Origin of the sequence: Ensifer sp. PDNC004, assembly GCF_016919405.1 — a bacterium.
Taxonomy (GTDB): domain Bacteria; phylum Pseudomonadota; class Alphaproteobacteria; order Rhizobiales; family Rhizobiaceae; genus Ensifer.
In genome coordinates this window covers 114,122-227,607 of sequence record NZ_CP070354.1, presented here as the reverse complement: position 1 = coordinate 227,607, position 113,486 = coordinate 114,122, and the positions used below count along the sequence as shown (strand labels likewise).

General features: G+C 62.7%; 108 protein-coding genes and 1 pseudogene (2 of these 109 running past the window's edge). 39 read left to right on the top strand and 70 right to left on the bottom strand.

Annotated features, from left to right (window positions below):
• The 8 genes from JVX98_RS29405 to JVX98_RS29370 form a co-directional block, all read right to left on the bottom strand.
• On the bottom strand, positions 1 to 216 hold the 5' portion of the coding sequence (locus tag JVX98_RS29405; RefSeq protein WP_205239951.1) for an FAD:protein FMN transferase. Its footprint begins 696 nt before the window's first position; 216 of the gene's 912 nt are visible here — the first part of the coding sequence; the start codon lies at positions 214 to 216; its stop codon lies off the left edge, out of view.
• A 4-nt stretch (positions 217 to 220) separates the two neighbouring features.
• A complete protein-coding gene (locus tag JVX98_RS29400; protein ID WP_205239950.1) occupies positions 221 to 802 on the bottom strand; it encodes a nitrous oxide reductase accessory protein NosL in 582 nt (193 codons plus the stop codon).
• Entirely contained in the window at positions 799 to 1,620 is an 822-nt protein-coding gene (locus tag JVX98_RS29395) for an ABC transporter permease (protein ID WP_205239949.1), read from the bottom strand. Before JVX98_RS29395 ends, JVX98_RS29400 begins: the two co-directional genes overlap by 4 nt.
• Complete coding sequence (locus JVX98_RS29390) at positions 1,617 to 2,516, bottom strand: ABC transporter ATP-binding protein (RefSeq protein WP_205239948.1); 900 nt, start codon at positions 2,514 to 2,516, stop codon at positions 1,617 to 1,619. The genes JVX98_RS29395 and JVX98_RS29390 overlap by 4 nt, the downstream gene beginning before the upstream one ends.
• A complete protein-coding gene (locus JVX98_RS29385) occupies positions 2,482 to 3,810 on the bottom strand; it encodes a nitrous oxide reductase family maturation protein NosD (protein WP_205239947.1) in 1,329 nt (442 codons plus the stop codon). The genes JVX98_RS29390 and JVX98_RS29385 overlap by 35 nt, the downstream gene beginning before the upstream one ends.
• A gap of 3 nt (positions 3,811 to 3,813) precedes the next feature.
• On the bottom strand, positions 3,814 to 5,742 hold the full coding sequence (nosZ, locus tag JVX98_RS29380; protein ID WP_205239946.1) for a TAT-dependent nitrous-oxide reductase: 1,929 nt from the start codon (positions 5,740 to 5,742) through the stop codon (positions 3,814 to 3,816).
• A 35-nt stretch (positions 5,743 to 5,777) separates the two neighbouring features.
• Positions 5,778 to 7,934, bottom strand: a complete 2,157-nt coding sequence (locus tag JVX98_RS29375) for a NosR/NirI family protein (RefSeq protein ID WP_205239945.1) — start codon at positions 7,932 to 7,934, stop codon at positions 5,778 to 5,780.
• Between the two features lie 479 nt (positions 7,935 to 8,413).
• The gene (locus tag JVX98_RS29370) at positions 8,414 to 9,121 is read right to left on the bottom strand and encodes a DUF542 domain-containing protein (RefSeq protein ID WP_205240069.1); all 708 of its coding nucleotides are present in this window, start codon (positions 9,119 to 9,121) and stop codon (positions 8,414 to 8,416) included.
• Between the two features lie 450 nt (positions 9,122 to 9,571).
• Between JVX98_RS29370 and JVX98_RS29365 the strand changes: the two genes are divergently transcribed.
• From JVX98_RS29365 to JVX98_RS29340, 6 genes are read left to right on the top strand one after another with little or no spacing between them, the layout of a single operon-like run.
• Positions 9,572 to 10,615 (top strand): transporter substrate-binding domain-containing protein, encoded by a 1,044-nt coding sequence (locus JVX98_RS29365; protein ID WP_205239944.1) that lies wholly within the window; start codon positions 9,572 to 9,574, stop codon positions 10,613 to 10,615.
• A gap of 29 nt (positions 10,616 to 10,644) precedes the next feature.
• A complete protein-coding gene (locus JVX98_RS29360) occupies positions 10,645 to 11,226 on the top strand; it encodes a hypothetical protein (RefSeq protein ID WP_205239943.1) in 582 nt (193 codons plus the stop codon).
• A complete protein-coding gene (locus JVX98_RS29355) occupies positions 11,223 to 11,843 on the top strand; it encodes a GntR family transcriptional regulator (RefSeq protein ID WP_205239942.1) in 621 nt (206 codons plus the stop codon). The genes JVX98_RS29360 and JVX98_RS29355 overlap by 4 nt, the downstream gene beginning before the upstream one ends.
• Entirely contained in the window at positions 11,840 to 12,349 is a 510-nt protein-coding gene (locus tag JVX98_RS29350; protein ID WP_192449104.1) for a protein-tyrosine phosphatase family protein, read from the top strand. Before JVX98_RS29355 ends, JVX98_RS29350 begins: the two co-directional genes overlap by 4 nt.
• Positions 12,350 to 12,357: 8 nt before the next feature.
• Positions 12,358 to 13,551 carry an ABC transporter permease subunit gene (locus JVX98_RS29345; protein ID WP_205239941.1) on the top strand — a complete coding sequence of 398 codons (1,194 nt, stop codon included), beginning with the start codon at positions 12,358 to 12,360 and terminating at the stop codon, positions 13,549 to 13,551.
• Positions 13,548 to 14,645 carry an amino acid ABC transporter permease gene (locus tag JVX98_RS29340; RefSeq protein ID WP_205239940.1) on the top strand — a complete coding sequence of 366 codons (1,098 nt, stop codon included), beginning with the start codon at positions 13,548 to 13,550 and terminating at the stop codon, positions 14,643 to 14,645. The genes JVX98_RS29345 and JVX98_RS29340 overlap by 4 nt, the downstream gene beginning before the upstream one ends.
• 167 nt (positions 14,646 to 14,812) lie before the next feature.
• On the opposite strand, the gene JVX98_RS29335 is transcribed toward JVX98_RS29340, so the two are convergent.
• From JVX98_RS29335 to JVX98_RS29325, 3 genes are read right to left on the bottom strand one after another with little or no spacing between them, the layout of a single operon-like run.
• On the bottom strand, positions 14,813 to 15,619 hold the full coding sequence (locus JVX98_RS29335; protein ID WP_205239939.1) for an aspartate dehydrogenase: 807 nt from the start codon (positions 15,617 to 15,619) through the stop codon (positions 14,813 to 14,815).
• Positions 15,620 to 15,647: 28 nt separating this feature from the next.
• Positions 15,648 to 16,190 carry a 3-hydroxyanthranilate 3,4-dioxygenase gene (locus tag JVX98_RS29330; RefSeq protein WP_060530138.1) on the bottom strand — a complete coding sequence of 181 codons (543 nt, stop codon included), beginning with the start codon at positions 16,188 to 16,190 and terminating at the stop codon, positions 15,648 to 15,650.
• A gap of 21 nt (positions 16,191 to 16,211) precedes the next feature.
• Positions 16,212 to 17,168, bottom strand: a complete 957-nt coding sequence (locus JVX98_RS29325; RefSeq protein WP_205239938.1) for a dihydrodipicolinate synthase family protein — start codon at positions 17,166 to 17,168, stop codon at positions 16,212 to 16,214.
• Between the two features lie 140 nt (positions 17,169 to 17,308).
• On the opposite strand from JVX98_RS29325, the gene JVX98_RS29320 reads away from it, so the two are divergent.
• Positions 17,309 to 18,214, top strand: a complete 906-nt coding sequence (locus JVX98_RS29320) for a LysR family transcriptional regulator (RefSeq protein WP_205239937.1) — start codon at positions 17,309 to 17,311, stop codon at positions 18,212 to 18,214.
• 76 nt (positions 18,215 to 18,290) lie between these two features.
• Here JVX98_RS29320 and JVX98_RS29315 read toward each other — a convergent pair whose 3' ends face one another.
• The 5 genes from JVX98_RS29315 to JVX98_RS29295 form a co-directional block, all read right to left on the bottom strand.
• Complete coding sequence (locus JVX98_RS29315) at positions 18,291 to 19,721, bottom strand: NAD-dependent succinate-semialdehyde dehydrogenase (protein ID WP_205239936.1); 1,431 nt, start codon at positions 19,719 to 19,721, stop codon at positions 18,291 to 18,293.
• Positions 19,722 to 19,917: 196 nt separating this feature from the next.
• Positions 19,918 to 21,159, bottom strand: a complete 1,242-nt coding sequence (gene kynU, locus JVX98_RS29310) for a kynureninase (RefSeq protein ID WP_205239935.1) — start codon at positions 21,157 to 21,159, stop codon at positions 19,918 to 19,920.
• 12 nt (positions 21,160 to 21,171) lie between these two features.
• Positions 21,172 to 22,095, bottom strand: coding sequence for an ABC transporter permease (locus JVX98_RS29305; RefSeq protein ID WP_205239934.1), 924 nt, complete (start codon positions 22,093 to 22,095; stop codon positions 21,172 to 21,174).
• A gap of 7 nt (positions 22,096 to 22,102) precedes the next feature.
• Complete coding sequence (locus JVX98_RS29300; protein ID WP_192449097.1) at positions 22,103 to 22,882, bottom strand: ABC transporter ATP-binding protein; 780 nt, start codon at positions 22,880 to 22,882, stop codon at positions 22,103 to 22,105.
• 139 nt (positions 22,883 to 23,021) lie between these two features.
• Complete coding sequence (locus JVX98_RS29295) at positions 23,022 to 24,008, bottom strand: ABC transporter substrate-binding protein (protein ID WP_205239933.1); 987 nt, start codon at positions 24,006 to 24,008, stop codon at positions 23,022 to 23,024.
• Between the two features lie 167 nt (positions 24,009 to 24,175).
• Between JVX98_RS29295 and JVX98_RS29290 the strand changes: the two genes are divergently transcribed.
• The 5 genes from JVX98_RS29290 (at position 24,176) to JVX98_RS29270 (ending at position 30,380) form a co-directional block, all read left to right on the top strand.
• Positions 24,176 to 24,961: a GntR family transcriptional regulator gene (locus JVX98_RS29290; RefSeq protein WP_205239932.1), complete on the top strand. Its 786-nt coding sequence runs from the start codon at positions 24,176 to 24,178 to the stop codon at positions 24,959 to 24,961.
• 230 nt (positions 24,962 to 25,191) lie between these two features.
• Positions 25,192 to 26,928 carry a hypothetical protein gene (locus JVX98_RS29285; protein ID WP_205239931.1) on the top strand — a complete coding sequence of 579 codons (1,737 nt, stop codon included), beginning with the start codon at positions 25,192 to 25,194 and terminating at the stop codon, positions 26,926 to 26,928.
• 147 nt (positions 26,929 to 27,075) lie between these two features.
• Complete coding sequence (locus tag JVX98_RS29280) at positions 27,076 to 28,149, top strand: porin (protein WP_205239930.1); 1,074 nt, start codon at positions 27,076 to 27,078, stop codon at positions 28,147 to 28,149.
• Between the two features lie 180 nt (positions 28,150 to 28,329).
• Complete coding sequence (locus JVX98_RS29275; RefSeq protein WP_246765118.1) at positions 28,330 to 28,854, top strand: DUF2127 domain-containing protein; 525 nt, start codon at positions 28,330 to 28,332, stop codon at positions 28,852 to 28,854.
• 443 nt (positions 28,855 to 29,297) lie between these two features.
• Positions 29,298 to 30,380: a fatty acid desaturase gene (locus JVX98_RS29270; RefSeq protein ID WP_205239929.1), complete on the top strand. Its 1,083-nt coding sequence runs from the start codon at positions 29,298 to 29,300 to the stop codon at positions 30,378 to 30,380.
• A gap of 303 nt (positions 30,381 to 30,683) precedes the next feature.
• Here JVX98_RS29270 and JVX98_RS29265 read toward each other — a convergent pair whose 3' ends face one another.
• From JVX98_RS29265 to JVX98_RS29250, 4 genes are all read right to left on the bottom strand, one after another.
• Entirely contained in the window at positions 30,684 to 31,571 is an 888-nt protein-coding gene (locus JVX98_RS29265; RefSeq protein WP_192449092.1) for a branched-chain amino acid ABC transporter permease, read from the bottom strand.
• Positions 31,572 to 31,595: 24 nt separating this feature from the next.
• On the bottom strand, positions 31,596 to 32,333 hold the full coding sequence (locus JVX98_RS29260) for an ABC transporter ATP-binding protein (protein ID WP_246765117.1): 738 nt from the start codon (positions 32,331 to 32,333) through the stop codon (positions 31,596 to 31,598).
• 90 nt (positions 32,334 to 32,423) lie between these two features.
• Positions 32,424 to 33,587 carry an ABC transporter substrate-binding protein gene (locus tag JVX98_RS29255; protein ID WP_205239928.1) on the bottom strand — a complete coding sequence of 388 codons (1,164 nt, stop codon included), beginning with the start codon at positions 33,585 to 33,587 and terminating at the stop codon, positions 32,424 to 32,426.
• Between the two features lie 22 nt (positions 33,588 to 33,609).
• Positions 33,610 to 35,490, bottom strand: a complete 1,881-nt coding sequence (locus tag JVX98_RS29250; protein WP_205239927.1) for an ATP-binding cassette domain-containing protein — start codon at positions 35,488 to 35,490, stop codon at positions 33,610 to 33,612.
• A 179-nt stretch (positions 35,491 to 35,669) separates the two neighbouring features.
• Here JVX98_RS29250 and JVX98_RS29245 point away from each other — a divergent pair, with 179 nt between their 5' ends.
• Genes JVX98_RS29245 through JVX98_RS29225 form a run of 5 tightly spaced genes read left to right on the top strand, consistent with a single transcriptional unit; the run spans position 35,670 to position 40,774 of the window.
• Entirely contained in the window at positions 35,670 to 36,551 is an 882-nt protein-coding gene (locus JVX98_RS29245; protein ID WP_192449089.1) for a MurR/RpiR family transcriptional regulator, read from the top strand.
• Positions 36,552 to 36,598: 47 nt separating this feature from the next.
• Positions 36,599 to 37,261, top strand: a complete 663-nt coding sequence (locus JVX98_RS29240) for an isochorismatase family cysteine hydrolase (RefSeq protein ID WP_192449088.1) — start codon at positions 36,599 to 36,601, stop codon at positions 37,259 to 37,261.
• Positions 37,262 to 37,295: 34 nt separating this feature from the next.
• On the top strand, positions 37,296 to 38,636 hold the full coding sequence (locus JVX98_RS29235; protein WP_205239926.1) for a glutamine synthetase family protein: 1,341 nt from the start codon (positions 37,296 to 37,298) through the stop codon (positions 38,634 to 38,636).
• Positions 38,637 to 38,654: 18 nt separating this feature from the next.
• A complete protein-coding gene (locus tag JVX98_RS29230) occupies positions 38,655 to 39,473 on the top strand; it encodes an N-formylglutamate amidohydrolase (RefSeq protein WP_205239925.1) in 819 nt (272 codons plus the stop codon).
• On the top strand, positions 39,470 to 40,774 hold the full coding sequence (locus JVX98_RS29225) for an aspartate aminotransferase family protein (RefSeq protein WP_205239924.1): 1,305 nt from the start codon (positions 39,470 to 39,472) through the stop codon (positions 40,772 to 40,774). Before JVX98_RS29230 ends, JVX98_RS29225 begins: the two co-directional genes overlap by 4 nt.
• Positions 40,775 to 40,885: 111 nt before the next feature.
• Here JVX98_RS29225 and JVX98_RS29220 read toward each other — a convergent pair whose 3' ends face one another.
• Positions 40,886 to 41,290, bottom strand: a complete 405-nt coding sequence (locus JVX98_RS29220) for a MerR family transcriptional regulator (RefSeq protein ID WP_197067187.1) — start codon at positions 41,288 to 41,290, stop codon at positions 40,886 to 40,888.
• A 55-nt stretch (positions 41,291 to 41,345) separates the two neighbouring features.
• Between JVX98_RS29220 and JVX98_RS29215 the strand changes: the two genes are divergently transcribed.
• A complete protein-coding gene (locus tag JVX98_RS29215) occupies positions 41,346 to 42,134 on the top strand; it encodes a glutaredoxin family protein (protein WP_205239923.1) in 789 nt (262 codons plus the stop codon).
• 154 nt (positions 42,135 to 42,288) lie between these two features.
• Here JVX98_RS29215 and JVX98_RS29210 read toward each other — a convergent pair whose 3' ends face one another.
• From JVX98_RS29210 to JVX98_RS29170, 9 genes are all read right to left on the bottom strand, one after another.
• Entirely contained in the window at positions 42,289 to 42,822 is a 534-nt protein-coding gene (locus JVX98_RS29210) for a 2,4'-dihydroxyacetophenone dioxygenase family protein (RefSeq protein ID WP_205239922.1), read from the bottom strand.
• Positions 42,823 to 42,848: 26 nt separating this feature from the next.
• Positions 42,849 to 44,531, bottom strand: a complete 1,683-nt coding sequence (locus tag JVX98_RS29205; RefSeq protein ID WP_192449296.1) for a thiamine pyrophosphate-requiring protein — start codon at positions 44,529 to 44,531, stop codon at positions 42,849 to 42,851.
• A 55-nt stretch (positions 44,532 to 44,586) separates the two neighbouring features.
• Complete coding sequence (locus JVX98_RS29200; protein ID WP_192449082.1) at positions 44,587 to 45,345, bottom strand: SDR family NAD(P)-dependent oxidoreductase; 759 nt, start codon at positions 45,343 to 45,345, stop codon at positions 44,587 to 44,589.
• 92 nt (positions 45,346 to 45,437) lie between these two features.
• Positions 45,438 to 46,889, bottom strand: coding sequence for an aldehyde dehydrogenase (locus tag JVX98_RS29195; RefSeq protein WP_205239921.1), 1,452 nt, complete (start codon positions 46,887 to 46,889; stop codon positions 45,438 to 45,440).
• 21 nt (positions 46,890 to 46,910) lie between these two features.
• On the bottom strand, positions 46,911 to 47,624 hold the full coding sequence (locus JVX98_RS29190; protein ID WP_192449080.1) for an ABC transporter ATP-binding protein: 714 nt from the start codon (positions 47,622 to 47,624) through the stop codon (positions 46,911 to 46,913).
• Positions 47,617 to 48,345 carry an ABC transporter ATP-binding protein gene (locus tag JVX98_RS29185; protein WP_192449079.1) on the bottom strand — a complete coding sequence of 243 codons (729 nt, stop codon included), beginning with the start codon at positions 48,343 to 48,345 and terminating at the stop codon, positions 47,617 to 47,619. Before JVX98_RS29185 ends, JVX98_RS29190 begins: the two co-directional genes overlap by 8 nt.
• Positions 48,342 to 49,295: a branched-chain amino acid ABC transporter permease gene (locus JVX98_RS29180; protein WP_205239920.1), complete on the bottom strand. Its 954-nt coding sequence runs from the start codon at positions 49,293 to 49,295 to the stop codon at positions 48,342 to 48,344. Before JVX98_RS29180 ends, JVX98_RS29185 begins: the two co-directional genes overlap by 4 nt.
• The gene (locus tag JVX98_RS29175) at positions 49,292 to 50,164 is read right to left on the bottom strand and encodes a branched-chain amino acid ABC transporter permease (protein WP_205239919.1); all 873 of its coding nucleotides are present in this window, start codon (positions 50,162 to 50,164) and stop codon (positions 49,292 to 49,294) included. The genes JVX98_RS29180 and JVX98_RS29175 overlap by 4 nt, the downstream gene beginning before the upstream one ends.
• A 187-nt stretch (positions 50,165 to 50,351) precedes the next feature.
• The gene (locus JVX98_RS29170; protein ID WP_205239918.1) at positions 50,352 to 51,575 is read right to left on the bottom strand and encodes an amino acid ABC transporter substrate-binding protein; all 1,224 of its coding nucleotides are present in this window, start codon (positions 51,573 to 51,575) and stop codon (positions 50,352 to 50,354) included.
• A gap of 256 nt (positions 51,576 to 51,831) precedes the next feature.
• Between JVX98_RS29170 and JVX98_RS29165 the strand changes: the two genes are divergently transcribed.
• The 3 genes and pseudogenes from JVX98_RS29165 (at position 51,832) to JVX98_RS29160 (ending at position 53,889) form a co-directional block, all read left to right on the top strand.
• Positions 51,832 to 52,656, top strand: a complete 825-nt coding sequence (locus JVX98_RS29165; protein ID WP_205239917.1) for a helix-turn-helix domain-containing protein — start codon at positions 51,832 to 51,834, stop codon at positions 52,654 to 52,656.
• 57 nt (positions 52,657 to 52,713) lie between these two features.
• A pseudogene (locus JVX98_RS32750) lies at positions 52,714 to 52,875 on the top strand (hypothetical protein); the annotation flags it as partial.
• A gap of 36 nt (positions 52,876 to 52,911) precedes the next feature.
• Positions 52,912 to 53,889, top strand: coding sequence for an ROK family protein (locus tag JVX98_RS29160; protein ID WP_246765116.1), 978 nt, complete (start codon positions 52,912 to 52,914; stop codon positions 53,887 to 53,889).
• A 44-nt stretch (positions 53,890 to 53,933) separates the two neighbouring features.
• Here the strand turns inward: JVX98_RS29160 and JVX98_RS29155 are convergent, their stop codons facing one another.
• The 3 genes from JVX98_RS29155 to JVX98_RS29145 are packed head-to-tail and all read right to left on the bottom strand — an operon-like array spanning position 53,934 to position 56,137.
• On the bottom strand, positions 53,934 to 55,160 hold the full coding sequence (locus tag JVX98_RS29155) for an NAD(P)/FAD-dependent oxidoreductase (protein WP_246765115.1): 1,227 nt from the start codon (positions 55,158 to 55,160) through the stop codon (positions 53,934 to 53,936).
• A 46-nt stretch (positions 55,161 to 55,206) separates the two neighbouring features.
• On the bottom strand, positions 55,207 to 55,527 hold the full coding sequence (locus JVX98_RS29150) for a 2Fe-2S iron-sulfur cluster-binding protein (protein ID WP_205239915.1): 321 nt from the start codon (positions 55,525 to 55,527) through the stop codon (positions 55,207 to 55,209).
• 7 nt (positions 55,528 to 55,534) lie between these two features.
• Positions 55,535 to 56,137: an MSMEG_1061 family FMN-dependent PPOX-type flavoprotein gene (locus JVX98_RS29145; protein ID WP_205239914.1), complete on the bottom strand. Its 603-nt coding sequence runs from the start codon at positions 56,135 to 56,137 to the stop codon at positions 55,535 to 55,537.
• 130 nt (positions 56,138 to 56,267) lie between these two features.
• Here JVX98_RS29145 and JVX98_RS29140 point away from each other — a divergent pair, with 130 nt between their 5' ends.
• Entirely contained in the window at positions 56,268 to 57,380 is a 1,113-nt protein-coding gene (locus tag JVX98_RS29140) for a hypothetical protein (RefSeq protein ID WP_205239913.1), read from the top strand.
• 3 nt (positions 57,381 to 57,383) lie between these two features.
• Here the strand turns inward: JVX98_RS29140 and JVX98_RS29135 are convergent, their stop codons facing one another.
• Both JVX98_RS29135 and JVX98_RS29130 read right to left on the bottom strand, forming a co-directional pair.
• Entirely contained in the window at positions 57,384 to 58,118 is a 735-nt protein-coding gene (locus JVX98_RS29135) for a hypothetical protein (protein ID WP_246765114.1), read from the bottom strand.
• 280 nt (positions 58,119 to 58,398) lie between these two features.
• Complete coding sequence (locus JVX98_RS29130) at positions 58,399 to 58,674, bottom strand: hypothetical protein (RefSeq protein WP_246765113.1); 276 nt, start codon at positions 58,672 to 58,674, stop codon at positions 58,399 to 58,401.
• Positions 58,675 to 58,963: 289 nt separating this feature from the next.
• Between JVX98_RS29130 and JVX98_RS29125 the strand changes: the two genes are divergently transcribed.
• From JVX98_RS29125 to JVX98_RS29080, 10 genes are all read left to right on the top strand, one after another.
• Positions 58,964 to 59,749: a L,D-transpeptidase gene (locus JVX98_RS29125; protein ID WP_205239912.1), complete on the top strand. Its 786-nt coding sequence runs from the start codon at positions 58,964 to 58,966 to the stop codon at positions 59,747 to 59,749.
• 301 nt (positions 59,750 to 60,050) lie between these two features.
• Positions 60,051 to 60,497 (top strand): GNAT family N-acetyltransferase, encoded by a 447-nt coding sequence (locus JVX98_RS29120; protein ID WP_246765112.1) that lies wholly within the window; start codon positions 60,051 to 60,053, stop codon positions 60,495 to 60,497.
• 295 nt (positions 60,498 to 60,792) lie between these two features.
• The gene (locus JVX98_RS29115; RefSeq protein ID WP_205239910.1) at positions 60,793 to 61,839 is read left to right on the top strand and encodes a glutathione synthetase; all 1,047 of its coding nucleotides are present in this window, start codon (positions 60,793 to 60,795) and stop codon (positions 61,837 to 61,839) included.
• A 195-nt stretch (positions 61,840 to 62,034) separates the two neighbouring features.
• Positions 62,035 to 62,283, top strand: coding sequence for a hypothetical protein (locus JVX98_RS29110; protein ID WP_192449068.1), 249 nt, complete (start codon positions 62,035 to 62,037; stop codon positions 62,281 to 62,283).
• A gap of 160 nt (positions 62,284 to 62,443) precedes the next feature.
• Entirely contained in the window at positions 62,444 to 62,941 is a 498-nt protein-coding gene (locus tag JVX98_RS29105; protein ID WP_205239909.1) for a hypothetical protein, read from the top strand.
• Positions 62,942 to 63,184: 243 nt separating this feature from the next.
• Positions 63,185 to 64,528 carry an extracellular solute-binding protein gene (locus JVX98_RS29100; RefSeq protein ID WP_205239908.1) on the top strand — a complete coding sequence of 448 codons (1,344 nt, stop codon included), beginning with the start codon at positions 63,185 to 63,187 and terminating at the stop codon, positions 64,526 to 64,528.
• A gap of 75 nt (positions 64,529 to 64,603) precedes the next feature.
• Entirely contained in the window at positions 64,604 to 65,494 is an 891-nt protein-coding gene (locus JVX98_RS29095; RefSeq protein WP_060521199.1) for a carbohydrate ABC transporter permease, read from the top strand.
• 7 nt (positions 65,495 to 65,501) lie between these two features.
• Positions 65,502 to 66,389 carry an ABC transporter permease subunit gene (locus JVX98_RS29090; RefSeq protein ID WP_205239907.1) on the top strand — a complete coding sequence of 296 codons (888 nt, stop codon included), beginning with the start codon at positions 65,502 to 65,504 and terminating at the stop codon, positions 66,387 to 66,389.
• 42 nt (positions 66,390 to 66,431) lie between these two features.
• Positions 66,432 to 67,553: a sn-glycerol-3-phosphate import ATP-binding protein UgpC gene (locus JVX98_RS29085; protein WP_205239906.1), complete on the top strand. Its 1,122-nt coding sequence runs from the start codon at positions 66,432 to 66,434 to the stop codon at positions 67,551 to 67,553.
• 27 nt (positions 67,554 to 67,580) lie between these two features.
• A complete protein-coding gene (locus JVX98_RS29080; RefSeq protein ID WP_205239905.1) occupies positions 67,581 to 68,495 on the top strand; it encodes a TIM barrel protein in 915 nt (304 codons plus the stop codon).
• A 336-nt stretch (positions 68,496 to 68,831) separates the two neighbouring features.
• On the opposite strand, the gene JVX98_RS29075 is transcribed toward JVX98_RS29080, so the two are convergent.
• Together JVX98_RS29075 and JVX98_RS29070 are read right to left on the bottom strand one after the other, a co-directional pair.
• The gene (locus JVX98_RS29075; RefSeq protein ID WP_205239904.1) at positions 68,832 to 69,053 is read right to left on the bottom strand and encodes a hypothetical protein; all 222 of its coding nucleotides are present in this window, start codon (positions 69,051 to 69,053) and stop codon (positions 68,832 to 68,834) included.
• A 196-nt stretch (positions 69,054 to 69,249) separates the two neighbouring features.
• On the bottom strand, positions 69,250 to 69,780 hold the full coding sequence (locus tag JVX98_RS29070) for an NUDIX hydrolase (protein ID WP_205239903.1): 531 nt from the start codon (positions 69,778 to 69,780) through the stop codon (positions 69,250 to 69,252).
• 292 nt (positions 69,781 to 70,072) lie between these two features.
• Here JVX98_RS29070 and JVX98_RS29065 point away from each other — a divergent pair, with 292 nt between their 5' ends.
• Positions 70,073 to 70,285, top strand: coding sequence for a hypothetical protein (locus tag JVX98_RS29065; RefSeq protein ID WP_205239902.1), 213 nt, complete (start codon positions 70,073 to 70,075; stop codon positions 70,283 to 70,285).
• A 63-nt stretch (positions 70,286 to 70,348) separates the two neighbouring features.
• Here the strand turns inward: JVX98_RS29065 and JVX98_RS29060 are convergent, their stop codons facing one another.
• The 17 genes from JVX98_RS29060 to JVX98_RS28980 all read right to left on the bottom strand — a co-directional run bounded on the left by JVX98_RS29060 (position 70,349) and on the right by JVX98_RS28980 (position 89,597).
• Positions 70,349 to 71,695: an aspartate aminotransferase family protein gene (locus tag JVX98_RS29060; protein ID WP_205239901.1), complete on the bottom strand. Its 1,347-nt coding sequence runs from the start codon at positions 71,693 to 71,695 to the stop codon at positions 70,349 to 70,351.
• A 21-nt stretch (positions 71,696 to 71,716) separates the two neighbouring features.
• Positions 71,717 to 72,160, bottom strand: a complete 444-nt coding sequence (locus JVX98_RS29055) for a GNAT family N-acetyltransferase (RefSeq protein ID WP_192449058.1) — start codon at positions 72,158 to 72,160, stop codon at positions 71,717 to 71,719.
• A gap of 54 nt (positions 72,161 to 72,214) precedes the next feature.
• Positions 72,215 to 74,170 (bottom strand): hydantoinase B/oxoprolinase family protein, encoded by a 1,956-nt coding sequence (locus tag JVX98_RS29050; protein WP_205239900.1) that lies wholly within the window; start codon positions 74,168 to 74,170, stop codon positions 72,215 to 72,217.
• Positions 74,163 to 76,202 carry a hydantoinase/oxoprolinase family protein gene (locus JVX98_RS29045; RefSeq protein ID WP_192449056.1) on the bottom strand — a complete coding sequence of 680 codons (2,040 nt, stop codon included), beginning with the start codon at positions 76,200 to 76,202 and terminating at the stop codon, positions 74,163 to 74,165. Before JVX98_RS29045 ends, JVX98_RS29050 begins: the two co-directional genes overlap by 8 nt.
• 97 nt (positions 76,203 to 76,299) lie before the next feature.
• Positions 76,300 to 77,271, bottom strand: a complete 972-nt coding sequence (locus JVX98_RS29040; protein ID WP_205239899.1) for a helix-turn-helix domain-containing protein — start codon at positions 77,269 to 77,271, stop codon at positions 76,300 to 76,302.
• Positions 77,272 to 77,566: 295 nt separating this feature from the next.
• On the bottom strand, positions 77,567 to 78,934 hold the full coding sequence (locus JVX98_RS29035; protein ID WP_205239898.1) for an amidase: 1,368 nt from the start codon (positions 78,932 to 78,934) through the stop codon (positions 77,567 to 77,569).
• Positions 78,935 to 78,943: 9 nt separating this feature from the next.
• Complete coding sequence (locus JVX98_RS29030) at positions 78,944 to 80,164, bottom strand: PotD/PotF family extracellular solute-binding protein (protein ID WP_205239897.1); 1,221 nt, start codon at positions 80,162 to 80,164, stop codon at positions 78,944 to 78,946.
• Entirely contained in the window at positions 80,161 to 81,240 is a 1,080-nt protein-coding gene (locus tag JVX98_RS29025; RefSeq protein ID WP_205239896.1) for a GTP-binding protein, read from the bottom strand. The genes JVX98_RS29030 and JVX98_RS29025 overlap by 4 nt, the downstream gene beginning before the upstream one ends.
• Positions 81,240 to 81,563: a hypothetical protein gene (locus JVX98_RS29020; RefSeq protein ID WP_205239895.1), complete on the bottom strand. Its 324-nt coding sequence runs from the start codon at positions 81,561 to 81,563 to the stop codon at positions 81,240 to 81,242. The genes JVX98_RS29025 and JVX98_RS29020 overlap by 1 nt, the downstream gene beginning before the upstream one ends.
• 52 nt (positions 81,564 to 81,615) lie before the next feature.
• Positions 81,616 to 82,497, bottom strand: coding sequence for a polysaccharide deacetylase (locus JVX98_RS29015; RefSeq protein WP_205239894.1), 882 nt, complete (start codon positions 82,495 to 82,497; stop codon positions 81,616 to 81,618).
• Positions 82,498 to 82,531: 34 nt separating this feature from the next.
• On the bottom strand, positions 82,532 to 83,638 hold the full coding sequence (locus JVX98_RS29010; protein WP_192449049.1) for an ABC transporter ATP-binding protein: 1,107 nt from the start codon (positions 83,636 to 83,638) through the stop codon (positions 82,532 to 82,534).
• Positions 83,639 to 83,789: 151 nt separating this feature from the next.
• Positions 83,790 to 85,022: a PotD/PotF family extracellular solute-binding protein gene (locus JVX98_RS29005; RefSeq protein WP_192449048.1), complete on the bottom strand. Its 1,233-nt coding sequence runs from the start codon at positions 85,020 to 85,022 to the stop codon at positions 83,790 to 83,792.
• A gap of 141 nt (positions 85,023 to 85,163) precedes the next feature.
• Positions 85,164 to 85,937: an SDR family NAD(P)-dependent oxidoreductase gene (locus tag JVX98_RS29000; RefSeq protein ID WP_205239893.1), complete on the bottom strand. Its 774-nt coding sequence runs from the start codon at positions 85,935 to 85,937 to the stop codon at positions 85,164 to 85,166.
• 14 nt (positions 85,938 to 85,951) lie between these two features.
• A complete protein-coding gene (locus tag JVX98_RS28995; RefSeq protein WP_192449046.1) occupies positions 85,952 to 86,698 on the bottom strand; it encodes an SDR family NAD(P)-dependent oxidoreductase in 747 nt (248 codons plus the stop codon).
• Positions 86,698 to 87,543: an ABC transporter permease gene (locus JVX98_RS28990; RefSeq protein ID WP_043621711.1), complete on the bottom strand. Its 846-nt coding sequence runs from the start codon at positions 87,541 to 87,543 to the stop codon at positions 86,698 to 86,700. Before JVX98_RS28990 ends, JVX98_RS28995 begins: the two co-directional genes overlap by 1 nt.
• Positions 87,544 to 87,545: 2 nt before the next feature.
• Positions 87,546 to 88,436: an ABC transporter permease gene (locus JVX98_RS28985; RefSeq protein ID WP_371826603.1), complete on the bottom strand. Its 891-nt coding sequence runs from the start codon at positions 88,434 to 88,436 to the stop codon at positions 87,546 to 87,548.
• 84 nt (positions 88,437 to 88,520) lie between these two features.
• Positions 88,521 to 89,597 (bottom strand): ABC transporter ATP-binding protein, encoded by a 1,077-nt coding sequence (locus tag JVX98_RS28980; RefSeq protein ID WP_205239891.1) that lies wholly within the window; start codon positions 89,595 to 89,597, stop codon positions 88,521 to 88,523.
• Between the two features lie 584 nt (positions 89,598 to 90,181).
• Here JVX98_RS28980 and JVX98_RS28975 point away from each other — a divergent pair.
• On the top strand, positions 90,182 to 91,192 hold the full coding sequence (locus JVX98_RS28975) for a GntR family transcriptional regulator (protein ID WP_205239890.1): 1,011 nt from the start codon (positions 90,182 to 90,184) through the stop codon (positions 91,190 to 91,192).
• A 176-nt stretch (positions 91,193 to 91,368) separates the two neighbouring features.
• Here JVX98_RS28975 and JVX98_RS28970 read toward each other — a convergent pair whose 3' ends face one another.
• The 5 genes from JVX98_RS28970 to JVX98_RS28950 all read right to left on the bottom strand — a co-directional run bounded on the left by JVX98_RS28970 (position 91,369) and on the right by JVX98_RS28950 (position 95,742).
• Positions 91,369 to 92,349 (bottom strand): biotin-dependent carboxyltransferase family protein, encoded by a 981-nt coding sequence (locus tag JVX98_RS28970; protein ID WP_205239889.1) that lies wholly within the window; start codon positions 92,347 to 92,349, stop codon positions 91,369 to 91,371.
• On the bottom strand, positions 92,339 to 93,214 hold the full coding sequence (locus tag JVX98_RS28965; RefSeq protein WP_205239888.1) for an allophanate hydrolase subunit 1: 876 nt from the start codon (positions 93,212 to 93,214) through the stop codon (positions 92,339 to 92,341). Before JVX98_RS28965 ends, JVX98_RS28970 begins: the two co-directional genes overlap by 11 nt.
• Entirely contained in the window at positions 93,214 to 94,599 is a 1,386-nt protein-coding gene (locus JVX98_RS28960; protein WP_205239887.1) for an acetyl-CoA carboxylase biotin carboxylase subunit, read from the bottom strand. Before JVX98_RS28960 ends, JVX98_RS28965 begins: the two co-directional genes overlap by 1 nt.
• Positions 94,596 to 94,838 carry an acetyl-CoA carboxylase gene (locus JVX98_RS28955; RefSeq protein ID WP_043621692.1) on the bottom strand — a complete coding sequence of 81 codons (243 nt, stop codon included), beginning with the start codon at positions 94,836 to 94,838 and terminating at the stop codon, positions 94,596 to 94,598. The genes JVX98_RS28960 and JVX98_RS28955 overlap by 4 nt, the downstream gene beginning before the upstream one ends.
• 127 nt (positions 94,839 to 94,965) lie before the next feature.
• Entirely contained in the window at positions 94,966 to 95,742 is a 777-nt protein-coding gene (locus tag JVX98_RS28950) for a 5-oxoprolinase subunit PxpA (RefSeq protein WP_205239886.1), read from the bottom strand.
• Between the two features lie 271 nt (positions 95,743 to 96,013).
• On the opposite strand from JVX98_RS28950, the gene JVX98_RS28945 reads away from it, so the two are divergent.
• Positions 96,014 to 96,940, top strand: coding sequence for a LysR family transcriptional regulator (locus JVX98_RS28945; RefSeq protein ID WP_205239885.1), 927 nt, complete (start codon positions 96,014 to 96,016; stop codon positions 96,938 to 96,940).
• A 141-nt stretch (positions 96,941 to 97,081) separates the two neighbouring features.
• On the opposite strand, the gene JVX98_RS28940 is transcribed toward JVX98_RS28945, so the two are convergent.
• Positions 97,082 to 98,476, bottom strand: coding sequence for a sulfite oxidase (locus JVX98_RS28940; protein ID WP_205239884.1), 1,395 nt, complete (start codon positions 98,474 to 98,476; stop codon positions 97,082 to 97,084).
• Between the two features lie 147 nt (positions 98,477 to 98,623).
• Here JVX98_RS28940 and JVX98_RS32580 point away from each other — a divergent pair, with 147 nt between their 5' ends.
• Positions 98,624 to 98,758, top strand: coding sequence for a hypothetical protein (locus tag JVX98_RS32580; RefSeq protein WP_256442739.1), 135 nt, complete (start codon positions 98,624 to 98,626; stop codon positions 98,756 to 98,758).
• A 384-nt stretch (positions 98,759 to 99,142) separates the two neighbouring features.
• Here the strand turns inward: JVX98_RS32580 and JVX98_RS28935 are convergent, their stop codons facing one another.
• From JVX98_RS28935 to JVX98_RS28890, 10 genes are all read right to left on the bottom strand, one after another.
• Complete coding sequence (locus JVX98_RS28935) at positions 99,143 to 100,075, bottom strand: XdhC family protein (RefSeq protein ID WP_246765111.1); 933 nt, start codon at positions 100,073 to 100,075, stop codon at positions 99,143 to 99,145.
• A gap of 1 nt (position 100,076) precedes the next feature.
• Complete coding sequence (locus JVX98_RS28930; RefSeq protein WP_192449035.1) at positions 100,077 to 100,658, bottom strand: UbiX family flavin prenyltransferase; 582 nt, start codon at positions 100,656 to 100,658, stop codon at positions 100,077 to 100,079.
• 3 nt (positions 100,659 to 100,661) lie between these two features.
• The gene (locus JVX98_RS28925) at positions 100,662 to 102,035 is read right to left on the bottom strand and encodes a UbiD family decarboxylase (RefSeq protein ID WP_192449034.1); all 1,374 of its coding nucleotides are present in this window, start codon (positions 102,033 to 102,035) and stop codon (positions 100,662 to 100,664) included.
• A 59-nt stretch (positions 102,036 to 102,094) separates the two neighbouring features.
• Positions 102,095 to 103,039, bottom strand: coding sequence for an amidohydrolase family protein (locus JVX98_RS28920; protein ID WP_034791749.1), 945 nt, complete (start codon positions 103,037 to 103,039; stop codon positions 102,095 to 102,097).
• Between the two features lie 18 nt (positions 103,040 to 103,057).
• Positions 103,058 to 103,981 carry an amidohydrolase family protein gene (locus JVX98_RS28915; protein WP_034791747.1) on the bottom strand — a complete coding sequence of 308 codons (924 nt, stop codon included), beginning with the start codon at positions 103,979 to 103,981 and terminating at the stop codon, positions 103,058 to 103,060.
• 399 nt (positions 103,982 to 104,380) lie between these two features.
• Positions 104,381 to 105,508 (bottom strand): GTP-binding protein, encoded by a 1,128-nt coding sequence (locus tag JVX98_RS28910; protein WP_371826602.1) that lies wholly within the window; start codon positions 105,506 to 105,508, stop codon positions 104,381 to 104,383.
• Positions 105,509 to 105,510: 2 nt separating this feature from the next.
• Positions 105,511 to 107,817: a xanthine dehydrogenase family protein molybdopterin-binding subunit gene (locus JVX98_RS28905; protein ID WP_192449031.1), complete on the bottom strand. Its 2,307-nt coding sequence runs from the start codon at positions 107,815 to 107,817 to the stop codon at positions 105,511 to 105,513.
• Entirely contained in the window at positions 107,814 to 108,296 is a 483-nt protein-coding gene (locus tag JVX98_RS28900) for a (2Fe-2S)-binding protein (protein WP_205239881.1), read from the bottom strand. The genes JVX98_RS28905 and JVX98_RS28900 overlap by 4 nt, the downstream gene beginning before the upstream one ends.
• Positions 108,293 to 109,156 (bottom strand): xanthine dehydrogenase family protein subunit M, encoded by an 864-nt coding sequence (locus tag JVX98_RS28895; protein WP_205239880.1) that lies wholly within the window; start codon positions 109,154 to 109,156, stop codon positions 108,293 to 108,295. The genes JVX98_RS28900 and JVX98_RS28895 overlap by 4 nt, the downstream gene beginning before the upstream one ends.
• 65 nt (positions 109,157 to 109,221) lie before the next feature.
• Positions 109,222 to 110,613 (bottom strand): nucleobase:cation symporter-2 family protein, encoded by a 1,392-nt coding sequence (locus tag JVX98_RS28890; protein ID WP_205239879.1) that lies wholly within the window; start codon positions 110,611 to 110,613, stop codon positions 109,222 to 109,224.
• A gap of 164 nt (positions 110,614 to 110,777) precedes the next feature.
• On the opposite strand from JVX98_RS28890, the gene JVX98_RS28885 reads away from it, so the two are divergent.
• The 3 genes from JVX98_RS28885 to JVX98_RS28875 all read left to right on the top strand — a co-directional run.
• On the top strand, positions 110,778 to 111,674 hold the full coding sequence (locus JVX98_RS28885; protein ID WP_192449027.1) for a LysR substrate-binding domain-containing protein: 897 nt from the start codon (positions 110,778 to 110,780) through the stop codon (positions 111,672 to 111,674).
• 191 nt (positions 111,675 to 111,865) lie between these two features.
• The gene (locus tag JVX98_RS28880; RefSeq protein ID WP_205239878.1) at positions 111,866 to 112,654 is read left to right on the top strand and encodes an aldolase; all 789 of its coding nucleotides are present in this window, start codon (positions 111,866 to 111,868) and stop codon (positions 112,652 to 112,654) included.
• A gap of 221 nt (positions 112,655 to 112,875) precedes the next feature.
• On the top strand, positions 112,876 to 113,486 hold the start of the coding sequence (locus tag JVX98_RS28875; protein ID WP_192449025.1) for an amidohydrolase family protein. 685 nt of this gene lie beyond the right edge of the window; 611 of the gene's 1,296 nt are visible here — the first part of the coding sequence; its start codon is at positions 112,876 to 112,878; the stop codon falls past the right edge of the window.

The following is a 113,486-nucleotide window of genomic DNA, read 5'->3' as shown; positions in this document are numbered from 1 at the left end:
CGCACGGTAGAGGCTGAAGACGTTTTCCAGGCGGTCGATCTCGGCCATGACCCTGGCGACAATGGCCTCTGCCTCTGGATGCTCGATGCGGATCGAGGCACGCGCGCCAAGCGCCTGACCTGTCCAGAAGCGGGTTGCCGCGTTGGCACGGGCGATGGCGGGCGCTGCTGCGAGAACTGCAGAAATTGCAATCAGGCGGCGTCGGGTCACAAGCATGGGGTTAACCTCCGGCAGGATGGGACAATGCGCGCAGACGGCCGAGATAGTCTCCGTCGTCCGCGCCCGGTTCCGGGCCGGTCTCCACCGGCGTCAAAACCATGGCATCGGTGATATCGGCGAGCGCGAGCACCTGGCCGCCCTCGGCAAGGACGAAGGCCGCAGCCTCGTCGCGGCTTGAGAACGGCACGGCTTCTGGCGCCCCCATGCCGCCTCGCCGGGCAGAACCGACCACGTAGAACGCCTTGTCGGCGGCGATCCAGTTGCCGTCACCGGGCTGGTCCCAGCTTGCCCCTGCAGCCCCCATGTCGTTGACGTAGATAACGAGGATCGGCGCAATCTGCTCCGGGCCGCGCGCATAGGCGATCGCATCGCGCACCTGACTGAAGAAGAGCGGCGCCGGGTTTCCTTCCAGAAAGATCTGCGCCTTCGGGCCGGGGTGCTCCAGAAGGTTCATCTGGCAGTAATGGCCGAGGGTCTCGGGCGTCATGTCCTGCGGCACGATGCTTTGGGCCACGTCCTCCTTGCAGGCGGAAAGCAGCACCAGGGCGGCAGCGACGAGGACGAAGCGAAGTCGGTTCCTCATGGGGTCACCTTTCGGAAGGCTGCGGCGGCCAGTGCGATGGCGGCCAGTGGCCAGGCGAGAAGAGAGGCCGCCGATTGCCAAAGCGGAATCGCGCCGGCGGCGCCACCCAGTCCGCCGGCGGCAGAAACCGCTTGTGCGGCCGAGAGGTTAAAGACGCGGAAGGCATCGGCAGGGTTGGCAAGCAGAGCGACGGGCAATGCGTGTGTGGTGAAAGCACCGCCGCCATCCGTCACGATGAGCGCCAATAGGGCAAGATCGTAGAGCACCACCGCCACCAGCCAGAGCGCGATGGCCAGGCCCGCCGCCCCCGACGGCCTTCGCGCCAAAGCCGAAAGCGCGTAGCCGGTGCCAAGAAAGGTCGCGCCCAGCAGCACCGAGGACCAGATCAGCCGCCAGAGTGCACCAAGCCCTGCGGTCGCTCCAGGATCGAACCAGACGGCTGCGAGCGCCGCGGCGCCATAGCCAAGCGTCACGGCAAGAGCGAGGTTTGCGAGATGCGCCAGAAGTTTGCCGAGCAGGATCTGCAGGCGCGAGACGGGATAGGTGAGAAGCAGTGGCAGCGTGCCGCGTTCCACCTCGCCAGCCACCGCATCGAAACTCATCAGCAATGCCAAAAGCGGGACCAGATAGACCGCAAGCGAGGTGAGCGAGGCGACCGTTACGGAGAGCCGGTCGACGCCGACATCGCCCGTCGGGGCAGAGCCGGCGGCGGCCAGCACCAGGGCGAACAGCACCATCATGCCGGTGGCGATGGAGACCCAGCGATTGCGGAAAGCGATGCGGAATTCGCTGACGGCGGTGGCAAGGATGCGCGTCATTGCCCGTCCCTCCGGCTAAAGTGGCTGTAGATGTCCTCGAGGCTGGGCGGGATGACATCGAGATCGGCAACGGCGCTCCCAAGCGCCGCAATACGGGCAAGAAGCGGCAGTTTTTCCGACTGCGAACCACGAAGGCGCAGGAGGCCGTCCTCCCCTTGCACACCTTCGGGAAAGGTCGCGGCCACTGCCGGCGCATGGCCCGGTGCGGGGCGAACGGAAAAGGCGACCGGAAGGGCCGCACGGGTCCGAAGATCGGCAAGCGTACCCTCGGCCACCAGTTCCCCACCGGAAAGGATGAGGATTCGGTCCGTGCGCGCCTCCACCTCGGTCAACACATGGGAGGAGAGCAGGATGGCGGATCCTTCTGCGGCCAACCCGTCGAGCAGGTCGTAGAAGTCCCGTCGCGACACCGGATCCAGGCCCGAGGTCGGTTCGTCCAGCACCAGCAGACGGGGTCGGCCGATCAGCGTCTGGGCCAGACCCACGCGCTGGCGCATGCCTTTGGAATAGGTCCCGATTCGACGCCGCGCCGCGTGACCAAGCCCGACGCGCGCAAGAAGCTCCATGGCCAGCGCCGGGCTTTCACCGCGCAGCGCGAGATAGTGGCGAAGCTGTTCCTCTCCCGTCAAAGCCGGGTGAAAAGCGACATTTTCCGGCAGATATGCCACCTGGGTCCGCGCGGCGGGCGAACCGGGCGCCGAGCCGCAAACCAAAACCTCGCCGCTGTCGAAGGGGATGAGACCGAGCACGATCTTCATCATCGTTGACTTGCCGGCACCGTTATGGCCGAGCAGTGCCGCGCGCCGTCCCGGCTCCAGCGCAAGGGAAACGGACTTCAGCGCTTCCACCGATTGGAAGCGCTTAGTGAGCCTGGAGATTGTCAGCGTCGGTGTCATCGTAATTTCCTTCAGTCCAGCGCCCTGCGGCCTCCGCCTCGTAGGCAAGGATGTCGGGCGGGACAGGGATGGTCAGGGGGCGCATCAACGGCGCGCTGTCGCGAACGCCTCCAGGCAAGGTGGCGGGAAAATCCCGTTGGCTCCAGCGAACGATCTGCACGGCCGGCGAACCGGTGAGCAGGCCTGCCGCGGGCTGCGACCAGAGGATCTGGTCCATCAGGTCGTTGGGGCGGTAAAAACTGTCGGCAATGCCGTCGCCGTTGAGGTCGAAGGCCGGATGGTCGGACCAGAAGTTGCCCCGCCCTTCATGGCTCCATTCCATGTTGCGGGTGCCGACATATTTGACCTGCTCGCGGTTGGCGATGAAGGCGTTGCCTGTCAGCACATTCTTTTCCGAACCGGCGGTGAAATGAATGCCGATGCCGCAGCTCTCGAAGCGGTTTCCCCAGATCAGGTTCTTGTGGGCGTTGTAGATGAACAGGCATTTCTTCGTGCCGCCGCGCACCAGATTGCCCGACACGTCGGCATTGTTGGCATAGTTCAGCATCAGCCCGTGCTCGCGGTCGCCGAGGCTGAGATTGTTCAGGATCTTCGCGCGATTGGAGAACATGATCGCAAAACCGAGATGGTTTCCGATCGAGATGTTGTCGGAAACCTCGGTGTTGCGGGTGTACATGAAGTGTACCGCAAAACGCAGGTCGCGCATAATGTTGCGGCGATAGATGCTGTCGGCGCTGGCGTTGGAAAAGATGCCGTCGCGACCGTAGCGAATGACATTGTCTTGAAGCAGCGTGCCCGGGCTGTTCCAGACATAGATGCCATTGCCGCGCTCGTTCATGCGGGGGCTGCGCGTGCCGACGATCTCGTTTTCAGAGACAATCGCGCCGCGGCCGCCATGGACGTCGATGCCGTGCATGTTGTCGGTAACGAGCAGTTTCTCGACACGGGCGCGATCGGCGCCCTGAACGATTTTGACCCCGGCGTCGAGATCCTGGTTGATGCGACCCGAACCGGTGACGGTGAAACCTCTCAAGGTGACGTCCGGCGCGGCAATCGTCACCACGCTACCCTGCTTGAGCCCATCAACGACCGCCCCGCGCGGACCAGTGATCGTCAGTGGGCGGTCGATGGTAACGGGGCCGCGATAGGCCCCGTCGGTCAGTGTCAGCACATCGCCGGGCTCCGCCCCGGCGATGGCTTCCGCAAGACTGCCCGCACCCGGCACGACTGCGCGCTCCGCCGCGAAGAGCGGAGAGGCGAGAAGCAGACCGATCAGGAGAACGGACAGCCGCATCGATCAGGCGTCCTTCGGTTCCACGAACATGCGGCCGCGCATTTCCATGTGCAGGGCATGGCAGAACCATTGGCAATAGTACCAATAAACGCCAGGGTTGGCCGCAACGAAGGTGACGGAGCTCGTCTGTTGCGGGCCGACCTCCATCGCCACGCCGTGATTGCCCATGGTGAAGCCGTGGGTGAGATCGTCGATCTCGTCGAGATTGGTGACGATGACCGTGACCTCGTCACCCTCCTTCACCGTAAAGCTCGGCTGGCTGAAGCTGGGCGCGACCGAGGTCATGTAGACGCGAACCTTGTTGCCGTCGCGGATCACGGCCTCGGTCCACTCGTCGATGTCGACCTCATCGGCCTCGGCCTGCTTGCGCGTTTCGGCCCACAGCGGATCCTTGCGATCCCAGACCGAGCGGATGTTCGGCAGGATCGAGGGGGAGACTGCGATGGCATCATGCGGCTCGGCGAAGGTCGGGCCGTCATGAACCAGCACCATCTTGTCACCGGAAATGTCGATCAGCTGATCGTTTTCCGGCTTCAGCGGGCCGACATTCAGGAATCGGTCCTTCGAGAACTTGCAAAGGCAAACGAGCCAGTCGTTCGCGGCATCCAGCGTTTCGCCCATCACCGTCTTCAGGTGGCCAGGCTGGTACTGAACGTCGAGCTTGTCCTTGATCGGATTGATCTTTTCACCGGCGTAGGCGCGGATGGCCTCATCGATGTTCCACTTCACCACCTGGCTGTCGAGGAACAGCGAGGTATAGGCGTTGCCACGGCCGTCGAAGGCGGTGTGCAACGGGCCGAGGCCCAGCTCCGGCTCCGCCACCACGGCGCTGCGCGGCTCGGCATTGTCGTAGAACAGGGCATCGAACTTCGTCACGTCCAGCACGGTGACGGTGGGCGAGAGCTTGCCGGCGACGCACAGATGCTTCCTGTCCGGCGCCATGTTGCAGCCGTGCGGGTTGTTGGCGATCGGGATGTAGCGCGTGAAAAGCGACTTGGCTTCCTTGCGCCCGTCCACCACCTTGACGCCGTTGATCTCCTCGTATTTTCCGGCCGCAATCGCCTTCTCGATTTCGGCGATGTTGAAGACGACGATGTGGTCCATCTCGGACTTGGTCATCTCTTCCAGCGTCATGCCCATTTCGGAGTTGTAGCTGGTGGAGAACGCCCACTTGCCCTCGTAGTCGGCATCGCAATTGTCGAGGTTGCCCGAGACCTTCACCTGCCAGGCCACTTCCCACTTGTCGGCATCGACAGCGGTGAAGATGTTCACGTAGGTCGCCACGTCGGTCATCGTCGAGCCGTCGTTGACGAGCGGGGCCTCGTCCTCGCCGTTGCAGAACACGTAGTTCGAACGCGGCCATTTCTGCGGACGCATGCCGTGGATGCCCTTGGCGTTGGGGATCTCCAGGATGGCGTCGGTCTTCATCACGTCGCAGCGCACGCGCGCCACGCGCGTATTGGCCTTGTCGTTCATGAACAGAAAGCGGCCGTCATATTTGCCGTCGGTGAAGGACATGTGGACGTGGTGCAAGTCGCCGTTGTCGTGGATTTTCTTGCCGTTGGCGGCAAGCTGCTTCTTCGTCTTCTCGGACATCGTGCGCTGATGGATCCGGATCGATTCATTGGTCTGCCCCCAGCCGGTGGCCGAGCAACGGTTAAACACCGGCACCCGCATCAGCTCGCGCATCGATGGAATGCCGAGAATGCGCATCTCGCCGGTCTGGCCGGAGGACCAGAAGCCGTAATAGTCGTCGAGCTTGCCCGGGGCGACCGAACCGTCCGCGCCTGCCGCCGCACGGGCCGGCGTCGCCAGTCCTGCAGCGCCGAGGCTGAGGGCGGCCGGCCCGACCGTGCCCGCCAGGATGGCGCTGCCTGCGGTCGCGCTGAAGAGCGCTCGGCGGCTTAGTCCCTTGTGTTCCTTTGTTTCCATGATCTGGTTCCTTTTTGCTTGAACCTTGGCTTCGATTAAACTTTGGCTGCGGGTTGATGGGTCGGCACGCCGCCCGGGCTTGCAACAAGCTTCGCCCGCGACTTCATCTTCTTGATCACGACGGGGCAGACGGTTTCCGACTGGTAGAGCACCTGGCAGTGCAGGCAGTTGATGCACTCGTTCGGATTGATCTCGCCGGTTCGGTGGATCGCCTGCACCGGACATTGGTGGGCGCAGGTCTGGCAGGGGTTTCCGCATTCATGGTAGCGCTTGAGCCAGTCGAACATGCGCATGCGCGCAGGGATCGCGAGCGCCGCACCGAGCGGGCAGAGATAGCGGCAATAGAACCGCTCGACGAAGAGCCCGGCGACAAGAAGTGCGACTGCATAGGCCACGAACGGCCAGGCGCGGATGAACTTCAGGATGATCGCAGTCTTGAACGGCTCGATCTCGGCCAGATGTTCCGCCTGCTCGACGCTCATCAGCGAGACCCCGAAAAGACCGAGGAAGATCATGTATTTGACCGGCCAGAGCCGCTCGTGCAGGCCCCATGGCAAAGTCCATTGCGGGATGCGCAGCTTGCGCGCGATCTGGTTGGTCAGCTCCTGCAGGGCGCCGAAGGGGCAGAGCCAGCCGCAATAGGCTCCCCGTCCCCAAAACAGGAGCGCTGCGGCAACGGCAAACCAAAGGATGAAGGTCAGCGGGTCGAGCAGGAAAGCCTGCCAGCTGAAGCCGTTGACGAGGCTCCCGAAGAGCGCCATCAGATTGACGACGGAAAGCTGCGCGTTGGCGTACCAGCCGAGGAAGACCAGCGTCACCGTCAGGAAGATGATGCGGAAGATGTAGAACGCCCGTGCGTTTCTGACCGCATAGGTCTGGAAGAAGAACACACCCGTCAGCACGACCAACATGGCGCCGAGTACGACGATCTTCAGCTTCGAGTCATCCCAGATGCGTTTCCACAGGTCGGCCTGTGCCGTGCCCTCGTCACGATCGACTACGGCGGCAACCTCCTTCACCGGTGGCGCGACAGCATGCAGATACTTCTGCGGCAGCTGGTACCCCAGATCGAAGGTATGAAAGACCTTTTCGACCGGTCCAACCTCGCGGTGCGCCAGAAGCTGTATGCGGAATGGTTTTGTCGGATCGAAGCCAAGGCCTGCCTTGATGCGAAACAGGTCCATCTCGTTGTATTCCGGCGCGCCGGCAAGGGCGATTGCCCCCAGGCGGCGGTGGTCGCGATCGCGGAAACGAACGGAAACATCGTCCTGGATCAGCACGATGCGATCAAAGATGCCGCCGCGCACATAGCCAGACCCCTTGAAGGAATAGAGCCCGCGTCCGACCACGGCGATCGCGTGCTCGCCTTCGCCGAGCCAGGACTGAAGGTTTTTCTCTTCGGCCGGCCCGAGAAGGGCCTTGCCGATCGCGGGGACCGAGACCAGTGCCGCCTGCATCTCGATGAACGTCGTTTCCGGCGCTTGCGCAATCGCGCGCTCGCGGGCGCGTTCATCGGGATGGCCGGCGAAAGCAGCATTGACCTGGGCAACGTCGAGCGACAGGCGGCGCAGCGTGCCGTCGCCTTCTGCCTCGACCCAATCGGCCGGCGCGACGGCCGCGGGATCGATCTCAAAGCGCGGGCCGGCGTTGCCTGCTTCCGGCGTCAGTCCGCCAAGTCCGAGCGCGCGCGCGACCTTAAGCCCGGACCGGACGATCGAATCGTCGATCACCATGACCGTCACCGTCGCGCCCGAGATGATATCCACCTCATGGGTCGTGCCGCCGGATTTCGCCTCGGCGACGAGATCGAGGCCAGCATAGCCGGCAACCAGCGCCTTTACCTTGGCGTCCGGAATGCCGATGAGGACGATGGGCTCGGAGTGTTTCACCAGCCGGACGCCGACAATCTTCGCATCCTTGTCCACCGCGACAAGCGTATGGATAGGCTTGCCGGAATAGCCCGTCGTTCCGACGAAATCCGAGGTTACAAAGACCCACGCCACTGTCTCGCCGCCCTTGAGCACCGGGGCCACCGCCACATCATCACGCACGGCGCCGAAACCGTCTGCGCCCGGCACGAGATCCGAAGCGGAGGTGGTCGGCAAAAACTCCTGCAGCACCGATGCCGCACTGGCGGATACGGCGCCGCAAAGGCTGAGGCAGAGCAGAAGGACAAGACGGAAGAGTTTCATTCCAGGGCATTTTCCCGCAAATCGTTGCCGGAGCATTGGAACGTTGGCGCGGGACAATCGTTGATCTAGCGCAAACAACCACAGCTTCGTCGATCGCGATCTTCGCTTGGCACGACGCTTGCAGGCTGGCGGCCTTGAGCTTGAGTTGGGTTCGGCACCGTGCCGTGGATCGGCCGGCGCCAGTGCAAAATTTTCAAAGTCGAGATGGATGAAATCGGATGGGTCGGTCCATGGCCTGCCCACCACGGTATCTTCCGGAAGACGGCGGGCGGCTCGTCGACCACGGCCACTGCAGGAAGGCGATCGAATTCCGACTCACACGCCGCAAGGCCGCAGCCGCCCCACCTTTCAACAGTGTCTTTCAGCGGCGAACGAGCCTCCGGAACCGAACGCCGGAGGCCCTTTTGCGTGCACAAACATTTCTCAAAGTTCCGCTGCTTCAAGTTGGGCGAAGCGATGCCAAAGAAACCTGCCGGGGCTCACCCTGCCGAGCGCGCTGTTGGTGAGAGAACCGCCCCCTCGGCTGCATCGATGCCGGCGAACCGTGGAAACAGAACGCTGTTTTCGAGATGCATATGCGTGACGAGATCGTCGCAGAATTTTTGAACCCCGACATAGAGCGCCGTCCAGGACCTGCAGGCCCCGTCGGGAAGCGCAAATCCATGCGTCAAATGCTCGATCACCGCGAGGCTCCGGCTTTCGCATGCATGATCGTCCCGCATGCCGGCAATCAAATGCCCGATGTCCGGATCGGGCTCATGGCGCATCATGGGAAAGAGCGCGAGCTCTTCGCGCGCCATATGGGGAAGAAGGTGATCCTTGAGCTCGACCAGCGCGTCAGCCAGGCCGAGGGGCGCGGAGCGATGCGCGCCGTGGACGTGCTCCACCTTTTGCGCAAGCGGGATCAGCCATTCCAGATCGGTGCGGTGCGTCTGGTGATAACGCTCCAGAATATGCGCGATAAGCTCGCCGGTCGCATCCGGAGCTTCGCGTCTTGCAGCAAGCTCCAGCGCCTGAAGCCGGGCGAGCAGATCAGCGACCTCTATGCCCGCATCCGCAGCCGCTTGCGCAAGCGGTACGTCGCCGCCACAGCAAAATCCGATACCGGCCTGCCTGAAGAGTTCCGCGGCGCCGGGAAGCTCGCACGCAATCGTTCCAACGGCGGTGTCCAAAGTATACTCGGTCAATGTGCTCTCCCTGATGCCCGAAGGGTCATGATCCGCAATCGATGCGTTGCTGAAGGGAGAAGCTGGCGCAGTTTTTTCAATCGTTCTTTGTCGAAACGCAACTTCGTTCCGGAGCGATCCAATACTTCCGACCAATGCCGCATGCGCCAAGTTGCAGCAAGTCGTGTTTGGTTCATCCCGCCTCTGCCCCAATTTCCACCCGCAACCTCACCAGCGCGCTAACCTTTGCGACATTGCCTGCGCGGAAGCGCCCAGCACGAGAACCGAACAGCATGTTCCAAGGCGGCCGTAGAGCCTTGGCTCTCGACGAGCGATAGAGCTTGTCGACCTTCTTGTTGCGCGATGCGACCGTCTCGCCCGCCACCCCCGTTGACAGCAGGAAAAACCACTCTTACGTTACACCTGTATACAGGTATAGCTGTCTTTACCTGTTCAAGGAGGGGAAGAAATATGCTTCGGTCTTATCTCGCGGCAGCGCTCGCCTGCGCCGCCGGTCTTGCAATCACGTCACATGCTCAGGCCGGTCCGGTTTTTGATGAAGTGGTCTCTGGCGGCAAGCTCGTCTGCCTGGTCAGCCCAAGTGCGCCGGGCTTCTCCGTGCCCGACAGCGCCGGCGTCTTCCAGGGTTTCAACGCTGATTTCTGCCGCATGGCGGCCGCCGCCATCCTCGGCGATGCGAGCAAGGCGGATATCCGCGGCATCGGCTTTTCCGACTCGCTTAAAAGCCTGGTCTCGCGGCAGGCGCACATGGCCTCCCGCTCGGTCACGGAAACCGGCACGCGTTCTGCCGACCCTGGCCTCGCCTTCGTCGCGACCACATTTTATGACGGCCAGGGCTTCATGGTGCCGAAGGCGCTGGGCGTGAAATCAGCAATGGAGTTGAAGGGCGCAACGATCTGCGCCGAGGACGGCTCGACGACACTGCTCAACATCGCCGACTGGTTCGCCGCCCAAGGGCTCACCTACAAGGTCGAGAACATCGCCGACAAGACCGCACGCTTGCAGGCGTTCTTCGCCGGCAAGTGCGACGCCTACGCCTCCGACATGACGGCGCTTGCCGCCGACCGTCGCCTGGCCAAGGATCCCGACGACTATGAACTCCTGCCGGAGATCATCTCGGCCGAGCCGCTGACGCTGGTGACCCAGCCGGATGAAACGCTGGAAAAGGCAGTGCGCTGGGCCTTCCAGGTCATGCTGAACGCCGACGAACTCGGCATCAATTCCAGCAATGTCGATGCGGCAATCGCCGATCTCGACAAGCAGCCGAAGGCCGTGCAGCGTCTTTTCGCCAAGGACGGCGCAACCGCCGACATGGCCGCCAAGATGAAGCTCCCCGCCGGCTGGGCCTACCAGGTCATCAAGCAGGTCGGCTCCTATGGCGAAGTGTACGACCGCCATCTCGGTCCTGCGACGCCTTTCAAGCTCAAGCGCGATGGCACCCAGAACGCCTCGACCACCAATGGTGGCCTGATGTACGCCTATCCGATACGGTGAGGAGAGCGGCCAGAAGGAGGAGCGGCGGCGTGACGGATATCGACGGACCCATATCCATCCGCGCCACCGTCGATTGCCCAGCCGGAGGACGCCTCGTAACCCTCGGCGCACCCGGCCTGATGATCAGTCCGCGCGGCGAGGTCTGGGTGGATCCCGAGGGCATCGACGAGACGCTCGCCGCGCTTGCTGCCCGCGGAACCGATCTCTTTTTGTTTCTGGCGCGCGACAGCGACTGCCCGCCCGACTACCGCATCCTGCTGCGCAAGCATGTCAGGCAGACAGGCATGGCGTTTGCGGCCTTGCCGATCGACGATTTTTCCGCGCCCGGCCAAACGTGGATAAAGGCGTGGCGGCGGTTGGAGGGGCGTGTTTGCACTCTGCTTGCCGCGAACCGGGCCATTGCGCTGTGCTGCAGCTATGGTGCTGGACGCAGCGGTATGATCGCCGCGCATATTCTCAATGCGCGGGGCCTTTCGGTCGACGAGGCCCTGTCGACAGTGCGCCTCGCTTTTCCCGAATCGGTCGAAAGCCCGCTTCAGGAAGACTGGCTATACAACCAGAACAACGGCCGCGCCGACGCGCGCCAAAGCATAGGAAGGGGGAAAGCGTGAGCTTGCCGCAAACATCGAGATCCGGTCCGCCCCGCTCGGAGGACATGCTGCAGGAGTTGCGCTTTCGCATCTGCACGACCCACCCCGATACGCCCATGATGCTGCACGAAGGCAAGCTGGCGCAGGAGTTCGGCGTCAGCCGCACCCCGATCCGCCAGGTCCTGCAGCGGCTTTCCTTCGAGCATCTCCTCGAAACGCGCTCGGGCGTCGGCACGGTGGTCAGCACACTCGATCCCGCCCAGCGCAACCTGCATTTCACCATGCTGTCGGACATGCTGAACCTGTGCACGCGATGCTGTGCGGCGAATTTCGCCATGCCCGCCCGCGTCCAGCTCGCCACCATCGGCGAGCTCGCCGCCAACCCCGGCGAGGCGCCCGTCGAAAGCTACTTCACCATCCGCGCCTGCCTCCTCGAACTCGTCTCCGGCCTGGTGCTCGATCCGATTGCCGCCGAAGCCCATGCGGCCCTGCACTGGCGCGTGATCCGCTGGCGCATGCAAGCCGCACACGACGATCTCGAGACCGCGTTCAGAGCGCTGCGCACGACAGTCACTGCGGCCTTAACGGCGCAGACGCCGACCCACCTTCTCTCGGAGCTCGCAGCGGAAACCGCATGACCAATACACATTTCCCGCGCCCCCTCCGGCTGCCGTCTGGCATTGCCGGCACGCTCTGGCTCGGGCCTATGCCCGGCCGCCTGCGGCCGTTTTCCGACGACATGGACGATCTGCGCGCGCAGAAGATCAGCCGCATCGTCAGCCTTACCCCGCTTGCGGAGATCGAGGAAAAGGCAACGGACTATGCTGCAAGCCTTGCCGCAGGGACGGACATTCCCGTCGTGCGGTTCCCGATCGCGGATTTCGGCGTGCCCGCGGACGAGGCCGGGCTCTTCGCCCTCGCCGGCGAGACGGCGCAGGCGCTTGCCTCCGGCGAGCGGGTTTTCGTTCATTGCGCGGCCGGCATAGGCCGCACCGGCACCTTCGCCATCTGCATTCTGCGCGCTTTCGGCCTTGATCTGACGCAGGCCACCGCCCTTGTCGCCAGCGCTGGCTCGGGGCCGGAGACCGAGGCGCAGAAGGCGCTGGTCGCCCGCTTTACCCTGCCTGCCGAAACCAATCCCTGAGCACGCCCATGGACCGGAAACTGCAAATTCCCCACGCCCCGCAGGACGGTCCGCCCAAGGCAAGGCCGGCCGTTTCCCTCGCCGATATCGGTGTCGGCGTTGCGATCCTCGCGGCCTTCACCGTCGTCGCCTTCAACGTCCACTCCAACATGCTCGCGGCCGGCATCCAGCCCGGCTTCGCCTTCCTCACCCAGCAGGCCGGTTTCGACCTTAGCGAAACACTCATCCCCTATGGGGCGAATGACACCTACCTGCGCGCCATCTTAGCCGGACTTGCCAACACCATCGTCGTCGCCGTCGCGAGCCTCGTCATCGCATCGCTTGCCGGCCTGCTGCTCGGCCTTCTCAGTGTCAGCGCGTCGCCGCTCGCGCGCCTCTTCGCGCTCGCTTACGTCGAACTCTTCCGCAACCTGCCGAAGATCCTGGTCCTGCTGGTCATTTTCGTTGCCGCTGTGAACGGTCTGCCCGCCATCCGGCAGGCGTTGATCCTTGGACCTTTCACGATCTCGAACCGGGCGATCTACCTGCCCTGGCTTTCGCAAGATCCGCGCAATACGCTCTGGCTTTTCGCAAGCATCTTTCTCGTCCCAGCGCTCATCTGGCTGTGGGCACGCCATGCCGCCCGCCGCCAGGCCCTCACCGGCCGACGCCTGCCCGTTCTGACGGTCGCACTGGCCCTATGCTTCGCCGTCCCGGCGGTGCTTGCCATCGTGCTCGACGCGCCGCTTGGGCTTACCTTGCCGATACTTCAAGGGTTTTCGGTGGAAGGCGGCGTCGCCCTTTCCATCCAGTTCTGCACGGTGGCCGTCGCACTCGGTCTTTATCACGGCGCGCAGATCGCCGAGGTGCTGCGCGGCGGCATCGAGGCCATTCCCAAAGGCCAGATCGAAGCCGCAGGGGCGCTCGGCCTCAAGAGCGGCCAGACCACCCGTCTCGTCGTCGTGCCCCAGGTGCTGCGCACCGTCGTTCCACCGCTCAACAACCAGTTCGCCAATCTCCTGAAGAACACCTCGATCTCGATTGCCGTCGGCTATTCAGATCTCATGTCGGTCGCCGGCACCGCAATCAACCAGACCTTCCGGCCGCTCGAAACGATGCTGATCACCATGTCGATATACCTGCTGCTTTGCCTTGCGCTCACCGGCGTGCTGAACTATTGGAGCGCCCGTATTCGCGCCCGGGAAGGAAGGGGCGCGCGATGAGCGGAGCGACACAACCGATCGGCCCGAGCCGGATTTCTGCCTGGCTGCTGAGGCAGGGTTCCCGACCGGGCGCAAGCCTCCTCTCCCTTGCAAGCGGCGGCCTCGTGCTCGCCATTCTTTGGGTTGTAGCCGACTGGCTCGTGCTGGCGGCCGTACCGCCCTTTGCCGATCCGGCAGTCTGTGCCGAGGCTTCCGGCGCCTGCTGGCCCTTCTGGGTGGAGAAATCCCGCTTCATCCTGTTCGGCACCTATCCGTTCGACGAACAGTGGCGGCCGATGCTCGCATCGCTGCTGCTCCTTGGCCTTTCCATCGCCACCGGCCAGATGGCTGTCAGCCGGCGCTGGCCGGACATGAGGCTATTCGCGGGACTCTGGCTGGCGGGCATGGCCGCGTCCTTCACGCTGATGGGCGGCGGCGTCCTCGGTCTCGCTCCGGTCGATGCCTCCCGTTGGAACGGCCTGCCGATCCTCCTCATCCTTTCCACCATCGCGCTCGCCCTTGCCTTGCCGGTCGGCGTGCTGCTCGCGCTTGCCCGATACCAGACGCGCCATAGGCTGCTGCACCGCGCCGCGGGCGCCTATGTCGAGATCATGCGCGGCGTGCCGATGGTGACGCTGCTGTTCGTCGGGGTTTTCGTGCTGCCGCTGACGCTCCCCAAGGGCACGAGCATCGACCCGATCGTGGCGGTGCTGATCGCCCTCGTCTTCTTCCATGCCGCCTATTTCGCCGAGGATGTGCGAAGCGGCCTCATGGCTCTGCCGGCCGGCCAGCATGAGGCCGCCTCTTCGCTTGGTCTCGGCTTTTGGCCAACCGCCCGTCTCGTGCTCCTGCCACAGGCCACCGAACGAGCCATGCCCGCGCTCGTCAACAGCACCATCGGCGCCTACAAGGACACGTCCCTCGTCGTGATCCTCGGCCTGCACGATCTCAGCGCCACCGCGCGCATGGCCTTCAGCGACGTTGCCTGGGGCAACCAGGCACTCGAGGCCTATGTCTTCGTTGGCGTCTGGTTCCTCGTCTCCTGCTCCTACCTCTCCTGGATCGGCCGACGACTTGCCAACAAGAGCGTAAATGCCCGGCGTCGGAGCGACTGACGGCCCGCAACGTCTGGGCGTTCAAGCACCGCGCACGCGCGACGCCTTTCAACGACGATGTCGAAGGTGGTTTGGTTAGGGCCAACAGAACAAGCCGCGCGCCGTTGCCGGCGGCGCGAAGATCCATCCGGAACGGCAAGGGCAGGCAGTCGAGCGGCAGCTACCGACTAAAGGACAAGCGGACTTGTCCTGTTCTCGATCAGGCGAACGAGGTTCAGTGCCGTCATCTCCGAGGATTTCGGATTGGTTGCAAGCGGACGGTTCTGGAGGCGGATTTCGAGCGTGCCGAAGGCGCCGCGGGCGACAATGCTGTGCGTATTTTCCACGGCCTTGGGATCGGCGACGAGCTGCACGCGCGTCTGTTCCATGCCGATGCCGGCAAGGGATGTGGTCGCCGCCACATTGGCATTTTGCGGAAAGGCGGTCGCGGCTTCCGCGGCCGATCCTGCGAAGAAGGCTTCCGCCTCCTGAAGTTCGCCAAGGCGACAGAGCGCCTCGGCCGGCGTCCCGAACCAAGCCCGCGCGGGCTTGGTGATGGTGTGCTCCACGCTGTCCAGACCCAGCCGCGAGGCCGCCGAGAGAGCATCGATGCCGCCGAGCGCGCCCGGCGGAATGATGAGCTGGCAACCGTTTTTCCGGGCGAGTTCCACGAGTTCGTCGAGCACGGCAGCATCCACCAGGGCCGAGGTCGAGGACACAGCGAAATCGATGCCCGCCGCCAACGCCGCCCGGGCGAAGGGCTTGACGCTTTCGCGGCTCGCCGCCTCGACGACCAAGGTCGCGCCGGTCGCCGCCAACGCTTCGGGACCGGCAACATGGACCGCCCCTTCCGGCATGGTCGCTGCGACTTCACGGGGATCGCGCACGGCGATCCCGACGATCCGGGCATTCGCGCCGCGCGCCTTGAGAAGTTCTGCCACCCGTTGACCGATGGCGCCCCAGCCTATGAGGCAGATGGCTTCGACTTTCGACATGACAGTCCTTTGCTGGTTTGCTGCCGGTTCAGAGCGTCACCCAGCCCTCGGGCGGGGTCTTGCCGGGGTGCACGGTCCCGCATTTCGGGCATGTGCGCAGCTTTTCGTCGGCATAGAAGGCCTGGTAGATCGGCGGCAGGTCGTCGACGATGGATTCGAGGTCCACCTCCGCGCGGTGCACCAGCTCCGTGCATTCGAAGCAGTACCATTCGACGGCGTCGAGCAGGCCTTCAGGCCGCGTCGGCTCGATCACGAGGCCGATCGATCCCTCCATCGGCCGCTGCGGCGAATGGCGCACATGCGGCGGCAGCAGGAAGATGTCGCCCTCCCGGATCGGCACATCGTAGAATTCCTTGCCGTCATAGAGCTTCAGCACCATGTCGCCCTTGAGCTGATAGAAGAACTCCTCGACAGGATCGTCGTGATAGTCGGTGCGCTTGTTGGGGCCGCCGACAATCGTCACCATCAGATCGGCATCTTTCCAGATCTGCTGGTTGCCGACCGGCGGCTTCAAAAGGTGCTTGTGCTCGTCGATCCACTTTTGCAGATTGAACGCCTTGAGCTTCGTCATCGATATTCCTCCCTGTCCCGTTCAGCGCAGTTTCAGGCCGCATTCCTCGAAGGCGGCTCTGGTCAGTCTCTTTTCCGCATCCGTCAGCTCCAGCAGCGGCCGGCGGACGGCGCCACCCACCTGGCCAAGCAGTTCCTGCCAGTACTTCTGGTGCGCATGCGGCTTTTCCGCGGGCTTGGACTTGCGGAACGCGTCACGCACCCCTTGCAAGCTCGCGCTGACGGCGCGGGCCTCCTCGACCTTTCCGGCGAAGGCGAGTGCCGTGTACTCGGCCATGCGCCGGTCGGCCTTGGTCTGGAGCGTGTAGGGCGGCGACGAGCAGAGATAAAGCTGCCAGCCGAGCTCCAGCACGTTATCCAGCCATTCCTCTTCCGAAGCGGTCGAGATGAGAATGCGGTCACCGGCAAGCGCCGTCAGCGCCTTGTACATCGCGCGCGGCACGGAATACTTGATCGCCACCACCGTCTCGATGTCGGCAAGCCGGTTGCACAGCTCCGGGCTCATCAGATAGCCGCTGTCGGGATGCGACCAGAGCGCCATGCCGATATCCACCTTGGAGGCGATGGTCTCGTAGTAGCGCAGCAGCGTTTCATCCTGCTGCTTGAAGAAATGCAGGATCGGCGCATGCACGACGATGTAGTCGGCGCCGCAGGCCTGCGCATGACGGGCAAGATCAATCACCACATCCATGTTCTGGTCGGAGCAGGACATGATCGTCTGCGCTCTACCGCCCGTCGCCTCCACGGAGAGATCGAACATGCGCTTACGCTCGTCGACCGACATGGAGAAGAATTCGCCCTGCTTGCCGGCAATGAAGAGGCCGTCGATAGCGAGATCGGAAATCCAATGCTCGACGTTGCGGCGGTAGCCCTCTTCGTCGATGGCGCCATCGGCCGTGAACGGCGTGTTCGCCGCCGCCCAGATGCCGCGCATCGTGGCGCGGGAATGGGCCTTTGCATCTTTACGCTGGTATTTCATGGCGCTCCCTGTCGCATGTCGGTCCGGCGGCGCGTGATGGCCGCTCCGGTCTTGGTTGTCGCCATTTAGCGCAGGAAATTTTTATTCATTAAGACGCATAGTCCGTATATATTCATGCTGAAATCAGTATGGATGACTCGATGCTCAATCTGCGCCAGATCAAGTGTTTTCAGGCCGTGGTCGAACTCGGCAATTTCTCCCGTGCCGCCGAGCGGCTGCACACCAGCCAGGCCGGCATCTCGCATGCCATCCGCGACCTCGAAGCGCTGCTCGGCGCCCGACTGTTCGACCGCACGACCCGGCGCGTCGAACTGACCGAAGCCGGACGTGTCTTTGCCGCCGGCGCCTTGCCCGGGCTTTCGGAAATCGAGCGTGCCGTCGATGCGGTGCGCGATCTCGGGCAGCTCAGGACCGGTCTCGTGCGCATCGCCGCCCCGCCCTTTCTTGGCGCAACCGTGCTGCCGCGGCTGTTGCAGGAGGTGGCTTCGACCCACCCGAACCTGAAGCTCAGGATCGAGGATGTGGTGACCGATCTGATCGCCCCCAGAGTGCGCAGCGGCCTTTGCGATCTCGGTGTCGGCACCTTTGCCAGCGACGAAGACGGGCTCGAGATCCAGCGCGTGCTGCGTGACCAGCTGATGGTTTTCGCGCCCGAAGGGCACGCTGTCTGCGCCAAGGCCGAAGTGGCCTGGTCCGCGCTCGCCGACCAGCCGATCATCACGCTGACGCGCGAAAGCAACATCCGCCTTTTGACCGAGGTCGGCTTCGAGAGCGCCGGCGTGCCGCTGCGCCCTTCCCTGGAAGTCCACCAGATCAACACGGCCCTGTCGCTGGTCGAGCGCGAGGCTGGCCTTGCTATCCTCCCGACCTATGCCTTTACCGGTCTCAACGGCCGGAAGATTTCCGCGCGGCCATTGGTCGAGCCGTCGATCGCCCGTGACGTTGCCATCATCACCGCGCGTGAGCGCACACCGTCCCCCGCGACGCTCGCGGTCCGCACCATGCTGCGCAAAGTGCTGCGTGACATGATCCCGGTCGTCGGCTGACGAAACGTCTGAGGCTGAAACCGTGCAACGACGGTTTCAGCCTCAGCTTGTCACAGGTGCAACTGTACGAAGGTCGTCAGGCGACGCGCAGGGAAACGTTCTTCACAACGGTGTAGTGATGCAGGCCTTCCGCACCGCCCTCGCGGCCAAGGCCGCTTTCCTTGACCCCGCCGAACGGCGTTTCGGCGACCGAGGCCTCCAAGGTGTTGATCGACAGGTTGCCGGCCTCGATGCCCTGCACGAGGCGATCCACATTGGCCGTCGAGTTCGTGAAACCGTAGGCCGCAAGACCAAAGGGAAGCGCGTTCGCCTTGGCCAGCGCCTCGTCCACCGAGGACACCGGATTGATCAGCGCCAGCGGGCCGAAAGGCTCTTCGGAAAGCGCGCGGGCATCGTCGGGCAACTCGGCGATCGCGGTCGGTGCGAAGAAGTAGCCCTTGCCTTCCAAGCGCCCGCCACCGCAAAGGATGCGCGCACCCTTAGCGCGCGCATCGTCCACGAGTTCCTGCAGGGCGGCGATGCGCCGGTCATTGGCAACCGGCCCCATCTGGGTCGATGCATCGAGGCCGTCGCCGACCTTGATCGACCGCGCCTTCTCCACGAAGGCTGCCGTGAAGCGCTCGTAGAGCGCCTCATGCACGAAGAAGCGTGTCGGCGAGGTGCAGACCTGGCCGGAATTGCGGTACTTTCGCGTTGCGCAGGCGACACCGGCCGCAACGGGATCGGCATCCTCGCAGACGATGACCGGCGCATGACCGCCAAGCTCCATCAACGCCGGCTTCATGACCTGTGACGCGAGCGTCGTCAGGTGCTTGCCGACGGCGGTCGATCCGGTGAAGGCGACCATACGGATCCTGTCCTGCGGGATGAGATATTCCGAGATCTCGGCGGGATGTCCGAAGACGAGGTTGAGCACACCCGCCGGCAGACCGGCATCGTGGAACGCCCGGGCGATGTGCACCACGCCCGTCGGTGTCTCTTCGGACGCCTTCATGATGATCGAACAGCCAGCGGCAAGCGCCCCGCCGATCTTGCGGGCGGGCTGGCTCATCGGGAAGTTCCAGGGCGAAAAGGCCGCGACCGGGCCGATCGGCTCGTGCAGCACGATGTAGCGAATGCCCGGCGCGCTCGGGATGACCCGGCCGTAGAGGCGCACGCATTCGCCGGCGTCCCATTCGAAGAACTCGCAACCGCGAATGACCTCGGACCGTGCCTCGGAAAGCGGCTTGCCGTTTTCGAGCGTGATCGAGCGGGCGATCTCTTCGGAACGTTCGCGAAGCAGCTGGGCGGCCTTCAGGATGATTGCCGCCCGGGCAGCGGGTGATGTCCGGCTCCAGAGCTGAAAGCCTTGCCAGGCGGCGTCCGTCGCATCGGCGAGATCCGTCTCGCGGGCGACCGCCACCTTGCCGATGACATCCTCATTGGCGGGGTTGATGACGGCGAGCGTCTCGGAGGTCGCCCTCCACTTGCCGCCGATATAGAGCTGAGCATGCGTATCCTGAGCCATGAGATTGCCTTTTCGCCATTCCTTCAGAGGCTGCGCCTTCCTGTCCGGTAATGGATGCAATCAGCGGTCTAATATAACAATCCACATAGGTTGAATGAATTGATATCGAGATGTGATAAGTCTCGAGACAACTCCAAACGCAAAAAGCGCCTTCCCGGCAGGGAAAGCGCTTTTCCATCCTTCTCGGCGATGGCGATCAGGTCACGGCACTACGGACAGCGAAGCGGGCATCGCGCCAGGCACCCCTCGCCATCACGTCATGCAGCACGTCCACGGCGTTCCACACATCTCTAAAACTCGTATAGAGCGGCGTGAAACCGAAACGGATGGTGGCCGGGGCGCGGAAATCGCCGATGACCCCCCGCTCGATCAGAGCCTGCATGATTTCATGGGCCCCCTCGTGCTCGAAGGAGACCTGGCTGCCGCGCACCGTGACGTCCGTTGGACCCACCAGTTTCAGGCCAAACGCGCCGCAACGCGCTTCGACGAGCTTGATGAAGAGGCCGGTGAGCGCGACGCTCTTCCTGCGGACGGCGGCCATGTCTACCTCGTCCCAGAGATCGAGTGCTGCCGACAGCGTGCGCAGCGACAGGATCGGCTGGGTACCGGAGAGGAAGCGCAGGATACCCGCGCCGCCATCATAGTTGCGCTCAAAGGCGAACGGGCGGGCATGTCCCCACCAACCGCTCAGCGGCTGGCTGGCCTTTTCCTGATGACGCCTGGCCACGTAGATGAAGGCCGGCGCGCCAGGGCCGCCATTGAGGTACTTGTAGGTGCAGCCGACCGCGAAATCCACGTTACAACGGTCGAGCTCCACCGGCAGCGCGCCGGCCGAATGGCAGAGATCCCAGACCACCAGCGCACCCACATCGTGCGCGCGCTTGGTCAGCGCCGCCATGTCGCGCAGAGCGCCGGTCTTGTAGTTGACGTGATTGACGAGCACCACGGCGACGCTCTCGTCGATCAGGTCTTCGATCCGCGGGCCATCGACGCCCTCGAGCCTGAGGACGGTGCCGGGCCGCGTCGCAATCACGCCTTCGGCCATGTAAAGATCGGTCGGGAAGCTTTCGCTTTCCGCGACGATGACCTTGCGGTCTGCGTTGAGGCCAAGCGCTGCGTGCAGCGCCTTATAGACATTGGCAGACGTATGGTCGGTCACAACGGTCTGGCCGGGGGCTGCGCCGATGAGGCGGCCGACACGGTCGCCGAGCGTTAGCGGCAGGGCGAACCAGCCAGCCGTGTTCCAGCTTCGGATGAGGTCGCGGCCCCATTCGAGTTTCGCGGCTTTCTCGATCTCGGCATAGGAGGCAAAGAGCGCCGCGCCGAGCGAATTGCCGTCGAGATAGGTGACGCCTTCAGGCAGGTCGAAGCGCTTCTTGAAGCCCGCGAGCGGATCGTCGCGGTCCAGCGCCTCGACGGCATGGATATCGATGTTCATGGAGCAATCCTTCTATTCACGGACGGTTTCGCGGGCCGGCATGGGGCCGCGGGCGCGCTTGAGGGTCGGCAGCGCCAGCATGGCGAGCACGAAGAGGCCGGTGGCGAGTTTCAGGTCGGTCGGCGGCATCCCGGCGGCAAGGCAGAGCGAAACAAGCTGGTAATAGACGATGGCGCCGACAAAGGGTGCCGCAAGCTGGCGCCGGATCGTCTGCTTGCCGACGATGGCTTCGCCGATCATCAGCGCCGCAAGGCCGTTGATCAGGGTGCCGATGCCCATGTTGACGTCCGCAAATCCCTGCGACTGCACCATCAGGGCGCCGCTGGTGGCCGAGAAGGCGCCAGCCAGACCGACCCCACCGATGGTGAAGGCCCAGATGCTGATCCCTTGCGCTTCCGCCATATCCGGGTTGGAGCCGACGGCGCGCATGGCCGTGCCACGCTCGGTGCGGAAATAAAGGTTCAAGAGACAATAGACGGCGATGCCAAGCAGGCCCGCGACGACGATCTTTGCAACCGGGAAACCCGGTTCGAGAAAGGATACGCCATCGAAAATGGTCGGCGTGCCGTAGACCGAGAGGTTGGACTTGCCCATCAGCCGCAGATTGATCGAGTAAAGCATCGTCATCATCAGGATGCCGGCAAGCAGCGTATGAATTCGGAAACGCAGATGCACGAAGGCCGTGCAGCTACCCGCCAGGAAGCCGGCGGCCATCGCCACCAGGATGGCCAGCCAGCCCGGCGCGCCACCCGCCAGCGACAACGCACAGACACAACCACCGAGGGGGAACGCGCCTTCGCTCGTCAGGTCCGGGAAGTTCAGCGTTCGGAACGGCAACATGATGCCGAGGACGATGAAGGAAAGGATGAGGCTCTGCGCCAGCGTGACCGGAACGAGCGTGATGAAGTTCGAGAATATGGTTGAAACTGTTTCCATGTCCGTCTCAGCTTGCCAGCAGCATGCGATCGGTCTTCATGCCGAAGTGACCGATGAGTTTCGGGATCGTGACGTCGGTCTTTTCTGCGCCGGTGATTTCGAGCCGGATCTGGCCGGCATCGAGCATCACCACGCTGTGGCCGAAATCGACGGCGTGCTGCATGTTGTGCGTCACCATCAGCGTGGTGAGATTGAAGGCTTCGACTGCGCGCACCGTCGCCTGCATGACGATGTCTGCAGTGCGGGGATCAAGGGCGGCCGTATGTTCGTCGAGCAGCAACAGGTCCGGCTGGTCGCAGGTCGCCATGATCAGCGAAAGCGATTGGCGCTGTCCGCCCGAAAGCAGTTCGACGCGCGTATCCAGCCGGTTTTCCAGCCCGAGGTTCAGCGCCGCCAGGCGTTCGCGGTAGCTCGCAAGCCGCCTGGCGTTGAGGCCGCGGCTGAGGCCGAGCTTTTTGCCACGCAATTCGGCGAGCAGCATGTTCTCCGCGACCGTCATCGAAGCGGCGGTGCCCTTCATCGGGTCCTGGAAGACCCGGGCGACCCGTGTTGCGCGCTTGTGCACCGGCAGCGCCGTGACATCGTCGCCGTTGATGAGGATCTTGCCGCTGTCGAGCATGAGTGCGCCGGATATGGCGTTCAGCATGCTGCTCTTGCCGGCGCCGTTCGATCCGATGACGATGGCGAAGTTGCCGGTCGGAAGCGTCAGGCTGAGATCGTTGAGGGCGATCTTCTCATCGGGCTGTCCCTTGTAGAAGACCTTTCGTGCAGATCGGATTTCGAGCATCCGTTCCTCCTCTGAGCAATTCCTTAGAGGCCGCCTCCGCAGCCTTCTTCCGGAATTCATGTAAATACGAATGGACAGGGCGCGCTCGGCGCTCTCATGGACGGCGGCGTCGTGGCCGCCGCCCGTTGCAGGCGTCGGATTACTCGACGATGCAGTTGCAATCGGCGAGCGAAGCCGGGATCTCGACGCCGAAGGCGGCCATGGCCTTCTTCGAGATCAGCGCCTGGTGATCCTCGTAGGCGGGAAACACCGGGGCGATGGACTTCGGGTCCTTGCCCTTCAGGACTTCGGCGGCGATCTTGCCGGCGTTCTTGCCGACCTGTTCGTAGTTGACGGCGAAGCTTGCCGGCACGAATCCTTCCCGAACGGCCGTATCGACGGCATTGACAACGGGAATGCCGGACTGGCGCGCAGCCGATGCAACCGCCGCGATCGCCGGCTGGATCATGTTGGACGTCGGGCCGTAGATGACGTCCACCTTGCCGGAGAGCGAGGTAATGCGCTGCTGGATGTCGTTGAGGTTGTCGACGCCGACTTCAACGACTTCAAAACCCTGTTCCGGAGCGATCTTACGCACGCTCTCGAGCAGCGCGACATCATTGGCTTCGCCCGGATTATAGGGAAGGCCGAGGCGCTTGGCGTTCGGCAGCAGCTTTTTGGTGAAAGCGAACACCGCTGCCATATCCTGGCTGTCGGTCGCCCCGGTGATGCCGTCATCACCGCTTTCGCGGGAGGGCACGAGCTTGGCGGCGACCGGATCGGTCACGGCGGTAAAGATCACCGGGATGCCCGAACCTGCCAGCGCCTTCTTGGCAATCTGCGAGACCGGCGTGGTGACGGTGTAGACGAGCTTCGGCTGTTCGGCCTGCAGCTTCGCGATCATCTGCGGCACGAGCGACGCGTCGAAATTGGTGTGGCTCTCGGTGTAGACGACGTCCTTGCCCTCGACGAAGCCGTTTTCCGCAAGCGCCGCCTTGAAACCGGCGATAGCGGCATTGAGCGGGGGGTGTTCGCCGAAATTGGCGATGCCGATGCGGATCGGATCGGCGGCGGCCGAGCCGATGCCGGCAAGGACGATGCCGGCTGCCATCAGACCTGTCATGAGTTTCGATTTTGTCGTGGCCATCATGTTCCTCCTCTGGCTGTCGCAGTTGACAGCATGAGCGATGAGGAAGCGCAGCCCCACGGCAAAGTCAACGATATAGTATACAATTATAGCAATTGGCGATTATCATATATTATTCTGGCATATATGATGACCGTACATTCGGGCGGCGATTTTTGGAGGTGCCTTTGGTCGACGAGCAGGAAAACAGCACGAAAACGGAGATCGCCTACAGGATCTTGCGGACGGAGATCCTCATGGCCCGCCTGCAACCGGAGGCGCCGTTGCGGCCCGATCTTCTGAGCAAGGCGTACGATATCGGTCGGACGCCGCTGCGCGAGGCCCTGTCGCGGCTGGAGGCGGAGCGGCTGGTGGTGGCGATCTCCAATCGCGGCTTCACCGTCGCACCCGTCTCGCGCAAGGGACTGGAGGATCTGACGAAGGCGCGCGCGGTCGTCGAAATCCCCCTGTTGCTGGAAGCCATGGAGCGCGGCGGCGCGGAGTGGGAATCGGCAATCGTCACGGCGCACTACCGACTGTCGCGCTGCAAGACGGTCGTCGAGGATTCTTCCGACCTTGCCGTCGACACCTGGATGGAACGGCACGAGTCGTTTCACGCCGCGCTGCTCAGCGCGGCGCAATCGAGTTGGCTGATGCACTTTCGCTCGACCATCTCCGACCAGCTCCAGCGCCACTACCGATTCCTTGCCTTTGCCCCCGTCCTGCGCGCGGAACACGGAGAGACGGCCGGCTACGCGGAGGCCATGGCCGCGTTGCACAAGGCGCAGTCGATCGGCCCGCACACCGAGTTGATGGAGGCCGTGCTCGACCGCAACACCGAACGCGCCCGCCTCCTGATGGACGAGCATTTCGGTTATCCGCTCGAGGTCTATGCCGTCGAAGAAGGGGAAGCGGTGTCACCAGCATCCCGCAAAGCATCAACACGCCCGGGAACTCATAAGAAATCCGCATGAATTAATGCTGATTAAGGCGATTGTTATAGGGAAAGCGACCCTGTTTCATGGCACCGAGCAAACGGGAGCGGCGTGATTTGCGCGGGCATGAGGAGGCCTGCGCGATCAACTGACAGGACGAGAGAATTCGGAACGCGACACAAGGGGGCGTCGCCGCCGCGCCGTCGTTTGCTTGCGCCGCTGCCAGGCTTGGACGCGGCCATTCACCGATATTCCAGGAGGAGACCGACATGCCGAAACGGCTGATCATCACATGCTCGATTTTATGTCTGGCAGCGGGCGCGACCTTTGCGGCCGGCTGGGAAAAGGAAGTACCGACCGAGATCAACATCCAGGATCCGCACCTCAAGCGCTGGTCGGAACTGACCTATGACAAGCAGCCGCCGGCGCTGGTTCCGGGCAAGGACTACGGCATGGATCCGGCCACGGGCACCTTCAAAGCTCCGCGTGCCACCGCACTTGGCGCATCGCCCAATTTCCCTGGTCAGCTCACCCATTGGGACGACAAGACCTACAAGAGCAATGTCGAGGAAATCGCCTTCTACCCCCACATCACCTCGCCATGGCACGCCTGGCCCGATGTCGCGGATTTCGACGGCAAGCGCTACATGTACCTGCACGACCGCGACTACATGCGCGTGCTCGATATCACCGACCCGACCAAGGCCAAGGTCGTCTATTCGAAGGGCGGCGTCTGGGGACCGGAAGGTTCGAGCGAAGACTGGGACGCCAAGACGGTACAGGACTATTTCGGCGGCATGACGATTGCCTGGAGCGAGAAGCTCCAGAAGAACGTCGTCGTCGCCTCCTACGAGATCGGGCGCTTCGGCATCCTCGACAACAAGCGCACCCAGCCCGACATCGTCGAAACGCTGCGCCACTACAATTCGCTCAAGGGCTTCAAGGTCTATGAGATGAACGGCCCGCTGCCAAGCGACTGGAAGCTGATTGCGACCCGCACGACGGACATCAACAACCCCGACGCACCCATCGGCGAGCAGCAGGGCTCCGGCTCGCTCGATGCGCCGGCCTGGTTCGGCGGCAAGTACATGTATCTCTCGTCGGCTCCCGACGACAGCTACGCATTGACCGAATATCCCGATTACCTGCATTCGCCCGGCTACCAGGCCTGGGACATGACGGACCCAGCCAAACCGGTCTTCGTCAGCCAGGTCACGGTTCCCGGCCAAATCGCCGGCGACAAGGCAAGCGAGGACGCGTACCTCATGAACCCGCGGGCCGGCAACCGCACCTCCTGGATGGGTTCGCGCATGCCGCTGTTCCTGCCGAAGCCGGTGGAAAAGGGCGGCAAGATCGGCTTCGGCGCCATGGGCGGCCTCGGCTTCTACACCTTCGACCTCACCAAGCCCGGCACCCCGGAAATGATGGGCCACTTAAGCATTCCGCCGAGCTTTGCCGGCACCGAGTTCGACAATGCCGATACCAGCCAATACGAGCGCACCGGCTATGTCTTTGCCAACGGCTATCCGATGAACTCCAACTGCTACGAGCCCTACAAGGACGTGCTGGTCATCGACGCCAAGGATCCGAAGGACCCGAAGGTTGTCGCCACCTTCCCGCGTCCGACCCCGCCGGCAGAGGCCGAGTTCACCGACTATTGCCAGCGGCGCGGCAGCTTCGGCCCAAAGCGCTCCGGCACGCCCCACCAGCCGGGATACAGCCGGCAGGGCATCCTGCCCTATGCCTTCTATAATGCCGGCCTGCAGATCTTCGACGTCAACGACCCGAAGGATCCGAAGATCGCCGGCTACTACGTGCCGCGCTTCCCCAAGCCGGAGGAAATGCCCGAATACACCTACGAAAACGCCAGCTTCGCGGTCTTTACCGAATATGACCGCAACATCATCTGGCTGATCAGCATCGACGGAATCCGCGCCCTGAAGACACCGCTTCTCGGCGAACCGAAGACCGGCCTTTCCGGCGAGATCTGGCCGCCGCGCGGGTAACGCGCACCGGGCCGGCATCGCAACCGATACCGGCCTTTTCTCTCCTTTTCACACAATCCCAGTCAGCACCCGCTTGTCCCGCATGCCGTGGACGGGGCCGGCGAAGCTTTTTCGATTTTACAAGAACAACGAGGGGACCAACTCGACATGAACAAGCAAACAATCGCGACGTCACCACTCTTCTTGAAAGGTGCCGTAGCGGCGCTCTGCACGATGGCCGTCCTGCAGCCGGCAAAGGCTGCCGATGCGGAACCCGTCGAATATGTCCGCGTCTGCGATGCCTATGGCAACGGCTTCTTCTATGTGCCGGGTACCGAGACCTGCCTGAAGGTCAGCGGCTACCTGCGCCACGAGGTGGCGGCGGGCGACGATGTCTACTGGGGCGGCTCGCTCGACGGTCTGCCGGGCAAGGCGCGCGCCACGATGCGCTTCGACGCCCGCAACGAAACCGAGTTCGGAACGCTGCGCTCCTATCTGGAGACGCGTTTCGAACACAAGGCGTCGGGCGAGCGCATCTATATTTCAGAGGCCGTCATCGAGCTTGCCGGCTTCTCGGTCGGTATCGCCGATTCCCTCTTTGCCAACTGGACCTGGGGTGCGGGCAACGTCATCTATGACGACGTCATCTACTACTCGGGCGACCGCACGATGCAGGCAAGCTACACCCACGACTTCGGGAACGGCTTTTCCGCCATGGTCGGCGCCGAGGAAGGCAACGGCTCGTGGGAACTGGAGACGGTCGATGGATCGGGCGTGGCACGCCGTGAGTGGTTCGATCTTCGGGCCGACAGCGTGCCGCATTTGCTTGGCGGCGTGAAATATGAGCAGGACCGGATGACGCTGTTCGGCATGGCGGCCTATGACACCCGCTACGACGCCTGGGCCTTCAAGGCGCGCGTCAATCTCGACGTCACCGACGCGCTCTCATTGTTCGTCATGGGCGCCTACCAATCCGACCCGAGCCGGCCGAATTATTATGGAAGCTGGTATGGCGACTGGGCAATGTGGGGCGGTGCTTCCGTGAAGGTCAGCGAGAAGGCAACCATCAACAGCCAGATCGACTTCGAGGAGGACGGCACCTGGAACGCGGCCCTCAATGTCGCCTACGAGGTCGTGCCGGGCTTCAAGATCACGCCGGAACTCGACTACACGGCCTTCCGCGGGTTTCGCGGACACGAAGACGCTTTCGGCGGCGTCGTGCGCTTCCAGAGAAACTTTTAAGCTTGGGGTTGAGGAGCCGGGTGCGACATTGCCGCCGGCTCCATCCGGCTGCAATAGCTCCGCGGGCTGCTACGCCCATCGCCGGCTTGGTAAGCCGCGAAAAGGAGGTTGAATGGCCAGCGCCACCTGAATGTAGCGAAAACCTTCAATCACGGGTTCGGCGAACGCCATATCCATTGAATGACCGCCTATACCATCTCTATTGTACTTCCAGGCGGTGAGGTGATTTTGAACGAGCAGCGACTACACCAGATCTTCCAACTCAGCATCCTCGCCAAAGGCGTCCACGCGCTGGCAGAATGTGTCGGCGGTGTCGCGCTGTGGCTGGTCCCGAACGACGCCATCACCAGGCTTGCAAGGTCGATCACGCATCTGGAACTGATCGAGGACCCGAGGGATTTTCTCGCCACGCATCTCCTGACCTTTGCGCAGAACTTCTCGGTCGAAACGCGACATTTCTACGCCTTCTACCTGGTCAGTCATGGCGTCGTGAAGCTGTTCCTTGTCGCAGCCCTCCTGCGAAACAAACTATGGGCCTACCCAGCGTCACTGGTGGTAATGGCACTGTTCAGTGTCTACCAGCTTTACCGCTTTAGCTACACGCACAGCTGGGGCCTGATCGCGCTGACAGTGTTTGATGTCATCGTCATTTGGCTCATCTGGCATGAGTACAAACTGGTCATGCGCCGACGTCCGGCGACTTGAGGCGTCGAGAACGGCGGAAAAGGCCGTCTTTTCCCAACGAGCGAACAACCGATTGACGCCGAACTGAAGATATCGATAGAACGCCCTATCGAATTTGCTCGCGAGCTTTGGTTATTGCGCAGTTGGCTTCGCGCTCTGAACGAACCTTCCTTTCAAAATCGCTATCGGGCCCCAAGCTTCGCGCGGAGCCTCCCAGTTTACTACGGAAGGGCTCGTCATGCCGGCACAGTCAAATGCTCCCGATAAGGGCCTGGCTTCATCCAACCTGACAACGGCGGCGCGCCTGCCCTTGTTTCCGCCGGCGAACGCCCTGCTTTGAGCGATCTCGTCGAAGGCCGAAAGATGAACTCGAGCGAGATCTCGGCCCAAATTCCCGGTTTGCCTGATGTGTCCACAGCAATGACTCAAGGCGATCATGTCACACAACCAACTAGGAAGACGCCTTGAAGAATACCAGAGTCAGCCCGCTTTCCGACCACGGCGCCGCAGCAACCGTCGATCGTGAAAAAGCCTGGCTGAAGATCCTGTCCACCTATCGACAGCCGCATATCGGCCGCAGCACGTTCGAGCTGGCGGTGACCTTTGTGCCATTCGTTCTGCTGTGGGTAGCGGCTTGGGCCTGCATGCACTTCGGGTACTGGCTCGGCGTGGTGCTAATCGTCCCTGTTGCGGCGGGTTTCCTCCTGCGCCTGTTCATGCTTCAACATGACTGCGGCCATGGTTCGTTCTTCGGGCGCCGCCGCCTGGATGACTGGACGGGCCGAGTGATCAGCGTGCTGACACTGACACCCTATGACTACTGGCGCCGCGCCCACGCCGTCCACCACGCTTCGGCAGGCAACCTCGACGAACGGGGTGTCGGTGACATTGCCACACTCACCGTTGCCGAATACGAGTCGCTCCCGCGCAGAGGGCGGCTTGCTTACCGCCTCTACCGACATCCGCTCGTTATGTTCGGCATCGGTCCCGCATGGCTCTTTCTGTTCAAGCAGCGCTTACCGTTCGGAATGATGCGCGCAGGTCCCCGGCCGTGGATTTCCACCATGGCAACGAACGTGGCCATCGCCGCACTCGCGGGCATACTTATCTGGGCAGTGGGTGTCGCACCGTTTCTGCTGATCCATCTGCCGATTGTGCTTCTTGCTGGCGCAGCAGGCGTTTGGCTGTTTTACGTCCAGCACCAGTTTGAAGACACGCACTGGTCGAGGCCCCCCGAATGGACGTTCCAATACGCGGCCATGCATGGCGCCTCGCACTATGATCTGCCGCAGCCCTTGCGCTGGATCACCGGCAATATCGGCATGCACCATCTCCACCACCTGTCGAGCCGCGTTCCCTTCTATAGACTTCCTGAGGTCATCCGCGATCATCCCGAGCTGGGAGATATGGGCCGCATCACCATCCGGCAGAGCCTGCGCCTGGTGAAGCTCGTCCTTTGGGACGAAGCCTCGCACCGGCTGGTATCATTTCGAGAAGCAAACGCACGCCAAGCTGCAGCAGGATCCGCTGTGCCGACGCCTGCCTGATAGCGCGGTCGACCAATCTGCACCGCCAAGGATTGAAATGCAGCCCTTCGACCACCGCGACGAAACAGGAGCGGTGGCGTCGCCCCGCGGCGCACCCCATTCCGTCGTCGCGCAAACGCCGGGATCGCGGCGCGCCGGCTTGAGCGACCGTCGATTTGGCAGCCATGACAGCCGCGGGCGCGACCCGTCATCGGCCGGGTCGCTGTTATCGAGGCTCCCGGTTCTAAGCCAAGGCCACCGGCATCGCCGGTCGCACCATGGACTGGGCCGGATCGTGCGCAGTCTCCTGTGCTGCCGCCACTCTCAAAGCTTGACGATGGTCTTTTTCGCAAGCAGCCCCTGCGGGGCGAATAGCAGCACCCCGATGACGAGCAGGATGGTGAAGGCATCACGGTAGCTGAGCAGGCTTTCCGGCAGATAGGCTTGCAAGAAGACTTCGATAAAGCCGAGCAGAAAGCCGCCGGCGACAGCGCCGGAGAGGCTGCCGAGCCCGCCGATAATTGCGGCGATGAAGGCTTTCAGCACCGGCAGGAAGCCCATCAGAGGATCGACACTGCCGCGCTGGGCCACCCAGAGGATGCCGGCGACACCGGCAAGCAGGCCTGAGATCGCAAAGGCGGTGGCGACCACCGCATTGGCGCGAATGCCCATCAGCCGAACGATGGCGAAATCTTCGGAAGCCGCGCGCATGGCACGGCCGAGCACGGTCGTGCGAAGGAAGAGGTTGAGACCGACCAGCATGATGATCGTGACGAGGATCGAAGTCCCCTGGATAAGGCCGAGATGCAGGCCGCCGATCTCGATCGTGCCGGAAAAGCTCTCGGGCATCGGTACCGGCTTCGGCCGGGCGGAAATGAAGTTCTGGAAGATCACCCGCAGGATGGCGCTGACGGCGAAACTCGTCAGCAGAAGCGTCGTGCCGCTGGCGCCGCGCACGGGCCTAAACGCGATGCGCTCCATCAGCATGGCGAGCACGATCGCGATCAAAAGGGCAGCGCAGACGGCGAGCGGGAACGGCAGGCCCAGCAACAGCGCAAAGCAGAGGCCGTAGCCGGCCGCCGTCATCAGTTCGCCATGGGCGAAATTGATGAGCCCCATGATCGAGAAGACGACCGCAAGACCAAGCGCCAGAAGCGCATAGGTGCCGCCGAGGCTGAGCGCATTGACGAGCTGCTGCAGGAACATGTCCATGATTTGACCCTCCACGCACTCGGCTCAGGCGCCGAGATAGGCGCCCTGGATTTCGGTTGAATTGCGCAGTTCCGCGGCCGTGCCCGAAAGCACGATCCGGCCATTGGCCATGACGTAGCCCGCGTCGGCGATCTCGAGCGACAGCGAGACGTTCTGCTCGACTAGGAGGATCGTCAGACCCTTTTGTCTCAGCCCGGCGATCAGGTCGAAGATCAGGTCCACCACCTGCGGCGCAAGGCCGAGCGACGGTTCGTCGAGCAACAACAAGTCCGGCGACGACATCATCGAGCGGGCGATCGCCAGCATCTGCTGTTCGCCTCCGGAGAGCGAGCCGGCCTTCTGTGTCAGCCGTTCCTTCAGGATCGGGAAGCGCGACAGCATGTCCTCGCGTACGTCGGAGATCACGCCCCGCGCCTTGTGCATGGCGCCGCCGAGAAGCAGGTGTTCGTCGACGGTCAGGCTCGGAAAGATCCGCCGCCCCTCCGGCGTCAGCGTCATGCCGAGGCGGACGATCTGTTCCGGAGGCAGGCCCGATATATCCTGGCCATTGAACGTGACGCGTCCCGCCTTCTTCCCCGCCAGCCCGACAAGCGAATTCAAGGTCGAGCTCTTGCCGGCGCCATTGGCGCCGAGCAACGTCACGATCTGCCCCTTGCCAACCACGAGGTCGACGCCCTTCAGCGCCTCGACCGCGCCATAGGCGACCTTGAGACCGCTCACTTCCAAAAGCGGCTTCGGAACGGGAATTTCACTCATCATCATCGGGCAAAGTCCTTGCCGTGGATTGCGAAGCGCCGACGGCGCAGCCAAGAGCGATCCCCGGGAAACCCAGGGATCGCCACAGGTGATTGATCAGGGGGCCGGAACGTCGGCGGCCGCCGGAACACCCTGGCTGATCAGATGGCGATTGCCGCCTTCGATCTGTACCAGTGATACCGAGCGCATCGGCATGCCTTGCGTGCCGGCATAGCTGATCGGTCCGGTGACGCCCTGGACGTTTTCGAGCGAGGCAATCGCATTGCGGATGGCGACCGGATCGATGCTGTTTGCTTCCGTCACCGCCGCGTCGATCACCTTGCCGAGGTCGTAGCCGTTGGCGATATAGACCGTGTCCGGCACCTGGCCATATTTTTCCTTGTACTTCACGTTGAAGTCAGCGAGCGGGCTGCCTTCGCTGGCAAAGCCGGCGGTGGTGAAGACGACGCCGTCGACGGTCGCACCAAGGCCGAAGGTGGTGGGCGAATCGATGCCGTCACTGCCGAGGATCGGCGTGGTCACGCCGGCGCCGCGCAGCTGACGGATGAAGGCCGGGAAATCCGGCTCGTAGGCCGCCGTCATGATAACGTCGGGCGCCGGGTTCATCGCCTTGATCTTGGTGACCTCGGCGCCGAAGTCCTGCTGGCCCATGCTGTAGGTGCCTTCGCCCAGGAGCTCGCCGCCCTTGGCCTTGAAGGCGACCCCGAAATATTCCGGCAGCTTCAGCGTATAGGCGCTGTCGGGCGACTTCAGGATATAGGCCTTCTTGTAGCCCTTCTCGGCCGCATAGGTCGCAAGCACCGAAGCCTGGACGTTGTCGGCGGGATAGTTGCCGAACATGTAGTCGCCAACCGCAAGCGGCATCGTCGGCGTCGTGGCGCAGAAGGAGAAGGCCGGGATCTGGGCGGCCTGGGTCACCTGGCCGGCGGCGATCGACGGATCGGCGTCGCACGGCGTGATCACGATCTTGACGCCTTCGTCGACCAGCTCCTGCGCCACCAGCGCGGTTTGCGCCGCATCCGAGCGCGTATCCTTGGCGACGAGCTTGATCGGGAATTTGCCGGCGGCACCACCGGCCGCGTTGATTTCCTCGACGGCCATTTCCAGGCCCTTCAGCGACGGCTGGTCATAGGGCGCAAGACCGCCGGTCTGGGCGGTCGCAAGGCCGATGACCAGATCTTCTGCGAATGCCGGCAATGCCGACAGGGCAAAACCGCCGAGCATGGTGGTGAGGCACAGGGCCGTGACGTTCTTCTTCATCCGAAAAGCTCCCTCTTTTGATTTATGCGGGTTTATGCAGGCCCGGCGCGCCGGACGGCAGAGCGGGGGTACCGACGGGCTCGCTGCGCGCCTGCGCCGCTGAGCGGCGGCGGCCGATATAGGCCTCGATGACATCGGGGTTCGCCTGGATTTCCGCCGGCGTGCCGATGGCGATCTGCTGGCCCTTGTTGAGGACGACGACGACGTCGCAGAGCCGCATGATCAGCTTCAGGTCGTGCTCGACGACGAGCAGGCCGAGGCGGTATTTCGTGCGGATGCGGTCGAGCACATGCATCAATTCCTCGGTCTCGGCCGGGTTCATGCCGGCGGCCGGCTCGTCGAGCAGCAGGTAACGCGGTTTGAGCGCCAGCGCGCGGGCGATTTCAAGCCGCCGCTGCGCGCCGTAGGAAAGCGTGCCGGCCAGCCGGTCGGCAAATTCCGCAAGGCCCACTTCCGAAAGCACCGTCAAGGCACGGGCCGCCGGATCCTCGCCGCCCGCCTTGAGGGCGCTCGCCGCGACCGTGACGTTTTCGATGACCGTCAGGTTCTTGAAGAGACGGATGTTCTGGAAGGTGCGGGCAAGGCCTGCGGTCGGAACAGCGTGAACGGCAAGCGACGCCACGTCCTGACCGTCGATGAGCACGCGTCCCGTCGACGGCGGCACGACACCGGACACGCTGTTGATCAGCGTCGACTTGCCGGCGCCGTTGGGGCCGATGAGGCCGGTGACGAGACCGGGCTTGATCTCGAAGTTGGCGTTTTCGAGCGCAACGAGCCCTGCAAATTTCTTTCCGAGATTTTCGACCCGAAGCGTGCCTTGGCCGGCCGAAGAGCTAGCGGCGGCAACCGTGCCCTTCAGCGGTAGAGCCTCCTTCGTCGTGGAGCGCTTGAACCAGCCGAAGCGCTCGTCGAGCTCGCGCACACCGAACAGCCCATCCTGCAGGCGGTACATTACGACGAGGATAGCCACGCCGATGCCGATATCGGTGAGGCCGAAGACGGTCGGCAGCTTGAGGAAACCGAGATCGACGCCACCCTCGAGCTTTCGCAGGAGCTCGACGATCAGCATGATCACGGCAGCGCCGCCAACGGCACCGGAAACCGTGGTGATGCCGCCGAGGATCAGCATGGCCAAAAGCATGAAGGTCAGGTTGAAGTAGAAGTCCTTGGGCGAAAAGGCGCCGAGGAAATGGGCCAGCAAGGCACCGGCAGCACCGGCAAGCACCGCACCGAGAACCCAGGCGAAGAAGCGGTGCAGCTTGACATTGACGCCGACGGCGGTCGAGGCGATCTCGTCCTCGCGGGACGCCCGAAGCTTCAGGCCCGAACTCGAATCCCGATAGAGACGCGCGACCACAACGGCGGCGATAGCGAAGGGCACCGCCACCCATAGATTGACCGCGCGCGGAATGCCAAAAAAGGTCTGGCTTCCGCGGGTGAAATCGGTCGAGGCGACGAGCACGACATGCACGATTACAAGGAAACCAAGGGTCGCGATCGAAGCGGATGAGCCGCCCAGGCGCGCAACGGGAATGCCGATCAGCACCGCGACGAGCGCAACCACGACAAGGGCAATCGCAAGTGCAGGAACGAAGGGCATGCCGATCCCCGCCAGCCATTCCGGCAGATGTGGCAGCGCCGTTTTCTGAATGATCGGATTGAGCGTCAACAGGCCCGACGCATAGGCGCCGATCGCCATGAAGCCGACATGGCCGAAGGAAACGATACCGGAATTGCCGGCATATATGCCGATGCCGAGCACGGCGATCACGTTGATCATGTAGAGCGTCACCAAGCGCTCGCCGCTGCCTGGAAAGAACAACGAGGCGATGGCGGCAGCGGCCAGAAGCGGCAGCGACGTTACAAGGATACCAACGACGGTTTCTCGCCTGACGCGCACCATCCGCATTCCCCCAAATTTCGGCCCGCCTCATATTTTTTGGCTCGGGCCCGTTCCCGACATGAACGTTATCGCAGATCGACCAAATGTCAATCTTGTTTCAAAAAACATTCTCTGCTAGCAATTATGTAACAAAACGTAGAAAACGGGATTCACGCCATCGTTTTTGGGAGGCAGAAATCGTGGCAATCCGGGACCGACTGACAGACGGCGCCATTACCTTCACGCGCTCTGAACTGAAGATCGTCAGGCAGCTTCTGTCGAATTATCCGGCAGCGGGGCTGAACACGGTTGCGCATCTTGCGGCGGCGGCCGGCGTCAGCAATCCGACCGTCGTGCGCTTTGCCAACACACTGGGCTTCGAGGGTTATCCCGAGTTCCAGAAGGCGCTGCTCAGCGAAGTCCAGGAGCGGATGAGCTCGCCGCTCTCCATGCTCGACGCGCGGCGCCCGTCACTGGAGCAGGAGAACTTCTACCAGTACTTCCTGCGCGCCAGCATCCATGCGCTGGAATCCTCGATGCAGATGCTGCCTTCGGAAGACTTCGAGGCAGCCGCGGACGCGGCCGCCGACATGAGCGCCCGCATCCACTGCCTCGGCGGCCGGTTCAGCGGTTTTCTCGCCGGCCTGCTCTGGTCGCACATGAAGCAGCTGAGGGGTGACACCCGCTGGATCAACGGCAGCCAGGCCGACCAGGTCGACCAGCTTGTCGATCTCGGCAAGCGCGACGTGCTCTTCGTCTATGACTATCGCCGCTACCAGAACGACACGATCCGCTTTGCCCGGCAGGCCGCCGCGCAAGGTGCCCGCATCGTGCTCTTTACCGACCGGTGGCTTTCGCCGATCGCCGAATTCGCGACCGTGACGCTGACCGCCCCCGTCGACACGGTCTCGCCCTACGACACGATGGTGCCGGCATTGGCGCAGACGGAAGCGGTGATCGCAGCGCTCACCGCCCGCCTTGCCACCCAGTCGCGCGGCCGCATCGAGCGCATGGAAGAGCTGCGCCGCGGCTATGCCATCACCGAGGACGCCTTCAATCCGGCCGTCGACGACGACCGCTGAGCCTTTCCGCCGCCCACGGCGAACCAGACAAACCGAGGAGATTTCGAATGAGTGCAGTCACTGTAAGGGTTGGCGACGATCTCTTGAGGCGCGACAGCGCCTATGAGGCGGACCGCACGTCCGTTCTGTTCGTCGACATGCAGCGCATCTGGTGCGAGCCCAACCTCGACCCGACCCACCCGCAGGACGCCGACAGCTATTATCACCAGCGCCTGCGCCAGACCGTGATCCCCAATCAGGTGCGCATTCTGGAGGCGGCGCGCAAGGCCGGCTGCGAAGTGCTGCACACGATCATCGAGAGCCTGACGCTCGACGGCCGCGACCGTTCGCTCGATCACAAGCTCTCCGACATGCACGTGCCGAAGGGATCACCCGAGGGGCAGGTCATTCCGGAACTCGCGCCGATCGACAACGAGATCGTGCTGCCGAAGACCTCGTCGGGCGTCTTCAACTCGACCAACATCGACTACATCCTGCGCAATCTCAACACCCGCTATCTGATCATCGCGGGCGTCATCACCGACCAATGCGTCGACATGGCCGTGCGCGATGCCGCCGACCGCGGCTATCTCGTCACCGTCGTCAGCGACGCCTGCGCCACCTACAGCGAGCAGCGCCATGACGCGGCCCTTCGCGCCTATTCGGGCTACTGCTGGACAACCGACACCGACACCGTCGTCAGCCGCCTGAACGGCCTGCGCCAGGCCTGAGCGTGCGCAGAAAAACAAGACTGGAGGGGAATCCATGACTGAAACCAACAACGGCAAGGCGGCAGAACTGACCGAACTCGCCACCTTCGTCACGACAGACATCGCCGGCATCACCCGCGGCCGCAGCTTTGCCGCGAGCGAGATCGACAGCTACCTGCGCAAGGGGGTCGGCTGGGTGCCGGCCAATCTGGCGCTGACGCCCTTCGACATGATCGCCGAAAACAACCCCTGGGGCTCGGCCGGCGACCTGCGGCTGATGGCGGATCCCGCCAGCAAGGCGCGCGTCACCTGCCTGCCAGACGAGACGCCGCTGCATTTCTATCACGCCGACATCACCGACCTCCAGGGCAATGCCTGGGACTGCTGCGTGCGCAGCTTCCTGAAACAGACGCTGAAGGAATACGAACAAGTCGGCCTCAAAGTCATTTCAGCCGTCGAGCAGGAGTTCCAGTTACTCGGCGTCGACTGGCCGGATGCGCCGTCCTTCGGCCTGCGCGCCCAGCGCCGTGCCGAACCCTTCGGGTCTCTGCTGATGACCGCTTTGCAGGAAGCCGGCGCCGAGCCGGAAATGTTCCTGCCGGAATACGGCAAGGACCAGTTCGAAATCACCTGCCGTCCCGCCGACGCGCTGACCGCCGCTGATCGCGGCGCTACCATCCGTGCAATCACCAAGGAAGTCGCCGCCCTCTTCGGCTGGAATGCGAGTTTTGCCCCGAAGACGGTCTCGAATGGCGTCGGCAACGGCGTGCACCTGCATGTGAGCTTCACCGATCTCGACGGCAATCCGGTGACCTTCGACGCGGCGCGTCCTGGCAGGCTCTCCAAGATCGCCGGTGCCTTTGCCGCCGGCGTCATCAAGCATCTGCCGGCGCTGACCGCCTTTACCGCTCCATCGGTGCTTTCCTACATGCGGCTCGTGCCCCACCATTGGAGTGCGGCCTATACCTGCCTCGGTGAAAAGAACCGCGAAGCGACGCTGCGGATCTGCCCGACGCTGGACCTGCCCGGCAGCAATCCGGCCAAGCAGTTCAACATGGAGTATCGGGCGGCCGACGCCTGCGCCAGCCCCCACCTTTCGCTGGCTGTCCTCTTGAAGGCCGGGCTCGAAGGCATCAGGGCCGGGCTCGAGCAGCCGCCCCTGATCAATTCGGACCCGTCCGATTTCTCGGCGGCAGAGCAGGAGAAGCTCGGCATCCGTCGCCTGCCCGCAAGCCTGCCGGAAGCGCTGGACACACTCGCCGTCGATACTGTCGTCACCGGCTGGTTCTCGCAAGACTTCCTTGCCTGCTACATGGCGATGAAGCGCAAGGAGATCGACATCGTCGACGGGCTCTCGCCGGACGAACTCTGCGCCCGCTATGCGGCGGTCTACTGATTGATGGATGGGCAGCCCATGACCTCGACAACGGCCATCAAGAGCCCCGAACAGGGCGCGCGACACGACCCAAGCGCGCCGCTGCTTTCGATCGACGAACTGCCGCCCTACGCGGTCTTCAATCCGGACGGCACCTCGCCGATCCTGCTTTTGTGCGAACACGCCTCCAACCGGATGCCGCGCGCGCTCAGCGATATGGGGCTGCCGTTGCACGAGCGCCAGCGCCACATCGCCTGGGATATCGGCGCCATGGCGCTGGCCCAGCATTTGAGCCTCAGCCTCGATGCGCCTTTGTTCTTCACCAACTATTCGCGGCTGGTGATCGACTGCAACCGGCCGCTTTCCGCACCCTCGATGATCCCCGAGGTCAGCGAGACGACGGAAATTCCCGCCAACCGAAGCTTAAGCGACGAAGAGCGGCAGCAGCGGATAGACACGCTGTTCACGCCTTTTGCCAACGCCGTCAGCCGCCGTCTTGACCGGCTTGAAGGCGAAGGCAAGCGGCCCTTCGTCGTCGGCATCCACAGCTTCACGCCCGTCTATTTCGGCAAGCCACGCCCCTGGCAGGCGGGCATTCTCTATCGCGACGCGGTCGATTTCGCCGGCGCGCTGATCCGTGAACTGGCGAGCGAACGCGAACTGACGATCGGCGACAACGAGCCCTACAACATCCACCCGGACGAGGATTACACCGTGCCGGTCCATGCCGATGCGCGCGGGCTTCCGGGCGTTCTGGTCGAGGTGCGCCACGATCTGATCGACACGCATGCGGGCGTCGCCGCCTGGGGCGAACGCCTGACCCGCTGTCTGAAAGCCAGCATCGGGGAAGTCCGGTGACCGCACTCTACGAGAGAGACCGAGCGGCAATCGCCAACCTGCAGAAGCTGCGCTTCTTCCCGCTTGCCGTGACCGGTGGCCGCGGCGCGCGGGTGATCGAGGAAAGTGGCCGTGAACTGATCGACCTCTCCGGTGCCTGGGGCGCAGCAAGCCTTGGCTATGGCCACCCGGCGCTGGTCGAGGCAGTCTGCGGTGCTGCGGCAAATCCCGCCGGCGCCAGCGTTCTGTCTGCGGCCAACAGACCGGCAACGGCGCTTGCCGAAAAACTGCTCGCGGCCTTTCCCGGGGCGGGCGACAACAAAGTCTGGTTCGGCCATTCCGGATCCGACGCCAACGAGGCGGTCTTCCGCGCCGTCACCAAGGCGACGGGACGATCGGGCGTCATCGCCTTCGTCGGCGCCTATCATGGTTGTACCGTGGGTTCGATGGCCTTTTCCGGGCATAGCGTGCAGTCGGGCGCGGCCAAGGCAGAGGGCCTGCTGTTGCTGCCCTACCCCGATCGCTACCGCCCCTATCGCGACGACCCCACGGGTGGCGCGATCCTCGCTGAATTGCGGGAGCGGCTTGAGGCGGCGCCCGAACATTTCGCCGCCGCCTTCATCGAGCCGATCCAGTCAGACGGCGGCCTGATCGTCCCGCCGCCCGGCTTTTTCAAAACCTTTGCCGCGATCTGCCGTGAATACGGCGTGCTTGTCGTCTGCGACGAAGTGAAGGTCGGGCTTGGCCGCAGCGGTCGGCTGCACTGCTTCGAGCACGAGGAGTTCGTCCCCGACATCCTGACCATCGGCAAGGGCCTCGGCGGCGGGCTGCCGCTTTCCGCCGCGATCGGTCCGGCGCGCATCCTTGATTGCGCCAGCGCCTTTGCCATGCAGACGCTCCACGGCAACCCGATCTCCTGCGCCGCCGGACTTGCCGTTCTCGAAACCATTGAACGCGAAGAACTTGCGCAGGAAGCCGAGCGCAAGGGCAAATTGCTGCGCGACGGCCTGGCAAGGCTTGCCCAACGACATCAACTGATCGGCGATATCCGCGGTCGAGGTCTTGCCTGCGGCGTCGATCTCGTCCTCGATCGGCAAACACGGGCGCCAGCGCGAACGGAAGCGGCGAAACTCATCTATCGGGCCTATGAACTCGGCCTCGTCGTCTACTGTGTCGGGATGAACGCAAACGTTCTGGAGATGACCCCGCCACTAACCATCGCGGACACCGATATCCGTCAGGCACTGGGCGTTCTGGAACAGGCCTTTGCCGAAGCAGGTGCCGTTCCCGATGACGTCGTCGCGCAGTTTGCGGGCTGGTGACCACAACAGCCTGCGCCCGCGAGGGCCAGGACCTTGAGGTGAAACCCGTCCCGACTGCCAGCATGAGCGCAACGGCGGCAAGCAGGGCGGCCACCGTCGCCCGGCTCGACGCTACAGATCGAAGGACGCAAGGATCGGGCAAGGACCCGACTTGTCAGTGGCACATTCCCCGACCAGTCGCTGCAAGGCTTTCCGCGCCTGTTGAAGCTCGGCGATCTTGGCATCCAGCGCACCAATGCGGTTTTTCGCAAGGTTTCGCGCTCTCTCCCTGTCTTCTCCAGAATCGAGATCGAGAAGCTCCTTGATCTCCTCGAGCGTGAAGCCGGCCGTTTGGGCCTGCCGGATGAACTGAAGGCGGCGGACGTCTCCGTCACCGTAATGGCGGATGCCCTCAAGCCTTCGTGGCGTGTCCAGCAACCCTCGCCGCTGATAGTAGCGGATCGTCTCCACGCCGACGCCGCCGGCTGCTGCAAATTTTCCGATCGTCAGTTCCATGGGCTCTTGACTCCGTACCATGGTACGGAACGTATGGTCGTGCCAACAGTTTCACAAGAGTAAAAGGAGACGTGAGATGTTGGACAGGACGAACCAAGGACAGGCGCGCAAGAAGGCCGTTCTCTATCGAATGGTCATGGGTGAGCATACCTGCCCCTATGGCTTGAAGGCGAAAGACCTGCTCAAGCGGTCGGGCTACGATGTCGACGACCGCCATTTGACAAGCCGCGAAGAGACCGACGCCTTCAAGGCACAGCACGGCGTGGCGACGACACCCCAGGTGTTCATCGATGAAAACAGGGTCGGAGGATACGACGACCTGAGAAGGTTTCTCGGAAAGCCGGTCGCTGACCCCAAGGCGACGAGCTACCGCCCTGTCGTCGTTCTGTTCGCCTTGACCGCCTTGATGGCGATGGCCGCCAGCTACGCGGTCGACGGCAGCCCGTTCACGCTGCGCGCGGGCGAATGGTTCATCGCCTTCTCGATGGTCGTGCTTGCGCTCCTGAAGCTCCAGAACGTCGAAGGTTTTGCGACGATGTTCCTGAACTACGACTTGCTGGCGAAGCGCTGGGTTCCCTACAGCTACATCTATCCCTATGCCGAAGGCCTCGCCGGGGTCCTGATGATAGCGGGAGCGTTGAACTGGCTGTCGGTTCCGGTCGCGCTGTTCATCGGCACGGTGGGAGCCGCATCGGTTTTCAAGGCGCTCTACATCGACAAGCGGGAACTGAAGTGCGCCTGCGTCGGCGGATCCAGCAACGTTCCTCTCGGCTTCATCTCGCTCACGGAAAACCTGATGATGATTGCCATGGCCGTCTGGATGGCCGCTGCCTCGTTCGGCATAGCGGTCGGACACGCCATGTAGCGGGCCTGTTCCGATCGGCGGCAACGCGCCCAATGGGCGGTTGCACCGATCGGACATCACATTCAGCAGAAGCCTCACAGAAAGCAGCTGGATCACAGCCAGGTTTCGGATCGCAATTACGATGCGCGCCTGCCGCCGCGGGTGAAGCGATCGTCTATCGGAACAGGCGGTCGACGTAGTCGCGACCGAGGCCGACTTTCTCGTAGTGGTCGCGACAAAGCGCGATGTAATTATGCACGTCGAAGAAGCCGTCTGGCTCGCCCTTCTCGTCGAGCCAGATCAGCGGCCCCTTGACCTGGAAGAACACCTTCATCGGCTGTTCGTGTTCATAGGCAACCAGGGTATGGCCCTCTCCCGGCGTCTCATAGACGAAATCGCCGGCTGTTGCCGTCCAGTCGTGTTCCAGGTAGCCCCACTTGCCCGAGATCGTATAGGCGAAGACTTCGTGGGGATGGTAGTGGCGGTTTACCAGCCCCGCCTTCTTCGCCATCAGGATATCGCACCACTTGTTCTGCGTCGGCGAGATCCAGAGCGGCCGTGACGATACGGTTTCGGTAAAGGGCACATAGAAGCGCTCGTCCTCCGTCGCCGCATTTTCCAGGTAGACCTCGGGCAAGGCATCCGGCTGGAACACCTTGGTGATCGGCTTCAGGTCCTTCCAGAATTCCGTTGTCGCAAGCTCAGGCATGATGTCCTCCGGGTTTGGTCCAGTGCTCAGGCGCGCACGTGCACGTTCAGCAACGCAGCGCCCCGTTTGGTATCGATGTGGCCGATGGCGCGCTTCAGCGCTGCTGCCAGTTCCTCCCCGCGGCTGACGGTTTCGGCATGGGCATTGCTGGCCTCGGCGACCTTGGCGAAGTCGGGAACCGGCGACAGCGAGGTGAGCGGCATCCGGTTTGCTTTGGCGGCATAGCCTTCGGGATAGACGCCGAGCACCGACTGGCGCACGGCACCCCACTCCGCATTGTTGAGGATGACGATGAGGATCGGCAGAGCCAGCGCCTCGGCGATCTGGTGGCAGGCGGCCGGATTGGAAAAGATGTAGGAGCCGTCGCCCATCGTCGCGACGATCAGCCTGTCGCGGTCGGCCAGCTGCATACCGAGCGCGGCCGGAAACGCCCAGCCGAGACCGCCGGAATGCGGCTCCTGATACCAGGCGCGCGGGTGATCGAGCCTGATCGGCGCAAGCGGGCAGCCAAGCTCGGAAAGCACGCTCGCCTCGCGGCCGGCAATAGCCTCCGACAGTTTCAGGCTCACCCATTCCTTGGTCATGGGATCGGCCATGCCGGCGACCGCCCTCGCCTCTGTCGCGTCGCGGGCGGCGCGATTGGTTGCGGCCACGAGCCCGCGGCGCGCCTCGACATCGGGCGACACTGGAAATTGCCGCAAGGCATCCTGCAGGGCCAAGAGCCCCGCATCGATGTCGCACGCAATCGTCACGTCGGAACGGAAATAGCGAACGGGGAACCGTTGAAACAGCGGATCCTGCCCGAGCTGGATCACCTTGCAGCCGGGTTTGAGCCGATGGATATCCGGCGACCATGGCGCCAGCGCATCGATGACGAGGATGACGTCGGCGTCCTCCACCAGCACTTTCGGATCGGCGGCGGCCGCCATCGGATGATCGGTGGCAATCGCAAGCTGCACCGCCCAGTACTGGCAGACAGGAATGCCGCGATCGAACGCAAGAGACGACAGGGCCTGAAAACCGGCTTCGGAGCCCGCCCCGCGTTGGGCGACAATGAGCGGGTTTTGAGCCCCGGCGAGCAGTTGGGCCGCGGCGGCGATCGCCTCTGCCGACGGCGCATGCACGGCCGGCTTCATCGACAGCGGCTCGGCAAGCCCGTCGCTCGGACAGGGGCGGCAGAGCACCTCGCGCGGCAGGCTCATATAGACGGGCCCGCGCGGCGTCGAGGTGGCAATGGCATAGGCCCGGTCGACCATTTGAGGCACGTGTTCGGCAAAGCGCAGCTCGTCGTCCCACTTGACCGCCTCGCGCACCAGCGCCGCCTGGTCGCGCATCTCCTGGCCCCAGCCGATCGGCACCGTGCGCGAACCGAGCTGACCGCGCTCGGTGACCGGCGTCTTGCCCGAAAACAACAGGACCGGGATGTGCTCGGTGGCTGCGTTGATCGCGCCGATCGCGCAATTGGCGAGCCCGACATTGGTGTGGGCCATGACCGCCTGCGCTCGTCCGGTCGCCAGATAGTAGCCATGCGCCATGCCCATTGCCGCGCTTTCGTGCGGCATGACGATCGCCTCGGGCAAGGCCACACCCTTGGCTTCAGCCTCAGCCAACCCCTCGATGATCGGCGGGAAGTCCGTTCCGGAATTGGCGAAGATGTAGTCGACGCCGACCGCTTTCAGGCGTGCGAGCAAGGCGCCGCCTGCCGTCATCGTTCTTGTATCGTGTTCGCCGTTCTCACTGGCCAAAGTGCGCTCCCTTGCGTTGTCAGCAGCTCATGCCGCCATCGACCATCAGCATCGTTCCGGTGACGAAGCTCGACTGATCCGAGGTGAGGTAAAGCACCGAACGGGCAATCTCATTTGGCGTTCCATGCCGCCCGAGCGGGATCATCCGGTTGAAGAATTCGGTTCCGTCTTCGTCGATCGCAGCTCCCAGGCCCTGTTCGACCGCAAGCTGGAAACCGTTGTCGATCGGGCCGGGGTGAATGGTGTTGACCCGGATGCGCCGCGGCGCCAGTTCCTTCGCCAGGCAGCGCATCAGGCCGACCTGCGCATGTTTGGCGGTGATGTATGCGTAGACGCCGGCATCGCCCCGGGTGGCTGCCACCGACGAGGTAATGACGATGCTGCCGCCATCGCGCATTGCCGGAACCGCATGTTTTGCGGCGAGGAACGCGCCCTTCACATGTACGGCCTGGACCGCGTCGAACACATCGTCGGGATAATCGGCGATCGGCGCCACAGTGCCGAAATTTCCGGCATTGGAGACCAGTACGTCGATCGGCCCGAAGCGCGCGACGGTTTCGCCGACATAACGCTGCGTCTCGGCCCTGTCGGAAACGTCAGCCGCGATGAGCAGGATACGATCGCGCGGCAAGCCTTCCGCCGCAGTCTCCAGTGATGCCATGGAGAGATCGACGAGGGTGACGTTGGCGCCTTCGGCCAGAAACAGCCTGGCACAGGCAAGGCCAAGGCTGCCGGCCCCGCCGGTCACGATGCAGGTCTTGCGTTCAAGTGCTGGCACGTGGCGGATCTCCTTTCGAACGCATCTGTTGCCGTCCTTCCGGGAAGCCGCGTCCACCCTCAAGCGACGCGGAGCCGGCGGTCGACGTGCACTTAGATCGGGTAGTGGATCGGACCGTCCTGGATCGTGACCCATCGCAGCTCGGTGAACTCGGCGATGCCGGCCTTGCCGCCGAAGCGGCCGTAGCCGCTTTCCTTGACGCCGCCGAACGGCATCTGCGCCTCGTCGTGCACGGTCGGCCCGTTGATGTGGCAGATGCCGGACTCGATGCGACGCGCGACGGCCATCGCCCGGTTGACGTCGCGACCGAATACGGCCGAGGACAGGCCGTATTCGGTGTCGTTGGCGACCCGGACGGCTTCGTCGACCGACCCGACACGCACCACAGAAACCACCGGCCCGAAGCTTTCCTCGCCATAGATGCGCATGGACGGAACGACACGGTCGAGCAGGATGGCATCGACGATCGTGCCGTTGATGCCGCCGCCGGCAGCAAGGACGGCGCCCTTGGACACGGCGTCGCGAACGAGCGCATCGATGCGCTGCGCGGCGTGGGCGTCGACGACAGAGCCGAGCGGCGTTTCGCCCTTGCGCGGATCGCCTGCCTTGAGCGTCTTGACCTTGGCGGCCAGCGCCTCGACGAAGCGATCGGCAATCGCATCGTCGACGACGATGCGTTCGGTCGACATGCAGATCTGCCCCTGGTTCATGTAGGCGCCGAAGGCCGCCGCAGCGACCGCCTGGTTGAGGTCGGCATCATCGAGCACGACAAAGGGCGCCTTGCCACCGAGTTCGAGCAGCGCCGGCTTCAGGTGGCGCCCCGCCGTTTCGGCGATGATGCGCCCGACGCGCGTCGACCCGGTGAAGTTGACGCGCCGCACGGCCGGATGGGCGATCAGCGCCTCGACGATCGCGCCGGCGTCTTCCGGTGCGTTCGACACGGCATTGAGCACGCCATCGGGCAGGCCCGCCTCGTGCAGCGCGTCAACAATCAAACGGTGGGTTCTGGGGCAGATTTCCGATGTCTTCATCACGACGGTGTTGCCACAGGCAAGCGGCATGGCGATGGAGCGCACGCCGAGAATGACCGGCGCATTCCACGGCGCGATCGAGAGCACCACGCCGGCCGGCTGGCGGACCGCCATGGCAAGGCTGCCCGGCCGGTTGGAGGGGATGATCTCGCCGGAAATCTGGGTCGTCATCGAAGCGGCTTCGCGCAGCATGTCTGCGGCAAGGCCGACATTGAACATCGCCCAACCCGCCGTTGCGCCGGTTTCGGCGGCCATCGCAGCGACGAATTCCTCTGCCTTTGCCTGCAGGCGGTCTGCGGCGGCAAGCAGCAGCTTGCGACGCTCACGGGGACCGGTTGCCGCCCAGGCCGGGAAAGCCTTCGCCGCGGCGTTCACCGCGAGCCGCGCATCGTCGATGCTGGCGGCCGCCACCTTCGAGGCCACCTCGCCCGAGATGGGGTTCAGTCGCTCGAAGAAGCGCCCGTCCGCAGCCTCGATCTCGGCGTTGTTGATCTTCAATCCCAGCATGTTCATGGGTTTCTCCTTGTCGAAATTTCAGACGGCGGCGCCGAGGAATGCGCGCTGGACAGCGGCATCGTTCATCAGCGCCTGTGCGGTGCCTTCGCCGGTGATGCGCCCGGCTTCGGCGAGGTAGCCGCGATCGGCGATCGATAGGCTCATCTTGACGTTCTGCTCGACGATCAGCAGCGCAAGCCCCGCCTCGCGGATCCGTCCGAGACTGGCGAAGAGTTCGCCGACGACGACCGGTGCGAGCCCCAGGCTCGGTTCGTCCAGCATCAGAAGGTCCGGCTTGGACATCAGCGCGCGGCCGATCGCCACCATCTGTTGCTCGCCGCCAGACATGGTGTTGACGTATTGGCGCCTTCGGTCGCGCAGTTTCGGGAACAGCTCATAGACAAAGGCCTGACGGTCGCGCGCGCCGTCTCTTGCCCGCCTTGCATAGGCGCCAAGGGCGAGGTTCTCCTCAACCGTCAGATCGCCAAAAACGCCGCGACCCTCCGGTACCAGTGCGATACCGGCTTCGACCACATCATGCGCTGAGGTACCGGTAATATTGCGGCCCTCAAAGGTGATGCGCGCACCGGCGTCCGGCCGAACCAGGCCGGCAATTGCCTTGAGCAACGACGATTTGCCGGCGCCATTGGCGCCGAGGATGACGACCGTTTCGCGTCGGCAGACCTCGAGCGACAGGTCGCGAAGCGCAACATGGCGTCCGTAGTGCAGGCAGAGATTGCTGACTTCAAGCATGGCCATCTCCAAGATAGGCTTTGACGACCTCGGGATCGGTCAGCGTCTCGGCCGTCGGCCCATCGGCGATCTTTCGCCCGGCATTCATGACGACGCAACGGCCGCAAAGGGCCCGGATGGCATCCATCACGTGCTCGACGAGCAGGATGGTGATGCCGCGATCGGCAAGTCCCTGGATCAGGTCGATGCCGGTGCGAAGCTCCGTCGGGTTGAGGCCTGCGAGCCATTCGTCGAGCAGCAACAGTTCGGGCTCGGCCGCCAGCGCGCGGGCAAGCTCCATGCGCTTCTGGTCGATGTAGGTCAATTCCTGCGCGCTCTGGTCGGCCCTTTGCGCAAGGCCGACCTCCGCAAGCCGGGCAAGCGCCTCGCTGCGGGCCTCATCCCCCCAAAGCTTCCGCCGGCCGAAGGCGAGTGCGGCGATAACGTTCTCGGCGACGGTCAGCGATGGCAGTCCACGAACCAGCTGGAAAGTCCGGGCAACCCCCTTCAAGGCGATCCGGTTGGGCGCCAGACCGGAAATGGTCTTACCGTTGAGCGCAATTGTTCCGCCTGACGGCGCGAGGTGCCCCGAAATCATGTTGAGCACGGTGGTCTTGCCGGAGCCATTCGGCCCGAGCAGCCCGACGATTTCGCCTTTGGTCAGTGAGAACGACGCGGCGTTGACCGCGGTCAGCCCGCCAAAACGCTTCGTCAGGCCGGAAATGGTCAGGATCTCGCTCATTGTGCCCCTCCTGCAGCCGGCTTGATGGCCGGTCGGCGCCAGCGGCTCCAATGTTCTTCGGCAAAGGCGAGCACACCGCGCGGCAGAACGAAGACGATGTCGATAAAGAGCAGGCCGAGGATGATCGAATAGTGGTTCGGGAAATTGGCCGAGAGCCACTCGAACAACAGGAAGAGCGGCACCGCCCCGAAGATCGGGCCATAGAGCCGGTTGGCGCCACCGAGCAGGGCCATGATCAGCGTCAGGAACGACACCGTCGGGTTGAACGCGATGGAGGGTTCGACATAGGTCCATCGCGGCGCCTGGATCGCTCCGACCAGCGTGATGATCACCGAGCTCAAGGCAAAGAGCGCAAGCTTCAGCCGGGCAATATCGATGCCGCAATGGCGCGCCACGACTTCGTCGTCGCCGATGACCTTCAGCGCCAGCCCGAAGCGGCTGCGGACGATCGCAAAGGACAAGAGGAAGGTGACGGTGGCAAGCGCCAGCAGCTGCCAGTAGATGCCCTCGGGCGTCACCGGCAGGAAGATGTAGCGGCCGAGCGTTCCCGTCATGTTGACCTCGTACCAGGTGACCAGCTGGCGCACCAGTTCGGCAAGACCGAAGGTGAAGATGACGAAATAGACCCCGGCAAGTCGCAACGTCGACAGACCGACGACGACCGCAACGACAAGGCCGATCGCGGCGGCAACGAGAAGCAGCAGCGGATAGCTGAGGCTCTCGCTGAAGACGGCGACCGTGTAGGCGCCTATGCCGAAGAAAGCGACGGTTGCAAGCGACACATAGCGCGTCGGGCCGGAGAACATCGCCCAGGCGGACGCAAGCGTCACGTAGCCGAGCATGCCGATCATCAGCGTTACGCCGTAAGGACCGACGAGGTAGGGAACGAAGGCCAGACTGCCGATCACCAAGGCGAAAAACAGGGCTGACAAACGTGGAATACGGCTCATCGCGCAGCCCTCCCGAACAGGCCGGCGGGACGCCACAGCAGCACCACGAGGAAGATGGCATAGGTCGCGGCCAGCGTCAGGCCAGGATCGAGATAGGTGGCGACGAAGGTCTCGACGACGCCGAGGATGAGGCCGGCCGACAGTGCACCGGGAACGTTGCCGACACCGCCCATGATGACGACGATCAGCGCCTTCATGGTGAAGACGACGCCGGAGGTGGCGGTAAACGTCTGGTACATGGAAATGACCACGCCACCGGCCGCGGCAAGTGCGCCGCCGAGCGCAAAGGCCAGGCGGGCCGCACGGTCGACATCGATGCCGACGAGCGGCGCCGAGCCGGGTGCGACCGAGACGGCGCGCAGCGCCGTTCCCCAGAGCGTGCGCGTGAGGACCAGATAGAGAGCACCTGCAAAGACGGTGGCCAGCACGAAGGCGAGCAGCCGGTTGGCAGCGATCGTGGTTCCGAACACATCGACAGCGATATTGAGATAGCTGTAGCTGGTGAAGTTGGCGCCGAAGGCGACGAGCAGCACGCCCTGGATGACGAAGAGCAGGCCGAAGGTCGCCAGGATGGAATCGATCTCGAGGCTCGCCTTGTCTTTCGCCCTCGCCACCAGCGGCCGCATCATCACGGCATAGATCAGATAGCCGAGGGCAAAGCCGGCAGGTGCAGCGACCAACAGGCCGAGCACCGGATTAAGCCCCCAGAAATTGAACAGGCTATAGGCCAGGAAGGCCGCAGCGATGATGATTTCGCCATAGGCGAGATTCATGATCCGCGCGATGCCGTATTGGAGCGTCAGCCCCATCGCGACAAGCGCATAGGTTCCGCCGAGCACGAGCCCGGACAAAAGGGCCGTGGCGAACATCGGCCTCCTCCTCTATTTCACTCTTTGGGACCGTCGCGATCGCGCGCCTGCCCCTTAGGATCGCCCCTCCCCGCGATGGGGATGGGGCTTGTCTCGCTTGACTGACCAGGACGCCGGCACGGCGCGCCGCGGCGGCCTTCCTGCTCGGCTCTACCCTTCGCAGTTTTCCGGCCGATGCGGTCTCAGGCTACTTCCAGGCCTGGCGCGGCAGGACGGGTTTGCTCGCGCCCTCCCGGTCGCCTGGCGCCACGCCGACGAACTGGCCGTTCTGCCATTGTCCCGTCCACCAGAGCTTGCGCAACTGGTTGTCCTCGAACCGGGTTTCGCCGATGACGGTTTCGAACGTGCCGCTCGAAAGTTCGGCAGACACCGCCTCCCGGTCGAGACCCTTGCGCTTGATCGCCTCCTGCAGCATCTGCAGGCTGGCATAGGTGATGACGCTGCCCCAGTAATCTGGCGCGACGCCGGTGACGGCTTCGTGGCGCTTGCGATAGTCGGCATTGGCCGCGTTGTTCGGGTCGATGCCACCCAGGCTCATGATGCCTGTGGCATTGTCGCCGTTGTTCTTGCCGTAGACCGGAAAGCCGGTGCCAACCCCGAGATAGAGCACCTTGGGATTGAAGCTTGCCACCTGTGCCTGCTGCGTCAGCGCGAAAGTATCCGGCGGATAGGAGAAGGCAACGAAAGCATCGGCGCCGCTTGCCTTCGCCTCGTTGATCATCGGCGAGAAGTCGGAGGTGCCGACAGGATAGGTCTTGTCATAGACGACCTCGATGCCGGCTTCCGCGAAGGCCGGACGGGCGGCCGTGACCAGATCGATGCCGAAGCCGTCGGCAACCGAGACCATCGCCACCTTGGTGTTGATCGTGCCGGCCTTGCTGGTTTCGGCAAGGATCGCGGCGAGCGCCCGCGCATAGTCGTGGCCGCCGCCCAGCATCCAGAAGCTCTTCTTCCAGCGCTGCACGAATTGCGGCGCCTTGTCGGTGACGGCAGAGACGGCGAGCTGCGGATAGCCGTAGCGGTCAAACAGCGGTGCGACGGCCAGGTTGAAGCCCGTGCCCCAGGGCACGAGCATGAAATCGACCTCGTCCTGGGTCGCCAGGCGCTCGACCGCTCGCACGACCTCTTCGGACGAGGAGCGGTCGTCATACTCGATGACTTCGATCGGCAGTTTCGAACCGTCAGGCAGTTCGAGGCCGCCGGCGTCGTTCACGTCCTTTACCCAAAGCTGGTAGTTCGGCAGCGTGGTAATGCCGGCACCGCCCGCGTTCGGCCCGGTCTTCGAGATCGCATAACCGATCTTCACGGACTTGCGGTCCTCAGCCACCGCCGTGCTGGCGATGCCGCTGGCGAGCATGATCACGGCGAGCGCCGTCGTTCGCAGGACTTGCCTGCGTCGAAAGGTTTTCATGATTCTCCTCCCATTTGCCCGCGTGGTGCGAGCCCCGTCGTCATGCTCGCCTGGTGCCCGTTCTCCTCCGGCATCCAGAAGCTGTATTCGACCATCTCAGGCTAATACCGGCCCTGTCGCTACGGAATAGACTTTTACAAGAGATACTTGTACTTTTCACGGAAACCGGGATCACGATGTGACGCCAGCTTCCAGCACCTCTGCAACGAACCAGCCAACCACAAGCGCACGCCCCGCCGGCCCCACCGAGGCACGAGTGTTCAAGGCGGCCCTGTCGCAATCGGAATGGACGTTCCGCGGGACCCGTAACCGGATCTTCGTCGTGCTTTCGGGCGGCGGCCATATCCGCGTCGGTCGGCATGACGTTCCGCTATCCGGCCCGGCGATCGTGTGGGCGCCGGCAGGCGAGACAGGATCCGTCCTGTTCGACGCGGGCGCCGAGGGGGCGTCGCTGGCTATTCCCGATCTCGTGCTCGGTTCGGCGATGCCGACGGGCGCCGTCTTTGCCCAGGTGCGCGAAGCGATCGCTCGCCCGATCCTTGGCGCCCGTATCCCGGTCGCGGCTGCCCGCCAGTTGTCCCAGGCGTTGCAAGCCATAGAACAGGAACTCAGCGCCAACGAGCCCGGCGCACAGGAAGTCATCCGCCATCAACTGGCGCTGGTGCTGATCTCCATCTGGCGGCTGGCAAACCCCGGTCACGACCGGCCGCAACCGTCGCCGCGGGCGATCGTGCGCAGCTTCGTCCATCTCGTGGAACTGCACATTCGCGACCACTGGTCGATCGGCGCCTATGCCGAGGCGCTCGGCGTGACCGCCGACCGGCTGAACACCGCGACCCGGCGAGCGACCGGCCGAACCCCGATGGAACTCATTCACGAGCGGCTGATGACGGAAGCCTCGATCCTGCTCGACAATTCCGGCCTGCAGGTTTCAGAAGTGGCAGAAGCGCTCGGCTTCAAGGACGCCGCTTATTTCAGCCGGTTCTTCAAGCGCATCGCGGGCGTGTCGCCGCGCGCCCATCGCGCCGGCGCCGCCTTGAAGAGGAGCGACGTCAACACGAACTACGCGGCCTGGCCGTGAGCCTCAGGCAGTGTCGGGTGCGCGGTCGTCCGGATCCGGCGCGGTTGCCGATTTGCGGTGGTTTTGCTAGGTGTGCAACCAACGAATATTGAGGCGGATGTGGTAAAGTTTGGAAATTCCGCAGCCCTTACAAGGACCTACAATCGGGCTGTAATCCTCGACGCGCTTCGGCGGACGGAAAGTCTATCGCGGGTCGAGCTTGCAAGGTTGAGCGGCCTGACACCACAGGCCGTAAGGAACATTGTCGAAGACCTGTTGGCCGAAGGCTTCGTCAAACAGATCGGCAGGCGCAAGGGGCTTCGGGGTCAGCCGCAGATCGAGGTCGCCATCAATCCGGACCGCGGCTATTCGCTCGGCTTTCACGTGACCGGGTCCGAATGCCGGTACCTGGGCACCAATCTGGTCGGAGACGTCGTGTTCGAGGGCGGCGCCTTCAAGCTCACGTCGGACGCGGCGGAAATACGCCGTTCCCTGGAACAAATAGAAGCGGCCTGTTCGCAAAGCATGCAAGACAGGGCGCGGCTTGGCGTCGGGATCGCGGTCTCGGCCCCGCTTGCCATGCCACGGCACCGCGAGCCGCATTCGGATTATCTCGAGCAAGTCCGCACGATCCAGCATTTCTTCGGTCCGGACACGTGGATCGAGAATGACGCGAATGCAGCCGCGATGGCGGAAAATCTCTCAGGTACGGCCAAGGAACGAAGCGACTTCCTTTACATCTTCATTGGCGCCGGCGTCGGTGGCGCGATCGTGCGCGACAGCAAGCTGCAACGCGGCTATCGCGGGAACGCCGGCGAATTCGGTCACATCCTCGTGGACCCGAACGGCCCTCAATGCCACTGCGGCAACAGGGGCTGCCTGCACACCTATTTGTCGCTGGCCGAATTCGGCGATCGGATCGATCGCCTGGGTTCCGACGACGGCGAGATCAAAGCCTGGCTTGCAAGGGCGGTCCCTCCCCTCACGCGCGCCATCGTGACGTTGGAGAACGCATTCGACCCCGATCGGATCATTCTGGGCGGAACGGCGCCCGGCTGGTTGCTGGAGTTGCTTCTCGCGGGCGTGCAGGAAATCCTGCCGTCGACTTGCACGGACGAGGCTCATCAAAGGGTCGAGATTAGCAGGTTGGGCACCACGAGCGCGCTTTTGGGCGCATCCGCTCTTCCTCTCTTGAACCTGATGACGCCGCACCCGGATCTGCTGACGAAGCAATCGCTCGAGGGGATGCGGTAGGCAGGCGGCGCCGTTACCAGCCGACGCGATCACAGCGCTGAAGGTCAGCGCAACAGGGATTGGACATAACCAACCACGTCGATGTCTGGATCTGCAAGGATGTCCCTGGAAGGAGAAATGCCGCGTGCGAGAAGCTTCTTCCCCATCACAAACGATTTGCCATCGTTGATGGCGTCGACGGCGAGAAACCGTTCCTTGTCGAAATACCAGAGCGAGCGCGCGTCGGCAGTCTTTCCAGCGCGCGAAAGGACGTCGGTGTAACCCGTGTTCAGTCCGGCGATCTGCAGCTTCGCATCATATTGATCTGACCAGAACCAGGGCACTGGTACATAGGGTTTCGGGGAGCCCGCAATCGATGCTGCGGCAGCTTCGGCGAGGTCAATCGCGTTCTGTACGCACTCCAATCGGACCGTGCCTTGACCGTACGGGAAAGCGGCGCAATCTCCGACTGCGTAGACGTTTGGATCCGAGGTTCTGCCGAAGGCGTCGACCAGGATACCGTTCATCACGGCGAGCCCGCATCCTTCCGCCAGGCCGATGTTCGGGGTGATCCCAATTCCAACGATTGCGAAATCGATGGGCAGGATGGAGCCGTCGCTCGTCTCGGCTTCGGCGACACGGCCGTTGTTGCCGACGAAACGAACAAGGCCAGTGCTCTCCTTGATGGAGACCCCATGGCGCACGTGAAGTTTTCTTAAAAAGTCTGATGTCGCCGATGATGCAACACGATTGAGAATCCGGGCGTCCGCCTCGATCACCGTCACGTTCAGGCCGAGTTCAGCGCCGACGGCGGCAGCTTCCAGGCCGACATAGCCGCCACCGACGACGAGCATGGTCTTTCCAGGTATCATTTCAGGCATGAGCCGATCGGCATCCGCCTTGTTCCGCGCCACATAGACACCGCCCAGGTTTCCCCCGAGGGTCGCCGGCCACGCCCGTGGAGATCCGCCCGTTGCCAGAACGAGCGTTCCGTAGGCGCGCTCTTCGCCGGTATCGCACGTAACACGTTGCCGATTGCGATCGATGTGGTCGACCCGTGTCCCGGTCAAGATTTCGATGCCGAGGTCGGCGTACCAGCTCGCGGGCCTGAGCAAGATATCGGTGAGAGAAGCACCGCCCAGCAGGTAGCTCTTCGAAAGCGGCGGTCTTTGGTAAGGCAGCACTGCTTCATCGGCAATGATCGTGATCGGCCGCTCGACCTTGAGCGCCCTCAACCGGGCAGCCGCGGCAACGGCAGCCTGGCCGCCACCCACTATCACTATCGCACTCACGGTTCTGCCATCCCTTCTGAGCCAAAAGCTCGACGATCGTTCCTGGTTATCCCTGCACTTCGGGGACACGCACGGTCAGCCCGTCCAGGTCGGGCTTCAACTTGATCTGGCAGGCAAGTCGGCTTTGCGGCGTGAGGTTTTCCGACAATGACAGCATGTCGGCTTCATCGTCAGCGATCGATGGGAGCCTTGCCATCCAGTGCTCGTCGACATGAACCTGGCACGTCCCGCAACCGCATGTTCCACCACAGTCTCCAAGGATGCTCCCGACATTGTTGGCCAGCGCCAATTGCATGAGGCTGCCCACGGGCTCGGTGAGCACGACGCATTGCTCACCGTTCGATTGGATGAATTTCACTTCGATCATTGGCGCCTCAGTAAAGTGTTCGTTGATCGCCGACGCGGATCTTTTCCACCATCTCTTCCTTGTCGAGACCGGCAATCTGATCCGCTAGGATCTCACCGAGTGGCGGAAAATCTTCGCGCGTTGCAAAGGTTGCCGGATTCCAGAGTTTCGAGCGGATGACCGCCTTGGAGCAGTGAAAGAACACTTCCCTGACATGCACCCGGATCGCCACGCGCGGCGCCCTGCCCTGAATGGAAAGGGCTTCGAGCGCGCCGCCGGCCACGATGTCGGCAACGCCGTTGACGCGAAGGATCTCGCCCAGGCCAGGCACAAGAAACAGGCATCCGACCACGGGATCAGCCAGGATGTTTTCCATGGTGTCGAGCCGGTTGTTGCCAGGGCGGTCGGGGATAAGGAACGTGTTTTCATCCAACACGTGGACGAACCCCCTTGGATCCCCGCGTGGCGATACGTCTCCACCCGCCTGGCTGCGCGTGCCGATCAAGGCGAACGGAGACAGCGAGAGAAATTGAAGACAGTGTTTGTCGAGCCGGGTGAGTTGTTTGCTGACAACCAACGCCTCGGGCGCGGGAAAAATCTGTCGCAGTTCAGTTTGGTCAATTGAGCGCATGCCTTGCCCTCCCCTTGAGCGCAAGGAGTGTCAAAAAACCGACGCCTCGTCAATAAAGAAAAACAATTGTTTTATTATTATGCGCTCGATATGGTCGCCGAAGACCAACTCCCGGCCAATGGAGCGGATAATGCATGTCATCGAAACCAACAGCGCGAAGGTAACGTTCAACCCGCAGGGCGGGCATCTGGAGGAAGTCGCCTTTGGGAGGGGGGCCGACCGGATACGACCGATGCACCGTGCGCCCTGGCGCACAGGCGAGGACAATGGGGGCCGGCCGGAACGTGTACCCGCAGCCATGGGCCAAAGCCTCGCCAGTCTTTCCGGTGATTTCTTCTGCGCGCCGTTCGGGCACGATGACGTCAGCGGTACCGTCGAACACGGCTTGACCGCCAACGGGGTCTGGCTGGAAGAGAGCTGCCGGACAGATGCCGACGGCACGGTTACAGCGATCTTCCGGCTCGACGGCCAGGTTGCTGGCGCCGCTGTATTCAAGGAGCTGACGCTCAAGCCCGACCAGCCGATTGTCTATCAGCGTCATCGTTTCGTCGGGGGCTTCGGCATGCTTCCCGTCGCACACCATCCAATGGTCCGGATAACGGGAGAAGCATCTCTGAGCTTCTCGCCGAAAGCTTTCGGGGCAACGCCCGAACATGCCGTGGAAACCGACCCGCAATGCGGAAACTCGGCACTTATGTACCCTCAAGAGTTTGTCGATCTGACAAGCGTGCGACTGGAGGGAGGCGGCGCGGTGGACCTGAGCGTTCAGCCGGGTCCGCCCGATTCCGAGGATTTCCTGATCCTCGCGGAGGAGCCGAACTCGACCGTGGGATGGACCGCAGTGTCGGCGCGTGATGACGGATTCTTGTTTTTCTCCGTCAGGAACCCGCGGGCCTTGCCATTCTCGATGCTCTGGATGAGCAACGGGGGACGTCACTACGAGCCCTTCTCGGGCCGGCATCGGGGCGTGCTGGGACTGGAGGAAGGATGCACTTTCTTCGGCTACGGTCGCGAGGCAAGCAGCCGACCGAACTGGCTGAACAAGCGGGGTTACCCGACGGCAATCGAGCTTGTGCCGGACGGGGAAGTCGCCATCGGCTTTGCATTCGGTGCCATCCGCCTGCCCGATGGCTGGCGTGCCGTTTCCGACATCGGCGTTTCGCGCGAGAACCTGAGCATTTGGTCGGACACGGAGGCAACGGTCGAGTTGCCTTTCTGGATGGACGGCGTCTTCTCCCGGTAGGCGTTAGAACAGCAACTCGCCTATGGAGAGCCTGCGAAGCGCCAGGCAGACATTGGCGACCAGCGCCTCCTTTTTGGGGCCACGATCCGGGTAGCGGGTCATGTTGTCGCCATTGTGCATGAAGACATAACCTCCACGCCCCGTCGTCGTCGTCGGATACTGCCACGGCCAGTCCGCAGGCTTCGGGTCGCCCTCCGGTCCGACATCGGTCAGCCAGATCGCTCCGGGGGGCGGATCGCTCCAACCTCTCGCATATTGCCCGAATATGCCTTCCCAGCCATCGAAGTCGCCACCGAGATCGGCAAAGATGCCGAACCGGTCGTTGCGCACCCGTACCTTGATGTTGGTGAACGGGCGTGGCGAGACCGCATGGAAGGGGGCCATGAACGGCAGCCATGGCTGGCACGGCTCGGCGCAGATGACGAGGTTTCCGCCACGGGCGAGGAACGCAAGGAGATCGTCGGACCGGCTTTTCAGGAAGAACTCGTCGTGGCTGCTCGGAACATAGAGCGTGTCCGTCTTTTCCAGGAGTTCGGGCCCGAGTTCGTAAAGCGGCGAAAACGAGGTCTCAAAACCGGCACGTTCGAGACTTTTCTCGATCCAGGCGGGATGCCACTCCGAGGGCACATGCGAGCACTGCAGGTAGGTGAAGCGATTGTTCGACGGGCGCTTAATGCCGAGTTCACGGTTGAGCCAGGGATAGAAGGACTGAAGGAGCGGCAGTTTCCCGGCGTCCATTCAAGGCCAGGAATCTCTAGCCAGTCGGCATGCCCCTGCAGACTGACGACGAGAACGCCGCCACCCTTCAGATAGGCATTCAGGTGCTGTCGGTGCGGGACCGGCGCGGCTGCATCCATCGCATCCGGCATGATGACCGCGGCGTAGGTCGAAAGGTCAAACCGAGGCAGGTCGTGGATATAGATGAGGTCGTCGATATAGTGGTTGAAGTCCTGGAAGCTTCGCAGCTGTCAACTGTTGCCCCAGTGGATGTAGGCGATCCGCTTTGCGGCGTTGGGCGTCACGTTGCCGGAAGCATCTCGGCATAGATGCCGCTAGTGAAGTATCGCACCAGCGAATCCTTGTTCATGCCGACGATGCGATCGGCCTTTCCGTCCACGGCACGATAGATGATCGGCGCCGAACGGACGATCGTCACGACACGTTCCGGCGGTTTTGCGAACGTGATCGTCTTGCCGCGATGATCGAGGAAGGCCGTTTCGGCCGACGCCGCTCCCGGCAGGAGCGCCGATAGGAGCAGTGCGAGTGCAGTGAATGTCTTGAGGCGGCTTGACATGAAACGCTCCATCGAAAGGCCGGAAAGTCCGGGCCAACTTCGTTTTCATGAGCGCGCCAGTCAAGTTATAGCAACATGTCCAGCGCTCTGTAGATTTTTAGGGGTGGCGTCGCCTCGGAAGCGCTCCTCCTGAAATCAGTCAGAGCACTCTCTGCATGCCCCGGAGAGCTTCGTCGATTGTCCCAAGATGGCGCGCGACCGGCAGCTCCTTCACGTCTTTTTAACCATGACTCGTGAAACTGAGCCCATCCGGAGGCATGATGCCGACGTTCGTCTGGGGTAAAAGTGCATGCGTAAGCCGCAAGATCAGAAGCTGTCCTCCGGTGCGACCATTTCGGAGCCCGGCTACGTCGTCTCCCGCCGCGCCCTGCTTTCGAACCTCGGTATCATGACGCTGCTGGGTGCGTCCGGGTGCTCGCAGGCCCTCGAACTCCCATCGCTCGAGCCGTCCGGTCGTATGTCGCCTATGGGTGTTGACACCATGTCGACAGGGGCAATTCCACCGATCAGCGTCGACAGCAACATCACCGACAACAGCACGATGTATGCGTCGCTGGCCGACAACGGCTTCGTCATCCCGGCCATTTCGTTCCAGAAGGTCAAACCGGAATTCCGTCGTCAGATCGTTCGCGATCCCACCGGTGAGGCGCCGGGCACAATCGTGGTGCGGCTCAATGAGCGGCATCTCTATTGGGTGCAGGACGGTGGCGAAGCGGTCCGCTACGGTGTCGGCATCGGCAAGGCCGGCTTCGAGTGGAGCGGCCGTGCGGAGATCCAGTACACGAAGGTGTGGCCGACCTGGACGCCGCCCAGGGAGATGATCGCGCGCAAGCCTGAGCTGGTGAAATGGACGAACGGCCAGCCGGGTGGCCTCGACAACCCACTCGGAGCCCGGGCACATTACATCTTCAAGGACGGCCAGGACACCGGCTATCGCGTGCACGGCTCACCGGAGTGGTGGACCATCGGCACGCAGGCGTCTTCCGGTTGCGTGCGCATGATGAACCAGGACGTCGTCGATTTGTACAACCGGGTCAAGGCGTCGCCGATCAAAGTCCCGATTGTGGTGGCATAAGGCGATACGCCGCGTGAAACAGGGGCTGAGAGCGACGACGGCCCTGGCAAAATCAAACGCTCGACCTGACGCGCCGGACCACGCCTCCTCGACGGGCTGATCGCGTGCGAAATGGAACAAAGAAGACTCGGCGGGAAAGATACGGCTCCTTCATCGCACCTGCACAGTTGAGCCACGGCGCCCATCATTTAAGATACAAGGTCGGCGGGCCGGACTGATCGACGTCACGGCGCGACCGACAGCTGGATCATGCCGCGACATGCCGTCACCAATTACGATTAGAGCCGCCCGACAGGATGACATGCCCGCGCTTGGCGCGTTTGGCACGCAACTGACGGCACTCCATCATCAATGGGACCCCACGCGCTTCATCGCGGCGGGAGCCGGCACGAAGGCTTCCTATGGCCGATGGCTGCACAGTCAGCTTGAAGAGCCGGATGTCGTGGTCCTCACAGCCGAGCAGGAAAATGCAATCGTCGGATATGCCTATGCCTCTCGCGAGGGATACGACTACATGGCGCTCCGAGGGCCGGCCGGCGTCGTTCACGACCTTTTCGTGGATCCCGAACGTCGGAACCAAGGCATCGGCCGCATGTTGCTCGACGCGGCCGTTGCAGAGTTGCGAAAGCGAGGGGCTGGCCTGGTCGTGCTTTCCACCGCGCACAGGAACGAGGCAGCGCAACGGCTGTTCGCAACCGCAGGCTTTCGTCCGACGATGGTCGAGATGGCGCTGGACGATAAGGCTTGATCAGGTGGCATCTGCTCGCGGTTTGGGCAAGCCGACCTCCTCAACTCGACCTCCGAACGACCGAACGTAAAAGGAATGCGAAAGCCCGTTCGCTTGCGGCTGACCGGAAAAAGGGGCGCGCGTCCTGGGCACCAGAACATCGACAGTGAGGAGCGTCGGTCGCTTCGGAACCGATCGCACTGTGCTTCCGTTTCTCCTGCGCATCGACGACGGTTGTCGCTGGCTCCAACGCCTTCAGGGCAAATTCTTGCTGCCAGGCGTGGTCGGCGGCACCCCCTTCCAGGTAGGAGCCCCTATGCGCATCGCCTTCCTTGTCAACGCGATCGAGACCGAAAAGCCTTCCTATACGACAACGTCTTTGGCGCTTGCCGCGCTCGCTCGCGGCCACGACGTGCTCTATGTAACGCCGGGTGATTTCATCCTTGGCCCCGACGACGCATTAATGATCCGCGCAGCAAATCTTGGCGACGCGCGCCCCAAGAAATCCGAAACACTGCTGCGTGCTCTGATCGCTCCCGAACAGCAAAGAAACCTTGTCAATGTCGAGGAGGTGGATGTCCTGTTCTTACGGAACGACCCCTCGCTGGATGCCGATAGTCGCCCCTGGGCAGCGCATGCCGGCGCGAATTTCGGTCGGCTGGCCGCTGAGCGAGGCACGATCGTCGTCAACGACCCCTGTGGCCTGGCCCTGGCACAAGACAAACTCTATTTCCAGGATTTCCCGGCCATCGTTCGTCCGACCACTTTGATTTCCAAGGACATAGAGGAGATCAGAACGTTTATCGACGACCATTCGGACGGTGTGATCATCAAACCGCTGCAGGGATCCGGCGGAAAGAACGTTTTTCGGGTTGGAAGCAGCACCGAGTCCAATCTCAATCAAATCATCGATGCCGTCGGTGAGGTCGGCTATCTCATTGCGCAGTGTTACCTTCCAAAAGCGTCCGAAGGCGATACCCGATTGTTTCTCATGAACGGACGCCCCTTGCAGCGTGGCGGCGTATACGCTGCATTCAGGCGCGTCCCCGCGAAGGGCGACGTGCGTTCCAACATCCACGCGCGCGGGACCCCAAAACGGGCGCAGGTCACAAAGGAAATGCTGGCGATCGCCGAGACGCTGCGCCCCAAGCTTGTCGAAGATGGCATGTTTCTGGTCGGCCTCGATATCGTCGGCGACAAGCTGCTCGAGATAAACGTGTTCACGCCCGGCGGTCTCCAGACCATTCGTGAACTCTACGACGTCGACTTCTGCGAAGACATCCTTGCCTCGCTGGAAAACAAAGTTGCGACCAGGAAGACCTACAGCGGATCGTTGAGCAACCGTATCCTGTCGACCCACTAGGACTTTGCCGAGGAATTCTGGGCGCATGATCCACGCCAAAGCGCAATTGACGGGCTATTTTGCCGGCGGCTAGCTGTGACTGCCCCGGAGGTAGTCGCGACCGGATGGCTGCATTGACCAAAATCGTACCCGGGGCGTCGGAACCGATGGCGCCGTGCTCGGTTTCTCCTTCATACGCCAAAGGAGATGAAAGCGATGGCCAAAGACGACGATCTGAAAGCGGGCTTTACAGGCACACCCGAAGAACCCCTTGCCGGTATGCGCAAAGCTGCACAGACAGCCAGCGACGCAGTGAAGAGGGAAACGACCGCCGTGGCGACCGCCGCGGCACAACATCCTCACACCGCGACCACCCTCAGCTTGCTGATCGGCGCCCTCGCCTTTACCATCGGCTACGTCGTGGGACGATCATCGGTCGACACCGGGCGGGGATACTGGCGATAAACCGGCCAGCCGGCGAGGCTGATGTTTCGCCGGCGCCTCTCAAATCACGATAACTTCCTCCTTACCATGAATTTAGGCGACGCTAATATCCATTGACTACAGCGTGCACTGTGCAAAGCTGAAAGCTCTCGATTGTGCCACGACGCTGCAGGGATCCTTCATGTTTTTGGTCCGCACCGATCTCGATGTCGCCGTCACGCGATGGCGCGAGATCATCTTGACGTCCTTGCCGTGGGACCGACTTGGCGGCTACGTCGCATTGCGCAAACATGATTTGACCATCGAACTTCACGACCTCGATGAGGATAGCGATCTGCTCGTCTTTGCAACCGATGGTGAAGCTCTGGCCAGCCGGTTCCGTTCAGCCTATCCCTTTGTGGTGACATACGGCAGGAATCCCGGCTACCCGCTTGAATATCTGGTCTGGCTTTCATTCCACATGCAAGCGAACTTCGATCGGTTGGGCGCCCTGGAGATGAGCGCGACTTACGAGGACGAAGAGGGCGACATCGAAAGCATGTCTGCCGTGGCCATGGGCTTCTCACGTCAGGCCGACCTTGAAGACTTTATTGCGCGGTTCGACGGCAAGGACCTGAGCCATGACCTGTTGTTCGGCTACGACGCATACCTGTCGGAGGTGGCAGCGAAGGTTGACTGAGGCCGCGCCTCTTTTTCCGCCCCACTTACTCCTATTGCGAACCAAGCTGGTTTTCGGGCCCTTCCGGTCGGCCAGGGTCAAGGGAGATTGGTTGGCCTGCCTGTCTCGCGCCAGTGTTACGAAACTTTCATTTTATCATCATGCAGATTGTCACGGACTGTCACACGCAACTGTTAGCAAGCGCCCCGGCTTCATCGTGCCACCGATCCTGGTGTCCGCCATCCTGCAAGGAGCGTTTTGCTAATGAGAGTCTCCGTCACTACTTCCGTATTCCTCGGCCTGATGGCGAGCGTCGCGTTCGGCACGTCGGCCGCGGCCGCCGAAAAGACGAAATTCGAATTCTGGTACGGCCTTTCGGGCGACCTTGGCGAACGCGTCCAGGATGCCTGCAAGAAGTTCAACGACAGCCAGTCGGAATTCGAGATCGTCTGCACCTCGCAAAACGGTTACGACACGACCCTGCAGAACACGATTGCCGCCTACCGCGCCAAGAAGCAGCCGGCGATCACCCAGATCTATGATGCCGGCACGCTCGACATGATGCTGTCCGGTGCCTTCGTGCCCGCCAAGAAGCTGATGGCCGACAACGGCTATACGATCGACTGGAACAACTATTTCGGCGGCATCGCCAATTACTACGCCACCGCAAAGGGCGAACTGAACTCCTTCCCGTTCAACTCCTCCACCGCGATGTTCTACTACAACGTCGACGCCTTCCAGAAGGCCGGCATCGAATTCAAGCCGGACACCTGGGAGCAGGTCGAGGAAGCGGCCCGCAAGCTGAAGACGGCCGGTTTCGAATGCCCGCTGGCGTTCAACTTCGACACCTGGCCGCTGATGGAGCAGTTCTCGGCCATCCATAACCAGCCGATCGCCACCCAGGCGAATGGTTACAATGGCCTCAACGCCGAGCTTGTCGTCAACAAGACCAAGTTCGTCGACCATGTGAAGTTCTTCAAGAAAATGGCCGACGAGAAGCTCTTCGTCGTCAAGACCAAGCAGCTCGGCATGGACATCGTCCCGGCCTTCACCTCCCAGACCTGCCAGATGATCCAGACCTCGGTCGCCGACCACGGCACCATCGGCAAGACCCTTCCTGAGGGTGTGAAGTGGGAAGTCGCCATGTTGCCGGTGTGGAAGGGCACCGAGCGGCAGAACTCGCTCGTCGGCGGCGCCTCGCTTTGGGTGCTCGCCGGTCGCCCGGAAGCCGAATACAAGGGCGCGGCCGCCTTCCTCAACTACCTTGCGACGCCGGAAATGGCCGAATGGTGGTCGACGGTGACGGGCTACATCCCGGTGACCAAGACCGGTTTCGACGCCATGAAGGCGAATGGCTTCTATGACAAGGCTCCCTACAAGGGCCGCGAACTCGCCATCCAGAGCCTGTCCTTCACCCCGACCTCGGAAAACACCCGCGGCATTCGCCTCGGCGGCTTCACGCAGATCCGCAAGGAATTCGCAACCGCCCTCGAAGCGATTTTCATGCAGAACGCAGACGTACAGGCCGAGCTCGACAAGACGGTCGAACGCGGCAACGCCGTTCTGCGCCGCTTCGAGAAGACCTACGCCGGACAGACGCTGAACTAAGATCCGATCCGCCCGGAGCCTGCCGCGATATCGGCGGGCTCCGATCGCTCTTCTTGCGCATTGGAATTTCGACATATGGACAAGCGCGCGGCCTTTCGCAGCTGGTGGCTACCGAGCCTATTCGCCCTGCCGCAGATCATTTTGATCCTGCTCTTCTTCTACTGGCCAGCGGTCGCCGTGTTGCGATGGGCCTTCACGCTGGAGCCGCCGTTCGGCGGGGCGGCAGAGTTCGTCGGCTTGGCAAACTTCCAGGAAGTGTTTGCCGATCCGCTCTATTGGAACTCGGTCGGCGTCAGCCTGGCATTTGCCCTTTGCGGCACGCTTGCCACCATTTTCATCGGCCTTGTCCTTGCCCTTGCGGTCGACCGGCAACTGCCGGGTTCGGCGCCGTTCCGGTTCCTCTACATTCTGCCCTATGCGATTGCCGGGCCTGCAGCCGGCATGGCCTTCCGCTTCATCCTGTCGCCGGAGCGCGGGCTGATGGCATCGGTCAACGCCGCCTTTCCTGACTTCTGGAACCCGGCCAAATACGGCAGCCACGCCCTCATCCTCGTCATCGTCGTCTTTGCCTGGAAATGGGCGGGCTATACCTTCATCTTCCTGCTTGCCGGCCTGCAGTCGGTTCCGCGTTCGCTGATCGAGGCGGCCGCGATGGACGGCTGCGGCCCGATCCGCCGCGCGGTCGATATCCAGATCCCGTTGTTGGCGCCAACGCTCTTCTTCCTGCTGGTCATCATGATGACCGAGGGTTTCGTCGGCGCCGACACCTACGGCATCGTCGCCCGCACGACCGATGGCGGCCCGAACCACGGCACCGACGTGATGGTCTACCGCATCGTCGAGGAGGCGTTCCGCGGCCTGAACTACTCCGGTGCGTCAGCCCAGAGCCTCGTGCTCATCGGCCTCATCATGATTTTCACCTTCATCCAGTTCCGCTTCATCGAGCGCCAGGTCCATTACAAGTGAGGCTCCCATGATCCAGCGGACACCCTTTGCCAACGCCCTGACCTATGGCGTGATGATCTTCGGCTTCCTGCTCTTGATCGGTCCCTTCATCGTCATCGTGTCGGGCGCCAGCCAGACTTTCCAGCAGGTCAACGCCATACCCTTCAGCTTCGTGCCGCAGGATCGCCTGTTGGAGAACATGGGTGCGGCCTGGTCGCGCGCCAGTCTCGGAACGGCGATGCTGAACAGCTTCGTTATGGCAAGCCTCGTCACGGTCGGCAAAGTGGCGCTGTCGGCGCTAACGGCCTTTGCCATCGTGTTCTTCCGAACACCCTTGAAAGGCTTCTTCTTCTGGATGGTGTTCATCACCCTGATGCTGCCGCTCGAAGTACGCGTGGTGCCGACCTATGCCGTCGCCGCCGACCTGTTCCAGCCGATCCGCTTGCTGATTTCCGCCGTCACCGGCTTCGAGGTCTCCGTCGATTGGAACCTTCTCAATTCCTATGCCGGCCTCACTTTGCCGCTGATCGCCACGGCGACCGGAACCTTCCTCTATCGCCAGTTCTACCTGACCCTGCCGGACGAACTGGCGGAGGCTGCGCGCATGGACGGGTCGGGCGCGATCCGCTTCTTCATCGATATGCTGCTTCCGCTCTCGCGCACCAACATGCTGGCACTGACGACGATCATGTTCGTCTACGGCTGGAACCAGTATCTCTGGCCGCTCCTGATGGTGACGGACCCGCAATACAAGACCACGATGATGTCGCTGGTAGCGCTCCTGCCCACCGACAACGGCACGCCGGACTGGAATGTGACGCTCGCCGGATCACTGATCATCATGCTGCCACCGCTCGTCGTCGTCGCCGTCTTACAGCGGTGGTTCGTCCGCGGCCTCGTGGCCACGGAAAAATGACCCCGCTTTCCCCAATCAGAACAGACAGAGAGGTCCGCGCTCATGGCTGACATCGCAATTCGCGCCGTGCGTAAATCCTACGGCAAGAACCCCACCCTGCATGGCATCGACCTCGCTTTCGCATCCGGAGAATTCGTCGTGATCCTCGGCCCGTCCGGCTGCGGGAAATCGACGCTTCTGCGGATGATCGCGGGGCTTGAGGAGATCACCGCGGGTGAGATCGCGATCAACGGAAAAGTTGTGAACAAGCTCGAACCGCGCGAACGCGGCTGCGCCATGGTGTTCCAGAACTACGCCCTCTACCCGCACATGACCGTTGCAGGAAACATCGGCTACGCGCTGAAGGTGGCGGGCGTCGCAAAGGCGGAGCGGCTCCGCCGGATCGAGGAAACGGCCAAGATCGTCGGGCTTTCCGACTATCTCGATCGCAAGCCGGCCGCCCTTTCCGGTGGCCAGCGGCAGCGCGTCGCCATGGCGCGCGCGATCATTCGCGAGCCGAACGTGTTCTTGTTCGACGAGCCGCTGTCGAACCTGGACGCCAAGCTCCGCGTCACCATGCGGGCCGAAATCCGCAAGCTGCATCAGCGTCTCGCAGCAACGTCTGTCTTCGTCACACACGACCAGGTGGAAGCAATGACGCTGGCTGACAAGCTGGTGGTGATGAACAGGGGCGTGGTCGAGCAGGTGGGCCAGCCGCTCGACGTCTATCACCGGCCGGCAAGCGTCTTTGTCGCATCCTTCATCGGCTCACCGGCGATGAACCTGTTCGACGCCACCGTCGATGTTGAAAATGCTTGCCTCACATTCGGCGGCACGAAGATGCCGATCAACAAGGGCCTTGCCACGCGACTGGGCGCAAGACAGATCACTGTCGGCATTCGCCCGGAACAATGCGTCGTTGCGCCGGACGGCGTCTCGATCAAGGTGGATTTCATCGAGGAACTCGGCTCCGGCCGCGTCATTCACTCGGACCTGAACGGCTATCCTTTCGCCGCCGCCGTCGACGAGCATCTGCGCGTGCGGTCGGGTGATCGCGTTACCCTGAAGCTGCCGCTCGCGCACCTCCACCTCTTCGACAAGGAAACCGGTCGCCGGATCGAGATCGATCTGGAGCCGCGCGCCGTGAGCAGTTCCGCCAGCCAACCGACACTCCAAGCAGTCTGAACACTTCCATAGATCAGGAGAACCGTAATGAACGACATCATTTCCGCCGTGGGATTCTGCAACCGGACAGGCAAGGGCGATCTTTCGAGCCTTGACGCCTCGCTCCGTGAAGTTGCCGAGACGGGCGCCGACGCCTGCGAGATCGGGATCTATGGCGAAGAGATCGTCAGCGGCGGTCGTATCATCGAAGACCGTGTCCAGCGCGTCGCCGAGATCACCAAGAAGTACACGTTCAACAAGCTGTCGCTGCACGGCCAGATCGTCTCCAATTTCATGGATCGCCAGCACCACCATCTGCAGAAGAAGGTCGTAAGGACGATGCTTGAACTCTGCGACCGGCTTGGCGCAGGGATCCTCGTCCACCACTCCGGCGCAGCACAGCTTGCCGCCGGCGAGAGCGCCGCTGACCTCGACAAGATGGAACGCGACGCTCTTGCGGAGATGGCGGACGTCGCAAAAGGTTACGGCGTTCGCATCGCACTTGAGAACATCTTCACCACGGAAAGCGGCCAATACCGGCAGACGCCGAGCCAGGTTGCCGAAACGGTGCGGGCGATCGGTTCCGACAACGTCGTCGCGCTCATCGACTTCTCGCATGCCTATATCGAGGCCACGCATCGCGGGCTCGATTTCCGCGACGAACTCAGGGCCATGGCCCCGATGACCGGTCACCTGCATGTGCACGATAGCTTCGGCCTGCCCTATACCATGAACCGCTTTTATCATCCGGCAGAAGCGACCGCGCTCGGCATCGGTGACCTGCATCTGCCGATCGGCTGGGGCGACATTGCCTGGGATGACATCTTCTCTGAACTGACCTTCCTTCCGGATACGACGCTGATCATGGAAATTGGCGCCGAGCGCTTTGCCGATCAGCAGCCGGCGTCCCTGGAGCACGCAAGGCGCCTGGCGGCGCGTGTGGGGCTTCGGCGCGCTGCTTAACGTGCCATCGACCGCCCTGGGGCTGAATAGTCCTTCCGGCTTGTCGCAAGCAAAGACGCCGACAGGATCAAAACGGTACCGAGGCGCACGATCGACAAGACGTGCGCCTCAACTTGCCCCCCACACCGTGCTTCTGGTCTGCGCCTCTCAGCCGCCCGGCATCGCCTGCGACTGAGCCATATCGATGAGGTCGTCTCCTGGCGGTGACGTGAACGGGGACCGAAGATTCCTCCTTCGGCTTCCGCAAGCATTTTCATGCGAGGAATAGAACCGGCGACCAGTGTCTCGATCGCCGGCTCAACCGTCTCACCGGTCGCGCGGTGAACGACAGGGGGACTAGCTGGTCTTCCTGTCGAGATCCACGCCTTCGAGCTTCGCCACCAGCATAGCGCGATCCTCAACTGACCTGAGGCGTACCGTCAAGGCGGTACTCTTGACCGGAACCTGCGGGGGAAGGGACAAGGCGATCCCTGGGATGTTCTCGGCGGCCCACTGTTTGAATCGGGGCAGCTTGTTTGCGCCGCTGATCGGCAAAGTATGACTGTATCTGAAGCTCATCGCTTATTCTCTCTGTATGCGGATTTGGCCGGATAGGTCGGCCTTTGAAGGATCAATGCTGAGGAAGGCCCTGGCGCCGCTCTTGCCGTCGCAGGTAGTGGCGCCAGGCGATTAGCGTGCGCGACTGACCCTATGGCTGCAGACGGACTTGACTGGTCGCCGCCACGTTTCGAGGTACGGGGACGTCGACACGGGCCTAACGCCTCAACATGAGGATCTCGTCGAGCGAGGATTTCTTCCCGGCGGCGCCGGTCGGTGCTTCCAAACATTCAGACGCGGCATCCAGGGTGCGCACGAACTCCGAAAGTTCGCGGTCATCAAGCGTGTCCGCCGCCGCTGCGAGCGAAAACCACCTCCGCTGCCTTTGCGCTTTTTCCCGCCAATCAACCAGCGTCCCGCGCACGTTCAGTCCGAACACCGCCACGCGGCAGACAACGCTTGCGCCGTTGTCCAATTGTTTCATGTAGCGATAGGTCGTCACCGGCGCCTTGGAGAGGACACCGATGACACCGCCCTCCTCCAATGCTTCCCGCGATGCGGTCTGACGGGGCGCAAGGCCCTTCATTGGCCATCCCTTGGGCACGATCCACCGCCCGCTCCTGCGCGACGTGACGAGCAATATCCTTGCCTCGCCATTCCTGGCGATGCGCCAGGGAAGAGCTCCGACCTGCTGCATCTCTTCCGGTGCGGCCTCCGCAGCGGCGCAAGTGTTCCTGGTGTCCGTCATTTTCCGCTCCCTTTGCCAAACGCGCAGAGAGCCGGCAGACGCGCACTCCGTTCGCGCGCGGCGCACGCGTTGCGGCGGGCGGCGGCGCAGTGCGTCTTGCACCACGGGCAACGGCGAGCAGAAAGGGGAAGATGCCGGTTGCAAACGATGCAAACGGGGCGAGTTGGAGACGCGGGCACGGGTACACTCCGTCAATCATGAACCGCACTGTTGGTCAGTGGATTCCCGGAGCGGCGGGGGCTGTGGCGGCGTTACAGGATCAGGGCAGCCGGCTCCGGGTAAGGGAGCGTGCTTGATCGATGAGCCGCGATATCCTGATGAAAGTTTCCGTATCCATACCCTTCACATCGCCCTTTCCTTCCAGCACATCAATGGGCAATTTTGTCGCGCCGTGAACCTGATGGGGTGGATGTTTGACGACGTCGCCACCATCGTCCTGACGATGAGCAGAAAGGATCTCGTCGCGGGCCGGTTCGATGCCGTCAGGGTCCAGGTTTCCAACTAGAGTGTCATCCCGCCCCAGCCGGAACTGGGCCGAGATACACGCCTCAGTCGTGGCGCCGGCGCGCTACAGTCCCGATAGCTCCTTGAGGCTTTTCTCGACGATATCGAACATCTCGTCGACCTGCGCCTTGGTGATGATCATGGGCGGGCAGAAGGCGATCGCGTCGCCGATGTTGCGGGAGATCAATCCGTTCTTCTGCAACAGAGCCGCGGCCCGAGCGCCCATCGTCCCCGTCGGCGCGCCGTCGGCGGCCTCCAGCTCCAGGGCCCCGATCAGCCCGACACCGCGCGCTTCGACTGCAAGGGGGTGCCGCTCCAGTGCGTTGAGGCGCTCGAGAAAATGTGGTGCCAGCCGGCGCACGTTTCCGACGAGATCGCGCTCCTCAATGATCGCCAGGTTCTCCAGCGAAACCGCAGCGGCGACGGGATGGCCGCTTGCGGTGTAACCATGGCCGAGTGTGCCGATCCGGTCTGCCTCGGATGCAATAGGCTCGTAGACGCGCGCGTTGATCATCAGCGCCGAGATCGGCTGATAGGACGAGGAGAGCTGCTTGGAGACCGTCATGATATCGGGACGCAGCCCATAGGTTTCCGAGCCGAACATGTTGCCGGTGCGGCCGAACCCGCAGATCACCTCGTCGGCGATGAGCAGAATATCGTAGCGGTCGAGCACTTCCTGGATGGCCGCCCAGTAGCCTTCCGGCGGTACGATGACGCCTCCCGCCCCCATCACCGGCTCGCCGATGAAGGCGGCAATCGTTTCCGGCCCCTCCTCCAGGATCATGGCCTCCAGTTCCTCGGCGCAGCAACGCGAGAAGGCAAGCTCGTCCTGTCCCGGTTCCGCACCCGTGCGATAGTGCGGGCAGGTCGTGTGCAGGATGTTGGGAAACGGCAGATCAAAGGAACGATGATTGTTGGGCAGGCCGGTCAGGCTCGCACTCAGCGCCGTCACGCCGTGATAGCCCTTGATCCGAGAGATGATCTTCTTCTTCTCGGGTTTGCCGAGCGCGTTGGAACGATACCAGACGAGCTTGATCGCCGTGTCGTTCGCCTCCGAACCGGAATTGGCAAAATAGGCCTTGGACATCGGCACTGGCGCAAGAGACACCAGCTTCTCCGCGAGATCGGCGACCGGGCCGTGCGATTTCTGCGAGAAGGTATGGTAGTAGGGCAGCTGGCTCAGCTGTTTGCGTGCGGCCTCGACGAGCCGCTTCTCGCCGAAGCCGACGGCGACACTCCAAAGCCCCGCCATGCCCTCGATATAGCGCTGGCCGCTGTTGTCGAAAACGTGGATGCCCTCCCCGCGTTCGATCACCATCGGCCCTTCACGCTCCAGACGTCGGGGATTGGTATAGGAATGGAGGTGGTACGCCATGTCCCGCGCTTCGGTGGAATTTGGCTGTGCGGTCATCGGCGTCTCCCTGCTGCAATTTCAAAGCGTGATATCATAAGTAATCCAATCGGTACGCGACGCGACCCGGTCATAGAGCGTTCGTGCACGATAATTGTTGTCGCGCGTGATCCAACGGATTGAGTTCCAGCCGCGTTCGCGCCCGATGTCGGCAACCGCACGGATCAGCGTGGCGGCAGCGCCGCTCCCGCGCGCCTCAGGTGCAACGAACAGATCGTCGAGAAAGCCGCCGCGCGCCGCGAATAACGGCCGAATGTATTCGCGAAAGTGCGTCAGGCCGATCGCGCGGCCAGCGCCGTCGAGCGCAAGGCGGCATTCGAGCCGGCCGTCCTTGATCCAGCCCCACACCCGATCGCGCATCTCGTCGGTCTGTTCGACGCCGTAATAGCTGGCAAACCCCGCATGCAGTTCGTTCCACGCGGACCTGTCGCCCTCAGTTACGGCGACGATCGTGATATCGCCCATTGTTACCCCCGACCCCGGGTGGGCGAACCACCCACCCTCCAGGCATTTTTGACGCTACTGCCAGCCGGCCGCCGAACGCTTGCGATACATCTCCCGGAACTGGGCTGTGGAGACCGGCAGCAGATCGCCGCTGTCCCAGTCGAGGATGACCGCATAGCGACGCACGGCGTCCAAGGCATCGATCTCGCCGGCCTTGAACCGCCCGGAGACATCCTGCGGGTCAGCCGCCAGCCAATCGTTGCGTTCCGCCCGGATCCGCCGGCGCAAGGCAACGGTCGCATCCTTGTCGATCTCAAAGGCGCAGATTTCCGGATCGATCGGTTGAATGACGACGCCATAGTCCTTGGCAGCGCGTTCGACCGAGACATAGTCGTCGATGACATCCTCCAGCACCCGCTTCGGATCGCGCTCCAGCGGATCACCGAAACCACCACCGCCGGCGGTCGGACGAGAGAAGACGTCGCCTGCTTCGATCGCGACGTCCGAGAAGGTTGCGCCGAGCCACTCCTTTTGCCCGGTCGCCTCGCGCGTCAGCGTCAGACCGTGCGGTATCGAGGGCAGGCCGCCCTCGATACCCCAGACGATCGCCCGCTCGCGGTCGCAGATATAGGAAATGACCGTGCTCTCCGCCTCAAGCATGCGCGAGGTCTTCATGACACCGGCCCCCCCGCGCCACTTGCCTGGTCCGGCAGAATCCTTGAGCACCTCGAACTCGGTCGTCAGGATCGGATTTGCGCGCTCCTGCCCCTCGACCGGCTGCGCCATCAATCCAGTGCCGAAGCAGGCGGTGGTGACATTGCAGCCGTCTTTCCCGTTGCGCCCGCCCCAGCCCCCCGGCAGCCAGTCATAAAACATGAAGATCGGCTTTTCTTTCGCCCGGGCATCGCGCCCACCGGTCAGGAGATATTCGAGGTTGAAGGCGCAGGCGATCGCCCGCTCCGGAATGATCTTCGACCAGATCTCATAGATCGCATTCATGATCTTCTCGAAGGGCATCAGGAAGCCGGTGACCGCCACCGGCCATTTCGCATCGACGATGGAACCCTCCGGGGCGATAATCTCGAAGACGCGGTAAAAGCCGCTGTTGAGCGGAAGGTCCGGGAAGAAGGTTTTCATACCGGCGGCAACTGCCGAGAAGGTGGCGCCGAATGCCGAGTTGTAGATCGACCCGATCGTCGGGTGGCTACCGGTGAAATCGTAGATTACCCGATCGCCCTTGATCGTCAGCTTGACCTTGATCGGGATCATGCCCTCGCTGCCGACCGGATCGCGGTCGATGAAGTCCTGCGTTTCCCAGGTCCCGTCCGGCAGCGCTGCAATGCGCTGGCGCATGGCGCGTTCCACATAGTCTTGCACGGCACCGAGGCCCTGCTTCACGGTGCCTTCCCCGTATTTGCCGACGAGCCGAAGGATTTCGCGCTCGCAGACCTGGGTGGCCTGCGCCTGGGCGTGGATGTCGCCAATGATCGAGGCCGGATCACGCGTGTTCGAAGCGATCAGGTTGGCGACGTCCTTGCAGAACCGGCCGCGGTCGAAGAGCCGGATCGGCGTGATGCGCATGCCCTCCTTGAACATCTCCTTCGCAGCCACGTCGAACGAGCCCGGCACGCTGCCGCCGAGGTCCGACCAGTGGCCGTTGGACTGACTGAAGGCGATGATCCGGCCGTCGACGAAAATCGGGCGGATCAGACGCACGTCGTTGAAATGCGTGCCGCCGGCATAGGGATCGTTGATGGCATAGACGTCGCCCGGATGCATGTCGCCGTCGAAGGCGCGGATGACGTCCTTGCAGGTGAAATGCAGGGTGCCGACATGCACCGCGATGTCCTGGTTTCCTTGAGCGGCCGAATTGCCTTCTGCATCATGCAGCGCGCTCGAGAAATCGCGGTTGTAGATGACGAAGGAATAGCAGGTCCTCAGTATCTGCTCTGCCATCTGGTCGACGCTGGTGATGAAGGAATTCTTCAGCACCTCGAAGGTGACGGGATCAAGGCTCTGCTGTTCAGACATTCTTCTCACCTTCGATGCGGATGATGATGTTGAGGAACTGGTCGACTTCGGCGCGTGTGTCCGGTGGAATGACGACCGTGGAATCGAGCTGTTCGACGATGGCAGGCCCGGAAAGAACGAGCCCGGCCGGCAGGGTTTCGCGCTCGTAGACCGGCGTATCCAGGCCACGTTCTCCATCGAACCAGACGATGCGCCGCGTCTTCGGCTCGGGCACGATGCCCGTCGGCTTATGGCGCGCCAGCGTCGCCTTCGGCACGACGCCGATCGCCTTCAGATTGATGCGGAAGAGGCTCACCGGCGTTTCGTCGCGGCGGAAATTATATTCGCGCTCGTGTTCGCGGTGGAAGGCTTCGACGAGCGGCGCGATCTCGGTCATGGCCGAAGGGGCTGAAACCGCGAGCGAGCGCCATTGGCCGAGATACATCATGTCGATGCTGCGCTGGAGCACCACGTCCTTTTCGGCGACACCCTCGTGTGCAAGCCGTTCCAGCGCCTCTTTTTCAAGACGGAGGAAGGCTGCCTCGATCGCTGCGGGATCGGCATCGGCTGCCGCCTTGAGGTAGCTTTCCGAGAAGTCGTGCTGCATGTCGACAAGTAGGCAGCCGAGCGCCGAGGTCACGCCGGGATTGGGTGGCACGATCACAGCCGGGATCGAAAGCTCCCGGGCGATCGCCGCCCCGTGCAGCGCGCCGGCACCACCGAATGCGACCAGCGCAAAGTCGCGCGGATCGTAGCCACGGCTGATGGAGATCAAACGTACCGCATCGGACATGTTGGCATTGGCGACGCGGATGATCGCGTCCGCAGCCTCGTGCAGACCGAGGCCGAAGGGCGCGGCGACGCCGTCCTTGACCGCAACTTCTGCCAGTCCCGCATCAAGCGTGATCTTGCCGCCGGCCAGACTGGTGCCCAGGCGACCGAGGACGACATTGGCATCGGTATTGGTCGGCTGTTTGTTGCCCTTGCCGTAACAAGCCGGGCCCGGATTGGCGCCGGCCGATTGTGGGCCGTTGCGCAACGAGCCCGCCTCATCCGTCCAGGCAAGCGATCCGCCACCGGCACCGATCGTCAGCACCTCGATCGAAGAGAAGCGGATCGGGTATCCGAATTCGATGAACCAGTCTTTGGTCACCCGCGATTGCCCGTCATAGGCAAGCGACACGTCGGTCGAGGTGCCGCCCATGTCGAGGCCAATCGAGTTTTTGAAGCCGCAAAGTTCGGCGATGTATTTGCTGGCGATCGCGCCGGCGGCGATACCGGAACCGGCAAGCCGGGCGGCAAAGTCCTCCACGCTCTTCGGCGTCATCACCCCGCCGCCTGTATGAAGCAGCAGCAGGTCGCGCTGATAACCGTCCGCGGCAAGGCGCTTGCCGAGCCTCGAGGTATAGTCGACGACGACCGGGCTCAGTGCCGCATTGGCCACCGTGGTCGAAAACCGCTCGTGTTCGAAGATCTCCGGCAGTACTTCCGACGAGGTCGAGACCGGCACGCCGGGCATCACCTCCATCAGGATCTCTTTCATCCGCCGCTCGTTCTCGCCATTCATGAAGGCGTTCATGAAGCAGACCGCGACGGCGGCGACGTTGCGGCGCTTGAGGATACGGGCGACGTCGCGGGCTTCTTTCTCGTCGAGCGGCGTCACCACTTCGCCCTGGGCGTCGACGCGCTCCGAAACGACGAGCCGGTCGCGTCTTGGCACGTAGGGCGGCACGACATCCTTGTAGGTATCCCAGAGGTCTTCCTTGTTGGCGCGCCGGATTTCGATGACGTCGCGGAAGCCTTTCGTCGAGACCATCGCCGTGCGCGGCAGGCGCCGGGTGATCAGGGCATTGGTGGCAACGGTGGTGCCGTGCGAAAACAGCGCCACCTTTTCGAGATCGATGCCGGCCTTTTCCACGCCCGACATGATGCCATCGATCGGGTCGACAGAGGATGATGTCTTTTCGACGCGGATGAGGCCAGTCGTCTCGTCCATGATGCAGATGTCGGTGAAAGTGCCGCCGACATCGACCGCTACGCGAAGGTTCTGCAAGTTCCGTCTCCTGTCTCGAAAGTAGAAATTGGGCAAGGCTTCGCCATCGGCCAAAGCGACCGCTGGAAAGCGTCACGGTAGGGTGGTCGCTGAACGATCAGCCCGATGCGGGCACACGCTCCTTCAGGTATCTTTCGCGCGCTTCGGTCGGGCTGAGGCCGAAATGCGCCTTGTAATGGCGGCTGAGCTGGGCGTGGTCGCCAAAACCCAAGGCATAGGCGATCTCCGAAACAAGCTTGCGGCAGACGGGATCCCGAAGCATTTCGTCGCAGCGTAGCAACCGCTGCAGCCGGATCCACTGGCACGTCGACGTGCCTTGCTGCTTCATGATCTGGTGCAGATAGCGCACCGAGATGCCGCAGGCCTCGGCAATTGTCTGCGGACCGAGATCGCTTCTGGCGAGATTGGCCCGTACGAAGCTCTCGACCCGGTGCAAGTGGCCGAGTTGAACCGATGTCGCATCCGACATCAGCATGCGCTCGTCCGATGTCAGCGACATCGCCAGGATGTCGACGAGGTGCTTTCCGGTCATGTCGCGGGCGGATGCATCCATTTCCACGAGCCGCGGCGCGACCAGGCGGATCATGTCGACGAAGAGGGCACCGGTGCCGCGGGTGGAATCGAAGCTCAGCGAGGCAATGCGCTCAGGCAGTCCGACACGGGGCCGTAACGCGACGATCGGCACTTTCAGCACCCAAAGGGTGTTCTTCGCACTATAGCTGAATTCATAGGGCAGATGGCTGCGTTCGACCAGGAAGGCGCCGGGCTTGCAGGTCACTTCCTTGCCGCTCTGCTCGAAGCTGATCTCGGCCTTCTCCGGCACAGTGATCAGGTAGCTCTCCTCGCGCTCATGCAACAGATGCCGTTTCTGCCGGCGGTAAAGCAAGCCGTCAGATTCCAACCGTGACAGTGAGACGGCGCCAAGATCCCAGACGTTGAGTTCGCCGGAAAACTCCTGCGCGTTCTGGAAGCGCAGATCGAGCGGAAAATAAGTGCTCGACACGGCCTCGTCCCAATAGCGCTTGCGCTCGAACGCAGCGGTGCCTGCCGTGGAATAACTCACGTCCATGCGAAGCTCCCATCAAGTCCGACGGCCCCTCGCCCGGCTGTTCCCTTTGTGCCAAGCGCTGCCGATCTCGGTCATTCTGTGATCCCACCGGCCTTCGTTTCGCGACATCTTTCGTGTCTTGCGCTTGAGGCTTTCGCGGAGGATCTCCTGCAAAGTGCTTCAGCATCCGTTGCGCATTTCATAAGACGCAGGGCGCTGTAGGGTCAGTAAACTACGGCTCTTGCGGCCCGGCTAGTCGCAAAGTGCGTTCGCTCTTGTCGGTGGGCGTAGTGCCAGAGCCTGCAATTCCACGGTATCAGCCCACACGAACCACGTCTTCCGCAGCCAGTGCCACGGAAAGAAGATGCGTATCGTGATGCGGCAGAGCGGACAGCAGAAGACCGACCGGCATACCCGCTTCGCCGGTGCCACAGGGCAGCGATACGCCACACCAATCCAGGAAGTTGCCGATCAATGTGTTGCGCAGCGTCCGCCCATTCGTCTCCACGAACAGGGCGTCATCCGCTTCGAGCGGCACCGTTGGGGGCGCGACGTGCGCGACAGTCGGATAGGCGATGATTTCGCTTGGGCCGACCAACGTCGAAACCTCGGCGACCAACCGGTCGCGGGCGTCAAGGATTGCGATATAGTCGGAGAGTGCGATCTTCTCCCCAAGCCGAGCCCGAGACACGACGCGCCTGTCCATCGATGCGGCATCCGCGCCTTCGAGCCTCAAGCGATGCAAGGCGTATGCCTCGGCCGTTACGAGGGGACCATGAGCGGCCGTGATCTCGAAGATGCGTTTGAAAGCGGGAAACGCCTGGCGCCTGACCCTTGCGCCCGCCCGTTCAAGCCGCGACAGCGCCTCTTCGAAGGCAAAGAACACTCCCTCTTCAGCGCCATCGAACACGACATCGGTCGGCACGACGATCGAAAGACCCTCCAGGCTACCCCTGCGCACTTCCGATGCTGGAAGACCGCGCATCGCGGCATCAACCCAGACGGCATCCTGGACCGTGCGGCAAAGAGGGCCAAGGGAATCGAGGCTTTTTGCCAGGGGGAAGACCCCGCGCATCGAATAGCGGCCGCGCGTCGCCTTGTAACCGACGATGCCGTTCAACGCCGCCGGAATGCGGATCGACCCTCCGGTGTCGGTGCCGATCGAGACCGGCACGAGACCTGTGGCGACCGCAACACCGGACCCGGAAGACGAACCGCCAGGAATGCGCCCGACGTCCTTTGAGCATGGGTTGCGCGGCGTGCCGTAGTGCGGATTGAGCCCGAGGCCGGAGAAGGCGAACTCGCTCATATTGACCCGCCCGACACTGACCATGCCGGCATTGGCGAGAGCAGCCACGACGGCCGCGTCCTCTATGGCCGCCGGATCATTCTTCAACACGATCGAGCCGGCGGTCGTCGACAAGCCCTTGATCGCGAAGAGATCCTTCCAGGCGACAGGGATACCGTCGAGGAGCCCAAGCGGACGGCCAGATGAAAGCCGCATGTGCGATGCCTCGGCCTCGCTCATCGCCCGCTCCGGCGTAACGACTGTAAAGATCGCCTGGTCGACATGATCCCTGACACGTCCAAGCGTCCACTCCGTGAGCGCGCGCGGGTCGAGTGCCCCGGATTGCAACAACACCGAGAGCTGTGCAATCGAGCGCCCGCCAATATCCTGCATCATAGACTTCCTTTAGCGTTCGACGAGTTGCATCCAGCGGCGGACCAGATAGTTGTGCTCGTCCATCGTGGTGTTCCAGACCGCAATGCAGTTGGCCCGCTGCCAGTAGGAGCCGCCGCTGCGCACCGAGCCCGCCTTGATACGGATCGTGCCGTCGGGACCCGGCAGATCCGTGGCCGCCGGCAACCCGCCATACCAATAGTCCCACTCCGCCACCGACATGAAGGCGCGGGACCGTTCGGGGGTGGAAATGTAATAACCCTGGCGGGCGACGACCGCACCCGGCCAACCGGCAATCCACCAATTGAGATACTCGTAGGCGACGTCGAGCATGCGGCCGGAAAGATGGCGAGCGAGACACAATCCACCATGCCACGCGCGATAGCCTTCTGCAGGAACGGCCTGCTCGACGGGAACCCCCTGGCCATTGAGAATGTTGATGCCGGTCGACCACATGCTCTGAATATCCGTTTCGCCGCGCAACATCAGGCGGGCCGCATCTTCGGCCGTTCGCCAGAAGGCGCGGAAATAGCCGTCCTTCTTACGTTCTTCCAACAGCCCGATCAGGCGATCAATCTCATCGACACTCATGCTGCCGATGTTGTCGAAGCTCATGAGGCCGGCAGCTTGAGCCGCGAGCGCTGCATCGAAGATGCCGATTGCCGGCTCGTCGACCAGCGCAGCGCGGCCAGCCCAACGCTCGTCGAGCAACGCCGCCCAACTGTTCATCGCAACCGCGTTCGGCGCCACATCCGTGCGATAGGCAAAACTGTCGAAGTTATGGGTCGTCGGCAACATGGAAACCGACGTCGACGGCGTATCGCCCAATTCGAGATTGGGCTGGACGAAGAGCTTCTTGACGGGCGCGTCCCCCTGCCCCAGCCGTGCATTTGGACCGATATGCCCGGTCTTCGTCAGATCGTTGATTTCGTCCCAAAGCGCAATGCGCCCGATGCTGATCGGCTGGATCGCCCGCCAGTACCAGACGATGTCCAGGTTATGAAAGCACTGGTCATAGATGTCGTAGCTGTCCGGTTCCTGCGCCGCCTTGTGCTGGGTCGTCAGGAAGTCGTTGTTGTCGAACACCACCTCAATGCCGAGGTCCTCTTCGGCACGCACCCGAAGTTCCTCAAGCAGGGAGATCGCCGTGCCGAGCACCCGGAGCTTCGGCCGGCCGACCAGATGCAGGGCAGGAGTGGGAACTGTCGTTTGATCAGGCTGCTGCTTGCTCATTGGGACGAAAGCCGTTCCTGTAATACCGGTTCTTCGGCAACATCCGAGGTGAGCACGGGCGTCCGATCGAGCGCGAATGCCTCGAATGACCGTTTGAGCAGTCCGACATCGAGACCGTCAACGATAAAGACGATGCGCGAGCGGCGGTCCTCATCCGGCCAGCGCTCCATATGGACAGGCGTATGCACCAGATGCTGAACGCCGTGGATGGCGACAGGGCGCTCTTCCCCGGCGATATTAAGGATACCCTTGACCCGCAGAACCCGTTCACCGTGGCGATTGAGCAGCATTGTCAGCCAAAGGCCGAAGGCGGTCCAGTCCACCGCCCTTTCGACCGTCATCACGAATGAGGTCACCGCGGAGGCATGCGCCGTACCGTCAGCCGTCGTCAGAACCGTGGGCGCATCGCAATAGAAACCGCTCGCCGACTGCAGGCCGCCCGCGCGCAGCGTCGGCGCCTCGTCGATCAGCGCGGCAAGGTCGATGTCCGGTTCGCCAGCCAGCACCAATGGCGCATCCGGATTGATGATCCGCAGTTTGTCCGACAGTGCCACGACAGTGCCCGCATCGCTCAGATCAGACTTGGTGACGACCAGGCGATCGGCGACGGCCGCCTGGCGGTTGGATTCGACGTAGGTCTCGAGTTGCGTCAGGCCGTTGACCGCGTCGACCGTGGTAATGACGTTCCCCGGCCGGAAATGATGGCGCAATACCGGATCCGCCTTGATCGTTGACAGCACCGGAAAGGGATCGGCGAGCCCGGTACTTTCGACGACAATGCGCCGAAACGAGGGTACGAGCCCACGCTCACGTTTGGAATGCAGGTCCTTGATGGCATCGGCGAGTTCACCGCGCACGGTGCAGCAGAGGCAACCGGACTGCAGAAGCACCATGGTGTCGTCGATACGCTCGACCAGATGGTGGTCGAGACCGACGTCACCGAATTCGTTGATGAGCACCGCGGCGTCGCTGAGCGCCGGGTCGGCAAGCAGCCGCGACAGCAGCGTCGTCTTGCCCGATCCGAGGAAGCCGGTCAAAAGGTTGATGGGCGTGAGCCGCGGTATATCCTCGACCATCACGCTTCCTCCGCCCCGGCAATAAAGGCAGGATCGAGCGGATCGCAGAGCCGGCCGCAGAGCCGTTCGGCGGCCGGCCACAAATGGCCGATATCCTCGATGATCTCGCTCTTGCCCGTCCGCGTCGACAGCACGAAGGATGCGCCTTGCCAATCGGCAAGCGTCAGGCCGAAGCGGGCAAGCATTGCGTTGGCGATGCGCACACGGTTCGCCCGTTCACGCCGGCGATCGATCCGCTCGACGTTGCGGGTGAAGACACCGGGGCGCGCCACGGCGTCCGCCCAATGTTCGTTGCCGCCGAGGATGCCGCAAAGGGAACACATGATGCTGTCCGTTCAAAAGGTCCAAGGGGGCGGCAGGCCGCCCCCGGGTTGGTTATTTCTTGCGCGGGAAGCGCTTGGCAAAATCGTCGGCGATCTCGTTCATCGTCACGAACTTCACGCCCGGATGCTTGATCATGTGGGCATAGAGCCGCTCGAGCATCATCAGAACCTGCGGGCGTCCGGCGACATCCGGATGGATGGTAATCGGAAACACCGCATAGTCCATCTCGCGATAGACCCAGTCGAACTGGTCGCGCCAGATCTGTTCGATATCGTGCGGATTGACGAAGCCGTGGCTGTTCGGGGACTTCTTGATGAACATCATCGGCGGCAGATCGTCGAGATACCAGGAGGCCGGGATTTCGATCAGATCGGTTTCCTTGCCGCGCGTGAGCGGCACCATCCAGTCCGATGGCTTCCTCGAATAGTCGATCTTGGTCCACTTGTCGCCGACACGCACATAATAGGGCGTGAAGTCGTTGTGCATCAGCGAGTGGTCGTACTTGATGCCGCGTTCGAGCAGCAGCTCGTTGGTGACGTTGGAGAACTCCCACCAGGGGGCGACATAGCCGGTCGGCCGCTTGCCCGACAGCTTGGTAACGAGCTCGATGCATTTGTCGAGCACTTCGGTTTCCTGCTCGCGCGTCATGGCGATCGGGTTCTCATGGGTATAGCCGTGAATGCCGATCTCGTGGCCGGCATCGGCAACCGCCTGCATCTGCTCCGGGAACGTCTCGATCGAGTGCCCGGGGATGAACCAGGTGGTCTTGATGCCGAAGCGCTCGAAGAGCTTCAGCAATCGCGGGCTGCCGACCTCGCCGGCAAAAAGACCGCGCGAGATGTCGTCCGGCGAATCCTCGCCCCCGTAGGATCCAAGCCAGCCGGCGACCGCATCGACGTCGATGCCGAAGCTGCAGAGGATTTCCTTGGCCATGATGTGTGTCTCCTTCGTGTTTTCGTTCAAAAGGTCAGGCTGGGATCACGGTTGCTTCGCCGGGTTGCCAGCTCAAAAGAATGTCCGCGCCGACGGGGAAGGCGTCGGGCTGGTATTTGTCGACGTGGGCCTCCAGCGAGACGGTGCGCCCGTCCGGAAGGGCTGCCGTCAAATGCGAGACATGGCCGACGACGTCGAAGCGGCTCACGTTGGCACCGACGACGTTGCCGCCGTAATTGGCAGCGATCCGGTCACGGTCGACGCGCGCGGCTGCGTGAACCTCGATCGCCTCTGCCGGAATGACGACGTTGACGCGTGACCGTCCGGCGAAGGCGCCGTTGACGCGCCCGGACAATTGGCCGACGGCAGTCGATACCAGAGCCCGCTCGCCGGAGGCGTCGTCGACCTCGCCATGAAAGATGGTATTGTTGCCGATGAACTGGGCGACGAAGGCCGTGTTCGGCCGCGTATAGAGCTGATGTGGCGGGCTGATCTGCTCGACCCGCCCCTGGTTCATAACAACGATGCGATCCGACAGGGCAAGCGCTTCGGATTGGGCGTGCGTGACAAAGATGAAGGTAACGCCGAGCGTCTTTTGCAGCAGCTTGAGCTCGTTCTGGATCGCCTTGCGCAAATTGGCGTCGAGTGCGCCCAGCGGTTCGTCGAGCAGCAGAATATCAGGCTCGACCACCAGGCCACGCGCCAGAGCGATGCGTTGCCGCTGACCGCCGGACAGCCGGTCGGGCTTCTTGTCGGCAATGTCTTCCAGGCCAAGTGTTGCCAGGATGCGATCGACCTTCGCGTCGCGCTCCGGCTTGGCCATGCCCTTCACCTCCAGACCGTAGCCGACATTGCGGCGCACGGTCATGTGCGGAAAAAGCGCGTAACTCTGGAAGATCATCGAGGTCGGCCGATGCTCTGGCCTGACGTCGTTCATCCGCTTGCCCTTGATCAGCATGTCGCCGGAGGAGATCGCCTCGAAACCGGCGATCATCCTGAGCGTCGTTGTCTTGCCGCAGCCGGAAGGGCCGAGGAACGCGATGAACTCGCCCTTGGCGACGGACAGGTTGAAGTCGATCACGGCAGGCGTGCCGTTGTCATAGACCTTGCCGACATTGTTGAGTTCGAGGTCGAAGATCATCGTGGCTCTCCGGAGCTTGGCTGAAATCACGGCTATCGGGCGCATGGCCCCGGCCATCCCGACCGGTTGGTATGTGAGCCGACCGGGTGGTCGCTCGGGGCCATGCACCATGTCTCAAGAACCGGGCGGCACGGCCGCCCGGCCTGTTCGGTCAAGCGTTCAGGAACTCGTCCCACTTCTGGATCAGGTGATCGTATTCGTCCGGCCACTGGTGCCAGTAGGCGACGTTCTTGGCGCGCTCTTCGAGCGAGCCGCCGTCGCGCAGGTCCCCTTCCTTGATGCCGCGCTCGGCAGCGCCGACCCAGGGCTTGCCCTCGTACCAGAAGGCATATTTTTCCGGCGCCATGACGTTCTTGATGTTGGTCGACGGCGAATAGTAGCCCTGTTCCGAAACGGTGATGCCCGGTTCGCCAGAGAGCCAATAGTCGGCATAGGCGATGACGGCTTCCTTGTTCGTCGTGCCAGCGATCATCGCAGGTCCGATCGCCCAGCCGCGATACCCTTCTTTCGGCACGGCATAGCGGCATGGCTTGCCCTGCGCCTTGACCGCCATGACGGCCGGCTGCCAGGCGTCGCAGACCACCATTTCGCCCGATGCCATGAGGTTGACGAGTTCGCCGAAATCGCCCCAGAGCGCGCGGAACTGGCCTTCCTTCTTCTTGGAGATCAGGAACTTCGCAGCTTCGTCGATCTCAGCAGCCGTCGCATTGCCGGGGTTCTTGACGTCGGAAAGTCCAAGCGAGTTCATCGCCATCATCGCCTGGCCGATCGCGATCAGCGGGTCGGTGTTGATGCCGGACTTGCCCTTCCACTTGGGGTCGAAGATCGCAGCCCAGCTGTTGGCCTCTTCGGCCGAGAGCACATCCGGATTGTAGCCAATGGAATCGTAGTTATAGACGGCCGGCACCATGTTCAGCGAGGACTGGCCGTCGTCGGTCCAGATCTGGCCGACGATCTGGGCGGCCCGGTCCCACTTGTCGCTCGGCGTGGTGAAGGTATCGCGAATATTCGCCCAGTTCTTCAGCGCCGAAGCCGGGATCGGCTCGACATTGTTGGTCATGACGATCGACGGCAGACGCTCGGCGATGATCTCCCAGCAATCATAGTCCTTGGAGCCGGAAAGGATTTTCGTCTGCGCGTCCGGGAAGGTGGCTGCCGTTCCCGACGTGCCGCCGACGCCGGCTGCCGCCTTGAACTGCTCGAGGATGCGCTCCTGCACGGTGACCGAAAGGCCGATAGTGCGGAGCTGCTGGCTGGCGAGATCGCTCGCCTGCGCGAAAGCCGCGCGCGAGGAGAGGAACGGCGTTCCGCCTCCGATCGCGAGCGCCATCACCCCGGCGGAGCGTTTGAGGAGCGAGCGGCGATTGAGTTCCATATTCGGCATTGTCTCTTCTCCAGTTGTCGTTGTTCCCCGGAGGCCGTTTTTTCGGCCCCCTCTTCATCATTCGCCGCCACCGCGGCACTCGGTCCGGAGGCCTGGAGCCGGTCGCTCCCTCTGTGGCCGCCGCACGATTGCAAGGGCGCGTCAGTAGCGCCCGACCAGGAGGCCACCGTCGACGACCAGCACCTGCCCCGTCATGTAGCGAGCGGCGTTCGACGCCAGGAACGCGATGACGTCGGCGATGTCTTCCGGCGTGCCGAGCCGTTTCATCGGAATGAAAGCGGCTGCCGCTTCCGCGCCGACGGGCCCCAGCGAGTTCTCCTCGGAAAGCAGTTGCGCCGTGCGGATGTATCCGGGCGCGACGCCGTTGACGCGCACGCCGTCGGCAGCAAGCTCGACCGCCAACCCGCGCACGAGGCCGACGACGCCGGACTTTGCCGCGGAGTAATGGACATGCTCGTCCCAGCCATAGGCGACGCCCATGATCGAGGAGAGCGCGACGATGCTGCCTTCCCCGCGCCGGCGCATGCCGGGCGCCGCGGCACGAGCCAGCCGGAAGATGCCCTTCAGGTCGATGTCGAAGGTGAGATCCCACTTGTCGTCGGTAAGTTCGGTCAGCGGCGTGCGATGGGCGATGCCGGCATTGGCAACAACGACATCAATGCGGCCGTGGCGCGCCTCCAGGTCGGCGATGATGGCATCGGTCGCCGCGGTAGAGCGGACGTCATAATAGACAAACTCGGCAGAGCCGCCGGCGGCACGGATCGCCTCTACGGTGGCGATACCTTCACGCTCGAGGATATCGGTCACGACCACATAATCGCCGGACGCCCCAAAGGCCTTGGCGGTTGCCTGGCCGATGCCGATGCCGGCACCGGTGACGATGACAATGCGGGACGTCTTGGGAGGGTGTGTCATTTCCAACTTTCCTGTCAAAGCATCACGTCGCCGGAGTTCGGCCCGAGCGTCTGGCCAACGAAGAGGCTGGCTGCCGGCGATGCCAGAAAGGACACCGTGGCTGCGACCTCTTCCGGCTCGCCGAAGCGGCCTAGCGGCAATTGCTGTTTTTTGGCTGCGCGCCAGTCGTCAGAGAGTTCCATGACGAGCGGCGTATTGACCGGCCCGGGCGCGACGGCATTGACGCGAACGCCGCGGCTCGACACTTCGCGGGCCAGCGCCTTGGTCATGCCGATGATCGCGGCCTTGGCACCGGAATAGTGGACAAGTTCGACACCACCGATCTGACCGAGTTGCGAGGCGATATTGACGATCACCCCCTCGCCGCGCTCAAGCATCGGGCGCAGCACCGCCCGGGTCACCAGGAACGTACCGCGCACGTGAACGGCAAACATCCGGTCGAAGTCGCCGACCTCGAGGTTCTCGAACAGCGCCTGATGAGCGATGCCGGCGTTGTTGACGAGGAGCGTCGTCGTGCCATGGGCGCGCTCGCCGGCCTCCACGATCTCGCGAACATCCTCCTCGCTGGAAACATCACCGGCAACAGCAGTCGCCCTGCCGCCTGCCGCAACGATCTCGGCGGCGACGGCCTGGCTGCGCACGGCAGAAAGATCGTTGACCAGCACGGCATATCCGTCAGTTGCGAGCCTCAAGGCGATGGCGCGTCCGATGCCGGAGCCGGCGCCGGTGACGATTGCTGCGTGAGAGGAAGCGTCTGCCATTACGCCTCCTCCTGGATCGCGACGCGCTTGGCGCGGCGTACCGAAAGCGTCATCAAGGCCGCGTAGGTGCCAAGCAGCGCGAAAGAGAACAGCGTCGTCAACACGCCGAAGGCGAAGACGTTCGGATGCACTTCAACCGAGAAGGTGCCGTAGATTGCCAGCGGCAGGGTCAGATCACGGCCCGAGGCAAAGAGCGTGCGCGAGAACTCGTCATAGGAAAGCGTGAAAGCAAAGAGCATCGCCGAGAGCACGCCGGGAAAGATCAGCGGGAACGTGACTTTGCGGAAGGTACGCGCCGGAGTGACCCCAAGCGACCAGGACGCCTCTTCCATGCTGGGGTCGAAGCGGTTGAAGATCGCAAGCATCACCAGGAAGGCGAAGGGGAACGTGTAGACCACGTGCAGCACGAAGGCCGTGCCCCACCAGTGGCGATCAATGCCCAGCGTATTGGCAACGAGCGCCATGCCGAGGCCGACGAGCACGCCGGGTACCATCATGCCGAGCACGATGAGATAGAAGACAACGCCGGAACCGCGGAACTTGCGGCGGAAGGCCTGCGCTGCGGTAACGCCCAGAACGGTCGAGACGATCATCGTCATCACGGCAAGTCCGAGCGAGCGCACCAGTGCCTGTTCGATCGGCAGTGGCGCAATACGCGACGGCGGCGTCAGGCCGAAGAGATGCTGGTACCAATAGGTCGACCATTCGATGATCGGGAACTGCGGTCCGCCTTCCGGCCCAGTCTGGAACGAGAGGATCGCAAGCACCGCAAGCGGTCCATAGAGGAAGACCAGGAAGAGCGCGGTATAGGCGCCGAGGCCGAGTTTCATGCCGCTGGCGTTCATGATCAGAGTTCCTTCCTGAGGTCGACGACCCTGAGCAGAGCGGCGATGACGGCGCCCATCAGGACGGTGAGAACGACGCCGGCCACCGCGGCAAACGCCCATTTCAACGAGCCGACCTGGGTGACGATGATGTTGCCGAGGAGGTTGACCTTGCGGCCGGAGAGTGCTGCGGAAGTGGCAAACTCCCCAAGCACCATCACGGAGACGAAGATCGCGCCGACCACCACACCCGGCATGGAGAGCGGCAGGATGATCGTACGGAAGATCCGCCAGAAGCCGGCCCCCAGATCCTGCGCCGCCTCGATGATGGAGTGATCGATGCGACCGAGCATGAAGGCGATCGGCCCGACCATGAAGACGCAATAGATCTGCGTCATGCCGATGGTCACCGAGAGTTCCGAAAACAGGAGGACCTCGATCGGTGTATCAATGATGCCGACGTTCATGAGGATCATGTTGATCGCGCCTTCCTTGCCGAGCATGGGGCGCCAGGCGAGAACGCGAATGAGGAACGAGGTCCAGAAGGGAATGACGCAAAGGACCAGCAGAACCGTCTGCAGCGCCTTGTTCTTGACGAACAGTCCGACATAGAGAGCCGCAGGGTATCCGACGAGGACGGTCGCGACGAGAACGATCAGCCAGATACGCACCGTCGTCCAAAGAGCGCCGAGATAGGTATCGCTGGTGAAAAACGTGACCCAGCTCTTCAGGGTCAGTGTCGGCTCGATCTTGAAGGTGGTCTGCGTCCAGAAGGATACGTAGACCATCATCAGCATCGGCAGGACGAGGAACAGGACCATCCATAGCACGCCAGGGGCGAGCAGCCAGAGCGCTTTTCCGGTGGGTTTCCTTTCAGCGACGGATTCTGCTTCCGTCTGTTCCGCAACGGCCATCATGCTCATCTCTCAATCTCCGGGGACCAGCGCAGCATCGAGGCATTGGCTCTGGCAGTTTCAGTTTCGGGCGCGTGAGGCGTTTCAAGCGTAGACAAGGGCGTCCTCCCGTTTCCAGACGAGCGCATAGCGGCCCTGATCCTCATAGGCCTCGGGGGCGGCATGGCTGAGATGGGTCTCCACTTCGAAGACCCGACCATCATCCAGGGTGAAGAAGGAATTGACTGCGGCGCCGGAATATTCGCTGGCAACGAAATTGCCCTCGACGCGGACCTCGTCGTTCCCGATCGCCGCTTCGCGCGGGCGCACGGCAACACGGTCGTAGCGGATCGCATAGGCCGGTTGCGCCGCGCGGGTTGCCGGGCGATCGCCCAGCGAAAAGCGCCCGGCACTGCCGACGAAGGCACCGCCCTCCAGCCGTCCGGGAAAGAGGTTGTAGCAATTGAGGAAGCGGGCGACCGCCGGTGATGCCGGACGGTTGTAGATCGTATCGGAATCGGCCGATTGCGCGATGCGGCCGCGATCGAGTACCAGGACCGTATCACCCATTGCCAGCGCCTCGGTCTCACTTCCCGTTACGTGCAGGAAAGTCACGCCGCAGCGCTCCCGGATGGCGCGAAGCTCCATGCGCATGCGGGCGCGCAGGTTGGCATCGAGCGCACCGAGCGGCTCGTCGAGCAGAACCATGCGCGGTTCGGTGACGAGCGTGCGGGCCAGCGCGACGCGCTGCCGTTGACCGCCGGAAATCTGAGTGACGGCGCGACCTTCGAGACCTGTCAGGCCGACGAGAGCAATGATGTCCTTGACCCGCCCTTCGACCACCCGGCGGTCCGTCACCGCATCGATCTCGCGGTTTTCGAGACCGAAGGCGATGTTCTGGGCGACCGAAAGATGCGGGAACAGGGCGAAGTTCTGGAACACGAAGCCGATGCCGCGCTGATGCGGCGCCACGGTGTCGATGCGCTTGCCGTCGAACAGGATGCTGCCGCCGTCCGGATCCTCAAAGCCTGCGATGACGCGCAGCAAGGTGGTCTTGCCGGAGCCGCTTGGGCCGAGAAGCGAGATATAGGCGTCGCCCGGCAGCGCGAGATCGATACCATCGAGCGCACGCATCTCGCCAAAAGCCTTGGTGACGTTTTTGAGCTGTAGGACTGTCGACATCGTTTTCCTGCCCGTTATCGCCGACCGGCCATCAGCGAATGCTTCGCCCTCGTCGGCGCCGATCAGGCATCCGAACGCACATGCGATAGCGATCACGCATGGTTCACATGCGCGGCTGAAATCACGGTCCTCTACGATTTAAAAAGTTAGTTCCACCTGCGCGCTTCTTCTGAGCGCTTGCATGTCACGAACCATGACATGAATGATTTTTGTATGCAATAGACTTTTATTCGGCTTTGTCAGATGCAGATTAACGGCAATGCCGCACCTCAATCCGATGAAGGGACGCTTCCCTCCCGCCGCAAGACAGTGCGCCTCAAATCATACAGAACACTATGCAATTGCGGGATCCGCTGGGCGCAACCACGACGGATCATCAATTTGACTGGCGACCCCTGTCGGCTTCGCAGAGTCCAATCTCCCACAGATCCGAAACGCCTTCCCATGACAACGCAATGGACAAACGCGCAGAAAAAATGCACATGAGTATTCAATATGCATTTATTTTGCGCTGTCACGATTACCGGCAAGTGGCGTAAAGAAAGGAGACGACTTTGCCAGCCAAACGGAAGATGCCAGACCGCATGAACGAGCCACGCCTCGGCCAAAATCCGCAGCGCCGATACGAAATTGCCGAGGATGTGCTGCGAACGAACATTGCCGAAGGCACGCTGCCGCCCGGCCTCGTGCTGCTCGAAGGACCGATCGCCGACATCCTGCAAATCTCGCGCGCACCGGTGCAGCGTGCGCTCCTGCAGCTCGAAAGCGACGGGCTTGTGCACCGCTTCAAAGGGCGTGGCTATCTGGTCGGTCCACCCGGCCGGGCAATCGAACCGAACCGCACCGACATCAAGACGCTCGGCCTCATCGTTCCCCAACACGCCGACGAGGCCCTGCAAAGCCGCTCGTCCTGGGAGCGCATCTACGATGAGATCGAGAACGACGTGGCCGGCTGCGTGATCTTCGGCCAGTACCGCATCATCGAAAACGAACTCGCCAACCATTTCAACGTCAGCCGCACGGTTGTGCGCGACGTGCTGACCCGCCTGCGCGAGCGTGGGCTCGTGCGCAAGAACCAGAGTTCGCACTGGATCGCCGGGCCGTTGACGGCGCAGACGGTGAAGGATCATTTCATGCTGCGCCGGCTGCTGGAGCCGCAGGCACTGGCGCTCGGCGCGGCGCATGTCGACCGCGACCGGCTGACAGCCCTTTTCAACCGGCTGGTCGAGTTCGGCCAGACGCAGGACGGGAACGGCTGGCTGGGCCTTGAAGACATTCTCGTGGAGTTTACCGAAGCCTGCGTGCTTGCGATGCCGAACGAACGCCTGCGCGAGTTGATCCGCAACAACCTCCTGCCGGTGACTGCCACCGAAAGACTGCTTCGGCAGTTGGGGCTGCCGGGCGATCCGACCGTGATTGCCGAACTGAAGCTCATTGTCGAGCTGATGACGCGCGGCGCCAATGCGGCGGCAGCGTCGATGCTTGAAAGCCATATCGACGCTTCGCTGAACCGGACGATCGCACAAATGAAGATCGTCGCAATCATTCCCGGCCCCAGCTTTACCGCGGCCTATCTGACACGGGTCGTCGAATAGAGGGGGTAATGGTCCGAGACGGGCGCTTCGAACTGATGCGGACGACGCCGATCGCAAAGTCAGGTCCGCCCTCCTCATCATTCGCCCTCCCGTCACCAAGCACCTAGTCGCCGGCTGCAATCGAACTGTTCATGTTGAGGGCCAACGGCCGCTCACGCGGCCGGCGGCCCATAGTGTCACGCCTTTCCGGCAATCGCCGCCCGCAGGGCTTCGAGCCGCCTGCCCTCTTCGGCGCGAGCCGCCAACGCTTCCTCCATCGTCACCTCGACGAAACGGGTCGGCGTATGCGGCTGCAACTGACCGATGAGGTCCATGTCCGCCGAGATCACAGTCCCGACCATGAAGTAGCCGCCACCCGATACGGCGTCGCGATGCAGGATGATCGGCTCCGTTCCGCCCGGCACCTGGATCGAGCCATAGGGATAGCAACTGTCGACGATGTTCGAAGGATCGGAGCCGGCGCCGAATGGCTGGTCGCGATCGACGAAGCTGAGCTTGCGGCCGCCGCGGAAGCGGTAGCCCATGCGGTCGGCTTCCGGCGCCACCTTCCACTCGTCGGCAAAGAACGTCTGCTTTGCCTCGTCCGTCAGGCGGTGCCAGTAGAGCCCGGGCAGCACCCGTAGTGCGGCAGGCGCCGCGGGTCCGCGGCGCAGGCTTTCGTCAACCGTCAGCCCTTCGCGGCCGGCGCCCGTTTGCCCAACCGGCAGCACGTCACCGGCTGCAAGCGCGCGTCCCTTGTGCCCACCAAGCGCGCCGATCGGATAGGTCGAGCGACTGCCGAGCGCCTCCGGCACGTCGATACCGCCCGAGACGGCGATATAGATACGCGCGCCGGATTTAAGGAAGTCGAAGCTCAGGGTTTGGCCGGCCCTCACCCGAAAGGCCGTCCAGCCCGGCTGCAGCACGTCGTCGACCTTGACCGGCATGTCGGCGCCGGTGACGGCAACAAGCGCATCTTCGGTGAATTCGAGTTTGGGCCCGAGGAAGACCGCCTCCAGCCCGGCAGCGCCTTCATCGTTGCCGACAAGCAGGTTGGCGGCACGCATCGCGTAGCGATCCATGGCGCCACCGATCGGGATACCGAGATGGAAGTAGCCGGGACGGCCTAGGTCCTGGATAGTGGTCGCCAGACCATGATGCAGCACGTTAATGGCCATTGAGCACACCCTCCAGCTTGGTGTTGTATCCGGCGATATCCTTCCGGAACTGGCGCAGATCGAAGCTGACATCGCGGATCGGTGGCGCGAAGCGCCCCTTGTCGACATCCTCGACCGCCTGGTCATAGGCGTCGCGATCGATCGGCTTGAACTTCACAATGTCACCGGGGCGGAAGAACACCATGAAATCGCGGAGATAACTGGTCGTCTGCGTCGGATCGAAGATCGGCATCGGCGTGATGCCGAACATCTGGTAGCCGCCAGCACCCCGCACCGAATAGATGCAGCCGAAACAACCGCCATGGCCGACCGTCAGCTTCGGCGTATCGGTCCGCGGCCTGAGATACTTCGGCACCTCGATCTGCCGTTGCCGCTCGACCATCTGATACATGAAGGGCAGGCCTGCAACGAAACCGACCATCGAGACGAACCAGGGCGAGCCTGAGTGGGCGGCTACGAAGTCGGTCACCGCGTCGTATCCGTTGATGCGCGCCGCATAGTCGAGGTCGGTACCGCCGGGGTCCTGGTGCCGTTCACGGAAGCGCATCAGCGTTTCGTGCGTCCAGGGGTCGTTGTAAAAGACCGGGATCTCGACGATACGCGTGCGGATGACCGGCTCAGCCCGCTCCGCCGCCCCTTCGATGGCGCGGACTTCCTTCAGGACGTCATCCGGCTTGATGACGTCAGGATCGAACTTGATCTGGAAGGAAGCGTTCGCCGGGCAGATTTCGGTGACGCCGCGGATGCGGCTCTCCCGCACGCCCTTCGCCATCGAAAGGCTCTTGAAGAAGGCTTCGAGGGACATCTCGTCGCTGCATTCGACGAACAGATGCTCGTCGCCTCCAAACGTGTAACGTGTCGGCATCACGCGACCTCCGCGGTGCGGCCGCCCGAAGCGGCAAATTCGGTTTCCAGCCAAGTTTCGAGAAAGCGGGTATGGAACGCGCCGGCCGCAACTTGCGCGTCGGCGGCCAGCGCCTGATGCAGGGCGATCGTCGTCGGCACGCCTTCGATCTTCAAATCGGCAAGCGCGCGCGAAAGTCTGGCGAGACACGCTGCCCTGTCCTCGCCCCAGACGATCAGCTTGCCAAGCAGGGAGTCGTAGAAAGGTGGTATCGCGTAACCCTCGTAGAGCATTGTGTCGAAACGAACGCCCTCGCCATCCGGAACACGCAAACGGGAAATCTTGCCGGGCGCCGGCATGAAGCCGCGTGCCGGGTCCTCGGCATTGATCCGGCACTCGATCGCGTGGCCGCGCGCAGCGACGCCCGATTGAAGCACGGAGAGCGACGCACCGCCGGCGACACGGAACATCTCCTGCACGAGGTCGATGCCAGTGATCATCTCGGTAACCGGATGCTCGACCTGAATGCGCGTGTTGACCTCGATAAAGTAGAAATCCCGCGTTTCGTCGTCATAGAGGTATTCGACGGTGCCGGCGCCGCGATAGCCGACGGCCCGGGCGAGCGCGACGGCGCTGTCGCAGAGCTTCTGTCGTACATCTGCAGGCAGGAGGAACGAAGGCGCCTCTTCCCAGACCTTCTGACGGCGGCGCTGCAGCGAGCACTCCCGCTCGAAGCAATGCACGAAGTTCTCGCCATCACCGAGAATCTGCACCTCAACGTGACGCGCGCGGGTGATGACTTTCTCGAGGTAGAGGCCGCCGTCGCCGAAGGAGGCGAGCGCCTCGGCCGACGCCTGGGGGAACTGCTTGTCAAGTTCCGCCGGATCGTTGACGATGCGGATGCCGCGCCCGCCGCCGCCGGCGGCCGCCTTGATCATAACCGGGAAGCCGGTCTCAGCCGTTACCGCATGCGCCTCTTCCACGCTCGAAATCCGGCCGTTGCTACCGGGTACCGTCGGCACACCTGCCTTCTCGGCGACGGCACGGGCCTGCACCTTGTCGCCGAGCAGCCGGATGGCGTCACCCGAAGGGCCGATGAAGATCATGCCCGCGGCAACCACCGCATCGGCGAAATCGCCGTTTTCCGACAGGAAGCCGTAGCCCGGATGCACGGCATCGACCCCGGCACGCTTGGCCGCCGAGATCACGGCGGCAATATCGAGATAGGATTTCTTCGGCGCCGGCGGACCGATTTCGACGGCTTCATCCGCGAGCTTCACGGCCAGCATATCCGCATCCGCGGCGCTGTAGACCTGAACCGTGCGAATGCCGAGGGCCTTTGCCGCCCGGATAATGCGCACGGCGATCTCGCCGCGATTGGCGATCAGGACCGAGCGGATCGTCATTGCTCCACCTCGGCGATCACCTGGCCGGCCATGACGGGCTCTTCATTGTCGACGAGGAACCGGATGCTGCCGCCGGTGACGCCCGCCTGGATCTCCTGGAAGGTCTTCATCACTTCGATCAGACCGATCGCCTCATTGGAGGCCACCGCATCGCCGTCCGATTTGAACGGTGGTACATCCGGAGCAGACGACCGATAGAAGGTTCCTGGAAGGGGCGATCGGATTTCGTGCTTGCTCATGGTTGCCTCCGCTTGTCATTTGTTGCCTGGATCACGATGCAACCGGTCGGAGCGACCAAAGCCATAAACGTGATCGGTTCTCATTGGTTGGGGCAGAATGCGGGCGGACTGCCGCCCACACCTTTCCTCACCCCACTTTAAGCTGTGAAACAGGAGCGATGCGGATACCCTCCGCCGCAAGCGCTTCCCGCATGCGGCGCACGATATCGAGTGCGCCGAGCGTATCGGAATGGAAACAGACGGATTCGAACGCGATCTCGATGTCGCTGCCGGTCACGGTGCGCACGCGCCCTTCCTTGCAGGCGCGCACCACCTTGCGTGCGATCGCGGCCGGGTCGGGACGCCCGGCATCGCGGGTAAAGACGATCGAACCACTGTCGTCGTAGTCGCGATCGGCATAGAACTCGCGTATGACCGCCTGCCCGACTTCGCGTGCGGCGATGTCCGTCTCCGAACCGGCCATGCAGAAGACGAAGGCGGTCGGTGCCACCGTGCGCATATATTGCAGGAAGATCTGGGAGAGTTCGCGGTTGACCGCCATCTCCATGTAAAGCGCGCCGTGCGGCTTCACATGCTGCAGGCTGGTGCCGTGCCGTCTTGCAAATTCGCGGATGGCACCCACCTGGTAGACGATATCGTTGACCAGTTCGCGTGCGGTGCCGGCGATCCTGCGACGACCGAAGCCCTGCAAGTCACGGTAACCCGGGTGCGCCCCAATGCCGACGCCATGCTCGGCGGCAAGCCGCACGGTCTCGTCCATCAGATTGGGATCCCCGGCGTGGAAGCCCGCGGCAATGTTGGCGGAGCTGATCAGCGCCATGAGCGTCGCATCGTCCGTGTCGCCTATGTGCCAGCGACCGAAGGCTTCTCCCATGTCACAGTTGATGTCGACGACGTCGAGCAAGACCATTCCCTTCGATCAGGGCCGCCTCGAAAGCCGGCCAAACCTTCAATAGGGAAACGCTATGAGCATTTACTGCATTTGAAAAATTCTATTTTCATATGCCCTATATCTGTTTTTCAGAATTCGTGGTTGCAATCTCGTCCATGAAAAAATACCGTTAATACGGCCGTTTAGGCTGATCTGCACGAAACGCGGTCAAGTATCTGCACAAGGAGCGGGCAGGCTTTCTGATTTTCCAGCCTGCGCTATCGAAAAATCAGAAGAGAAGTCGATGTCGATCAGCCTTCGCCAGCTTCGCTATTTCGTCGCCACCGCCGAATTGGGGCAGATCTCGCAGGCTGCCGTCGATCTCTCCATTTCGCAGTCAGCGATTACCACCGCGATCAAGGAGTTGGAGCGCATCGTGGGCGCCAGCCTCTTCCTGCGCACGCCGAGCGGCATGGATCTGACCATGGCAGGCCGTCAGTTTCTCTCGCATGCCTACGAGATCTTGAAGAAGGTCGATGAGGCAACGCATCTCAACGTGGTGAGCAGTTCGGTGGAGGGTACGCTGGCTATAGCCGCCACCTATACGGTGATCGGCTACTTCCTGCCGCAACATATAGAACGGCTTCGGCGGCTATTCCCGAAGCTCAAGGTTCAGTTGTACGAACTCAATCGTGAGTCGATCGAGGAGGGGTTGCTGACGAACCGCTACGATATGGCCGTCCTGCTCACCTCCAATATCCTCAATCCCGCGCTTCAGACCGAAAAACTCATGAGTTCGACGCGGCGTCTCTGGGTTCCCGCCCAGCATCCGTTGCTTGCGCGCGACAATGTCGGCTTTCGCGAGATCGCCCAGGAACCCTATATCATGCTGACGGTCGATGAGGCCGCTCATACCTCGCTCAAATACTGGAGCGCATCGACCTATCAACCGCGCGTCATCCTTCGGACCTCGTCGGTCGAGGCGGTTCGGTCTCTGGTAGCCAACAGCCAGGGCGTGGCGATCCTCTCCGACATGGTTCACCGTCCCTGGTCACTGGAAGGGCGCCGTATCGAAACGATCGACGTGCGCGACGCAGTTCCGGCGATGGATGTCGGGCTTGCCTGGCGCCGAGGCGCGGAATTCACGCCGGCCATGACGGCGCTTCGTTCCTATTTCCAGCAGAGCTTTCATCTGCCGGGCGTTCGGTCCAGTTCGTTCGGAGCGGAGTGACCCGCACTGTCCTGTGCCGATCCGGGGAGCCCAGGCTGGGGCTGCACATCGCCTGCGTCGCCAGGAGCAATCGACATTCAGTCCTTTCTCGACTGTAAGTTGCATTTTCTCGTATTCTTCGATTGCGGACAAACCCGTTCCTCAGAGCACCCGCGCTGCGACGGAGTGGATCGAGTTATTGCCGTAGCCGAGACGGTTCCACTCGGCTCGCTCGGGTTGCGTTCGGCCTGTCATGTCGGTGGCACGTGCTCGCACGGTGAGTGGACCGATCTCCTCAAGTCGAGTGATCAACTCCCACCATTGCCAGGCAGAGTGTCGTCGTTCGCCAACGAGCCGTGCCTCGCGCCACGGGCCGCCGTTTAGGCTGACATCGACCCTGGAAATGGCCCCAGTGCCCGACCACGCGACCCCACGGATCGCGGTGTCGCCGCGCGAAAGGCTCTCCCCCTCTCCAGGCGACGATATCAACGCTCGCACGTTCATCAGCTTCACCTGTGCGCGTTCATCGTGCCCATTTCGCGTCCACTCGTACCAGTACTTCTCCGCCTGGTAGTACGCATCGCAGGCTTGGTCGGTAACGCTAATCTCGGTCAGCCACTTGACGGACGCCACCGCATACCAGCCGGGCACAATCAGCCGCAACGGATAGCCATGAAGCGGCGACAGCGGTTCGCCGTTCATGTCATAGGCAAGAATCGCATCCGTTTCCCGGACCTGCTCCAGGCTGAGGCCGCGTTCAAAACGGACCGGCGCATCATGCCCGTCAACGACCCCGCTGTCAGCGCCGCGAAAGGTGAGCTCGCTCGCGCCGGCTCGCAGTCCCGCTCGCTCAAGCACGTCCATCAGACGAACGCCGGTCCACTCTGCAGTGCTGACGGCGCCTAGCCCCCAGGCTTCGCCGGGCACGGCCGGATCGAAGAGGCTGCGGCCATTGCCAGCGCATTCAAGCGTCACCACCCGGGTTTCGGCATGAAGATTGTGAAGCTCCTTCATGCTTAGTTCCAACGGCCTGTCGACCAGTCCGCCGATCGAAAGCCGGTAGCTGTCGCCGCCAAGGGCCGGAATGTCGAAGTGGTTGCGCAGGTAGAACCGACCGTTTGGCATCACGGCACCGCCTGCAAGGTCCGGCACCGAGGTCTCGCCATTCAACGGATTGACGCTGTGGATGAAAAGACCGGCCTCGGCTGCATCCTGGCAGGCGTCCGCCAGATCAAGTGTATCTGCAGAGACACGCACTGGATGTTCCGCGCATCCACCGCTCGACACCATCGCGGCGAACGTCACCGCTGGCATCACATCGACATCCCCGGCTTTACGGAGGGGTGCCAAAAAAGCCTGAAGGATCGCTTCATCCGCTGCCTCGGCAATGAGCACCAGCAAATGTGAGCCCTGCGCGACCGCTTCCCCCTTGATCAACACACCGTGGCGAGCAGCGTTTGGCCGGCTCAAATGGTTCAGGAGCGTCACGCCCTTGACCGGATCACGCGCCAGGTAGGCTTCGTGCGAGCGGTGATGATGCACAATGAACAACGGCAAGGGGACCTCCTTATTCGAGCGGCAGCGAACCGTCAGCTCGGTCTCATACGATCAGCGGTGGTCTTCAGGCCATTTCAGCACCCGCATGATCAAATAGAACCGCGCGGCCTTGCGACCAGAATTACAGGCCGGATTTTTTTGTGCTGCGTGTTTTCGATCACGGCCGGCCTCTGGCTTGAAACGGCCGACCTCTGGATGCTTTCGGCCGATCTGCTCTTCGACATCGAAGGTGACGGCGAAAAAGCCGTTGGCGGCAAAGTGAGGGCGGGAAAGCAGTTCTGACGCCAGATGACCGCCGATGGTGCTGCTCCCGTGCCGAGCGGCACCATCGACGCCATTGCATTCGTCTCGAGCGCGTGGGTGGAGTGTTCGTCTGCCCCGCCCAGATGCACATAACGGCGGAGAACGCGGCTAAGGCGTTCCCGCCGATGCATCACGCGGTTTCAGTGGCACAAGGCGTGGAGAAGCATTGCCTCGCGGTGCGTTTGAAACATGACGAAAGCGCGGACGTATGTTTTCTAGCCTCGCCGAAACCATAAAGCCAGTCGTGTCCAATACCGCTCATCAAGGGCTCCGGGCGCCCATGCAGCGATCGGCGTGGCAACTGGCACCGTTGGCGATAGACGCTGGATTGAGCGCCTTATCGTCGGATTGCGAGACCGACATTCAATCGAGCCGCAGGCGCGCATGTGCGATATCGGCCACGACCGATACTGCGAGTGAACGTGCATCCCTTGCCTTGTCGAAAAGGCCGATCGGCGCCTTGATGCGAGAAAGCAGACGTTCGTCTCCCCCGCCATCACGCAGCAGCTGGCAGCGTTTCGCATGGGTCCGGCGGCTGCCAAGGGCGCCGATGTAGAACGCACGCGACGCCAGCGCTGCGCTGAGCATCGGCAATTCGCGATCAACGTCGTGGAAAAGCAGCGCGACAGCGGTATCGGCGTCGAGTTCGTCTGGCGACGGTATCTGGCCGCGCGCGAGCGTGACTGTCTCGTAACCGGCGGCAACGGCAATGCGCGCAACCGTGTCGATCTCCAGCGGCGTGCCGGCGATCACGACCCGCGGCCTTGGTCGGTAGGCGCGCACAAAGCAATCGCCATACCAGCCGCTTGCCTCCTCACCGCGCTGCAATGAAAGCGTGCGCTTGCCAGGGTGATAGCGCAGTCCCACCGGCGAGCGACGCTGAAGCGCGGATAGCGCCTGGCTCAAGACGGCTGCGTCCTCCAACACATGGATCGCAAGGGTAATACCGCCGCCACAGGGCAGGACAATATCGAAAAACGGGGACCCTTCGCCAAGTCGAAGAAGACGATCCATGCGCTTGTTGAGGGCAGACATTGCGTCTGCGGCGACGGCCGCTTCGGTGCAACCGCCGGAGACGAAACCGCAATAGAGACCATCGCCGCGCACGACCATTTGCGCGCCAAGGGCGCGCGCCGCACCGCCACGAATGTCGACGAGCGTGATGAGGGCCGTCGGCTGGCCCTCTTCGAGCGATCGAGCAGCAAAGGACAATATCTCGATCGCATCGTCGGACAGGAAGGCCGCGCGCGGTTCTGGCGCAAGCGTTTCCGGATCGGCGGCTATGCGGATCGTCACCTCACTCCACTCCCTGCGTTCCCCGCCAGCGGCGCACAATACCCGGGTCGAGATCAAAGAGATCGAGCACGCGGCCGACGGTGTGGTCGACCATGTCTTCGATGCTCTGGGGTTTCGCATAAAAGGCCGGGACAGGCGGATAGATGATGCCGCCCATTTCGGTCACCTGCGCCATGTTGCGGATATGGCCGAGATGAAGCGGCGTCTCTCTGAGCATAAGGACGAGGCGACGGCGTTCCTTCAGCACCACGTCGGCCGCGCGGGAAATGAGGTTGTCCGTCGTGCCCGTGGCGATCTCGGCCAGCGTCTTGACCGAACAGGGGGCGACGATCATGCCGAGCGTCTTGTAGGAACCGGAGGAACAGACGGCGCCGATATCCTTGTTGGAATGGGTGGTCGTCGCCAGCGCTTCGAGGTCCTGCCTGGAAAACGTCGCCTCGGCCGCAAGCGTGATGCAGGCGGCACGCGACATGATCAGATGCGTCTCGATCTCGAGATCGCGCAGCAATTCGAGGATGCGCTTGCCGTAGACCACGCCCGACGCGCCCGAAATGCCAACGATCATGCGTTTTGGATGGGTCATCGCCTATCCCACGCTTTTGAGGAGCATCGCGGCGCGTGCGCTTGCCTCGTCGCTGATACGGGCGCGCACGCCGTGGAAATTCGGGCCGCGCGTCGCGTCGAGCCCCATGCGCGAGGTCGTACCGATGCCGCTGGCCGAGGGGTCGAGTGCATTGCCCGGCAGGCCCTCGATGATGACGACATCCTTGTGCGGCTGGAAATGAGTGGCGAGCGCCCAGAGCACCTCGCTGTCGCGGGTAATATCGACATCCGCGTCCACCACGACCACGGTCTTCAGGTACTGGTCCCAGCCGAGAAGACCGAGCATGACCTGCCGCGCCTCCCCCTCACGCGTCTGGTTCATGGCGATGTAGGCGTGAAAATGCGTGCCCGACGAGGGATAGTGCACTGCGGTGATCGAGGGAAAGCGCGCCTTCAGTTTCTCCACCACCTCGGCCTCGCGCGGCACGCGGCCGAGGTTGAGGTGTTCGGCCGAATTGCCGCCCGCCACGCTGACGAGAATGGCGTCGCGCCTGCGCATCACGGTTTCGACGGTGAAGAGGTTGTTGGTCGAGCGGTCGGATGAATAGCCGGTGAACTCGCCGAACGGCCCCTCCTCGACATGCGCCTCGGGATCCAGCACACCTTCGAGCACGATCTCGGCATGGGCGGGAACGCGAATGCCGTATTTCGGCGTACGCACGACCTGAAGCGGTTCGCCCATCAGCCCGCCTGCGACATCGCGTTCGTCTTCGCCGAAGGCAAGGCGGGCGGAGGCGGCGATCATGAAGAGCGGATGGCCGCCGATGACCATCGCGACCGGCATCGGCCTGCCCTTCTCCTTGGCCATGTTCATCAGCCGCCAGAGATGGCCGCGCGAATGCAACGAGGTCGCAAGCGAATTCTTCGAATGAATCATCGCGCGGTGGTAGCTGAGATTGCCGGCACCGGTTTCCGGATGCTCGCCGATGATGATGCCGCTGGTGATGTATTTCGCCCGATCCGTATCGAAGTGCTTGAGCATCGGGAGCGCGTTAAGATCGACGGCATCGCCCGAGATGATCTCCTGGGTGATCGGGCCTTCTTTCAGGACCTCCGGCGTGAACGGCCGGTTAGCGCGTCCCTGGTAGGCTTCGTGCAGCCTGTCGGCCGTAGACCCGAGCAGGCGGGCGATACGGTCGCGCGAGGCAAAGATGTTGCAGAGCACTTCACTGCCGATCCCGGAAACATTCGTCAGGTGCAGCATGGGGTGCCGCCCCCGCTCGGCCAGGTTCCAGATCAGTGCCGTTGCATCCTGATCGTCCAAGACCGGCTGGTCGATGGTGATGACATCTTCTGGGTACTCCGCGCTGTAGTCGGCGAGGAAGCTGCGGGCATCTTGCTTGTGGTACTGGGTCATATCTTAGCCTCGACGCGACGGGAGGGTGACGGCGCCCGGATGGGCGCCGTCGTCTTTACTCAGGCAAATTCCTTGTGCTTGCCCGTGGCCCGGTCGACACCGGCATAGCTATCCTTCAGGCGCGCCTGGGCGTCCCGGAGGTCACGCGGCGGCGGCGAAGGGTCGATGCCGACGAGCTTGGCGATGTTGTTGCCGAGATAGCCTTCGAGATCGTCCTCGGAGAGGTTGATGCCGTGCGGCGGATCCTTGCAGAGCACTTCGAGCTCGCGCAGCCACATGCCCGGATCGTTCGGCGGGCTGTCCGTGCCGAAGACGATCTTGTTCTTCGGCAGCTGCTGGGCGAACTCCACGATGCGCGACTGGAAGCACCAGCCGGATTCGCAATAGACGTTCGGGGTATCCATCGCCATCCAGAAGGACTCGAACGAGTAGTTGCCGCCGGTCTGGATGCCGAAGTGGCCGATGATGAAGTTGACCATCGGGAACTCGCGGATGATCGGGTAGAACATCGTCGGGATGGTGTACGGGCCGTCGCCGGTGTGGATGAGCACCACGACGCCGAGCTCGGCGCACTTCTTCATCGCCGGCCGCAGCCAGTCGAGCGCGCGGTCGGGCCGGTAGCCGTGCATGTTGGCGTGCAGCTTCAGCATCTTGAAGCCGTATTCCTTGACGTGGAATTCGAGCTCCGCCGCGCCGTTTTCAGGTCCCCAGCGCGGGTTGTAGTTGAAGTTGCCGATAAAGCGGTCCGGGTATTTCTGGCAAAGCTCGGCACAATAGGCCATGTAGTCGCGAATGCCGTCGCGACCCTTGCGGTTGCCGTCGCGGTATCCGGTGTTGCCCGGCGGCGGCTGGATGAAGCCCATATCGATCCGGCGCGGTTTGCCGTTGATCATATAGGGACCGTCCATCAGCTTGAGCATGCGCTCGCCGGTGAAGGGCTCGCCCGTGTGACGCCACGCCTCATCGACGAGGTTGGTCGGGTGAAGATGGGTATCGATGATCATTGTTCACTCCGTTCAATTTTACGCGGCAAGGGCGACGCCGTGCTGGCGCAGATACGCCTCGGCTTCCTCGACGGTGGCCGGTGGCTTCGTCGCTTCCAGGCCGATCATCCGGGCGACGTTGTTGCCGAGGTAATCTTCCAGCGTATCCTCATCGAGGTTCAGGCCCTGCGGCGGCTCGTGGCAGAGAACTTCGAGGAGGTTGATCCACATGCCCGGTTCGTTCGGCGGCGTGTCGGAGCCGAAGAGGATCTTGTGCTTGGGCAGAACCTTGGCGAATTCGACGATGCGCGACTGCAGGCACCAGCCGGATTCCACGTAGACACTCGGCGTGTCGAGCGCCATCTGCATCGGCTCGAACACATAGACGCCGCCGGTCTGAACGCCGAAATGCGCCAGGATGAAGTTGACCTCCGGGAACTCGCGGATGATCGGGTAGAACTCCGTCGGGATCGAGTACGGACCGTCGCCGGTATGCACCTTCACCATCAGGCCGAGATCCGCGCACTTCTTCAGTGCCGGTCGCAGCCAGTCGAGCGCGCGGTCCGGGCGGTAGGCGTGCATGTTCGCCTGCAGCTGCACCATCTTGAAATCGAACTCCTTGGCATAGCGTTCGATTTCTTCGGCGCCATTCTGGGTGCCGTAGCGCGGGTTGTAGACGAAGCAGCCGAGGAACCGGTCGGGATGCTCGGTCACCATCTTTTCCGTGTAGGCCATGTACTGGCGAATGGCGGCCTTGCCTTCCAGATCCATCACCTCATGCGTGTAGATGGTGTTGCCTTGCGGCGGCTGGATGAAGGCCTTGTCGATCCGGCGCGGCTTGCCGTTCACATAGTAGGGGCCATCCATCATCTTCAGCAGCTTGTCGCCGGTGAACGGCGGTCCATCGTGTCGCCAAGCCAGGTCCACCAGGTCGGTGGGATAGCAGCTCAGGTCAATAATCATAGGTTTCTCCTGTCGTAGAGGGTCCGGTCGATGCGGGGCCGCGCGATGAACGCCATGCCGGCCGAAGCCGGGCGTGGATCCGCGATCTCAGGAAATGCCGAAGACGGAGAGAACAGGCCGGCGCGTTAGCTCCCAGGGCGGGGCAACCGGGCGTTCCTTTTGTGATCAGCATCGACATCGCAGCCTCATCTTCCAACAGACGGTGAGCAATTGTCGGTGCTTCTACTCGGCTCCAAGGGAACCACTGCGCGCGCATCCTGTCAACTCAAAAATTCAACTTAAGTCATTATTTTTAAATGATATTTTCTTAAATAATGGCAGCAACCGCCCGCGCTGGAGGAGCGCGAGCGGCTCAGACAGAAATGCTTACGCAAGCGCCGTCCGGCGTGGAGATCGCTGCTAGGGCACTAGGCATGCACGCAAGTTTCTGTCGATACTTTCGCGGTCGAGATTGCGGCCGATGAACACGAACTTCGACTTCCGCCGGTCTTCGCCCCAGGCATGGTCCGGGCGGAAATCGACAAGCTTGTGCACGGCCTGAAGCACGAAGAAGCGGTCGTCGCCGGCAACGGAAACGATGCCCTTCGTGCGAAAAATGTCGCCCCCGTGCTCGCCGAGATAGGCCGTCAGGAAGCCCGCGAGCCGCTCGCCGTCGAAGGCTTCGGGATAGACGAACGAGTGCGACTTCACCGTCACATCGTGTTGGTGCGGCCGAAGGGCGGGCGCGGGCGCACGTTCATGGTCATGATGGTGGTGGTGCCCATGGTCGTGATGGGCATGATCGCAACATGGCTCCTTGCAATCATGGTGATGATGACCGGCGTCGTGATCGTCGTCCATGTCGATGTCGAGGATTTCCGCCCGCTCGCGCACATAGGACGGCCGGAAGCCCTTGACCCCGAGGATGTTGGAAAGGTCCACCTTGCCGTAGCTGGAGCGGAGGATGGGTGCCGTCTGGTTGAGCCTGCGCAACGAGCTTTCCAGCGAGCCGAGCGCTTCCTCCTCTGCAAGGTCGATCTTGTTCACGAGGATGCGGTCGGCAGCGACGATCTGGTTGACCGCCTGGTTGTCGCTGCCGTCGAGCACCGGATCATAGAGGTGCTGGTCGATGTGCATCGCGTCCACCAGCGTCACGACCGCATCGAGTTCCACTTCGTCGGCAACGCTGCGGTCGACGAAGAAGGCGGTGGCGACCGGCGTCGGGTCGGCAAGCCCCGAGGTCTCGACGATGATGTGGTCGAACTTGTCCTTATGGCTCAGGAGCTTCTTCATCACGTCGATCAGATCGTTGCGCACGTCGACGAAGCAGCAGATGCAGCCGTTCTGCATCTGGAAGATTTCTTCGTCCGAGGCGAGCACCAGGTCGCTGTCGACGTCCACCTCGCCGTATTCGTTCTCGATCACCGCGATGCGGTGACCGTGACGCTCGGTGAGAATGTAGTTGAGCAGCGTCGTCTTTCCGGATCCAAGAAACCCGGTGAGGATCGTGATCGGGAGTTTCTGCTGGCTCGCAGGCTCGATATGCATGTTCATGCGCCCTTCTCCCTCAAGGCTTTCAGGATGTCTTCCGGCGTGATCGGATAGTGGTGGAAGCGGACGCCGATGGCGTCGTGGATGGCGTTGGCGATGGAGGGGCCGATGGCGATGATCGGATCTTCGCCCACACCCTTGGCGCCCCAGGGCCCGCCCGGGTCGGGCGCCGCCTCAAGGATGATCGTCTCGATGTCGGGCATGTCCATCGACAGCGGCATCTTGTAGTCGACGAGACCCGCATTGAGCGAACGCCCGGTCTTCTTGTCGATAACATAGTCTTCGGTCAGCGTGTGGCCGATGCCCTGCTGGATGCCGCCCTCGATCTGGCCCTGCGCCGCGATCGGATGGATGACGCGACCGACGTCGTGCACCGGCACGACGCGCTTGACCTCGACGATGCCTGTTTCCGTGTCGACGTCCACCTCGGTAAAATGGGCGGCGAACGAGTAGGATTTCGTCGGTTCGTAGGTGCCGTTGGCAACGATATTGGCGGCAGGGATGCCGCGCGAGGGGCCCATAGCCTGCGACACCGTCATAGAGCGATCGGGCTCGGCAATGAGGAAGACCTTGCCTTCGGAAAGGTCGATATCTTCCGGCGAGACCTGCAGTTTCATCGCCGCTCTGGCGAGCACGGCGGCGCGGACCTTGCCGGCTGCCATTTTGGCGGCCGTGCCGACCAGATAGGTCGTGTGGCTGGCAAAAGCCCCGATGTCCCAAGGCACGACGTCCGTGTCGCCATGGATAACGCCGACGTCCTCGAAGCGCACGCCGAGCTCTTCGGCAACGATCTGCGCCAGCGCCGTATGTGCACCGGTGCCAAGCCCGGCAGCGCCAGTCAAAAGCGTGACCGTACCGTCCTCGTTGACCTTTACCGTGGCATTGCCCTGCTCCTTGATGCCGGGATAGGCAGACGAGCCGTGCATCTCGCAGCCGATGCCCCACCCCTTGCGGATATGCGGACGGTTGGGATCCGGCGTCCGGTCGCGGTTCCGAAGCGCCTTCCAGTCGAGTACGTCGATGCCGTGCTGAAGGCAGATTTCAAGCCCGTGACCGATGATCGGGTGGCCTGACGGCGCGATGTCGCCGGCCCGCACCACGTTCTTCAGCTTCAGCTCGGCCGGGTCCATGCCGAGCCGTTCGGCGGCTTCGTCCATCTGGATGTCGAGCGCGTAGTAGCTTTGCACAACCCCGTAGCCGCGGAAGGCGCCGTTGATCGGGGTGTTGGTGTAGACGCAGCGACCCTCCAGCCGCACGTTCTCGCAGCGATAGAGCGAGGTGGCGGCGGTCGTGCCGACGATGGTCACGCCCGGGCCATGGGAGCCGTAGGCGCCTGAATCATAGACCAGCTTCATGTCGCGGGCGACGAGCGTGCCGTCGTTCTTGAAGCCCTGCCTCAGCCAGATCTTGCAGGGGTGACGCGAACGACCGGCGACGAAGGTCTCATGGCGGGTGAACTCCATCTTCACCGGCCGGCGGGTTTCCTTGGCCAGAAGCGCGCAGAGAAACTCGTGCTGGAAAAGGTCCTGCTTGGCGCCGAAGCCGCCACCCATATGGTCGACGAGCACGCGCACCTTGGTGAGTGGCAGGCCGAGCACTTCGGCAAGGATGCCGCGCACCATGAAGGAGGTCTGGGTCGAGGTCCAGAAGGTCAGCTTGTTGGAGCCGTCCCAGTCGGCGACGCAGACGTTCGGCTCCATGTAGGCCGGATGCGGCCGTCCACCGGCAAAGGTGCCCTCGAGCACGAAGTCCGCCTCGGCAAAGCCCTTGTCGACGTCGCCGCGGTTGACGCGCACCGGGTCGAGCACCAGGTTGCCGCCGGGACCGACCTCATGGATCAGCGGCGCGCCGGGCTGGGCAGCATCCTCCGGTTCGAAGACGGCCGGCAACGCTTCATATTCCACCTCGATCAGGTCGAGCGCCTCGTCGGCGATCTCCTCGCTGATCGCGGCGACGGCGGCGACGCCCTCGCCCCAGAACCGCACCTTGTCGTCGAGAATGTACTGGTCCTTGGTGCAGGAGGCCGAGCGTGGATGCGGCGAGCCGTAGTGCAGCACGCGCGGCACGGTCTCGTGCGTCAGCACTGCCTTGACGCCGGGATATGCAAGCGCCTTGCTGACGTCGATCGACTTGATGCGCGCATGGGCGATCGTCGCGCGCTTGATCTTGCCGTGAAGCATGCCGGGGAGCTTGATGTCGCCGGTATACTGCGCCTCGCCCGTCACCTTCTCGAGCACGTCGTCTCGCTTGACGCTCTTGCCGACGATCTTGAACTCGCGCTGTTCGATGGGGGTGGTCATGTTCATGATCTTGCTGCCTCCATCTCGCGCGCGGCGGATCTGATCGCGTCGAATATCTTGGTGTAGCCGGTGCAGCGGCAGATGTTGCCGGAGAGCCCGAAGCGGATGTCCTCGTCGGTCGGGCGCGGATTGTCGTCGAGCAGTTTCTTGGCCATCATCAGGATGCCAGGGGTGCAGAAGCCACACTGCGAGGCGCCGTGCCGCATGAAGGCATCCTGCAGCGGATGGAGCGTATCGACGCCCGGCTGCAAGCCTTCGATCGTCTCGACCTTGCGGCCTTCGGCCTCCACGGCAAGCACCAGGCAGGCGTTGACCGGCTCGCCGTCGATCAGCACGGTGCAGGCGCCGCAGTCGCCGACATCGCAGCCTTTCTTGGTGCCGGTGACACCGACATCGTCGCGCAGCGCATCGAGCAGGGAGCGACAGCTATCGACCGCCATTTCCCGCGCTTCGCCATTCACGGTGAATTCGACCATGCGTTTCATGCGAAAGCCTCCAATGCCTGTCTGATGGCGCGGCCGGTCAGCACACCGACCATGTCGCGACGGTAATCGGCGCTGGCGCGCACGTTGCTGATCGGCGTGCACTCCTCCATCGCCTTGCTCGCCGCACTTCTGACCGTCGCGACATCGAGCGGCGTTCCGCGCAGCATGGCTTCGGCTTGCGGCGCGCGCAGCACGGTGGCGCCGACGGCACCGAGTGCGATGCGGATGTCGCTGCAGATGCCCTCCTCCATCGCGAGGCTGACGGCGACGCCGACGGTGGACAGCTCCATCGCCTTGCGGCGGCCGTGCTTGATATAGGCCTTGCCTGTCGTATCGCTTGCCGGCGGCACGGTGATGCCGGTGACGATCTCGCCCTTGGCAAGGACCGTCCTGCCGGGTCCGGTGAAGAACTCGGCGATCGGCACGACGCGCATGTTGGTGCGGCTGTAGATGTGCACGAAGGCGCCGTCGGCAACCAGCGGCGGAATGGTGTCGGCCGACGGCGAGGCGCGACAGATATTGCCGACCACGGTCGCCCGGTTGCGCACCTGGATGGAGCCGAGCGAGGCGAAGGCGGCTCTCAAGTTCGGGTAGCGCTGGCAGACCAGCGGCAGACGCTCCAGGCGCCCGACCGTCACCAGCGCCCCGAAGGTGAGCCCAAGCGTCTCGTCATAGGTGATATCGGAAAGACCGGGGATCTGCTTGATGTCGACAACGTTGCGCACGCGGCGCAGCCGCTCGCGGATCTCGACCAGAAGATCGGTGCCACCGTTGAACAGAAACGTATCATCACCGAGTTCGGTGAGAAGACGGGAGGCATGTTCCAGCGTTTCCGCCCGATGATAATCGAAGCGTCTCATGGTTTCCTCATGGGGTTGTGAGCTCCGGCGGCTCAAGCGCTCCGCCGGACTAATGATGTGAGCCTTCAGGCCGGGTCGGCGGCGGGCGCACCTTCGGCGAGTTCCGCCTCCACCGGCTCCCGGGCGGGGACACCGTTGAAGAGAATGTTGAGAAGTGCCGCCGCGAAGGTGCCGACGAGCACGCCGCTGTGTAGGAACTTCTCGAGCGCTGCCGGCAGCTGGTCGAAAATGTTCTCGGCAACGACCGGCACCATGGCGAGGCCGACGCTGACGGCAACGATGTAGAGATTGCGCCTGTTCGCCACAAAATCGACCTTCGACAGGATCTTCACGCCCGTCGCCGACACCATGCCGAACATCACGATTGCCGCACCGCCGACGACATAGCTCGGGATCGATGCGCTGACGAAGGCAACCTTCGGCAGCGAGCCGAGCAGGACCAGGATGGCGCCGCCGGCCGCCACCACGAAGCGGCTGAGCACGCCGGTGATCTGCAGCAGCCCGACATTCTGCGCGTAGGTCGTGTAGGTGAAGGTGTTGAGCAGGCCGCCGATAATGTTGCCGACACCATCGGTTCGCAGGCCCCGGGTGAGCTCGGCCTCGGTGATCTTGCGTCCGGCCATGTCGCCGACAGCCAGGAACTGGCCGGTCGATTCGATCATCATGACCGTCATGACCGCACAGAGCGACAGGATCGACCAGAACTCGAAGATCGGCCAGCCGAAGGCGAGCGGGTGAATGATGCGCACCCAATCGGCCTCGGCAACACCGTGGAAATCCACCTTGCCGGCGGTGATCGCAACCAAAAAGCCGATCCCGATCCCGATCAGGACCGCAAGATTGGCCATAAAGCCCTTGAGAACGCGGGTGAGAAGCAGGATCGACATGAGCACGATCGCGGCCACGGCGAGCGCGAAGGGTGCGCCATAGGCAGGGTTCGGGATCATGCCGTCAGGCCCCTTGATCATCGGCTGGCCACCCGCCGCCCAATTTACCCCGACGCGCATCAGCGAGAGGCCGATAACCAGCATGACCGTGCCGGTGACGACAGGCGGGAAGAACCGCACCCAGCGGCCGAAGAACGGGGCAACCAGGATCGTGAACACCCCGGATCCGATGACAGCGCCGATGACGCCCGGCATGCCGAGATCGGGATTGGTGCCCGTCGCGATGATCGAGGGCACGGCGGTGAACGAAATCCCCATCATGATCGGCAGGCGAATGCCGATGTTCCAGATGCCGAGCGCCTGGATGAGGGTGACGATGCCACAACAGAAGAGATCCGCGCTGACGAGCATCGCGATCTGTTCCTTGGGCAATTGAAGTGCGCTGCCGACGATCAGCGGCACGGCGACCGCTCCGGCATACATGACGAGAACATGCTGCAGGCCAAGGGCCATTAAACTCGGGATTGGGTAGGTTTTTTCGACAGGATCAGTCGTATCGGGGTTATGCATTCGCTTTCCTCCCAGCGAACAGCTTCCGGCGCGGTGGGAGGGCAACTTCGGCCTCATGATCTTGTCACCGCACGCCGTACAACACGGATCATGCGGCTGGCCAAATCAGCAAACAATCGGCATAATCATATTTATTCATATAGTAATTGAATGAATGGATCGGAATGGACATTACGCTGAAGCAGCTTCGCGCCTTCGTCACCGTCGCCAATCTGGGGCAGTTCACTTTGGCCGCCGACAGGCTCGGCTCCTCGCAGTCGGCGGTGAGCACCCTGGTGCGTCAGCTGGAACAGAATCTGAAGCTGCGCCTGTTCGACAGGCATACCCGCCTTCTGCGTTTGACGCAGGCGGGCATGGACATCCTGCCGGTTGCCGCGCGTGCGGTTGCCGACATCGATGGCATGGTGGAAAGCTCGCGCGAATTGAATGCGCTGAGACGAGGCAAGGTTTCGATCGCAGCCGGCACCGTGCAGGCGGCATTGATGCTGCCGCAACTCGTCAACGCCTTTACAAGGCTCTATCCCGACATCGCAGTCGCCCTCCACGATGTCGCGGAGATCGCGGTGCTGGAACAGGTGACCAACAGTTCGGTGGACCTTGGCATCGGAACCGTACCGGAGGACGATACCGAACTGATGGGCACCCGGCTGACGACCGACGAATTCCTCATCGTCCTTCACCCGGAGGATCCTTTGGTCAGACTGCGTGAAATTCGTTGGACCGATCTCGTCGACCGCAAACTGATCGGCCCGCACCGCGGCAATCCGATCAGGGACCGGCTCGAAAGCGAGCTGGCGCGCAACGGTATCGTGCTGCCGTTTGACAAGGCGATGCAGGAGGTAGCCTTGCCGCTGACGATTATCGGCATGGTTGAGGGCGGGCTCGGCGTCGCGATCATGACGTCCGCGGTCACACGGCTCGCAACGTCCATGGGCCTTGTGGTGCGCACGCCGACCGAACCGCACATCAAGCGTGAGGTCAGTCTGATCCAGAAGCGGACACGCTCGCTGTCTCCCGCTGCCCGACGGTTTCGCGACTTCCTGCTGAAATCAGTACACTAGTCATCTGCGAAGAAACCGGGCGCCTTGCCCGCAGGCGCGACGCCACGCTGTTTGACCACGCGCATTTTCCGGCGTTATCTGGGCGCGCTGCTGGACCGCGAGACCGCGGGCAGGCAGGGCGCAGCATTCGCTGCGCGCGGCAGGCTTTCCGCCAGCCGCCGCTCCCAGCTCAAGCCAAACCAGGAGCACTTATGGCCCATTCCCTGAAGAGCAGTAGCGAAACGGCACGGTCCAACCGGCCCGATCTTTCCACCGACGCGATCCGCAGCACCAAGGAAGATCTGGCTGCCTGCTTCCGCATGGCGGCGCGCAACGGTTTCGAGGAGGGCATCTGCAACCATTTCTCCACTGTCGTCCCAGGCCATGACGACCTCTTCATCGTCAATCCCTACGGCTATGCCTTTCGCGAGCTGACGGCATCAAGACTGCTCGTATGCGATTTCAACGGCACCGTCATCGACGGCGACGGCGAGCCAGAGGCGACGGCCTTTTACATCCATGCCGAAATTCACCGCCGGCTACCGCGCGCCAAGGTCGCCTTCCATACGCACATGCCCTATGCGACCGCATTGTCCATGACCGAGGGCGCTCCGTTAATCTGGGCGGGCCAGACGGCGCTGAAATTCTACGGTCGCACCGCTGTCGATGAAAACTACAACGGCCTTGCCCTCGACCATCGGGAAGGCGCTCGTATTGCCGCCGCAGCAGGCGACGCCGATATCGTCTTCCTGAAACACCACGGCGTGCTGGTCCTGGCGCCGAACATCGCCGAAGCCTGGGACGATCTCTACTATCTGGAGCGCGCCGCCGAGGTGCAGGTGCTTGCAATGTCTACCGGCCGCGACGTCCTGCCGGTCGACCCTGAGATCGCCGAGGCCGCGTATCGGCAGATGCGCGAAGGCGACCCCGAGTCGGCACGGGCCCATCTTGCCGCCATTCGCCGGCAACTCGATGCCGAGGAACCGCAATACAGGCACTGACTGCGAACCGGGCCGATGCCAAAGCCGATCGCATCGGCCCGTGCCAGATTGTCGGTCAACCAGTTGATCAGGCGCCTCTTTCCGTGAGGCTGGCCATGTTCGAGCGTTGCCTTGCCGTCGGCAATTATTGCGATCCATTTATCAAACAATTGAAATAATGAATTTGTTTGAATTAAAAGCGCGTGCTTAGTTTTCCGCCATAACAACAAGGTGGGGACGACATGGCACGAGAAAATCCAGCTGCGTTGCTCGCAAGACTGATCCCCGGTCAGTCCTTTGCTCTTAAGGGCGGAACCGTCATAAACGATGACGGCACGCAGTCGGTAAGCGACATCATCGTCGGCGCCGACGGGCGGATCACAGTCGTCGAGCCCTTTCTCGACACCGGTTCCTGCGGCGCCTGCATAGACATCTCCGACATGCTCGTTTCGCCTGGCTTCGTCGACGCGCACCAGCATCTCGACAAGACCGGTGTGCTACGGTTTACGCCCAATCCCTCCGGCACCCTCCAGGGCGCCCGCGAAGCCTTTGCGAAATACGCCCGCACCGCTGGCCCCGACGACATTCACAAGCGCGCGACGCGCACGATCGGGCGATGTCTTTCCCGCGGCACGACCGCGATCCGCAGCCACATCAACGTCGATAAGGATGCCGGTTTTCATGGCATCGAGACGCTGGCCGCCATTCGCGATGCCGAAAAGCACCGCATCACGCTTCAGCTCGTCGCCTTCATGACGCCGCATCCGGGCCAGGACTTCGAATGGCTCGGCAAGAGCATCGACGGCGCCGTGGCCCTTGCCGATGCCGTCGGCGGAACGCCCGCCGTTTCCGA

Excerpts from the sequence above, each read along its gene's own strand:
- JVX98_RS29400 (WP_205239950.1), bottom strand. The coding sequence starts at position 802 with ATGAGGAACCGACTTCGCTTCGTCCTCGTCGCTGCCGCCCTGGTGCTG.
- JVX98_RS29395 (WP_205239949.1), bottom strand. The coding sequence starts at position 1,620 with ATGACGCGCATCCTTGCCACCGCCGTCAGCGAATTCCGCATCGCTTTC.
- JVX98_RS29390 (WP_205239948.1), bottom strand. The coding sequence starts at position 2,516 with ATGACACCGACGCTGACAATCTCCAGGCTCACTAAGCGCTTCCAATCG.
- JVX98_RS29385 (WP_205239947.1), bottom strand. The coding sequence starts at position 3,810 with ATGCGGCTGTCCGTTCTCCTGATCGGTCTGCTTCTCGCCTCTCCGCTC.
- nosZ (WP_205239946.1), bottom strand. The coding sequence starts at position 5,742 with ATGGAAACAAAGGAACACAAGGGACTAAGCCGCCGAGCGCTCTTCAGC.
- JVX98_RS29375 (WP_205239945.1), bottom strand. The coding sequence starts at position 7,934 with ATGAAACTCTTCCGTCTTGTCCTTCTGCTCTGCCTCAGCCTTTGCGGC.
- JVX98_RS29365 (WP_205239944.1), top strand. The coding sequence starts at position 9,572 with ATGCTTCGGTCTTATCTCGCGGCAGCGCTCGCCTGCGCCGCCGGTCTT.
- JVX98_RS29350 (WP_192449104.1), top strand. The coding sequence starts at position 11,840 with ATGACCAATACACATTTCCCGCGCCCCCTCCGGCTGCCGTCTGGCATT.
- JVX98_RS29345 (WP_205239941.1), top strand. The coding sequence starts at position 12,358 with ATGGACCGGAAACTGCAAATTCCCCACGCCCCGCAGGACGGTCCGCCC.
- JVX98_RS29340 (WP_205239940.1), top strand. The coding sequence starts at position 13,548 with ATGAGCGGAGCGACACAACCGATCGGCCCGAGCCGGATTTCTGCCTGG.
- JVX98_RS29335 (WP_205239939.1), bottom strand. The coding sequence starts at position 15,619 with ATGTCGAAAGTCGAAGCCATCTGCCTCATAGGCTGGGGCGCCATCGGT.
- JVX98_RS29330 (WP_060530138.1), bottom strand. The coding sequence starts at position 16,190 with ATGACGAAGCTCAAGGCGTTCAATCTGCAAAAGTGGATCGACGAGCAC.
- JVX98_RS29325 (WP_205239938.1), bottom strand. The coding sequence starts at position 17,168 with ATGAAATACCAGCGTAAAGATGCAAAGGCCCATTCCCGCGCCACGATG.
- JVX98_RS29320 (WP_205239937.1), top strand. The coding sequence starts at position 17,309 with ATGCTCAATCTGCGCCAGATCAAGTGTTTTCAGGCCGTGGTCGAACTC.
- JVX98_RS29315 (WP_205239936.1), bottom strand. The coding sequence starts at position 19,721 with ATGGCTCAGGATACGCATGCTCAGCTCTATATCGGCGGCAAGTGGAGG.
- kynU (WP_205239935.1), bottom strand. The coding sequence starts at position 21,159 with ATGAACATCGATATCCATGCCGTCGAGGCGCTGGACCGCGACGATCCG.
- JVX98_RS29305 (WP_205239934.1), bottom strand. The coding sequence starts at position 22,095 with ATGGAAACAGTTTCAACCATATTCTCGAACTTCATCACGCTCGTTCCG.
- JVX98_RS29300 (WP_192449097.1), bottom strand. The coding sequence starts at position 22,882 with ATGCTCGAAATCCGATCTGCACGAAAGGTCTTCTACAAGGGACAGCCC.
- JVX98_RS29295 (WP_205239933.1), bottom strand. The coding sequence starts at position 24,008 with ATGGCCACGACAAAATCGAAACTCATGACAGGTCTGATGGCAGCCGGC.
- JVX98_RS29285 (WP_205239931.1), top strand. The coding sequence starts at position 25,192 with ATGCCGAAACGGCTGATCATCACATGCTCGATTTTATGTCTGGCAGCG.
- JVX98_RS29280 (WP_205239930.1), top strand. The coding sequence starts at position 27,076 with ATGAACAAGCAAACAATCGCGACGTCACCACTCTTCTTGAAAGGTGCC.
- JVX98_RS29275 (WP_246765118.1), top strand. The coding sequence starts at position 28,330 with ATGACCGCCTATACCATCTCTATTGTACTTCCAGGCGGTGAGGTGATT.
- JVX98_RS29265 (WP_192449092.1), bottom strand. The coding sequence starts at position 31,571 with ATGGACATGTTCCTGCAGCAGCTCGTCAATGCGCTCAGCCTCGGCGGC.
- JVX98_RS29260 (WP_246765117.1), bottom strand. The coding sequence starts at position 32,333 with ATGATGATGAGTGAAATTCCCGTTCCGAAGCCGCTTTTGGAAGTGAGC.
- JVX98_RS29255 (WP_205239928.1), bottom strand. The coding sequence starts at position 33,587 with ATGAAGAAGAACGTCACGGCCCTGTGCCTCACCACCATGCTCGGCGGT.
- JVX98_RS29250 (WP_205239927.1), bottom strand. The coding sequence starts at position 35,490 with ATGGTGCGCGTCAGGCGAGAAACCGTCGTTGGTATCCTTGTAACGTCG.
- JVX98_RS29240 (WP_192449088.1), top strand. The coding sequence starts at position 36,599 with ATGAGTGCAGTCACTGTAAGGGTTGGCGACGATCTCTTGAGGCGCGAC.
- JVX98_RS29235 (WP_205239926.1), top strand. The coding sequence starts at position 37,296 with ATGACTGAAACCAACAACGGCAAGGCGGCAGAACTGACCGAACTCGCC.
- JVX98_RS29230 (WP_205239925.1), top strand. The coding sequence starts at position 38,655 with ATGACCTCGACAACGGCCATCAAGAGCCCCGAACAGGGCGCGCGACAC.
- JVX98_RS29220 (WP_197067187.1), bottom strand. The coding sequence starts at position 41,290 with ATGGTACGGAGTCAAGAGCCCATGGAACTGACGATCGGAAAATTTGCA.
- JVX98_RS29215 (WP_205239923.1), top strand. The coding sequence starts at position 41,346 with ATGTTGGACAGGACGAACCAAGGACAGGCGCGCAAGAAGGCCGTTCTC.
- JVX98_RS29210 (WP_205239922.1), bottom strand. The coding sequence starts at position 42,822 with ATGCCTGAGCTTGCGACAACGGAATTCTGGAAGGACCTGAAGCCGATC.
- JVX98_RS29205 (WP_192449296.1), bottom strand. The coding sequence starts at position 44,531 with ATGACGGCAGGCGGCGCCTTGCTCGCACGCCTGAAAGCGGTCGGCGTC.
- JVX98_RS29195 (WP_205239921.1), bottom strand. The coding sequence starts at position 46,889 with ATGAACATGCTGGGATTGAAGATCAACAACGCCGAGATCGAGGCTGCG.
- JVX98_RS29190 (WP_192449080.1), bottom strand. The coding sequence starts at position 47,624 with ATGCTTGAAGTCAGCAATCTCTGCCTGCACTACGGACGCCATGTTGCG.
- JVX98_RS29185 (WP_192449079.1), bottom strand. The coding sequence starts at position 48,345 with ATGAGCGAGATCCTGACCATTTCCGGCCTGACGAAGCGTTTTGGCGGG.
- JVX98_RS29180 (WP_205239920.1), bottom strand. The coding sequence starts at position 49,295 with ATGAGCCGTATTCCACGTTTGTCAGCCCTGTTTTTCGCCTTGGTGATC.
- JVX98_RS29175 (WP_205239919.1), bottom strand. The coding sequence starts at position 50,164 with ATGTTCGCCACGGCCCTTTTGTCCGGGCTCGTGCTCGGCGGAACCTAT.
- JVX98_RS29170 (WP_205239918.1), bottom strand. The coding sequence starts at position 51,575 with ATGAAAACCTTTCGACGCAGGCAAGTCCTGCGAACGACGGCGCTCGCC.
- JVX98_RS29150 (WP_205239915.1), bottom strand. The coding sequence starts at position 55,527 with ATGATCGAAGTGAAATTCATCCAATCGAACGGTGAGCAATGCGTCGTG.
- JVX98_RS29145 (WP_205239914.1), bottom strand. The coding sequence starts at position 56,137 with ATGCGCTCAATTGACCAAACTGAACTGCGACAGATTTTTCCCGCGCCC.
- JVX98_RS29140 (WP_205239913.1), top strand. The coding sequence starts at position 56,268 with ATGCATGTCATCGAAACCAACAGCGCGAAGGTAACGTTCAACCCGCAG.
- JVX98_RS29135 (WP_246765114.1), bottom strand. The coding sequence starts at position 58,118 with ATGGACGCCGGGAAACTGCCGCTCCTTCAGTCCTTCTATCCCTGGCTC.
- JVX98_RS29130 (WP_246765113.1), bottom strand. The coding sequence starts at position 58,674 with ATGTCAAGCCGCCTCAAGACATTCACTGCACTCGCACTGCTCCTATCG.
- JVX98_RS29125 (WP_205239912.1), top strand. The coding sequence starts at position 58,964 with ATGCGTAAGCCGCAAGATCAGAAGCTGTCCTCCGGTGCGACCATTTCG.
- JVX98_RS29120 (WP_246765112.1), top strand. The coding sequence starts at position 60,051 with ATGCCCGCGCTTGGCGCGTTTGGCACGCAACTGACGGCACTCCATCAT.
- JVX98_RS29115 (WP_205239910.1), top strand. The coding sequence starts at position 60,793 with ATGCGCATCGCCTTCCTTGTCAACGCGATCGAGACCGAAAAGCCTTCC.
- JVX98_RS29110 (WP_192449068.1), top strand. The coding sequence starts at position 62,035 with ATGGCCAAAGACGACGATCTGAAAGCGGGCTTTACAGGCACACCCGAA.
- JVX98_RS29105 (WP_205239909.1), top strand. The coding sequence starts at position 62,444 with ATGTTTTTGGTCCGCACCGATCTCGATGTCGCCGTCACGCGATGGCGC.
- JVX98_RS29100 (WP_205239908.1), top strand. The coding sequence starts at position 63,185 with ATGAGAGTCTCCGTCACTACTTCCGTATTCCTCGGCCTGATGGCGAGC.
- JVX98_RS29095 (WP_060521199.1), top strand. The coding sequence starts at position 64,604 with ATGGACAAGCGCGCGGCCTTTCGCAGCTGGTGGCTACCGAGCCTATTC.
- JVX98_RS29090 (WP_205239907.1), top strand. The coding sequence starts at position 65,502 with ATGATCCAGCGGACACCCTTTGCCAACGCCCTGACCTATGGCGTGATG.
- JVX98_RS29085 (WP_205239906.1), top strand. The coding sequence starts at position 66,432 with ATGGCTGACATCGCAATTCGCGCCGTGCGTAAATCCTACGGCAAGAAC.
- JVX98_RS29080 (WP_205239905.1), top strand. The coding sequence starts at position 67,581 with ATGAACGACATCATTTCCGCCGTGGGATTCTGCAACCGGACAGGCAAG.
- JVX98_RS29075 (WP_205239904.1), bottom strand. The coding sequence starts at position 69,053 with ATGAGCTTCAGATACAGTCATACTTTGCCGATCAGCGGCGCAAACAAG.
- JVX98_RS29070 (WP_205239903.1), bottom strand. The coding sequence starts at position 69,780 with ATGACGGACACCAGGAACACTTGCGCCGCTGCGGAGGCCGCACCGGAA.
- JVX98_RS29060 (WP_205239901.1), bottom strand. The coding sequence starts at position 71,695 with ATGACCGCACAGCCAAATTCCACCGAAGCGCGGGACATGGCGTACCAC.
- JVX98_RS29055 (WP_192449058.1), bottom strand. The coding sequence starts at position 72,160 with ATGGGCGATATCACGATCGTCGCCGTAACTGAGGGCGACAGGTCCGCG.
- JVX98_RS29050 (WP_205239900.1), bottom strand. The coding sequence starts at position 74,170 with ATGTCTGAACAGCAGAGCCTTGATCCCGTCACCTTCGAGGTGCTGAAG.
- JVX98_RS29040 (WP_205239899.1), bottom strand. The coding sequence starts at position 77,271 with ATGGACGTGAGTTATTCCACGGCAGGCACCGCTGCGTTCGAGCGCAAG.
- JVX98_RS29035 (WP_205239898.1), bottom strand. The coding sequence starts at position 78,934 with ATGATGCAGGATATTGGCGGGCGCTCGATTGCACAGCTCTCGGTGTTG.
- JVX98_RS29030 (WP_205239897.1), bottom strand. The coding sequence starts at position 80,164 with ATGAGCAAGCAGCAGCCTGATCAAACGACAGTTCCCACTCCTGCCCTG.
- JVX98_RS29025 (WP_205239896.1), bottom strand. The coding sequence starts at position 81,240 with ATGGTCGAGGATATACCGCGGCTCACGCCCATCAACCTTTTGACCGGC.
- JVX98_RS29020 (WP_205239895.1), bottom strand. The coding sequence starts at position 81,563 with ATGTGTTCCCTTTGCGGCATCCTCGGCGGCAACGAACATTGGGCGGAC.
- JVX98_RS29015 (WP_205239894.1), bottom strand. The coding sequence starts at position 82,497 with ATGGCCAAGGAAATCCTCTGCAGCTTCGGCATCGACGTCGATGCGGTC.
- JVX98_RS29010 (WP_192449049.1), bottom strand. The coding sequence starts at position 83,638 with ATGATCTTCGACCTCGAACTCAACAATGTCGGCAAGGTCTATGACAAC.
- JVX98_RS29005 (WP_192449048.1), bottom strand. The coding sequence starts at position 85,022 with ATGCCGAATATGGAACTCAATCGCCGCTCGCTCCTCAAACGCTCCGCC.
- JVX98_RS29000 (WP_205239893.1), bottom strand. The coding sequence starts at position 85,937 with ATGACACACCCTCCCAAGACGTCCCGCATTGTCATCGTCACCGGTGCC.
- JVX98_RS28995 (WP_192449046.1), bottom strand. The coding sequence starts at position 86,698 with ATGGCAGACGCTTCCTCTCACGCAGCAATCGTCACCGGCGCCGGCTCC.
- JVX98_RS28990 (WP_043621711.1), bottom strand. The coding sequence starts at position 87,543 with ATGAACGCCAGCGGCATGAAACTCGGCCTCGGCGCCTATACCGCGCTC.
- JVX98_RS28985 (WP_371826603.1), bottom strand. The coding sequence starts at position 88,436 with ATGGCCGTTGCGGAACAGACGGAAGCAGAATCCGTCGCTGAAAGGAAA.
- JVX98_RS28980 (WP_205239891.1), bottom strand. The coding sequence starts at position 89,597 with ATGTCGACAGTCCTACAGCTCAAAAACGTCACCAAGGCTTTTGGCGAG.
- JVX98_RS28975 (WP_205239890.1), top strand. The coding sequence starts at position 90,182 with ATGAACGAGCCACGCCTCGGCCAAAATCCGCAGCGCCGATACGAAATT.
- JVX98_RS28970 (WP_205239889.1), bottom strand. The coding sequence starts at position 92,349 with ATGGCCATTAACGTGCTGCATCATGGTCTGGCGACCACTATCCAGGAC.
- JVX98_RS28965 (WP_205239888.1), bottom strand. The coding sequence starts at position 93,214 with ATGCCGACACGTTACACGTTTGGAGGCGACGAGCATCTGTTCGTCGAA.
- JVX98_RS28960 (WP_205239887.1), bottom strand. The coding sequence starts at position 94,599 with ATGACGATCCGCTCGGTCCTGATCGCCAATCGCGGCGAGATCGCCGTG.
- JVX98_RS28955 (WP_043621692.1), bottom strand. The coding sequence starts at position 94,838 with ATGAGCAAGCACGAAATCCGATCGCCCCTTCCAGGAACCTTCTATCGG.
- JVX98_RS28945 (WP_205239885.1), top strand. The coding sequence starts at position 96,014 with ATGTCGATCAGCCTTCGCCAGCTTCGCTATTTCGTCGCCACCGCCGAA.
- JVX98_RS28930 (WP_192449035.1), bottom strand. The coding sequence starts at position 100,658 with ATGACCCATCCAAAACGCATGATCGTTGGCATTTCGGGCGCGTCGGGC.
- JVX98_RS28925 (WP_192449034.1), bottom strand. The coding sequence starts at position 102,035 with ATGACCCAGTACCACAAGCAAGATGCCCGCAGCTTCCTCGCCGACTAC.
- JVX98_RS28920 (WP_034791749.1), bottom strand. The coding sequence starts at position 103,039 with ATGATCATCGATACCCATCTTCACCCGACCAACCTCGTCGATGAGGCG.
- JVX98_RS28915 (WP_034791747.1), bottom strand. The coding sequence starts at position 103,981 with ATGATTATTGACCTGAGCTGCTATCCCACCGACCTGGTGGACCTGGCT.
- JVX98_RS28910 (WP_371826602.1), bottom strand. The coding sequence starts at position 105,508 with ATGCATATCGAGCCTGCGAGCCAGCAGAAACTCCCGATCACGATCCTC.
- JVX98_RS28905 (WP_192449031.1), bottom strand. The coding sequence starts at position 107,817 with ATGAACATGACCACCCCCATCGAACAGCGCGAGTTCAAGATCGTCGGC.
- JVX98_RS28900 (WP_205239881.1), bottom strand. The coding sequence starts at position 108,296 with ATGAAACGCATGGTCGAATTCACCGTGAATGGCGAAGCGCGGGAAATG.
- JVX98_RS28895 (WP_205239880.1), bottom strand. The coding sequence starts at position 109,156 with ATGAGACGCTTCGATTATCATCGGGCGGAAACGCTGGAACATGCCTCC.
- JVX98_RS28890 (WP_205239879.1), bottom strand. The coding sequence starts at position 110,613 with ATGCATAACCCCGATACGACTGATCCTGTCGAAAAAACCTACCCAATC.
- JVX98_RS28885 (WP_192449027.1), top strand. The coding sequence starts at position 110,778 with ATGGACATTACGCTGAAGCAGCTTCGCGCCTTCGTCACCGTCGCCAAT.
- JVX98_RS28880 (WP_205239878.1), top strand. The coding sequence starts at position 111,866 with ATGGCCCATTCCCTGAAGAGCAGTAGCGAAACGGCACGGTCCAACCGG.